This window comes from Mycobacterium parmense (assembly GCF_010730575.1).
GTDB classification, from domain to species: Bacteria; Actinomycetota; Actinomycetes; order Mycobacteriales; family Mycobacteriaceae; genus Mycobacterium; species Mycobacterium parmense.
The window spans coordinates 399403-514745 of sequence record NZ_AP022614.1; the positions used below are offsets into that span (position 1 = coordinate 399403).

Consider the following 115343-nt stretch of genomic DNA (forward strand, 5'->3'; position numbering starts at 1 on the left):
CGTACATGTGGTTGTCGGCGTCGAACACGGGGAAGGAAAGCTCGCGAGACGGCATGGCGATCTCCTTGAGGTCTTGATTCTCGCTGGGTGGTAATGACGTTACCACTTCTGCGCAACCAGGTGTACGGCGCGCGCTAAGCCTCTGGCTGGACGCCGAGCGTCGGCGTCTCTCCGTCGATGACAGCGAAGTTCACCGTGGCCGTCGCGACGAGCTCGTCGCCGGCGTCGCCGTAGATATCGACCTGCATCACCATCGCGCGCCGACCGGATCGCAGCATCCGGGGCACCGCGAACGCCGAGCCCTGCCGGATGGGCCGCAGGTACCGGATGAACAGGTCGGCGGTGGTCATGGTGGTGCCCGGCTTCAGGTGGCCGAGCCCGAACTGTCCGCCCGCCACGTCCACGAGCGTCGCGATCAGGCCGCCCTGCAGCGCGCCGGAGGTGTTGACCACCTGAGGGCTGACCGGCATCGTCATGGCGAACTCGCCCCCGCGGGCGCCGGCCCGCATCCCGATCTGGCCGAACAATTCCGCCAGCGAGGGCGGCGCGGATTCGTCGGCGGCGTCACGGACGCCCAGGGCTCGGCTGCAGAAGTCGTACAGCTGGCCGGCGTCGACCGGCGTTCCGTTCAATTCCGCACCCAGCCAATGCAATCGCGGCGCGCCCATCATCGTCTGCATGACAATGGCGGCCGCCGCTCCGACGTCCAACCCAGGATCGAAGACGCCCTCGGTGATGCCCTGGCCGACGATGTCGCGAACCAGCCGGTGCAGGGGGGAGAGGACCCGAGCGTATTCGCGCGGACGCGTCTCTGCCAGGTGCTGGTTGTACAGCGTCAGCGCCCGGTTGAGGCTGTCCTGGGTGCTCGATTCCGGCTGCTGGCTGATGCGGTCGACCAGCAGCTTCAGCGCCGCGGTGCCGTCCATGCCGGCGGTCTCGGCGCGCCAGGTCTGTACCGACTGTGCGATGGTTCGGTCGAACAGCGCCAGCAGCAACTCATCCTTGCTGCTGAAGTGTTGATAGAAGGCGCGCAGCGAGGTCTTGGAGCGCGCCACCACCTCCTGCACGGTGAAGTCTGTGCGACCGGTTTCGCCCAGGATCGCCACCGCCGTCTTGATGAATCGATCGCCGCGCGTCACCTCGACGTCGGCGTCGGTCGCGTCGCCAGACGAACCGCCACGCATACCGCCTCCTGCGCTGCCCCGGGACTTTGAGAATGACGTTACCGCATCCGGGCGGTCGCGCCCGGCGACCGGGACCCGGCGTCGCGCTCGGGTGTGCAGGATCGACGGGTGCAGCGGCCGCCCAGCCCGTATTGACGATGCCCGGGCGTTACCCGCCCCTGGCGGTGATCAGCGCCGAGCGGTTCACCTTGGTCGCCGCGGTGCGCGGGATCGCGTCGACGAACTCGACCGTCTTGGGCGCCTTGTAGTGAGCCAGCCGGGACTTCGCGTAGTCGATCACCTGCTGCTCGGCGAGCACCGCGCCGTCCGCGAGCTGAATCACCGCGTGCACCCGGCGTCCCCACTGCGCGTCGGCGAGCCCGATGACCACGACGTCGGCGATGTCGGGATGGCCCGCGAGGGCGGACTCCACCTCGGCCGGGAAGACGTTGGCGCCGCCTGTGACGATCATGTCCACGCGGCGGTCGACGATGTAGAGGTAGCCGTCCTCGTCCAGATAGCCGATGTCGCCGGCCGAGCGGAATCCATCGTCTGTCGACGGCAGCGGTGGGGATCCGCCCAGGTAGCGGTAACCGGCGCTCATGGGCGCCCGCAGATACACATCCCCGTGTTCGCCCGCGCCCAAGGGCTTTCCGGCGGCGTCCAGGATCCGGATCTCGGTGTCGCGGAAGCCACGCCCGACGCTGCCCGGGTGTTTGAGCCACTCGTCGCCGCGCAGCGCCGTGAGGCCGAGATTCTCGGTCATGCCGTACGCCGTCACGATCTTTTCGGGGCCGAGCAGCTCGAACCAGGTGTGGTAGAGCGCCGGTGGCATCACGGCGGCGCCCTGCAGGACGAAGGCGATGCTGGACAAGTCGCGCTCGCGGACATCGGGGCGTGCCGCGATGCGCGCCAGCATCGTGGGCGTCGCGGTGAAGTTGGTGATCCGGAAACGTTCGATAACATCGAGAGCCAGTGCCGCGTCGAACTTTTCGAGTATCACCAGATGGTCGCCGCCGAGCAGCATGAGGAAGGTGGCGAAGCCGTTGGTGTGATACATCGGCGCCGGCACCATGATGGTCTGGGGTTGCGCCACCGGCGCCCAGTTCGTCATGAACGGCTCACTGTGCTGAGGCGTCCACAGCGAGGGGGCAAGGTTCAGGATCACCTTGGGCACGCCGGTCGAGCCGCTGCTGCAGATTCCGTTCGCGGTGGGAGAGACGGCCGCAGGCAACGGGGCCGCCGATTCCCCGGCCGCACGTGCGTCCAGTCTCCAGCGGCTGTCTTCGTCGACGACGACGGCCGGGTCGATGACGGCGCGGACCCGCCCCCGCTCCCATTCGGGCAGGTCCCAATGCATCGGAACCGGGACCGCGCCGATCTTCCAGCAGCCAAGGGTCGCCAGGACCAAATGCACCGAATTCGGAGTCGCAAGTGCGACAAGAGATCCCGTTTCCGCGCCGTGGGCCGCCAGCGCGCGTCCCCACTGGTTGGCGCGGGCGTCGAGTTCGGCGAAGGTCAGCGACTGCGCGCCGCCATCGAGCGCCACGACGGTCACCCCCGGCTGGTCGCCGCGTTGCTCGCCAAGCTCGGCCAGCCTCACCCCGAACGCGATCCCGTCCTCGAGCGGGTTCGGGACCGCTTTGGGCGCCAGGGGCTCGGTGCTCACGCGGATACCGGCCCCGAGAACAGCGTCTCGAGGTTGCCGTCGCGGACGTCGGGCACCAGGCGCAGGGCCAGCGCGTCGCCGCCGAGCGGCAGCCGTAACAGCGGCTGGGTGTGCCGGTCGAGCACGCTGACGTCGGACTCGTCGCAGAAGCCCAGGGCGCCGAGCAACTGGTGAGCGGTGCGCAGCACCTGCCGTCCGGTGTCAACGGCCTTGAGCCGCAACACGATTGCGTCCGCCGAGCGAACCTGCATGGGCAGCGATTCCGGTCGGCAGACGGTGTACTTGGCCAGTTCGTGGAGTCCTCGCACCGCGACGGCGGCCTCCGCGACGGCGAAGCGGACGGCCTGGAAGTCCGCGAGCGGCTTGCCGAACTGGACGCGGGCGCGCACGTGGCTGGTGACGATCTTCAGTGCCTGTTGCACCGCCCCGAGAATCCGCCACGATCCCAGCACGAGATGAAGGTTAACGTCAGCGGCCGGCACGGTTCCATCGGGTGCGCCCAGGGTGGCTGGAACGAGGAACGGCCCCAGCTTGGCACCCGTGCGCTGCCCGGGCTGCGGGCGGTAGCGGGTGCCGTCGAGGTCCGCGGCGACCCATTCGCCGGGCAGGTCGCCATGGTCGATCCGCGGCGAATCGGGATTGACCAGGCTCAGGCGCGCGCCGTCGATCGCCAGCAGTTCCTCGACCAGCGGGTAGGGCAGCGCGTTCGCCCCGGCGGCCTGGCAGAGCACCGCGGCGGCCAGCAGGTCGTCGAAGCAAGAACGGACGCCGAGCTCGAAGGCGCCGACGTCGCGCAGGGCGGTGCGCGCCGTGTCCCGGACGCTCGCGTCGGTCTCGGCGCGCAGCGCCGCGGGTGGTCCGCCCAACCGGGCGAGTCGCTTGGCGGCGACGGCGGCGAAGTCGCTGATGTCTTCCGGCAGGGTGGTTTTCACCGGTGCTCTCCTAAGACGTCCCGCGCCACGAGCATCTTCTGGACCTCGATGGTTCCCGATGCCACGGTGGCTGCTTGTGCGTAGCGCCAATGGTCTTCGATCGCGCCGTGCAGCGGCGCGGTGGTGCCGGAGTCCAGCGCGGCGGGGCCGAGCACGTCGAACAGCAATTCGGCGGCCTGCTGGTCGCACGTGGTGGTGGCGATGCGCGCGGCGCTGGCCGCCGCACCCGCGGCGGGATCGTCCTGCAGCGAGACCGCGCGGTAGGCGAGGAGTCTCGCCACTCGCAAGTCGACCAGCGTCCGCGCCCAGCGGGTGCGGATAGTCTCGGGCAGCGTGTCCCAGTCGTCGCCGAGTTGGGTGCGCATTCGCTCGAGCAGCGATTCGCAGCGCGCGTAGCGGGCGATGCCGACGCGCTCGAACGCCAGCGCCTCACGCATCACCCGCCAGCCGTCGCCCGGCTCGCCGAGGACATCGCCGGCAAACGCCTGCACCCCGTCGAGGAACATCTCGTTCAGGTGGTGCGGCCCCAGCATCGACGGGATCGGCCGGACGGTGAACCCCGGGCGGTCCATGGGAATCAGAAACAGGGTGAGCCGCTTGGCCTTCGGCGCGGCCGGATCGGTGCAGGCGGCCAGCACACACCACGACGCCATCAGCGCGTAGGACGTCCACACCTTCTGCCCGGTGATGCGCCAGCCGTCCCCGTCGGGCACGGCGCGGGTGCGCAGGGACACCAGGTCGGTTCCGGCTTCCGGTTCGGAGAAGCCCTGGCACCAAATCACATCTCCGGACGCGATGGCCGCCAGATGTTTGGCCTTCTGCTCTTCGGTCCCGTAGCGCATCAGCGCCGGGCCGACCCAGTTGATCCCCATGTACTGCGGGCCGCGCGGCTCGTGTTGGGCCCACATCTCTTCGCGCAACACCGTCTGCTGCCAGACCGACCCGCCTCCGCCGCCATGCTCTTTCGGCCAGGCCAGCGCCAGCAGCCCCTCGGCGGCCAGCAGCTTGCAGAACGTCTCGGTGGTGGCGAGGTCCTGCGGGTTCTCGGTGCACGCTCCGAGGAAGTCGGCGGGGATGTGGTGAGAAACCAACTCCCGCAGATGTTGTCGCAGCTGCGCGGCGTCGTCGCCGAGGTCGTAGTCCATGGTTGCTATCCCTTCGGCAGCCCGAGCAGCCGCTCGGCGATGATGTTGCGCTGAACCTCGGAGGTTCCGCCGTAGATGGTGGCCGCCAGCGCGTCCTGGCGTTCGAACAGCAGGTCCGGGTCGCTCGCCGACCGCGGTCCGGCGGCGGCGGCCGACAGCTCCCAAACCCGTTGCAGGGTAGTCGATCCGAGGAGTTTCATGGTGTCGGCTTCCGGGCTGGGGCGTCCCGCCAGTTGGTTGCCCAGGGAGCGGTACCCGGTGGCGCGCAGGGCCTCGGCGTCGGCGAGCAGCGAACCGAGCTCGGTGTAGATGTCGGGGTCGGCGGCCCCGCGCATCGAATCGAGGCCGCGCTTGACTTCGACCCAGTTCATGATCCAGATCATCTGGCGTTCGTGCTGCAGCGACGACATCGCGACGTTCCACCCACCGTGCAGGGGGCCGAGCAGGTTCTTCACCGGCACCGCGACGTCGTCGAGGAAGACTTCGCAGAAGGTCTCGTCGGAGATCGACGCCATGCGGATGGGCTCGATGCTCACGCCGGGCGCCTGAAGGTCGAGGATCAGGCACGAGATCCCGCGGTGCTTCGGCGCCTCCGGATCGGTACGGGCGTAAAGGGTGCACCATCGCGACAGGTGCGCCTGCGTTGTCCAGATCTTGTGCCCGCTGACCCGGAAGCTGCCGCCAAAGCGTTCGGCGCGGGTGCGCAGGCCGGCGAAATCGGACCCGGCTTCCGGCTCGGACATGCCCAGCGCCCACCACTCGTCGCCGCGCAGCAGGGGCACGAGCAGGCGGTCGACCTGTTCGGGCGTGCCGAATTGGCGGATGCCGGGCGCCGCCACGTTGGGGCCGGCGATATTGGGCAGCTTCGGGGCGGACCGCATCGCGGCCTCGAGGCGCACTTCCATCGCGTCGCGCAGGCCTAGCGACCGGCCCCCGTGCTCGCGCGGCCACGTCGGCTGGATCCAGCCTGCCTCGAAGGCGGCGCGCTGATAGTCGCGCCGCAACGTCAGGTCCCAGCGGTACCGGCCGTAGTCCTCGTAGTAGTCGCTGGGCAGGAAGTCGGTCAACCAGGCGCTGAATTGTTCTACGACGCGGGTCATTTCGCGCCTTCGGCGTAACGGCGGCCGACCTCGTGGTAGAGCGCGCGGCTGTCGCCGAGCATCGTCGCGCCTTGCCAGGCGTGCCGAACATAGAGGTGCAGGTCGTGTTCCCAGGTCTGACCGAGGGCGCCGTGCACCTGGACTGCGGTGCGCGCACAGGAGGACGCCGCGTCCCCGGCGGCGGCCTTTGCCAGCGTCGCGGCGGTCCAGGCGTCGTCGGGATCGCCGTCCGGTTCGCCGAGGCGGGCTGCCGCCGCGTAGGTGAGACTGCGTGCCCGCTCCACACCGACGTAGTTGTCTGCCAGGGCGTGCTTGATGCCCTGGAACGCGCCGATCGGCTTGCCGAACTGATTGCGCGACTTCGCGTGCTCGACCGAGCGGCGCAGCGCGGCGCTCGCCACGCCGACCAGGTCGGCGGCGGCGGCCACCAGCGGCGCCGCCAACGCCGATTCCACATCGGCCGGGGCGATCGCCAGCGGCTCGGCGTCCACCTCGACGTCGGCCAGCGGTTGGGCGGCGTAAGTGGACTCACCGGTCGCCACCGGCGTCACCCCGTCGCCGCAGCGCGCGACCGCGACCACGACGTGATCGTCGTCCCCGGTGCGCGCCAGCGTGACCATCAGCTCGGCGCGCGCGAGATTGGGGACCGCGACCGCCCGTCCCCGTAGGCGGCCCCCACACAGCGTCATCGGGGCCCCCGGCAGCCGAGAACCTTCCGTGTGGACCGCCAGGGTGGCCACGGCGCCGCCGGCGATGTCGCCGAGCGCCGACGTCAGGCCGCTGCCACGCAACGCGCCCGCGGCCAGACCGACACTGCTGAGCAACGGGATTGGCGCGGTGGCGGCACCGCACTCCTCGAGGACCACGGCCAGCTCGACCGGTCCGTAGTCGCCGCCGTCCGGGGACGCGAGCTCCGTCCACCCAAGGTCGACGACCGTCTTCCACAGGGCACGCCACCGATCGGGGTCCGTCATCGCCTGGCGGGCGGCGTCGGGAGGGCATTCGGCGCGCAGGATGTCGCGCACGGCATCGCGCAGCGACAGCTGCTCCGCGTTCAGTCCGACATCCATAAGACCCCTAACATAATAAAAATAGTAAACTAGCGGGGCTGTCGCAAACGCAGTCGCGCGGGCAAGTCGCGCCGTGGCAGGCCCGTCGGGAACCCCCGGGGGTCAGCCCTGCCGCGCCGCGCGCCGCCGAGCCTCCGTGGGCACCACCGGCGGTCTGGCGAACGGCCCCCGCTGCACGGCGCTGAGCCGGATCTCCGGCAGGTCCACCGACGGGTCGACGGTGTCCAGCCAGGCGACCGCCTCCGCCACATCGGACACCTGAATGGCGTGCATCTCGAACGGAACGTCCTGCAGCATATCGGTTTCCACCGGTCCGGGCGTCACGATGTGCACGCTGATGCCGTCGCGGTCGACTTCGCGCGCCAGCGCACGAGCGAACGCGTTCATGCCCGCCTTCGACGCCGAATAGGCGGTCCGGGCCGGCATCGGCTCGTGCGCCGCCGACGAGGACACGAACACCAGCCGCGACCCGGCGCCCATCCGCGGCAGCGCCGCGGCGGTCACCACGAAACAGGAATCCAGGTTGGCCGACATGATGGCCCGCCACTGCTCGAACGTCTGCTTGCGTGCGTACGTGCCACCCAGCGTTCCGGCCGCATGCACCACGAGGTCAATTCTCTCCAAAGTGCTTATCGCGGTGGTTAATTCGCCGGGATCCGAAGCGTCGGCGACCAGGTGGCGCGCGCCGATCTCCTCGGCGGCAGCGCGCAACGGTCCCTCGCGACGCGCCACGAGTACCACGTCGTAGCCCAGCTCGCAGAGCTTGCGGCCACAGCCCTTGCCGATCCCTCCGCTGCCACCGGTGACCAATGCGGTTCTCAACGGAACGGCCTCAGGAGCGCCGGGCATCCCGCGGGCGCGACAACGCCTGCGGCGAAAGCGCATAGATCCGTTGGTCGGGCCGACCGGAGAGCACATAGGTCTGGGTGTCGGCGAGGTGCCGGCCCGCGATGCGGCGGGCCCGGTCGACGTCGCCCTCGGCGATGGTCTCGGTCAACTTCGTGTGGGTGTTCAGCACGGCGCGGCGCTGGGCCAGCGACGGGTAGGTGCCGCGGGCCGCGCTCTCGTCGGCCCACTGACGTTCGTGACTGCTCCACAGCGTCTCCAAGCTGCCGACGACCGCGATGATGGTGTGGTTGCCGCAGCCGCGGACGATGAGATCGTGGAACTGGCGCCCGATTTCGGTGAACAGCCTTCCGTCGTCTAAGTTTTCGGCCATCGAGTCGTTGACCTGCTTGAGCTCCGGCACCAGCGTGTCGGCCCGGTCCGGCCGTTGGGCCGCCAGCGCGGCGCACGCGGGCTCGAGTTCCTGCAACGCCATGCCCAGGTCGGCGACCGCGACGGATTCGCTCTGCAGCACCAGGCCGAGCATGTAGGCCGCGCTGGTCTTGGCCGGGGCGTGCACGACGGCGCCCCCGCGGTTGCCGCGCCGAACCGACACCAGCCCCTCGGTTTCCAGGATGCGCAGCGCCTCGCGCAGCGAGACCAGGCTGACGTTGAACTGCTCGACGAGCACCTCCTGGCGCGGCAGCAGGTCGCCGTCGGCCAGCTCGCCGTCGATGATCTGGCGACGCAGCTCGTCGGCTACGATCTCGGCGATGCGCGGCGCCGACAAACGCCGACGGGCGACGGGCTCAACTCCCAACGGGGTCATCCGATCCTCTGACAAAGGCGTGCGCTGGCTTAGCTATTTTAGCAGTAATGGTATAAATAGCGTCTCTGATCGCGTGCCGATCGGAAGGGCGGGTGTAAGTGAGCGAGCGGTCCGAAGACCGGCCGACGCCGCTGCACGAGCTGCGTGTCGTCGAGATCAGTGACCGCATAGCCGGCAGCTACTGCGGGAAGCTGTTGGCCGACGCCGGCGCGCAGGTGCGTAAGTTCGAACCGCCGCAAGGGGATTGGTGGCGAAGGTATTCCGCTTCCTGCTCGCCGGTCGCCGACGGTGCGGCCGCGCCGTTCTTCAGCTACCTCAACGCCGGCAAGCGCTGCGTGACCTTCGCCCCGGGCTCCGGGCGCTGCCGGGCCGACCTGGCCGGGGCCGACGTGATCGTGGTCACCGCGGGCCCGTCGCGGGCGGCGGCGCTGGGCATCGACCCCGGGCGACTGCTGGCCGACTCGCCGCGGGCGGTGGTCGTGACGATCTCCGACTTCGGCTGGGCGGGGCCCTACGCCGACCGTGCCGCCACTGAGTTCACGCTGCAGGCGTGGGCGGGATCTCCGGGCTTTCGCGGCGACCCCGCTGGACCGCCCATCGCGATCGGCGGTGACCTCGGGGAGTACATGGGCGGGGTATACGCCGCGTTCGGCGCGCTGGCGGTGCGGCGCCGCGTGGAGCGCGGCGGCCGGGGCGAGCACCTCGACCTGTCGATGCTCGAGGCGATCACCGCGATGCAGAGCAGCGAGTGGCTGCACTCGCAGCTGCTGCGCGTCCCGCCGATCAGTCGCACCCTCGAGGTGCCGTCCATCGAACCGGCGAAGGACGGTTATGTCGGCATCACCATGGTCACCGGTCAGCAGTGGCTCGACTTCGCGGCGATGGTCGACTGCCCGCAGCTCGAGGAGATCGAGCAGTTGCGCTTCCAGATCGGCCGGTGGGCCTACCGCGACCTGATCCGCGAGCAGATCCGTCCGTGGCTGGCCGAAAGGACCGTGCAGGAGATCGTCGAACTCGGGCAGCTGTTCCGGCTGCCGATCGCGGCGCTGGGCAACGGCGCCACGATCCGGGACACCGAGTATGCGCGGCAGCGGGGAGTGTTCATCGACAATCCGGCCGGTTTCCGCCAGCCCCGGCCGCCCTGGCTGATGTCGGCCTGCGCGCCCGCGCCGCCGGGCAGCACCGGGGCGCCGGGGGAGGGTGACCTCGAAAAGCCATGGGAGAGCGAAGAATCGGGAAACAATTCCGCGCGGGACGGACTGCCGCTGAGCGGCGTGCGCATCGTCGATCTGACCGCGTTCTGGGCCGGCCCGGCCGCGACGCATCTGCTCGCCGCCTTCGGCGCCGACGTCGTCAAGGTGGAGTCCATTCAGCGCCCCGACGGCATCCGGTACTCCGGTGGCATGCGCACCGATGTGGACGACTGGTGGGAGTACGGCTGGGTGTTCCACGCAATGAACACCAACAAGCGTTCGGTCACCTTGGATTTGGGGTCCGAGGATGGGCGCCGGCTTTTCCTGGGGCTGGTCGCCGGCGCCGACGTCGTTATCGAGAACTTCTCGCCGCGGGTGATGGACCAGTTCGGGCTCGGCGCCGACGCGCTGCTCGAGGTCAACCCCGCACTGGTCGTCGCCCGGATGCCGGCGTTCGGCCTGGACGGCCCGTGGCGCGAGCGAGTCGGGTTCGCGCCCACCATGGAACAGATCGCCGGCCTGGCCTGGGTGACCGGATTCCCGGAGGCTCCGCCGGTGACCCCGCGCGGGGCCTGCGATCCGCTGGCCGGCGTGCATGCGGCCTTCGCCGTGCTGGCCGCGCTGAGTTTCGCCGACCGCACCGGGCGCGGTCAGCTGGTCGAGCTCCCGATGATCGAAACGGTCCTCAACGCCACCGCCGTCCAGGCGATCGAGCAGGAGGTCTTCGGCGTCACGCTTACCCGCCGAGGCAACCGTGGTTTCGGCGAGGCGACACAGAACATCTATCGGTGCGTCGGCCCGGACGACGACTGGATCGCGGTCACCGTCTCCGACGACAGGCAGTGGGCCGCCCTGGTCGACGTGATGGGCGGGCCCGACTGGTGCGACGAGAGCCTGCGGACCGCCGCCGGACGCCGCGGGCGCGCCGACGAGGTCGACGACCGGCTGCGGGAGTGGTTCGCCGGCCAGCCGCTCGACGCGGCGGTCGAGCTGCTGGCCGGCCGGGGTGTCCCGGCGGCGCCGGTGGTGTCTCCGTCGTTGGTGACCGAGAATCCCCAACTGCGGGAACGGGGATTCTTCGAGGCGTTGCATCATCCGAGTACCGGACCGGGCCTGTATCCGAGCCCGCCCTTCGCCCTGCTCGCCGGCCAAGAGCGGTGGCTGTTGCGACCCCCGCCGAGGCTCGGCGAGCACAATGACGAGGTGCTGCGCGACCGGTGCGGCCTCACCGGGGAAGAACTGAAGAACCTCGCGGCCGGCGGGGTCATCGGGACCCGCCCCAAGGGTCTCTGAGAGAAATGGAGGGGCAGCTGATGCGCGTGACGGTGGACGAGAACCTGTGCGAGGCCAGTGGCTTCTGCGAATCGCTCGCCCCGGAGGTCTTCGAGTTGGGCGACGCGGACGTGGTGCAGATCGCCGACGGGCCGGTGCCGCCGCGGCTGGAGATCGACGTGCGCGCCGCCGTGGACCAATGCCCCAAGGCCGCGCTGCGCTTGATCGAGTGACGCCCTAGAGTGCGTCGCATGCGCGACATGACGAAGTACGCCGCGATGCGGCCCTACTTCGAGGTCGTCGCCGAGGCCCTGAAGGGTTTAGTCGACGGGATCGATTTTTTCGATATGCACGCCGAGGATGTGGTGGTCGAGTTCGTCATCACCGTCCCGGACTATCCACGCCGCATCGTCGGCCGCGAAGCGCTGGCCGAGCTGTACGCCGATTACGGGGAGTCCATCGTCCAGGCCGGCAGTAGCGACGTGTACCGCTATTACGACCCCGACAAGTCGGTGGTGATTCTCGAGTACACGATGCACGGCACGGTGGTGCGCACGGGCGCGCCGTACGTCAACCGATTCATCTCGGTGATCGCGGTCAAGAACCGCAAGATCGTGCACTGGCGCGACTACCTGGACCCGTTGGCGGTATTCGCCGCGTTCGGCGACGCGCCGGCGCCCTATTGAACTGGCGGCGCTCGTTCGGCGATATCGCCATCTCGTCGTAGATCGACATGTCGGTGAGCAGGTTCGCGTAGGCACGGTGGGTGACCCGAGAGTGATGTCGTCGCCACCCAGAAGTCGCGCTGCACCGTCTCGGCCACCCCCGCCGTCAGGTCGTGGCGAAAACCGTTGCGCCACAGAGACAGATCGGGCAGGTCCACCGCCGCAGCCGCCATCTGAGACCCCGCTTCCTGGGCGTCCCCATGCGCTCGTTGACGTTCAATGCTTAAGATAGTAAAAATAGGCCTAATCGTCGAACTTGGAGCGCTTCGTGACGGACACAATTTCAGACCCGGCCCCGGATTCGGCTGCAGATCCCTCGGAGCGGGAGTTCGGCTCGTCCGGCATCGCGCTGTCCAGCTATCGATTCCCGACGGGCTGGTTCATCGTCGCCTTCGGGTCCGATCTGGCCGCCGGTCAGGTCAGGCGCGCGCACTACTTCGGCGAGGAGCTGGTGCTGTTCCGCACCGAATCCGGTCAGGTGCACGTCATGGACGCCTACTGCCAGCACCTGGGCGCCAACCTCGGCGTCGGCGGGACCGTTGAAGGCGAGAACATCGTCTGTCCCTGGCACGGCTGGCGATGGCGCGGCGACGGCACCAACGCGCTGATCCCGTACAGCAAGATCGGCTGCAAGAACAACGTTCGCATCCGCACCTATCCCAGCATGGAGTGGTACGGCTTCGTCCTGGCGTGGCACGAGCGGCACGGCCGGGCGCCGTACTGGCGGCCACCGGTGCTGCCCGAATTGGAAACCGACGAGTACTACCCGCTGCACCCGCACACCCAGATGCTCAACCGGGTCAAGGTGCATCCGCAGATGATCATCGAGAACGCCGCAGACCCGTACCACGTCCAATACGTGCATAAGGCCGCCAATCCCGCCACCACCGCGTCGTTCGAGGTGTCGGGATACCACCTGCACGCGACGGTCAACGCGCATTTCGGGGGTGGGCGCGCATCGACCTGGCTGACCCCCAACGGGCCGGTCGACGCCAAGATCATCTACGACAACTACTCGCTGGGCCTCGGGGTGGTGCGATTCCCGAGCGAGCTGGTGGCCACGGTTCAGGTGACCGGGCAGACACCGGTCGACGAGGACTACACCGACTACTTCTACACCCAGGCTTCCGTTCGCGAACCCGGCGACGCCGGCGACGTGCCCACCGGGCGCGCCGCCAAATTCCTGGCGCTGCAGCAGGAGGTCATCAAGCAGGACTTCTTCACGTGGGAGAACATGAAATACCTGGAGAAGCCGAACCTGGCCCCCGAGGAGGCGCACGACTACGCGGCGCTGCGCCGCTGGGCGCACCGGTTCTACCCGGGAGAGCAGGCATCGCCGCACGACTTCGGCTACACCGCACAGGGCGAGCCCGACCCGGCGGCCGCCGAAGCCTGATGCCGGGGCCCGCCGATTTCGGTGTCGACCGGTTCACCGTGCCGGCCGTGCTGGATCGGCGCGCCGCGCAGTATCCCGACCGGGTGATGATGTCGATCGGCGGGATCGACGTGACGTTCGCCCAGATGCGGCGACGGTCCTGCGCGGCAGCGCGCCTGCTGGCCGAACACGGTGTAGGCCAAGGCGATTGCGTGGCGTTGTTCACCGCGACCTGTCCAGAATGGGTCTATTTCTGGCTGGGCGCCGCCCGCCTTGGCGCCGTGAGCGCCGCGGTGAACGGCGCCAACAAGGGCGATTTCCTGCTGCACGCTCTCAAGACGGCGCAGCCGAGGGTCATCGTCGTCGATCCCGAGCGGCGCGCCCGCGTCGAGCAAGTCACCGATTTCCTGGAGGCGCCGATCCACGTTGTCGTGCAGGGCAGCTCGCTGGACGCCGCTCTGGACCGGGCCGACGCCGGGTCGCTGCCCGACGAACCGACGGCGACGGGGGACGTGGCCTGTCTGTTCTTCACCTCCGGGACTACCGGTCCCTCGAAAGCTGTTGCCACGACGTGGCATTACCTGTTCTCGGTGGCCGCGACCGTCGCATCGGCATGGGAGCTCGGCCCGGGCGAGGTGCTGTGGACGGCGATGCCGCTGTTTCACCTCAGCGCCGCGCCGAGCGTGCTCGCCCCGATGCTGGTCGGCGCGACCACCGTCCTCGCAAAGGCTTTCCACCCGGGCCGTGTCTGCGACGACATCCGCGCCGTCGGTGCCGTGGGCTTCGCCGGTGCCGGCGCGATGGTGTCGATGCTGCAGCGCCAGCCCGCGGACCCGCGCGATGCCCGGCTGCCGCTGCGGTTCATCTCCGCCGCGCCCATCGACGCGGAGTCCTACCACGACATCGAGCGGCGCTACGGCTGCCGGGTGGTCACCATGTACGGGATGACCGAGGCCTTCCCGATCGCCGTCAAGGGGGTGAACGACGTGGGCGTTCCCGGCACGTCGGGGCGACCCAATCCGGATTTCGAGGTTCGCATCCTCGACGAGCGCGGCGCCGCGCTGCCCGCCGGCAGCGTCGGAGAGATCGCGTGCCGGGCCAGGCGCCCGCACGTGATGAGCGAAGGCTATGCGCGCCGGGAGGGTGGCCGCCTGCGGGTCGACACGCATCCGGAATGGTTCCGCACCGGCGACCTCGGCCGGCTCGACGCGGATCAGAACCTGACGTACGTAGACCGCATCAAGGATGCGTTGCGCCGCCGCGGCGAGAACGTCTCCTCGATGGAAGTGGAGACGGTCGTCATGCGCCATCCCGCGGTGGCCGAAGCCGCGGCGGTCGGCGTGCCCAGCGAATTGGGCGAGGACGACATCTCATTGATCGTGACGCTGCATCCGGGGGCAACGCTGGATTGCGCGGAACTGCTCGACTTCTGCGCGGCGCGGATGCCGTACTTTTGCGTGCCGCGTTTCGTCGAGACGATCGACGAACTCCCCAAGAACGCAATCGGGCGGATTCGTAAGGACTTATTGCGTGCGCGTGGCCTGGGTCCGCATGCTTGGGACCGGGAAGAACACGGGTATACCGTTTGCCGTTAAGTTACGTGAATGTTACGCAATCGATGGTAAGTTACGTTAGCGTTACGGCGAATCGGCCAGCGATGTCGAGCCCCAGAGAGGCTGGAGAGCACAGATGACCATGACCTATCAAGAACAGCAAATGCTCCAGGCCGCTGCGGGACGCGCGGCCATCCTTGATCTCAACGCGCGGCACAACCGCGCCTACTCCGACGGCGACCGCGATCGCTGGCTGGCCACATTCCGCCACGGCGGCGCCAGCTTCGCCCGCGAGGGCGAGGTCTTCAGCGACGTGCGGGCCGCCTTCGACGGCGGCGACGGGCAGCGCATGGTCACCCTCGACCACGAGATCCGCATCGACGGGACCAACGCCAGCCAGCGTTGCGTAGTCGTGCTCTTCGCCGCCATGTACGGCGACACCACACTGCGTGCCACCGGGACATTCCTCGACACGCTCGTCTACGAGCGCGGCGCATGGTACTTCAGCTCCCGCGCGCTGCAATGGGATTCCGCACCCAGCCGCCACCCGCTCGTCATGTGAGCGGCGTCTTCGGGTGAGTCCGGACCTCAGCTCCCGCCTGGCCTTCGGGACCTACGAGGAAGCGCTGCGGATGGTGGGCGCCAAGAGCGAACCCCGGACCGCCTCCACCGCGGTCAGCGCAGCGCGCATCCAGTTGTTCGCTTCGATGGTCCGCGACGCCGACCCCGCCTATTGGGACGGTGAGTTCGCGCGCCGGCGATGGGGAGGGTTGTTGGCCCCCCCGGCGCTGCTGATCGGCTGGCTGATCGCTTTGCCATGGGAACCCGGTGGCGGGGCGCCGGGAAGTTCCATCGCGCTGCGCGTTCCGTTGCCCGGCACCACATTCATCAATGCGAGTAACGACGTCGAGTTCTTGGAGCCGATCGTCGAAGGCGACCTGCTGACCGTCGTGGACGAACTGGTGTCCGTGTCGCCGGAGAAACGAACGCGGCTCGGCGCGGGGCATTTCGTCGAGACCCTGGAGACATACAGCCGCCGGGACCAGACCGTTGTCGCCGAAAGCCGGAACACGTTGTTCCGTTTCACGCCCGGAGCATCCGATTGACCGCCGACGAACCGGACTGGAACGCGATCACCGTTCCGCTCGAACTGCCCGAGGTGGTCGACCACATCACCTATCAGCGGGTAGTCATGAACCCCGGGGCCACCTGGGACTACTTTCCCGGGCACTTCGACCCCGAATACGCCAAAGGGCAAGGCCACCCGACGATTTACGTCAACACGATGCACCTGGCCGGCTTCGCCGACCGCGTCGCCACCCAGTGGGCGGGGCCGGGCAGTCGTGTGGTGCGCCGATCCATCAGGCTGGCCAACCCGGTGTACGCCGGCGACACGATCACCGGAAGGGGCCGCGCCGTGGCAAAGCGGCGGGACAACCGGATGGTCCCGCCGCGGCAGCTTGTCGACATCGAGATCGCGATCACCAATCAGCATGGCGCCCTGTGCTGTCCGGTCGAGCTCACCGTGCAGCTGCCCGAACGCCGGCATGACGGATGAGGAGTCGGCCGAACTGCAACCAAACCCGCTATAGCGGCGGGAACTGGCCCTTGCACACCACGGTCTGCAGCTCGACGTACTCGTCGAGGCCCTCCGGCCCGAACTCCCGACCGATGCCCGACTGTTTGAAGCCGCCGAACGGCGCGCCGATGTCGAGCGTGTACATGTTGATGCCGTAGGTGCCGGTGCGCACCTTGGCGGCGACCTCGAGTCCGTGTGCGACGTCGGCGGTCCAGACCGAACCGGCCAGCCCGTAGTCGCTGTCGTTGGCGATGGCCACCGCGTCGTCTTCGTCGGTGTACGTCAGCACCGTCAGCACCGGGCCGAAGATTTCCTCCCGGGCGATGCGCATCTGGTTGGTGGCGTCGGTGAACAACGTCGGCCGCACGTACCAGCCGCGCGGCGCCGGGTTGTCGTCGCCGCCGACGACGACGCGGGCGCCCTCTTGGCGGCCCGAGCGGATGTAGTCCTGCACGCGACGTTGTTGTCGTTGGGCGACAAGGGGTCCCACGTCGGTGGCCTCATCGGCGGGGTCGCCGACCCGCAGAGCCGACATCATGCCGGCCAGCGCGTCCACGACGTCATCGTGCCGTCGTTCACTGACCAGGATGCGCGTCTGCGCGACGCAGGCCTGGCCGTTGTTCATCAGCCCGGCCGTCTTCAGCCCGGCCACCGTCTTGTCGATGTCGGCGTCGTCGAGGACGATCGCCGCCGACTTGCCGCCGAGTTCCAGGCTCACCCGTTTCAGTTGTTCCCCGCACAGGGCGGCGATGCGGCGCCCGGTGGCCGACGAACCGGTGAAGGCGATTTTGTCGACACCGGGGTGGCGCACCAGCGCCTCGCCGACGTCAGTGCCGCCGGGCAACACGGATACCACACCCGCCGGGAAGCCGACCCGCTCGACCATCTCGGCCAACCACAAAGCGTCCAACGGTGTTTCGGGCGCGGGCTTGACGATCACCGTGCATCCCGCGATCAACGCCGGGATCAGCTTCGGCATGATCAAGAACTGCGGCACGTTCCACGGCACGATCGCCCCGACCACCCCGACCGGGGCTCTGCGGAGATGCACCTGGCCCAGGACCCCCTGTCGGCGCTCCGCCCAGGGGAAGTCCCTTGCGGCCGCCAGCGCCAAGTGGATCATCGACAGCGCGGCGGCCCCCTGGCCCATCCGGCTGAAGCTGCGCGGCGATCCCATCTCGGCCGTGATCAGGTCGGCCATCTCGTCCATGTGGCCGGCGTAGATCTCGGCGAGTTCCTCGATCTTGGCCATCCGCTCCGCATGGGACAGCAGCGGCCACGGGCCGCGGTCGAACGCCTGCCGGGCCGCGGCCACGGCGGCGTCGACATCCTCGGCTCCGGCCACCCGGACGTGGCCGACGGGTTGTTCTGAATGTGGCGAAATGACCGCGAGTTGCTGCGGATTGACCGGTTTGCGCCATTGGCCGCCGATGAACAGTTCGTTGAAAGAACGGTGGCCGGGGCTATCCGACATCGGGCACCTGCTTCGGGTGGGAAGGGAGCGCAAACCGCAGACTGTGCATCATGACGACCCGCTTCGCCCGGCCGCGCCGCGCTCGCGAACGTCAGTTTTGCTATTGATGCTAACATAGCGACAAAAGGGTCCTCCGGTGATGCGAGGCGCGATGTGAACAACGACTGGCGCGGCTACCCGTTTCAATTGGTCCCCGGCGACACCCAGCTGCAGTTCCCCGCTGCCGAAGGGGAACACCCCGACCAGGAGTCGGACACCTGGTTCATCGCCGGCCAGCTCGACGCGGCCTCGACGGGCCGCTCGTTCGCCTTCCTGACCATCTTCAACAAGAACCGGCCCGGTCAGACCGTGGTCGCGGACTTTTACACCCTGGCGCTGTTCGACCTCGATTCAGGCGATTACGGCACCTACACGGACTACGACATGCCGCCGGCCAACACCGAACCCGGTGCGCTGCCGAAGATGACCATGGCGTCGGGCCACCTCGACATCAGCTTCCACAGCGGCGCCGGCACCGCGTCGTGGAGCACCTGCCGCAACGAGGACGGCGGGTTGCTGCCCTTCACCTATCGCGTCAGCCTGGTGGGCGAGGACCACTCCGGCCGGCCCATGCGGCTGGACCTGGCGGTAACGCCAACGCGCGCACCGACTCCGGTGGGCGCATCGACCTACAACGGCAAGATCGTCTGCTTCGGCCAGGACGACACCTACTCCTATTTCCAGACGGGAATGGCGATGACGGGAACCTTGCGGTGGGGTGAGGTCGTCGAGCAGGTGTCCGGCAGCAGCGGGCACGTCGACCGGCAGTGGTTCCCGAAGTACGCGGGCGGCGGAGGCTCCGGCGGCGACCCGCGGGCCCGATCCCACGAATGGCGCACGATCAGCTTCGACAACGGCGTTGACGTGAGCATCTGGCGGCAGTTCGACCGCACCAACCGCAATGCGCTGCAGCCGTTCACCGGTGTCACGACCAGCCACCCGGATGCCTTTTCGGGTGTCCGGTGGGCGCAGTGCGCCGAAGACGTCGAGGTCACGGTCAGCAGCTACGTTCGCTGGCCCAACGCGGTGCGCCCACTCATGCGCCCGCCCGCCCCGGCGCTGTACATGCCCGACCGGCATCGGATCAGCTGCGCCACAATGCAACTCGATCTTGTGGGCGAGCCGCTGGTGCCCGCCCCCGCGCACGGGCTGCCGATCGAATACATGGAGGGCCCCTACCGTTACAGGGGAACGATGTGGGGCCAGCCGGTGACCGGCTTCGCCTTCTATGAACGATCGCTGGCGATGTACCGCGACTGGGAACTCGTCGAGGTGCTCGGGGCCACCGTCGCCAACCTCGCGCCACCCGCACCGGAACTACAGGCGCTCGTGAACCAGCTCGGGCCGCTGGTGGCCGCCGGCCGTCGCCGCGCCGCGGCCGAGCTGTTGGCCGGCGCGTCGCCCGTCGAAAGCGAGCTGTTGGCAACCATTGTCGAAGACTTGATGGCGGCGCTGTCCGAGGCTGACAAGAGCTGAAGCCGCTTCATATCGCGTGCCGCGAAATCACAGCCCCGCGTCCTCGATGGCCTGCGCCCAACTGATGTGACGATGCTGCAGGCCGGGTTCGTTGCGCCCGAACAGCAGATGATCCCGGGCGCCCGACTCAAGGTTGGCCTGCAGGCCCGCGACCAGCTGGTAGTCCTCGTCGCGGACGGTGGCGTGGGCGTAGTCGAAGACGGCCCGGGCGCCGGCGGCCGCGGACTCGTCGGAGAGGTCGAGCGGCGTGGAATTCTGGTGGACGGTGACCGACCTGCCGGGCGTGTCGCCCGGATAGACGCGGAAGAGCTCTCCATTGGCGATGGTCACCGACAGCACGATGTTGGGAAAGAGTGCGTAGATCACCACCATGTTGTGGAAGGGGTCCCACCGCTCTTCTGCGACGTCCTGCAGGTCGAGGATCGCGTTGAGCGGGAAGATCAATCGGTGGTGGCGCCCGTACGCGTCGAACACCGTGCAGTTGCTGCGGGCGATCGTGGCGAACGTCTGCCGGTGCACGGTGGCGAAGTGATAGTTCTCCGCGAACGTGTCGATGGCCAGCTTCCAATTGATCGGGGAGTCAAGCACTTTCTCGCCCAGCGGGGACCATCGCCCAATGCCCCAGGAATCAAGCTCGTCGGCAAGCGGACCCAGGTGCGCGGCGACGTCCAGGCCGGCGCCGCGATCGAGGGCCACCCAGAGGAATCCGGCGAACTCGGCCACCGGGAGTTCGGTCAGGCCGTCGGTCCTGACCGTCACGGCGGGAAAGCCCTCGCGTCCGGGCAGCCCGACCAGCCTGCCGGTGTTGTCATACGTCCACGCGTGGTACGGGCAGGTGAACCGCGCCGCCGTCCCGCACCCGGTCGCCACCTGGGACTGACGGTGCAGGCAGACGTTGTCGAACGCCTTCACCGAGCCGTCGGCAGTGCGGGTCAGCAGGATCGAGCGCCCCATCACCGTCTTGGTGCAGTAAGTGCCCGGAGCGGGAAGTTCCGAGACGTAACCCACCAGTTGCGGGCTGGCCAGCAGCAAGGCCCTGTCCTGGTGGTGTCGCTCGAGCGAGGTGTAGTCCATCGCGTCGACGCGGTGCTCGGCCGCGGCGAGATCGGTGGTCTTGTCACGCGCCAGCTTCAACGCGCGCCGGGTCAGGTCGATGAGCTGATCGCGGTCCATCTGCCCAGTAAAGACCTTGTGACAGTTGTAAGGTCAAGGAGTGGCTGAGCAGTTGCTGATCGGCGACGTCGCCGCGCTGACCGGCATCGCCTCCGGCCGCATCCGCCACTACGAGAAGATCGGCCTGCTACGCGCCGAGCACCTGAGCAACGGCTACCGCGTCTTCGACGTCGACCAGGTGCTGGAACTGCTGCGGATCGACCTGATGCGCAGCCTCGGGGTCGGCATCCACGACATCCAGCGGTTGCTCGACGGCGCGCAGACCACGCTGACCGGTCTGCTCGACGAGCATCGGACGCTGTTGGTGCGCCAGCGCGATCGGCTCGACCAACTGATCGCGGCCATCGACCGATCCCGCGCGGCCACCGAGCGCTCCGCGGCCGACCTCAACGAGCGCATCCTGCGCAGGCTCGCCACCACTCACCGCGACAGCATCGGCGTCATCGGACGGCTCAGCGCCCCGCTGTCGACGCCCGTCGCCACCATGTACGCCGACCTCTTCGACGAGTGGGACCTGCCCGTTGCGCCGCTGTTCGGGCAGATGGTCCTGCCTCCCGCGGCCAGTACGCTGCTGGCCCGGCTGGCCGAGACGCCGGGGCACCAGGTGCTCTTCGACCGGCTGCGCGCCCTCGCCGGCGACGTGATCGCCCTGAGCGACAACGGTTTCGGCGACTCCGGCGCGGTACGACTCGCGCGGCGCTGGATCGACCAGCAGTTGGCCGACCCGTTGCCGGACGACGTGGTGGACGTGCTGCGGGCTGTGCAGCCGCTGCTGGAACGCGACCCGGTGATCGTTCAGGGATTCCGCGCGTGGGCCGGCTCCATCAGCGCGGCCGCCGCGCACTTCCTCGACGAGGTCGCCGACCAGACCGACCGCCGCGGACTCGAGGCCGTGAGCGTCATCGTGCTGCCCGCGCCGCCGCGGCCTCAAACCAACGATGCGGCACCGTGACACACGCGTAATCGCTGTTGCTCATGTGATAGATGGTGTTTGTCGTACCCTGTGGCGTGTGTCCCCGGTTTCGCGACGTGAAGTGCTCAAATTCGCGGCCGCGGCGCCGGCGTTGCTAGGTCTCGGTGTCGCGGCGGCGTCAGTGGGCGCCGCGCCGGCGTCGGCGTCACTCGGCACCCTGCTGGACTACGCCGCGGGCGTCATACCGGCCAGCCAGATCAGGGCCGCGGGCGCCGTCGGATCGATCCGGTACGTGTCCGACCGGAGGCCCGGCGGCAACTGGATGCTGGGCAAGCCGATCCAGGTGAGCGAGGCGCGTGATCTGAACACCAACGGGCTCAAGATCGTGTCCTGCTACCAATACGGAAAGGGCAACACCGCCGACTGGCTGGGCGGTGCGGGCGCCGGCCTCACGCACGCGCAGCGCGGAATGCAGCTGCACGCCGCCGCGGGCGGACCGGCGACGGCCCCCATCTACGCCTCGATCGACGACGACCCGTCGTATGACCAGTACAAACAGCAGATCGTCCCCTATCTGCGGTCGTGGGAGTCGGTGATCGGACACCAGCGCACCGGGGTGTACGCCAACTCCAAGACCATCGACTGGGCTCTGCACGACGGCTTGGGCGCCTACTTCTGGCAGCACAACTGGGGTTCGCCCAAGGGGTTCACCCACCCGGCCGCCAACCTGCATCAGGTCGAGATCGACAAGCGCAGCGTCGGCGGGGTCGGAGTGGACATCAACGAGATCCTGAAGCCCGAATTCGGTCAGTGGGTCTAGCGCTGTGACGCCCGAATCGTCGGCGGCGAGCGGCCGAACCTAAGCCTCCAGCAAACACTTGTTCGCTGATTTGGCCGCGCGGCCGCGAGCGGACCCGGCCGCGCGAGGAGATCGTCGCGGCGGCGACGCGTCTCGGCAACCCGAAATTTTTACATAACGATTACATAACAAAACTGCTTTGATCAGCGCAGTTATAGCTACTCGACCGTAACCACCTGCATGCAGGACGTTTGTTCGGGGCGTTCGCGCCGCCGCTTGAATCCGGTGTTACCCGCGACACGGTTACCCGTGCGTAGACCCACCAGTAACCGATCAACGTGGGAAAAGGCCGCGAATCCTTATGCCACTCTTAGTACAGCCGATGCAGTCCGCCGCGCCGCTCCGCATCCGGGAGGGGACCGATCGACGTACACACCGGCCAGCCGTTTCCCGGCTGTGATTCAACGCGGAATCGACTGAACGACCGGGTCCCCGCCGGACCGGCCGGACGAACCGATACGTAAAGACGCATACAGGGAGATAAGCAGGTGACGATCCACGAGCACGACCGGGTGTCCGCTGACCGCGACGGGCATGGCCCGCTCGGCACCCATGCTCTGGTCGACCGGCTGACGGCCGGCGAGCCGTACGCAGTCGCATTCGGCGGCCAGGGCAGCGCCTGGCTGGAGACGCTCGAAGAGCTGGTGTCCTCCGCCGGCATCGAATCCGACCTGGCGACGCTGGTCGGCGAGGTGGAGCTGCTGCTCGAGCCGGTGGCCAACGAGCTGGTGGTGGCGCGGCCGATCGGTTTCGAGCCGCTGAGCTGGGTGCGCGCGCTGGCGGCCGAGGACCCCATTCCGTCCGACAAGCACCTGACGTCCGCGGCGGTGTCGATACCGGGGGTGCTGCTCACCCAGCTCGCGGCCGCCCGCGCCCTGGCCCGCCAGGGGATGGATTGGGATGCGACGCCGCCGGTGGCAGTGGTCGGGCATTCGCAGGGCGTGCTCGCCGTCGAGGCCCTCAAAGCGTGGGGGAAGGCCGGCGGTGCCCGTGACGTCGAACTGCTGGCGATGGCCCAGCTGATCGGGGCGGCCGGGACGCTGGTCGCCCGCCGGCGCGGCATCTCCGTGCTCGGCGACCGCCCGCCGATGGTGTCGGTGACCAACGCCGACCCCGAGCGCATCCGCCGACTGCTCGACGAGTTCGCGCAGGACGTCCGCACCGTGCTGCCCCCGGTGCTGTCGATCCGCAACGGCCGCCGCTCGTCCGTCATCACGGGCACCCCCGAGCAGCTCTCGCGCTTCGAGCTGTACTGCCTGCAGATCTCCGAGAAGGAGGCGGCCGACCGCAAGAACAAGATCCGCGGCGGCGACGTGTTCGCGCCGGTCTTCGATCCGGTGCACGTGGAGGTCGGCTTCCACACGCCCAGGCTCGCCGACGGCATCGACATCGTCGGCGCCTGGGCCGAGAAGGTGGGCCTCGACGTCGCGCTGGCCAGGGAACTGACCGAGTCCATCCTGGTGCGTCCGGTCGACTGGGTGGCGGAGATCACCCGCGTGCACGGCGCCGGAGCGCGCTGGATCCTCGACCTGGGTCCCGGCGACATCCTGACCCGGCTGACCGCGCCGGTGATCCGTGGGCTCGGTGTTGGCATAGTGCCCGCGGCCACGCGGGGCGGCCAGCGCAACCTGTTCACCGTCGGCGCGGTCCCCGAGGTGGCGCGCGCGTGGTCGAGTTACGCACCGACCGTCGTCAGCCTGCCCGATGGCCGGGTCAAGCTGTCCACGAAGTTCACCCGGTTGACCGGACGCTCGCCGATTCTGCTCGCGGGCATGACCCCGACCACCGTCGACGCCAACATCGTGGCCGCCGCGGCCAACGCGGGACACTGGGCCGAGCTGGCCGGCGGCGGGCAGGTCACCGAGGAGATCTTCGCCGATCGCGTCCACCAACTGTCCGGGCTGCTCGACCCGGGCCGCACCTATCAGTTCAACGCGCTGTTCCTCGACCCGTACCTGTGGAAGCTGCAGGTCGGCGGCAAGCGGCTGGTGCAGAAGGCTCGCCAGTCCGGCGCCGCGATCGACGGCCTGGTGATCAGCGCCGGCATCCCGGACCTCGAGGACGCCGTGGAGCTGATCGGGGAGTTGAACGACGTCGGCATCAGCCACGTGGTGTTCAAGCCCGGCACGGTCGAACAGATCCGCTCGGTCATCCGCATCGCCACCGAGGTGCCCACCAAGCCGGTGATCGTGCACATCGAGGGCGGGCGCGCCGGCGGCCATCACTCCTGGGAAGACCTCGACGACCTGCTGTTGGCGACCTACTCGGAGCTGCGGTCGCGCGCCAACATCACCGTCTGCGTGGGCGGCGGCATCGGCACCCCCGAGCGGGCTGCCGAGTACCTGTCCGGGCGCTGGGCGCAGGCGTACGGTTACCCCCTGATGCCCATTGACGGCATCCTCGTCGGCACCGCCGCGATGGCGACCAAGGAGGCGACCACGTCGCCGTCGGTCAAGCGCATGCTGGTCGACACCAAGGGCACCGATCACTGGATCGGCGCCGGAAAAGCCCAGGGCGGCATGGCATCCAGCCGCAGCCAGCTCGGCGCCGACATCCACGAGATCGACAACAGCGCCTCGCGCTGCGGCCGGCTGCTCGACGAGGTCGCCGGCGACGCCGAGGCGGTCGCCGAGCGCCGCGACGAGATCATCGCGGCGATGGCCAAGACCGCCAAACCCTACTTCGGCGACGTCGGCGAGATGACCTACCTGCAGTGGTTGCAGCGGTACATCGAGCTGGCCATCGGTGAGGGCAACTCGACCGCCGACACCGCCGCACCGGGCAGCCCATGGCTGGCCGACACCTGGCGCGACCGGTTCCAGCAGATGCTGCAGCGCGCCGAAGCGCGGTTGCACGCGCAGGACTGCGGACCGATCGCGACGCTGTTTGCCGACTCCGTTGTGTTGGAAAGCCCCCGCGAGGCCGTCGCCTCCCTGCTCGCGCGCTACCCGGACGCCGAGACCGTCCAGCTGCATCCCGCCGACGTGCCGTTCTTCGTGACGCTGTGCAAGCTGCCGGGCAAGCCGGTCAACTTCGTGCCCGTCATCGACAAGGATGTGCGGCGCTGGTGGCGCAGCGACTCGTTGTGGCAGGCTCACGACGCCCGCTACGACGCCGACGCGGTGTGCATCATCCCGGGCATCGAGGCCGTCGCCGGCATCACCCGGATGGACGAACCCGTCGGCGAACTGCTCGACCGGTTCGAACAGGCCGCCATCGACGAGGTGCTCTCGGCCGACGGCCGGCCCCGCGCCGTGAGGTCGCGCCGGCTGGGTCGCCCGGATGTGAACGGGCCGTTGGCAGTGGTGCTGGACGCGCCCGACGTGCAGTGGGCCGGCCGTACGACGATCAACCCGGTCCACCGGATCGCCGACCCCGCCGACTGGCTGGTGCCCGACGGCTCCCAGGGGCCCGAGACCCTACGCGCCACGCACCCCTCCACCGGCGCGCGGCTGCAGGTCGACGGCGACCGCGTGGTGCTCAGCGTGCCGCTCTCCGGTAGCTGGATCGACATCCCGTTCACCTTGCCCGCCAACACCTTCGACGGGGGCACGCCGGTGGTCTCCGCGGATGACGCGACCACCGCCATGCGTGAGGTGCTCGCCATCGCCGCCGGTGTCGACGGACCGGAATCTTTGCCTCCGGTGACCGACAGCACGGCCACCGTCACGGTGGGCTGGGACCCCGAACGGGTCGCCGACCACACCGGTGTGACGGCCACCTTCGGCGAGCCGCTGGCGCCCAGTCTCACCACCGTGCCCGACGCCTTGGTCGGGTTGTGCTGGCCCGCGGTCTTCGCCGCGATCGGCTCGGCGGTCACCGACGCCGGTGTCCCCGTGGTGGAGGGCTTGCTGAGCCTGGTCCACCTCGACCACTCCGCCCGCATCGTCGGCACACTGCTCGACGTCCCGGCCCAATTGACGATCACCGCAACGGCTTCGCCGGCCACCGATACCGACGTGGGCCGCGTGGTCGCAGTATCGGTGACGATCGCGGACGCCGACGGCGCCGTCATCGCCACCCTCGACGAGCGCTTCGCGATCCTGGGGCGCACCGGCGCCGCCGAACTCAACGATCCCGCGCGGGCCGGTGGCGCCGTCTCGGAGAACGCGACCGACACCCCGCGCCGCCGCCGCCGCGACGTGACCATGACCGCCCCCGTCGACATGCGCCCGTTCGCGGTGGTGTCCGGCGATCACAACCCCATCCACACCGACCGGGCGGCCGCGCTGCTCGCCGGTCTCGAATCGCCCATCGTGCACGGCATGTGGCTGTCGGCTGCCGCGCAGCACGCGGTGACCGCCACCGACGGCCAGGCCCGCCCCCCGGCCCGCCTGATCGGATGGACCGCACGGTTCCTGGGCATGGTGCGGCCCGGCGACGAGGTCGACTTCCGCGTTGATCGGGTCGGAATCGACCAGGGCGCAGAGGTTTTGGAGGTTGCCGCCCGCATCGGCTCGGACCTGGTGATGTCGGCGACGGCGCGCCTGGCCGCCCCCAAGACGGTCTACGCGTTCCCCGGCCAGGGCATTCAGCACAAGGGCATGGGCATGGACGTGCGTGCCCGGTCCAAGGCCGCTCGCAAGGTGTGGGACAGCGCCGACAAGTTCACCCGCGAAACGCTGGGCTTCTCGGTGCTGCACGTGGTCCGCGACAACCCGACCAGCATCGTCGCCATGGGCGTGCACTACAACCACCCCGAGGGCGTTCTCTACCTGACGCAGTTCACCCAGGTGGCGATGGCGACCGTTGCCGCCGCACAGGTCGCCGAGATGCGCGAGCAGGGCGCCTTCGTCGAGGGCGCCATCGCGTGCGGCCACTCGGTGGGCGAGTACACCGCGCTGGCCTGCGTCAGCGGCATCTTCGAGCTCGAGGCGCTGCTCGAGGCGGTTTTCCACCGTGGGTCGAAGATGCACGACATCGTGCCGCGCGACGAGCTGGGCCGCTCCAACTACCGGTTGGCGGCCATCCGGCCCTCGCAGATCGATCTGCCCGACGACGAGGTGCGGCCCTTCGTAGCCGAAATCGCCGAGCGCACCGGGGAATTCCTGGAGATCGTCAACTTCAACCTGCGTGGCTCGCAGTACGCGATCGCCGGCACGGTGCGCGGCCTCGAGGCGCTCGAGGCCGAGGTGGAGCGACGTCGCGAAATCACTGGGGGCAAGCGGTCGTTCATCTTCGTGCCCGGCATCGACGTGCCGTTCCACTCGCGGGTGCTGCGCGTCGGAGTGGCCGAGTTCCGGCGTGCGCTGGAACGTCTCATGCCGCGCGACCAGGACCCCGCGCTGATCATCGGGCGCTACATTCCGAACCTGGTGCCGCGCCCGTTCACCCTCGACCGCGACTTCGTCCAGGAGATACGGGACCTCGTGCCGGCCGAGCCGCTCGACGAGATCCTCGCCGACTACGACACCTGGCGCGCCGAGCAACCGCGCGAGCTGGCCCGCAAGATCCTCATCGAGTTGCTGGCCTGGCAGTTCGCCAGTCCGGTGCGCTGGATCGAGACGCAGGACCTGCTGTTCACCGAGGAGGCGGCGGGCGGTCTGGGCGTGGAGCGGTTCGTCGAGATCGGGGTGAAGTCGGCGCCCACCGTCGCCGGGCTGGCGAGCAACACGCTCAAGTTGTCCGAATATGCCCACAGCACAATCGAAGTCCTCAACGCCGAGCGCGACGCGGCAGTGCTGTTCGCGACCGACAACGACCCGGAGCCCGAACCGGAAGACGTGGACGTTCCGGATGATTCCGCCGCTGCCGCGGCGCCGGGTCCTGCTGCCGAGGCGGCCACGGCCCCGGCGCCCGCCGCGGCCCCGTCCGGTGGCGCGCGCCCCGACGACATCGGGTTCGACGCCGCCGACGCCACCCTGGCGCTGATCGCGCTGTCGGCCAAGATGCGCATCGACCAGATCGAGGAGCTCGACTCCATCGAGTCGATCACCGATGGTGCTTCGTCGCGGCGCAACCAGCTGCTCGTCGACCTCGGCTCGGAGCTCAACCTCGGTGCCATCGACGGCGCCGCCGAGGCCGACCTGGCGGCGCTGCGGGCCCAGCTGACCAAGCTAGCCCGCGGTTACAAACCTTACGGCCCAATACTTTCCGATGCGATCAACGATCAGCTCCGGACCGTCCTGGGTCCCTCGGGCAAGCGCCCGGCGGCTATCGCCGAGCGGGTCAAGAAGACCTGGGAGCTGGGCGAGGGCTGGGCCAAGCACGTCACGGTCGAAGTCGCGTTGGGGACCCGCGAGGGGACCAGCGTCCGTGGGGGACCGATGGGGCACCTGCACGAGGGCGCCCTGTCCGACGCCGCCTCGGTCGACAAGGTCGTCGACGCCGCGGTCGCCGCGGTGGCGGCACGCCACGGCATCGCGGTCGCGCTGCCGTCGTCGGGCGGGGGCGGTGCAGCGACCGTCGACGCGGCCGCGTTGAGCGAGTTCACCGACCAGATCACCGGGCGCGACGGGGTGCTGGCCTCCGCGGCACGGCTGGTGCTGGGTCAGCTCGGGCACGACGACCAGGTCGCGGCCTTGCCGGCGGCCACCGATTCCGAGCTGATCGACCTGGTCACCTCCGAATTGGGCGCGGACTGGCCGCGACTGGTGGCGCCGGTGTTCGACGGCAGGAAAGCCGTCCTGTTCGACGACCGCTGGGCCAGCGCGCGTGAGGACCTGGTCCGGCTCTGGCTGGCCGACGAGAGCGACGTCGACGCCGACTGGCCGCGGCTGGCCGAGGGCTTCGAAGGCGCCGGCCATGTGGTCGCCACCCAGGCCACCTGGTGGCAGGGCAAGGCGCTGGCCGCCGGCCGCCAGATTCACGCGTCGCTGTACGGGCGGATCGCCGCCGGCGCGGAGAACCCCGACCCGGGGCCGCACAGCCGCGAAATCGCCGTCGTCACCGGCGCGTCCAAGGGATCGATCGCCGCGTCGGTGGTCGCCAGGCTGCTCGGCGGCGGCGCCACCGTCATCGCGACGACGTCGAAACTCGACGGTGAGCGGCTGGACTTCTACCGCGGGCTCTATCGCGACCACGCCCGGTACGGCGCAGCGCTGTGGGTGGTCGCCGCCAACATGGCGTCCTACTCCGACATCGACGCGCTGGTCGAGTGGATCGGCAACGAGCAGACCGAAAGCCTTGGGCCGCAATCGATTCACGTCAAGGACGCCCAGACCCCGACGCTGCTGTTCCCGTTTGCCGCGCCGCGCGTGGTGGGCGACCTGTCCGAGGCCGGTTCGCGCTCGGAGATGGAGATGAAGGTGCTGCTGTGGGCCGTGCAGCGATTGATCGGCGGCCTGTCCAGGATCGGTGCCGAGCGCGACATCGCCTCGCGGCTGCACGTGGTGCTGCCCGGCTCGCCCAACCGCGGCATGTTCGGCGGCGACGGCGCCTACGGCGAGGCCAAGTCGGCCCTGGATGCCGTGGTCTCCCGATGGAGCGCTGAGCCGTCATGGGCCGAGCGGGTCAGCCTGGCGCACGCGCTGATCGGCTGGACGCGCGGGACGGGCCTGATGGGACACAACGACGCCATCGTCGGCGCGGTCGAAAAGGCCGGTGTGACCACCTATTCCACCGACGAGATGGCGGCGATGCTGCTGAATCTGTGCGACGTGGAGTCCAAGGTGGCCGCGGCCGGTGCGCCGATCGAGGCCGACCTGACCGGCGGGCTCGCCGACGCCGACCTCGACATGGCCGAACTGGCCGCCAAGGCGCGCGAGGAGACGTCGGCCGACCTGGCGGCCCCGGACGAATCCGCCGCCGGGGTCACCATTGCGGCCCTGCCGTCGCCGCCGCGCGGGTGGCGCCCGGCGCCGCCGCCGCACTGGGACGACCTCGACGTCGACCCCGCGGACCTGGTGGTCATCGTCGGGGGTGCCGAACTAGGCCCGTACGGATCGTCTCGCACGCGGTTCGAGATGGAGGTCGACAACCGCCTGTCGGCGGCCGGCGTCCTGGAGCTGGCCTGGACCACCGGGCTGATCCGCTGGGAGGAGGACCCGCAACCCGGTTGGTACGACACCGCATCCGGCGACCTCGTCGACGAGGCGGAGTTGGTCGACCGCTATCACGACCTCGTGGTGGAACGCTGCGGGATCCGCGAGTTCGTCGACGACGGGGCGATCGACCCGGACCACGCGTCGCCGCTTCTGGTCTCGGTCTTCCTCGACAAGGACTTCACGTTCGTCGTCTCCTCCGAGTCGGACGCGCGCGCGTTCGTCGAGTTCGACCCCGAGCACACCGTGATCCGGCCGGTGCCGGACTCGGGCGACTGGCAGGTGATCCGCAAGGCGGGCACCGAGATCCGGGTCCCGCGCAAGACGAAGCTGTCGCGGACGGTCGGCGCTCAGATTCCCACGGGCTTCGACCCGACGGTGTGGGGGATCAGTCCCGACATGGCCACCTCGATCGACCGGGTGGCGCTGTGGAACATCGTCGCGACCGTCGACGCATTCCTGTCCGCCGGATTCACCCCGGCGGAGGTCATGCGCTACGTGCATCCGAGCCTGGTGGCCAGCACGCAGGGCACCGGGATGGGCGGCATGACCTCGATGCAGACCATGTACCACGGAAACCTGTTGGGCCGCAGCAAGCCGAACGACATCTTGCAGGAAGTGCTGCCGAATGTGGTTGCCGCGCATGTGGTTCAGTCCTACGTGGGTAGCTACGGCTCGATGATCCACCCGGTGGCCGCGTGCGCGACGGCTGCGGTGTCGGTGGAGGAGGGCGTCGACAAGATCCGGTTGGGCAAGGCCGAAATGGTCGTGGCCGGAGGTCTGGACGACCTGACGCTGGAGGCCATCATCGGCTTCGGCGACATGGCCGCCACGGCCGACACCGGCATGATGCGCGGTCGGGGCATCGAGGACGCCAAGTTCTCCCGGCCCAACGACCGGCGCCGGCTGGGCTTCGTGGAGGCCCAGGGCGGTGGCACCATCCTGCTCGCGCGCGGCGACCTCGCGCTGCGGATGGGGCTGCCGGTGCTCGCGGTGGTCGCCTACGCGCAGTCGTTCGCCGACGGCGTGCACACCTCGATCCCGGCCCCGGGGCTGGGCGCGCTGGGCGCGGGCCGCGGCGGCAAGGACTCGGCGTTGTCACGGGCGCTGGCCAAGCTGGGCGTCGGCCCCGATGACGTCGCGGTGATCTCCAAGCACGACACGTCGACCCTGGCCAACGACCCCAACGAGACCGAGCTGCACGAGCGGCTGGCGGATGCGCTGGGACGTTCGGCGGGTGCCCCGCTGTTCGTGGTGTCGCAGAAGAGCCTGACGGGTCACGCCAAGGGCGGCGCGGCGGTCTTCCAGATGATGGGCCTGTGCCAGATGCTGCGCGACGGGGTGATTCCGCCCAACCGCAGCCTGGACTGCGTCGACGACGAACTGGCGGGTTCGGCCCACTTCGTCTGGGTGCGCGACACGCTGCGGCTTGGCGAGAAGTTCCCGCTGAAGGCGGGGATGCTGACCAGCCTCGGGTTCGGGCACGTGTCCGGCCTGGTGGCGCTGGTGCACCCGCAGGCGTTCATCGCCGCGCTGGATGCGGATCAGCGCGCCGACTACCAGCGCCGCGCGGACGCCCGCCTGCTCGCCGGTCAGCGGCGGCTGGTGTCGGCTATCGCCGGAGGCGCGCCGATGTACGAGCGGCCGCCGGACCGTCGTTTCGACCACGACGCAGCGGAGAAGCGTCAGGAGGCGGCGATGCTGCTCAACCCGGACTCTCGGCTCGGCGACGACGGAGCCTACGAGGTCGCTGCCGGATGACGCCGGCGCCGACCGCGTCGTCGCCGGGCGCGACCGTCCGTTAGCCTGGCGATCCATGGGCATCGTCGGAGTGGGGATCGACCTGGTCTTGATCCCTGATTTCGCGGAGCAGGTCGACCAGCCGGGAACGGTGTTCTCCGAGACCTTCACTCCCGGTGAGCGACGCGACGCGTCGGACAAGAGCTCGTCGGCGGCCCGGCATCTGGCGGCCCGGTGGGCGGCCAAGGAGGCGGTGATCAAGGCGTGGTCGGGTTCCCGGTTCGCGCAGCGACCGGTCCTGCCCGAGGCCATCCACCGCGACATCGAGGTGGTCACCGACATGTGGGGCCGCCCGCGGGTCCGGTTGACGGGGGCCGTCGCCGAGCATCTGGCCGACGTCACGATCCACGTGTCGCTGACGCACGAAGGGGACACGGCCGCCGCGGTGGCCATCCTGGAGATCCCTTGAGCGGCCCCGCCGTCGGCGAGCGCGCGTGTTTGTACGCGACACGCCGGTCGTGGTTGGCATTTTGCGCGCCCTCGCGGAACGGAGGCCCGCGATGAGCGACCTGACCGAGCGCGTCCGCGACGTGTTGCCTTCGGTGCGTCGCGACCTGGAAGACTTGGTGCGCATCCAGTCGGTATGGGCCGACCCCGGCCGCCGCGCCGAGGTGCAGCGTAGCGCGCAGGCCGTCGCGGACCTGTTGTCGCGGGCCGGCTTCGACGACGTGAAGATCGTCAGCGAGGGCGGCGCGCCGGCCGTCATCGCCCGGCATCCCGCGCCGCCGGGGGCGCCGACCGTCTTGCTGTACGCCCACCACGACGTCCAGCCCGAGGGTGACGACACCCAGTGGGCGTCGCCGCCGTTTGATCCCACGGAACGCGATGGCCGGCTCTACGGCCGTGGCAGCGCGGACGACAAGGCGGGCATCGCAACGCATGTCGCGGCGTTCCGCGCGCACGGTGGCCGGCCGCCGGTGGGCGTGACGGTCTTCGTCGAGGGGGAGGAGGAATCCGGTTCGCCGTCACTGGGCCGGATGCTCGCCGCGCATCGTGACGCGCTCGCCGCCGACGTGATCGTCATCGCCGACTCCGACAATTGGAGCACCGACACCCCGGCGCTGACGGTGTCGCTGCGCGGGCTGGCGGACTGCGTGGTCGAGGTTGCCACCCTCGATCACGGGCTGCACTCCGGCCTGTGGGGCGGCGTGGTTCCCGACGCGCTCAGCGTGCTGGTGCGGCTGCTGGCCAGCCTGCACGACGACGACGGCAACGTGGCGGTCGCCGGCCTACACGAGGCGGACACGGCGTCGCTGCAGTATCCCGACTACCCGCCGGAGCGGGCCCGCAGCGATTCCGGGCTGCTGGACGGGGTATCCGAGATCGGCTCCGGGTCTGTCCCGCAACGGCTTTGGGCAAAGCCCGCGATCACCGTGATCGGCATCGACACCACACCCATCGAGAAGGCGTCCAACACGCTCATCCCGCGGGCCCGGGCCAAGATCAGCATGCGGGTGGCGCCCGGCGGCGACGCCGCGGCACACCTGGACGCCCTCACCGACCACCTGCGGCGGCACGCCCCGTGGGGCGCGAAGGTCAGCGTGACGCGCGGTGAAATCGGCGAGCCCTACGCCATGGAGGCCAGCGGCGAGGTCTACGACGCGGCGCGGGCGGCCTTCCGGCAGGCGTGGGGCGCCGAGCCCATCGACATGGGCATGGGGGGCTCGATCCCCTTCATCGCCGAATTCGCCGCCGCGTTTCCTCACGCGAAGATCCTGGTGACCGGCGTCGAGGATCCGGGGACGCAGGCGCACAGCGTCAACGAGAGCCTGCATCTCGGTGTGCTCGAGCGCGCCGCGATCGCCGAAGCGCTGCTACTGGCCAACCTCGGTTGAGCTCAATGGACCGCGACGCCGCCGGGTCGAAGCAGCATCCGATTCATCCGGTCATCAGTTCCGGACAGTAGGCCTGGGCGCTGGCGCTGACGAAGTAGGCAGCTCCGTCGGGGCCCAGGCCGGGGTTGCCCTGAAAGACGCTCGAGACAACCGTCTTGTAGGGCGTGCCCTGCTTGAGCTCGCTGCACAGTTCGTGCGCCGAGTCGATGAGGGCCCGCCCGTCGGTGACTTCCAGTCCCATGCCGTTGCGGATGGTCTGGAGGAACTGCGCGTCGCCGGGATCCGCGTGGGCGGGCGCCGCGAGGGTGGTGGCGCCCGCCAGGACCGCTGCAAGGGATAGAAGCACCTTCATGAGAAGCCGAACCTCATTCCCGAGTCCAGTGAATACCGACAGCCATCTTCCCATGCGGGACGCCCCGGGCCATACCGGAGCGCAGCGCCGGCCGCCGGAACAGCGCAATCAGCACCGTGCCGCTTTCGGCACCCGTCAGCAGGTGGATCCGGCGAGGTCAGCGGGGAGGACCGAGAATGATTTGTCCGAACTTGTCCGCTCCCTCGACCAAACGCGAGGGCGAAATCTCGAAGCCCTCCGGACGCGGCATCGCCTTGTCGCGCCCGGAGTAGCGGAACATCCCTTCGATTCCTGCCGGTGTATTGATCATCAGGAGATCTGCTTTCTTCGACGTGATGCGATAGCCGTGCGGAATGTTCTTGGGTAAGAACACAATCCCGCCTTCAGCCAACTCCGTCTCCTGGTCGTCGACCCAGACCAGAGCTGTTCCCTTGATCAACATGAACACTTCGTCTTCCCGAGTGTGCTTGTGGTACGGCGGGGCTTCGCCCTCGCTCACATCGAAGCGTCCGATCATCAACTGCCCGGCGGTGGCCTTGCCGTCGAGCAAGATTGCCAGTGTGCCGCCGTCGAGCCATTCCAGTTGTTGCTGCTGCTCCGGTTGCGCCAGGTACGCCATGCTCATGAGGCATCCCGTTTCGTCGTCGATGCTGTAGGTGCACCGGCCGTAACCGTTGTCACTCCGTGGCCGTCGACGCCTGGGCGATGATCTGCGTGATCTTTGCTGCTGTGCTCGCGGCCTTCACGTTGTACTGCGCCGTCTCGATCTTGCCTTTTTCGTCGACCACGAACGTGGACCGGATGACGCCCTGCACGGTCTTGCCGTACATCTGCTTCTCGCCGTACGCACCCCACGCCGTCAGCACCTTGCGGTCCGGGTCGGAGAGCAGCGGGAACGTCAGCTTCTCCGCGTCGCGGAATTTGGCGAGCTTCTCCGGTTTGTCGGGCGAGATGCCGACGACGTCGAGGCCGGCGTCGTTGAGGTCGCGCAGATTGTCGCGGAAGGCGCACGCCTGCTTGGTGCAGCCCGGCGTCGAGGCGGCCGGGTAGAAGTAGACGATCACCCTGCGGCCCTTGAAGTCGGCGAGCGACACCTTGTTGCCGTCGGCGTCGGGCAGGCTGAAGGCGGGCGCTTTGTCCCCCGGCGCCAGCCGTGTGGTTTCGTTCAACGATCTCCCTTTCCATTCACCGGGGCGTCGGGTGCAGCGCCAGCTGATCTAGGGTAGTTCGGGCAGTGCTTCAGCCGGAAGCGGGCGACTTGGAGGACAGAGACGTGGCGGATCGGGACCCTGAGACCATCAAGCAGGAGATCGACCAAGCCCGCGACCAGCTGGCCGCCACCGTCGACTCGCTCGCCGAACGCGCCAATCCTCGCCGCCTGGCCGACGATCTCAAGGCCCGCGCCGTCGAATTCGTGAAGAAGCCGGTCGTGATCGTGTCGCTCGTAGGGATCTCGTCGGTGGTCGCCGTCGTGGTGGTCCGCAGGATCAGGGATCGCTGACGCCCGCACTGTCTGCGAGGTCGCAGGAGGAACCGCTCGCGTGCGCCCAAGGGCGTGATCGCGAGATGAAAGCGGGCTTTTCTACCTGAAAAGCAGAAAATAAATGCGATAAGGCCGCGGTGGCGATAATGTTCCTTTCGGGGTGTGAAAGGACGTCGAATATGTCTTTCGTGATCGCACTGCCGGAGATGGTGACGTCGGCCGCGTCGGATCTGGCCGGTATCGGATCGAGAATCGCCCAGGCGAATGCGGCCGCGGCCCCCCCGACCACAGGGGTGCTGCCCGCCGCCCGGGATGAGGTGTCGGCGGCGGTCGCGTCGCTGTTCTCCGGTCAGGCGCAGGAATTCCAGGCGTTGAGCACCCAGGCGGCGACCTTTCATCAACAGTTCGTTCAGCGGATGAATGGTGCCGCGGCGCAATACGCCGACGCCGAGGCCGCCGGCGTGGCGGCAATGACGGTACCCAACATCGGCTATGGGAACACCGGAACCAGCAATGTCGGCTTTTTCAATACCGGCAGCAACAACTTCGGCATCGGCAATACCGGCGACTTCAACGCCGGCTTGTTCAACACCGGGAGCTGGAACTTCGGCATCGCTAATTTCAGTCCCAACAATCTGAACCCGAACTTCAGCATCTTCAACAACCCGCCGATCACCGCCCTCGGCGGCGTCGGCATCGGCAACACCGGCATCAACAATGTCGGCTTCGGCAACTTCGGGAACAACAATCAGGGATTGCCCTTGCCGCTGCTCGCGGGCTTCTTTGGCGTGGGCAACACCGGCAGCTTCAACAGCGGCTTGTTCAACGTCGGCTTCAACAACACCGGGATCGGCAACGTCGGTAGCGTCCTCTACGGCATCGGACTCAGCGGTCATAACCAATTCGGCATCGGCCCGCTGAGCGTCCCCTATCCGTTCCCTCCGCTTCCGTTCGGCATCCCCTACACTCTCGGCCTTTCGTAGCTGCGGCGACGACGGTAATGCCCGGCAGGTGACCCATCCTGCCCGGACACGTCGCGGTGGCCCGTCACCTCTTGAAAACAGCCGTTTTCGGGTATAGTCCCGAATTTCGGGGGCTCAACCGATGGTCATCGGGATGACCAGATGGGAGGCCGAGTATGTCGAGTGTCATGGCGGCGCCGGAGGTGATCGCCGCGGCGGCAACGGATGTGGCGGCTGTTGCGTCGACGGTCAACGCGGCCCACCTGGCGGCAGTAGCTCCAACGGTCGCGTTGACACCGGCCGCCGGGGACGAAGTGTCGGGCAGTGTGGCCCAACTGTTCTCCCAGTTCGGCCGAAGTTATCAGGCGTTGGCCGGTGAGATCGCCGCCTTTCAAGAGCAGTTCGTGCACACGTTGACGACTAGCGCCGGTTCATACGCGTCCGCCGAGGGCACCAACGTCGGATCCCTGGTCGCGGGGCTTCACCTGCCCGCAAGCCTGCCCGCAAGCCCGCCTGCGGCGGCCTTTCCGACGTTCAATTGGGTCGCGGCGCTGGACGCAGCGGTCGGCAATTGGGATGCCATCTACCCTTACCTGGTATTTTTCGGCGGCGCTCTCGCCTTCTCGATCCAGGCCTTCATCTACTCCGTGAACGCTCTTTTGCATCTGGCGGTACTTTTCGACTGACCGAACGCGTCGCCGCCGAGGTGTTCGCGCATGGCGGCGTGCGTGCCACGTCGGCCGGGCGCCCGAACCGTTACGTCCACCCGGCGGGGGCGCGAATTATCGCGCCGCTTTGGCGGCTTCGCGCCGAGCCTTCTCTTTCACGTGTCTCGAGCAACAATGCCCCATTTCGCAATGGTATCGGTCACTGCAGTCATGTGAACAATAAACTGACGCGTCCGGAAGCCAGTCGGGATCGGACAGGTCGCGCCGTCGGTCGTTCGGGTCAAACGTGTGGCCGCAATGCACGCAGGTCCTGACCTTGGTCTTGGTCGCCATAGCGGTAAGGGTACGCGCCACGGCTCTAAATCGGTGCCCCTCTTGAGGTCAATTCCGAACAATCGACGCCACGCCAAATCTGTGGCGTGTAATTCGCATTAACAGTGCGGGCCAGCGAATTGATTACCTGCCCAAACTAACTCCGGCCCCGTCCGCAATTCTCGCTGTCCCTGCGATTCGCCACCGGGGCACGGCATCGCACTGACGTGAACGGGCGATAAGCCAGGGGGAAAGAAATCGACCCATCGTGGTGGGATCACCGGTGGCGCAGGAAGTTTGCGTGTCTGTGGACTCAACAGCCCTCTCCGACTGACGATCCCGGGCAACACAGTCGTTCGCGTGCCCCCTCGAACGCCACTCGAGCAGGTGTGCGCGCGAGGAGTGCGCCCCGGCTTTCCGTAGTTGCCAGCAAACCGATCACCTGTGCGACGACGGGCGGCGGGGCTCCGGCGCGCCGCTGGCGCGGAGGCTCGGCGCGGGAATGAACGCGGAACTGATGGCGTTGGGCTTGCGGTGTCGTATGCGACGAAATGCCTTAGCATCAGGCCGTTGAGCATTCCTGATCGGGGGAAATGGTGCTGACGCTTCTCAAGCGGGCATGGGTTCCGCTTGTCGTGGTGATCGCAATGATCATCGGCGGCGTGGCAGTGGACCGGCTCAGCGGCGTCTTCCCGGGGCCCGGCCTACCCAAGCCCGATCCCCGCGACGCGACCCCGCCGTACGCGGCCAAGACCGCCATCTACGAAATCCTGGGCCCGCCCGGGACGACCGGCGTCGTGAACTGGATGGACGCCGAGGCGCAACCGCAGAAGGCCAACTTCACCACGTTGCCGTGGTCGCAGACGATTGTCGCCGAGATGCCCGGCATCTTCGCCTACGTGGTCGCCCAAGGTGACAGCCCCTCCATCGGCTGCCGGATAACCGTCGACGGCAAATTGGTCGACCAACAACAGGTGGACGGCCGCGACGCCCAGGTCTCCTGCTTGGACAAGTCCGCATGACGGACAACACGAGCGACACGGACGAGATCCCCGTCGCGCAGAGCGCCGAAGTAGAGAAGAGGCCGCGACTGGCCCGCACCATCCGGATCCTGGCGCTGCCGATCGTCGTGTTCTGGGTGCTGTTCGCGGTCGGCGTCAACGTTTTCGTCCCACAGCTGGAGAAGGTTGCCGACGAGGTCTCGGTGCCGCTGTCGCCGTCCGACGCGCCTTCGGTCACCGGGATGAAGCACATCGGGGAGAAATTCAAGGAGTACGACTCAGACAACCTCGTCCTGGTGACCCTGGTCGGCGACAAGCCCCTCGGTCCGGACGCGCACAAGTACTACGACGAGCTGGTCGCCAAGCTGCAGCAGGACCACAAACACGTTGAGCACGCGCTGAATTTCTGGGGGCAGCGGTTCACGGCCTCGGGTGTCGAGAGCTACGACCACAAGGCCGCCTACGTCCAGGTCAACCTGCGCGGCGACCAGGGTGGTGCCGTGGGTGACGAGTCGGTTACGGCGGTGCGAAAAATCGTCGCGGACACGAAGCCGCCGGCGGGGGTGAAGGCCTACGTCGCGGGTCAGGGAGCCCTGACCGCCGACGTGATCGTGGTCGGTGACAAGAGCCTGGCCAAGATCACGATCATCACGGTCATCGTCATCGCGGTCATGCTGATGTTCGTTTACCGGTCCATCGGCACTGTGCTGCTGACCATGGTGATCCTCTTCGTGGGACTCGCGGCTGGCCGCGGCGTGGTTTCGCTGCTGGGCGAAATCGGCATCATGGGGTTGTCGACCTTCGCCGTGAACCTGCTGACCTCACTCGCGATCGCGGCGGGCACCGATTACGCGATCTTCATGGTCGGCCGATACCAGGAGGGCCGTGAACGGGGCCTGGACCGTGAAGCGGCCTACTACGACACCTTCGCCGGGGTCAGCAAGGTGGTGCTGGGCTCGGGCTTGACGATCGTCGGTGCGCTGGCCTGTCTGAAGTTCACTCGGCTGCCCTACTTCAGCTCGCTGGCGTTTCCGTGCGCTGTGGGTCTGCTGGTGGTGGTGGCCGCTGGTGTGACCCTGACGCCGGCGCTGATCGCATTCGCAAGCGGCTTCGGCCTTTTCGACCCGAAGCGGAAATTCAACTACACGCGGTGGCGCCGCCTGGCGACGGCCATCGTGCGGTGGCCGGCCCCCATCGGGGCCACCGCCATCATCCTCGCGATCGTCGGTGCTCTGGGGTTGATGGGCTTCACCCCGCGCTACAACGACCTGTACTACCTGCCGAAGAGCGCGTCCTCCGTCCAGGCGTACGACGCGGCGGACCAGCACTTCACGCAGGCGCGGTTGAACCCCGACCTGCTGATGGTCGAATCGGACCACGATCTGCGCAATCCGACCGACATGCTGGTCCTGGACAAGATTGCCGGGGCCATCTTCCGGGTGCCCGGAATCGAACGGGTGCAGAGCATCACGAGACCCCTCGGGCCGCCGATTCAAGATGGCTCAGTTCCGTTCCAGCTCAGTGTGCAAACCGCGCCGATCCGCGACAACCTGAACTACCTGAAGGACCGCATAGCCGACATCAAGAAGATCAGCGGTTACCTCGACACCCAGATCGCTCTCCTGGAGCGCCAGTACAAGGTGACCCAGGATCTAGCGAACGCCGCGGAAGACAGCTCGAAAACCACGGGGGAGACGGCGGCCATCACGGACGAAATCCGGGACCACATCGCGGATTTCGACGACTTCTGGAGACCGATTCGCAGTTACTTCTACTGGGAGAAGCATTGCTACGACATCCCGATCTGCTGGTCGCTACGCTCGCTCTTCGATGCGCTGGACGGGTTCGACAAACTGGCCGAGAAGTTCCACAGCCTGACTAATGACCTCGGCAACACGGCCAAGGCGACGCGCGAACTGCTGGCGATCATTCCCGAGAACATCGCTGTCTCGAAGTCGATCCGGGATACGACGCTGACCATCTACAGCACGTTCGAGAGCGTGATCGACCAGTTCGATCGGTTGACCGATACGAACGCCGTGATGGGTAAGTCCTTCAACGACTCTCAGATCGAGAGCCTGTTCTACCTGCCGCCCGAGATCTTCCAGAACCCGGACTTCCAACTGGGGTTGAGCTTGATGGTGTCGCCGGACGGCAGGGCCGCTCGCTTCATCATCACCCACAATGTGGATCCGGCGACGACCAAGGGAATCGCGTCGGTCGACCAAGAGCGCCAAGCGGCCAAGGAGGCGCTGAAACTCACCTCGCTGCAGAACGCCGACATCTATCTCGGCGGTACGGCCGCAACGTTTTACGACATCGCCAACGGCGCCCGGTACGACCTGATGATCGCCGGGGTGGCCTCGATCGTGCTCATCTTCATCATCATGGTGATCGTCACGCGGGCCCTGGTGGCCGCGGGCGTGATCGTCGGCACGATCGTGATGTCGCTGGGGGCCGCGTTCGGGTTCTCGACACTGATCTGGCAGCACCTCCTTCACTTCCAATTGCACTGGGTGGCAACTGAATTCGCGCTGATCGTGCTCTTGGCGGTGGGGTCGGATTACAACCTGATGCTGGTGTCGCGGATCGAGGAAGAGATCGGGGCCGGCCTGAAAACGGGGCTCATCCGCGGGATGGGTGTCACGGGCCCGGTGGTGACCGCGGCCGGTCTCGTGTTCGCCGTCACCATGGCCACGATGATCACCAGCGATCTGCGGGCAATCGGCCAGTTCGGCACAACGATCGGGCTCGGCCTGCTGTTCGACACCTTCGTCGTGCGATCGCTCATCACGCCGTCGATCATGACGGTGATGGGACGCTGGTTCTGGTGGCCGAAGCGGGTGCGGATCCGCCCGGCCAGCCAGATGCTCCGCTCCGTCGGGCCGCGCCCCCTGGTGCGTGCGCTGCTCTACCAGCCGCGGCACGCGACCCCGGCCGAACCGCGGACGTAGCCCTGCGCTTGTTCGAGTGCGCCGTCAGGGTTTCGAACCCCGGACCCGCTGATTAAGAGCGGGCGGTTTTGGTTGCTTCCCGCCGGGTCCGGTCGTATGTCGTACCGGTCGGGGCCGCGTCCCGCGAGAGTTGGCAAAACATGCGGCGTCGTTGTTGGTGCGCGCCGAGGCTTTTTAGTCGGGATACCGGATCGCCACCAGCTCGACCTGCTGTGGTCCCTGCGGCGTCTCGAATGTCACAACGTCCCCTGGCCGGTGGCCTGCCAGGGCGAGCCCCATCGGGCTGTCCGGCGCCAACGTGTGCTCGTCCACGACCGGCACGTCTCCGACGATCGCGACCACCCGCAGGTGAACGAGCTCCTGATCCGGGAAGCGCAGCGTCACCTCGGTGCCGTCCGGAAGCGCGCCCGGCACCTCGGACTCGGGTCGCCCACCGTGCAGATGCCAGTTGATTTCGGCGATCCGGTCGTCGATCGCGGTCAGTTCGTCGGCGAGGCCGATCTGGTCCGCCGCATCGGCGTCGACCAGGTCGCCGGCCGTATCCCGGATGCTGTCGAGGTCGGCCGCCACGCGTTCGCGCCGCCGCTTCAGTTTGTCCAGCTCGGCCTCGAGAAGGGCGAGCTCATCCGGCGTCAGCATTGCCGCCCGGCTGTGCTTGCTCACGACTGCGCGCCCGCGATCGACCCCGGGCGGCGGATGGTGTCGCGCCGCAGCTGACGGTTGCTCTTGGGTTCGCGCTCCGTCTTGTGCCGATCGATCTGAGTGATCAGATCCCTCTTGGCTTCGGCGAGAGCCCGCATGAGATCCCGGTCGTATCCAACCGCCACGAGCGGCGGGCAGCCCGGCAGAAACGCGCGGAGCGTTACGCGCTGCTCTTTACCGCCGCGCTCGCGCACGGACACGTCGACTTCGACCTCGCTCGGGTCCCAACTGGCCAGGTGCGGAACCAGCGCGGACAGCTCTTCGAGGACCTGCTCGCGTTCCTGTTCCTTGAACCCGGCGCCCAGACGAAACGAGCGCTGATCGAGACGGTCCCGCCGCGCGTTGTCGGTGCTACTCATGCCTATGAGCATTAGGCACAAACGACGTGGACCGCTTCCCCTACTCAGGCCCGATTCCAGGGTGGATCGTGGGCCTGCGAGGACATGGCATCGAACCGGTTTGCTGTGGCGGCGTGGCGCCCGCGGCGTGGAGGCCTGGTGGACGATTTTCGGCTCCACGGCGGAGAAATCCGGCTGTTTTCGGCCCGAGCCGTCTGGCAGGAATATCGCTTGAGCTGCGGCAATGTTTTTGTGCGCCGTCAGGGTTTCGAACCCCGGACCCGCTGATTAAGAGTCAGCTGCTCTACCAACTGAGCTAACGGCGCTAGGACGGCCAAGACCGCGGTAGCGACAATAACAGGCGTCCCGCCGCTGAGCGAAATCCCAGACTCTTCGAGGATAGCCGTCGGTCGGCTCGGGCGAGCCGGACTGGCCCCGCCGGGATGGCCGCGCTGGCGCTGGCCGCCGTGGTGATGGCGGTGGCGACCCTCAAGCTGGCGCGGCTCGACGCCGTTTCGACTCGCGAGATGGTCGACGCCGAAGTCGCCAGACCCGCTCGACCGGACGACGCAGCCGTCCTCGAGTCGCCGCAGGAGGGCAGCTGACGGTTTGCCACGGTCGGTCACCTGGCATTCATTCCGGTGCGACCTGCGCGTTGTAGGGTGCCCGGGCATGAGCACTCCTTCGCCTGGGCCTGGTTGGTGGCTCGCGTCCGACGGCAAGTGGTACCCGCAGCGCTGGGACAGCTTCTTCATCCATTACACGCATGAATCCTTGGACACCGTGATGGAAGAGGCGACCCGGCTGACGAAGGCCTACGGACAGCAAGGCTGGGAGATCGTCGGCTCGTCGGTGCAGCGCGCCCAGGTCGCGCGCCACTTCAAGGACTACGACAAAGGCGGGGACCACTATTTCGAGTGGAGCATCGTCTGCACGATGAAAAGGCCGTTGCCGCCCGGGTGAGTGCCCTCGGGTTCGATTTGCCGGGCCCTCGCCATATCAATGACCGGAAGCGGCGTAGCTTCGGACTCAATTCCGCCCCTGGACTGCCCGAACGGACACCGCCCCATCCGCGAGAGTGCGGCTGGAGCGGTGGTTCCGCTTGGGGTGAGTGACGGGACTCGAACCCGCGACATTCAGGATCACAACCAATAGCTAGAAACGCTATGTTTTAGCAGCTCATAAGCACTGTTCAGTTTCACCTTTTTGCAGATAAGCGCGGACAAAAGGCCTGATAACTAGGCACTATCGGAGAGCTAACGTCACGAGTGGCTGCTAACGTTTCGGTATGGCCAGGACTAGGAAGAAAGCCCGTCGCACATGGCCTGCGCACCCCGCTGAGCCGGCCGGTCCTTCGTACGTGCAACGAATGGTATCCATCGGCCCTACCGAGCGAATCTTAGAGAAAGGGAAATCTCACTGCCAATGGTCGCGATTCCGATATGACCCTCGGCATTAAGAGACAATCCGACCTCCACCTCTTTCAGCCGGAATGGGCTTTCCTGCAGGTCCGGAAGGTCCTTGAGTAAAGTCTCGAGTTCACCCTGGATTGCGTAAAGCCGACCTTTGACTTTGTCAAGCTCCACGTCTTTCGTCTTACCTTCCCGCTTTGGGGCAGCCCTTCTGAAAGGGAGAAAGCCGACCACCGACGCGGATTCGACGCCTTGCAGTAGCGGCGTGTACACCCGATGTTCATCGATCATGTCGTCATCGCCAAGCGTGTCGTCTTCAGCGGCGACCATGAGCGTGAGAGTTCCGGGCGTCGAGTCTTTCTTGGACATGTAGCCGTGCCTCCGAACGTGTGAGAGGAGAGCGGTTAACGCCCGAAGGGACGTCCGGGCGTATCGACGATAGCCCTGGAGCACGGTAAATCGGTAGGTATATCCGCGGACCTAGGTGAACGGCGCGAGAGTGAAAGACGCTGGACACGCACCGTCACGGCGCCCCGTTGTTCGAGGATGAGATGATGGCGCTCAGGGTTGAAGGACCGGTCGGGTTTTGGAGCTAAGTCCACGCCGACAACGATGCTGTCGATGGCGCGATCCAGGAACTGCGGCGTCACATAATAAACGCTTATTCGATCCTAACGGGCAGCATCGCCGGCGGGGAAATACATTTCCGGCGCTCCGAGCATTAATACCTTTGCCAGCATGTCTGACAGTTGTTTACCCGCCTCATAAGTGAGGGGAATGAGGATTTCCCGGGTCGCGATCGCTGCCAAGAGGCCGAGGTGTCGCGGCGGCAATCGTCGATGTCGCCGTTGAGGTGCGTGGAGACATGTAGCCACAAGCCGACGAGTTCGGCCGTGGCCATCGGACCTCGATGTTGCCGCCCGTAACGGCACGCTAACGTCACGGGAGGCCGGCAAAGAAAAAGGTCAGAGGGGCTAAATACCCCCTCTGACCTGTGGGGTGAGTGACGGGACTCGAACCCGCGACATTCAGGATCACAACCTGACGCTCTACCAACTGAACTACACCCACCATCGGCGCCGGCCGGCCCGCACAGGCGGACCAACGAGCGGCGACGTCGATATTAGCCCGTCGGTGGCTCGGTGTCCGAATCGATTCCGCCCGGTGCGTCACGGCCCCCCTCCAGGTCGGCGACCACAGCCTCGATTTCGCTGGTGGCGGGGCCGGGCGGCGCCACGAAGGCGGTGCGCCGGTAGTACCGCAATTCGCGGATGGACTCGTGGATGTCGGCCAGGGCGCGGTGCGAAAGGCCCTTGGCCGGCTGGCCGAAGTAGATCCGCGGGTACCAGCGTCGGCACAGCTCCTTGATCGAGCTGACGTCGATCATGCGGTAGTGCAGGAACGCGTCGAGGGCGGGCATGTCGCGGGCGATGAACGACCGGTCGGTGGCGATCGAGTTGCCCGCCAGGGGTGCCGTCTTGGGCTGCTTGACGTGCTTGCCGATGTAGTCGAGGACCATCGCCTCGGCGGTGGCCAGATCTACGGTGGACGCCTTGACCTCCTCGATCAGCCCCGAGCGGGTGTGCATTTCGGTGACCACGGGGACCATCGAAGCCAGCGCGTCGTCTCCGGTGTGGATCACCACGTCGACGCCGTCCCCGAGCACGTTCAAGTCGGCGTCGGTGACCAGGGCTGCGATCTCGATCAACTTGTCCGTGCCCAGATCGAGCCCGGTCATCTCGCAGTCGATCCACACCAATTCGGCACGCACAGCGCCCAGACTAGGCCCACGAGCGTCCTGCCCCCGTCGCCGCCCGGCAAGTAGTGTGAGGCTTTGCCCGACGACGCGGGACCATCGCAGGAGAGGGACGCCGGCACGATGAGCACCGAATCAGCGAGTCACTCCGACGGGCCCGCCCAGCGGATCGCGAGCGGCTATGCCTTCGACGGCCAAGCGCTGGAACTTGGCACCGTTGTCGTCGACGGCGCGGCCGACCCCACCGCGCCGATTCGCATCCCGCTGGCCACCATCAACCGGCACGGTCTGGTCGCGGGGGCGACCGGAACCGGAAAGACCAAGACGCTGCAGTTGATCGCCGAACAGCTCAGCGCCGCGGGTGTGCCCGTGCTGATGGCCGACGTGAAGGGTGACCTGTCCGGCCTGGCGCGGCCAGGCGAGGCCAACGACAAGACCGCGGCGCGGGCACGCGACACCGGGGACGATTGGCGGCCGACGGGATTCCCGGTGGAGTTCTTGTCGCTGGGCACCGGGGGAGTTGGTGTGCCGGTGCGCGCGACCGTTGCCAGCTTCGGCCCCGTTTTGTTGTCAAAGGTGCTGGGCCTGAACGCAACTCAGGAGTCGACCCTGGGCCTGATCTTCCATTGGGCCAGCGAGCGGGGTCTCGAGCTGGTCACGCTGGCCGACCTGCGAGGTGTCATCACCCACCTGGCTGGCGACGAGGGCAAGGCCGACCTGAAAGACCTGGGTGGGGTGTCGTCGACGACCGCGGGGGTCATCCTGCGGGCGCTGGTGAACCTCGCCGGCGAGGGCGGCGACACCTTCTTCGGCGAGCCCAAGCTGGACCCCAACGACCTGCTGCGCGTCGACGACCAGCAGCACGGCACCATCTCGCTGCTCGAATTCGGCGGGCAGACACTGCGTCCGGTCATCTTCTCCACCTTCCTGATGTGGTTGCTCGCCGATCTGTTCACCGTCCTGCCCGAGGTTGGCGACGTGAACAAGCCCAAGCTGGTCTTCTTCTTCGACGAGGCGCACCTGTTGTTCACCGACGCCTCCAAGGCCTTCCTCGAGCAGGTGGAACAGACCGTGAAGCTGATCCGCTCCAAGGGCGTCGGGGTGTTCTTCTGCACCCAGCTGCCCACCGACCTGCCCAACGACGTACTGTCCCAACTGGGCGCGCGAATCCAGCACGCGCTACGGGCGTTCACCCCCGACGACCAGAAGGCGCTCAGCAAGACCGTTCGTACATATCCGAAAACCGATGTCTACGAACTGGAGTCGGCGTTGACGTCGCTGGGAATCGGCGAGGCCGTGGTGACGGTGCTCTCGGAGAAGGGAGCGCCCACACCGGTGGCGTGGACGCGCATGCGGGTGCCCCGATCGCTGATGGGCGCCATAAGCGCCGACGAGCTCGCCGCCGCGGTCAAAAGCAGCCCCCTGCAAGCTAAGTACGGCCAGACGGTGGAACGCGAGCCGCAGCTGCCCGCGACCCCGTCGGGGCCGAAGCCGCCATCCGCCCGGTCCGACTACCCGCCGGTCCCGGCGAACGGCCCGGTTCCGCCCATGCCGGCACCGGCCGAGCCCAAAGGACCCGGCCTATGGGAGGAAGTGCTGAACAATCCGACCGTGAAAAGCGGTATCAACACCGCGGTTCGCGAAGCGGTGCGAAACCTGTTCGGCGCCGGCCGCCGCCGGAGGTAAGCCCGGCGCTTTGCGGATGGCGATGCCTAGCCGCCGCCGAGCTTCTTGTAGAAGCTGCCCACGATCGGCGCCACGATGGCGCGTGGGGCGTAGCCGCTGGCCACCGACATCGCCTTCGACGTCAAACCCGGGACGACGCGCATCTTGTTGCGCTCCAACGCGTCCAGGGAGATCTGGGCGGTGTGCTCGGTCGAGATCCACAGGAAGTCCGGCACCAGCTTCTCGACCAGCGATCGTTCGGCGTCGTCGGGCAGATCGGTGCGCACCGGGCCCGGCGCCAGCAGCGTGACGTGCACGCCCGAGCCGCGCAGTTCGCCGCGCAACGATTCGCTGAACGTGTTGGCGAACGCCTTGGTGGCCGCGTAGGTGGCGTTGTAGGGGATCGGCGAATTGCCCGCCGCCGAACCGGAAATCAGGATGCCGCCGGCCTTGCGCTCCATCATGCCCGGCAGTACCGCCAGCGTAAGGTCGTGCACCGCAACGGCATTCAGCTGCACCTGGGCCTTCTCGCCCGCCGGGTCGAGGCCGGCGACCGGACCGAACGTCGCGGTGCCCGCGTTGGCGCACAAGATCGAGACGGTCCGGGCGGCCAATTCGTCGCACAGTTTGGTCCGTTGGTCCGGATCGGCGAGGTCGGCGGGCCGCACGTCGACGGCCACCCCGTACTTGTCGGTCAGCCGCGTGGCCAGATCGTTGAGCACGTCTTCGCGCCGTGCGGTGACGATCAGGCTGTGCCCGCGCGCGGCCAGTTCGGTGGCCAGCGCCTCGCCGATGTTCTGCGAAGCCCCGGTGACCACGGCGCGCGCGTCGGGACGGGGAGCTGGTACCGGCATGAGCCCAATCGTAGACAGGCGGCGCGGCCGGTCGAAGCCGGGCGCGGCGGGTCACCCGCCCAACAAATAGGCTGCCGGGCATGAGTCAACGGGGATGGTCACCGGGCACACCCAAGCTGTCCCGCGCCCTGGCGTGGGCGCTGTGGGATTGCGGCTCACTCGGTATGAACGCGATCGTGGCGACGTTCGTCTTCTCCGTGTACCTGACCGGCAGCGTGGGAGCGGGCATGTCCGGTGGCACGTCACCGGCGAGCTGGCTGGGTCGCGCGCTGGCCGTCTCGGGGCTGACCATCGCCGTGCTGGCGCCGCTCGTCGGGGTGTGGGTCCAGGCCCCGCACCGGCGGCGGGTGACGCTGACGATCCTGAGCGGCTTGGCGGTCGCGTCGACCAGCGCGATGTTCCTGATCCGCGACAACCCCGGTTACCTGTGGGCGGGCCTCGTGCTGCTGTCGGCGACGGCGGCGTGCGGTGACCTGGCCAGCGTTCCGTACAACGCCATGCTGCGTCAGATCTCCACGCCGCAGACGGCCGGGCGCATCTCCGGTCTGGGCGCGGCCGCGGGCTTCACCGGCAGTGTGGTCCTGCTGCTGCTGGTCTACGTGGGCTTCATCTCGGGCAGCGGCTCGGTGCGCGGGCTGCTGCGGGTGCCCGTCCATGACGGGCTAAACGTCCGCGCGGCGATGCTGCTGACCGCGGCGTGGTTCGCGGTGCTGGCACTGCCGTTGCTGTTCGTCGCCCAGCGGTTGCCCGACTCCGGCGAGACCCCGCAGGCGACCAGCATGCTGGGCGGTTACCGCAAGTTGTGGACCGAGGTCAGGGCCGAATGGCGCACCAACCGCAACCTCGTCTATTTCCTGGCGGCCAGCGCGCTGTTCCGGGACGGGCTGGCGGCGATATTCGGCTTCGGCGCGGTGCTCGGGGTCAACGTGTACGGCCTGTCGCAGGGGGACGTGGTGGTGTTCGGGGTGGCGGCGAGCGTGGTGGCCGCGATCGGCGCGGTGGCCGGAGGGTTCGTCGACCACCGCATCGGGTCCAAGCCGGTCATCGTCGGGTCGTTGGCGGCGATCGTCGTCGTCGAGCTCCTGATGATGGCGTTGTCCGGGGCGCATGCCTTCTGGCTGTGCGGACTGCTGCTTGCCGTGTTCGTCGGGCCGTCGCTGGCGTCGTCGCGTGCGTTGCTGCTGCAGCTGGCAAAGGACGGGGGCGAAGGGGTGGCGTTCGGGCTCTACACGATGACGGGCCGAGCGGTGTCGTTCGTGGCGCCCTGGCTGTTCTCGGTCTTCGTCGACGTGTTCGTCGCCGTCCGGGCCGGCCTCGGCGGAATCTCGCTGGTGCTGATCGCCGGTCTGCTCGGAATGCTGGTGGTTCGCGTCCCGGCGCGCGCCGCCGTCCCGGCGGAAACGTCGTAGCGGGCTCAGCCCCTGGCGTCACAGATGGTCAGGCCCACCCCGACGCGGTGGCTGACCTGGACGCCGCCGACGCTGAGCGAACATGTGACGTTGTTGCCGAAGTTGACCACCGTGACGTTAGCCGGATGCAGGGCCGACTGCGCCAGACTCACCTCTTTGGTCCACGGCAGCGCGACGTTGAACTCGGTCTGGATGACGTCGCCCGTGGCGATGTAGACGATGCTGAGCGCGCGGCCTTCGCCGGTGACGTTGTAGACGATGTCCTGCATCGGGCCGGGCCTGGTCGTCCGCGTGGGCGGTTGCAGGCCGCCGGTCGGTGGGACCGGAGCCGGGATGGGCGCGGGCGTCAGGCGTGCCGACGGTGGCGGGACGGCGGGGCTGGACTCGGGCATGGGGGGCAGCGGCGGCACCGCCGTCTGCGTGCGGATGGCGTCGTTCGCGAGAATCAGCGCGATGACCAGGGAGACGACCAGCAGCAAGGCCGTGCCGGCCCCGATCCACAGCCAGCGCGGAACCTTGGGACCCGGGGGGCGGGGTGGCCCCGGCGGGGGCCCGCCCGACGGTGGGGGGTCCTGCCGCCAGTGGGCCGGCAGCTGCGTGGTGGGGTTGGTCGCGTTGGTCGACGGCGCCCACGGGGGCGCCTGTCCGCCGTAGCTGGGTGCGTAGGGCCCCGGTTGGGCATACGCCGGGTCGGCGTCCTGCGGGTACCACGGTTCCTGCGACCAGGACCCCAACGCGGGATAACTGAACCGCTCGGTTGGACGTGAATCGTTCATGTCCACCTCATGGCTTGCAGGGTACCCGGACCGGGCGTCGGCGCGGTGACTTACGGATCGGCCGGATCCTCAGCGGCTTTGCTTGCCGGCTTCGAGCGCGGCGACGGTCATCGCCCGCATGACGGCGCGGGATCGCCCCGAACGGCCGGGCTTGCCGCGCGAGTTGTCGGGCGATTTCATGCTGTGCGGCGTGGAGTTCAGCAGGCCGAACACCGCGTGCGCCGTCAGCCGCGCGTCGGCCTCCGCCATGTCGGGGTTGACCTCCCGCAGCACGCTCACCCAGACCTCGACGTATTGCCGCTGTGCCTTGCGTACCTGCCGCTCGGCGGCCTGAGGCAGATGGGCCAGGTCCCTGTCCTGGATGCGGATCAGGTCGGGTTCGCCCAGGGCGAAGTCGAGGTGAAAGTCGATGAGGCCGTCGAGCGCGGCCGCCGCATCCGAGTTGCGGGCCCGCACGTCCCTCGCTCCGGCGAGCAATCGGGCGCTGATGCCGACCAGCAACTCGACCAGCAGCGACTCCTTGTTGGGGAAATGCCGGTAGATGGCCGGACCGCTGACGCCGGCCGCGGCGCCGATGTCCTCCAGCCGGACCGCGAGGAAACCTCGCTGGGCGAACAGCCGCTCGGCGGCCGCCAGCAGCTGCAGGCGCCGGTCGGACTTCAACTGGCTGCGGCGATTTGGGGCGTCGGCTTGGCCCTCGGAGGGGGAACCCGTCACGGCGACCTCCGTCACTTGAGTTAATCGCCACTAACGTAGCACGGAGTCGCGCGGTATGGCCTTGTCTTCGGGGCCGTCCTAGACGCGGCGGTGTCCGCGGTGGTATTCTCCTCCGGTTAATTCTCATTAACTGACTTTCGAGGCTCGACCCCGAGGAGGCCGCGGTGAGCTCGCCTGTGTCGACCGCGCCGACGTTCGCCGACGAGCACCGGCGGTTGGTCGGGGAATTGAACGACAAGCTTGCGGCCGCGGCGTTGGGCGGCAACCCGCGCGCGCGGGAACGCCACGTCAGCCGTGGCAAGTTGCTGCCCCGCGAACGCGTAGACCGCCTGCTCGACCCCGGCAGCCCGTTCCTGGAACTGTCGCCGCTGGCCGCCGACGGCATGTACGGCGACGAGTCGCCGGGGGCCGGGATCATCACCGGGATCGGTCGGGTGTCGCAGCGCGAGTGCGTCATCGTCGCCAACGACGCGACGGTCAAGGGCGGGACGTATTACCCGATGACGGTCAAGAAGCACCTGCGCGCGCAGGAGGTCGCGCTGCACAACCGGCTGCCCTGCATCTACCTGGTGGACTCCGGGGGCGCCTTCCTGCCGCGCCAGGACGAGGTGTTTCCCGACCGCGAGCATTTCGGCCGCATCTTCTTCAACCAGGCGACCATGAGCGCCAAGGCGATTCCTCAGATAGCGGCCGTACTCGGCTCGTGCACGGCGGGCGGAGCCTACGTGCCCGCCATGAGCGACGAGGCCGTCATCGTCCGCGAGCAGGGCACGATTTTTCTCGGCGGCCCGCCGTTGGTCAAGGCGGCCACCGGCGAGGTCGTCTCGGCCGAGGACCTCGGCGGCGGCGACCTGCACTCGCGCGTCTCGGGCGTGACCGACCATCTGGCCGACGACGACGAGCATGCGCTGCGGATCGTCCGCGCCATTGCGGCGACCTTCGGCCCGCGCGAGCCCAGCCCGTGGGAGGTACGGCCCACGGTCGAGCCGAAATGTCCGCAGACCGAGCTCTACGACGTCGTGCCGCCGGACCCGCGGGTGCCCTACGACGTGCACGAGGTCATCGTGCGAATGGTCGACGGCGGCGAATTCAGCGAATTCAAAGCCAATTACGGCAAGACGTTGGTGACCGGCTTCGCGCGCATCCACGGCCACCCGATCGGGATCATCGCGAACAACGGTGTGCTCTTCAGCGAATCGGCATTGAAGGGAGCACATTTCATCGAGTTGTGCGACAGGCGCAACATTGCGCTGCTGTTCCTGCAGAACATCGCCGGCTTCATGGTGGGTCGTGACTACGAGGCCGGCGGCATCGCCAAGCACGGCGCCAAGATGGTGACCGCGGTGGCCTGCGCACGGGTGCCCAAGCTGACCGTCGTGATCGGCGGATCCTATGGGGCGGGCAACTATTCGATGTGCGGCCGGGCGTACTCGCCGCGCTTTTTGTGGATGTGGCCCAACGCGCGGATCTCGGTGATGGGCGGCGAGCAGGCGGCGTCGGTGCTGGCCACCGTGCGCGGTGAGCAGCTCGCGGCCTCGGGAACCCCGTGGTCGGCCGACGAAGAGGAGGCGTTCAAGGCACCCATCCGGGCGCAGTACGAGGACCAGGGCAACCCGTATTACTCGACAGCGCGTCTATGGGACGACGGCATCATCGATCCCGCCGACACCAGAACCGTTGTCGGGCTTGCCCTCTCGGTGTGCGCGCAGGCGCCCCTGCAGCCCGTCTCCTACGGCGTCTTCCGGATGTGATGGCCATGTTCGACACCGTCTTGGTGGCCAATCGCGGCGAGATCGCGGTTCGTGTCATGCGGACATTGCGCCGGCTCGGCATCCGGTCGGTCGCCGTCTACAGCGACCCCGACGCCGGCGCACGGCACGTGCTCGAGGCCGACATGGCCATCCGGCTGGGGCCCGCCGCCGCCCGCGAGAGCTACCTCGACATCGCCAAGGTGCTCGACGCGGCGGCGCGGACGGGGGCCCAGGCGATCCACCCGGGCTACGGGTTCCTCTCCGAGAACGCCGAATTCGCCGCCGCCTGCGAGCGTGCCGGGGTGGTGTTCGTGGGACCGCCGGCCCGGGCGATCCAGGTGATGGGCGACAAGATCACCGCCAAGAACGCGGTCGGCGCGTTCGACGTGCCGGTGGTCCCCGGCATCGCCGAGTCGGGGCTGACCGACGACGACCTCGTCACCGCGGCCGACGACGTGGGGTACCCGGTGCTGATCAAACCGTCGGCGGGCGGCGGCGGAAAGGGCATGCGGCTGGTCGACGACCCGGCGCGGCTGCGCGACGCGCTGCAGGGCGCCCGCCGCGAGGCCGCATCCTCGTTCGGCGACGACACACTTTTTCTCGAGCGGTTTGTGTTGCGGCCCAGGCACATCGAGGTTCAGGTTCTCGCCGACACGCACGGCGGCGTGCTGCACCTCGGCGAGCGGGAATGCAGCCTGCAGCGCCGCCACCAGAAGGTGATCGAGGAGGCCCCCTCGCCGCTGCTCGATTCCGCGACCCGCGCCCGAATCGGTGCGGCGGCGTGCAACACCGCCAGAAGCGTCGACTACGTCGGCGCGGGCACGGTGGAGTTCATCGTGTCCGCCGACCACCCGGACGAGTTCTTCTTCATGGAGATGAACACCCGGCTTCAGGTGGAACATCCGGTCACCGAGGCGGTCACGGGCCTCGACCTGGTGGAGTGGCAGCTGCGGGTGGCGGCGGGCGAGAAGCTGCCCTTCGCCCAGGACGGCATCGAGTTGCGCGGCCACGCGATCGAGGCGCGGGTCTACGCCGAGGATCCCGCGCGCGGATTCCTGCCCACCGGCGGGCGGGTGCTGCGCGTGTTCGAGCCGTCGGGTGACGGGGTGCGCGTGGACTCTTCGCTGCTGGCCGGCACCGTGGTCGGCAGCGATTACGACCCGATGCTGAGCAAGGTCATCGCCTACGGCGCGGACCGCGGCGAGGCGCTGGTGCGGCTCGACCGGGCACTCGCGGAGACCGTGGTGCTGGGCGTCCAGACCAACATCGAGTTCCTGCGGTTCCTGCTGGCCGACGACCGGGTGCGTGCCGGTGACCTGGACACCGCACTGCTGGACGCCCGGGCGGCGGAGTTCACGCCGGCGCCGGTGCCCGACGACGTGCTCGCCGCGGGCGGGCTCTACCGCCAGTGCGCCATAGCGTCTCGCGCGCAGGGCAACCCGTGGGCGGCACCCACCGGCTGGCGGGTCGGCGCCGTGGCGGCGCCGGTGCGCACCGCGATGCAGACCTCGCAGCGCAGCGAGACCGTCTCGGTGTGGGGCGCGCCCGAGGCCGCCCGGGTGCAGGTCGGCGACGGTGAAGCCTGTTCGGCGACAGCGCGAGTCGACGATGCCCGGCTGAGTGTGACGCTGGACGGCCTGCGCCGCGACTATCGCTGGGCCGAGGACGACGGGCATCTGTGGATCGCCGACGAGCGCGGCGCCTGGCACCTGCGCGAGGCCGAGGAGCACAAGATCCACCGCGCCGTCGGAGCACGCCGGGCCGAGATCGTCAGCCCGATGCCCGGCAATGTGATCGCCGTCCAGGTCGACTCCGGCGCCGAGGTGAACGAGGGAGACGTCGTGGTGATCGTGGAGGCCATGAAGATGGAACACTCGCTGGCCGCGCCCGCTGCGGGACAAGTAGAGGTGCTGGTATCCGTCGGCGATCAGGTGAAAGTCGATCAGGTGCTGGCACAGATCAAGGATCAAACATGACAACGCTGTCCAAAGAGTACGAAGATCTTCGCGCCACGGTCGCCGAGTTCGCGCGCACCGTGGTCGCGCCGGTGTCGGCCAAACACGATGAGGAGCACAGCTTCCCGTACGAGGTCGTCGCGCAGATGGGTGAGATGGGGCTGTTCGGCCTGCCGTTCCCCGAGGAGTACGGCGGCATGGGCGGCGACTACTTCGCGCTGTCGCTGGCACTCGAGGAGCTCGGCAAGGTCGACCAGTCCGTCGCGATCACGCTCGAGGCCGGAGCGAGCCTCGGCGCGATGCCCATCTACCGGTTCGGCACCGAAGAGCAGAAGCAGAAATGGCTGCCGGACCTGACGGCCGGCCGGGCGCTCGCGGGATTCGGGCTCACCGAGCCGGGCGCCGGCTCGGACGCCGGCAGCACCCGAACCACGGCCAAGCTCGACAACGGCGACTGGGTGATCAACGGCAACAAGCAGTTCATCACCAACTCGGGCACCGACATCACCTCGCTGGTCACCGTCACCGCCGTCACCGGCGCCGGCGCCGACGGCAAGAAGGAGATCTCCACGATCGTGGTGCCCAGCGGCACACCGGGATTCACGGTCGAACCGGTCTACAACAAGGTCGGCTGGAACGCCTCGGACACCCACCCGCTGAGCTTCGACGACGCCCGGGTTCCGGAGGAGAACCTGTTGGGTGCCCGCGGGACCGGGTATGCGAACTTCCTGTCCATCCTGGACGAGGGGCGCATCGCGATCGCCGCGCTGTCGACCGGGGCCGCACAGGGCTGCGTCGACGAAAGCGTCAAGTACGCCACGCAGCGTCAGTCGTTCGGTCAGCCGATCGGCTCCTACCAGGCGATCAGCTTCAAGATCGCACGCATGGAGGCGCGCGCGCACGTCGCGCGCACCGCCTATTACGACGCCGCCGCAAAGATGCTGGCGGGCAAGCCTTTCAAGAAGGAGGCGGCGATCGCCAAGATGATCGCATCCGAGGCGGCGATGGACAACGCCCGCGACGCCACCCAGATCCACGGCGGCTACGGCTTCATGAACGAGTATCCGGTCGCGCGGCATTACCGCGACAGCAAGATCCTCGAGATCGGGGAGGGCACCACCGAGGTGCAGCTCATGCTCATCGCGCGATCGCTGGGACTTCGATGACGGGCGAGTCGATTGTGCAGCGGGGCCTGTGGTTCGAGGAATTCGAGATCGGCACCACGTATCTGCACCGTCCCGGCCGCACCGTGACCGAAGCCGACAACGTCTTGTTCACCACGCTGACGATGAACACCCAGTCGCTGCACCTCGACGCCGCCTGGGCGGCCGAGCAGCCCGGATTCCGGGGCGAGCGGCTGGTGAACTCCATGTTCACCCTCTCGACCCTGGTCGGGTTGTCGGTGTCGCAGCTGACGCTGGGCACCATCGTGGCCAACCTGGGCTTCTCTGAAGTGTCGTTCCCCAAACCCGTTTTCCACGGCGACACCCTGTACGCGGAGACGGTATGCACCGCCAAGCGCGAGTCGAAGAGCAGGCCGGGCGAAGGCATCGTCACCCTCGAGCACACCGGGCGCAATCAGCACGGCGACGTCGTCGCCCGTGCGGTGCGGACCACGCTGGTGCAGAAGCGTCCCGGACACGAGGGGCCCCGATGAACCTGCGTGCCGTCGGCCCGGGGTGGCTGTTCTGCCCGGCCGACCGTCCCGAGCGGTTCGCCAAGGCCGCCGCCGCGGCCGACGTGGTGATCCTCGACCTTGAGGACGGCGTGGCCCAGGCGGACAAACCCGCCGCCCGTAAGGCGTTGCGGGACAACCCGCTCGACCCCGCGCGCACCGTGGTTCGCCTCAACGCGACGGACACCGGCGAACTGCCGCTCGACATCGAGGCCCTCGCGGACACCGCGTACACGACGGTGATGCTGTCCAAGACGGAGTCGGCGGCGCACGTGACGGCGCTGTCGCCCCGCGACGTCATCGCGCTGATCGAGACCCCGCGCGGCGCGGTCTTCCTCAACGAGATCGCCGCCGCTCAGAACACCGTCGCCCTGATGTGGGGCGCCGAGGACCTGGTGGCCGCGCTCGGCGGGAGCTCCAGCCGGCGGCCCGACGGCACCTATCGGGACTTCGCCCGCCACGTACGGTCGGCGACCCTGCTGGCGGCGTCGGCGTTCGACCGGATCGCGCTGGACGCGGTGCACTTGAACATCCGCGACCTCGAGGGGTTGCGGGCCGAGGCCGACGACGCCGTGGCGGTCGGTTTCGACGGCACGGTCTGCATCCACCCGACCCAGGTCGCCGTCGTGCGCGAGGCGTATCGCCCCGGCGCGGACGAGCTGGATTGGGCACGGCGGGTACTCGCGGCCGCCAAGACCGAGCGGGGGGTGTTCGCGTTCGAAGGGCAGATGGTCGACTCGCCGGTGCTCAAGCACGCCGCGATCATGTTGCGGCGTGCGGGTGAGGCGCCGCCCGCCTGAGCCCCACGCGCCGAACGTGGTCGCCGCGTACCTTGGCCGTCGGAATTCGTGCACCGCGCCCACACTCGGCCGGCAACCGCCGGCTACCGGCGTGCTGTAAGGTAAGGCGAGCTAACTATTTGGTGCATCGTCGCGCCGCCGCCTCCGACGACCCCGTGGAGTTCGATGAACAACAGTTATTTCCCCGTGGTCGTCGCGGTGGTCATGCTCGCCCTCGGGCTGACGCTGACCGTCGACGACTTCCGCCGGGCGGCCACGCTGCGGCGGCCCCTGGCCGTCGCGCTGCTCTGCCAGGCCGTGCTGTTGCCCATCTGCTGTCTGCTGATCGCCGAGGCCTTCCACTTGCCGCCGCCGCTGGCGGTCGGGCTGATGCTCATGGCCGCCACCCCGGGCGGGACGATGGCGAACATACTCAGTCACCTCGTCAATGGGGACCTCGCGATAAACCTCACGCTGACCGCCATCAATGCGGTGTTGTCGATCGTCTCCATACCGGCGATCCTGGCGATCTCGATGACCTGGTTCCTCGGGGAAGGGCGCTTCATTCCGCTGCAGGTCGACAAGTTCGCCGGCGTGTTCGGTCTGGTGCTGATCCCCACGGCGATCGGCATCGCCGTGCGCCATCGCTTCCCGGAGTCGGCCGCGCGGCTGCAAAGGCCGGTCCGCGTCATCGCTCTGGCCCTGCTGGTGCTCGCGATCGTTGCCGCCATCGCCGGCGGAAAGTCCACCCTGTACGCCAACTTCGGTGTGCTGGCCGGCGCCGTCGTGAGCTTCTGTGCCGTCGCCCTGACGGTCGGCTACCTGGCGGCCAGGACGATGCGGCTCGGTCCGCCGCAGGCCATCGCCGTCAGCCTGGAGATCGGAATGCACAACGCCGTGGTCGCCATGGGAATCGCGCTGAGCCCGCAACTGCTCAACAGCGCCGAAATGGCCACCCCCGCAGCGGTCTACGGGGGGCTCGCACCGCTGGTCGCCCTGGCGTTCGTCTTCGGCGTGCGTCGCATCGACCCCGCGCACCGGCGGATGCCACGCCGGGAAGCCGCCGTGGACGAAGCCCCCGCCTAGCGGCGCTGCGCCGCAGCCAATCTGCTTGCGAACTCCGGTGATTGGATCGAGTGGGCCTGTGGCCCCAGCTCGGTGCGCATGGCGAAGTCGTGTTGCTCGTCGTCCCGAGATCCCGGGCTGACGGTGGCGCGCATCGTGGCCTTGGTCGCCAGCACCACCTCGCGAGGAGCCGCCGCCGGCCCTGCGGCCAGTTGCAACGCCGCGGCGACCGGATCGTCGGCGACCTCGAGCGCCAAGCCGTGGCGCACGGCAGCTTCGGCGTCGAAGCGCATGCCGAACAGCAGTGCCGCGCGGGCCGCCTGCGGACCAACCGCCCGCTGCAGCATCCAGGTGGCGCCCCCGCCGGGGTGCAGTCCCAGCTTCTGGAAGCGTGCATCGAACAGCGCGGCCGGCCCCGCGATGCGCACGTCGGCGGCCAGCGCCAGATTCAGGCCCGCCCCGACGGCGGCGCCGTTGACCGCGGCGATGGTCGGCAGGCGGCAGCTCCCGAGCGCCATGAAGCCGTCGTACAGTCGCTGCAGCCCCGTCGCCGCCGCCCCGCTGCCCGCGTCGCCCAACGCGCCGAGGTCAGCGCCCGCGCAGAACGCCTTCCCCGCGCCGGTGACCACCACCGCGTGCACATCAGAGTTCGCCTCGGCCTCTTCGACGGCGGCGCGCAGCAGCGCCGACATCTCGGCGGTAACCGCGTTGCGCCGCTCGGGGTCGTTGACAGTGATGAGCGCGACGTGGTTGTCGACTGTCTGCAGGACGAGTTCGGAGCGGGACATCGGGAACCTCCGCGTTTCCAGAGTCACTGGCGGTTACGGCGGCAACGGTACGCGGCGCCCGCGGGCCCGATGTCGGGGCACGGGTCGCCGCGTCAAGCCGATTGCCGTGGAGCCGCGGCGGCGGGTTGGCCCGCGCGCCGGGCGGCCGCCTCGTCACTGCGGACAATGAATCGGCGAAGCAAGGCGACTGCTGCCGCGATGGACACGACGAGAAGCGTCGGGCCGACCGCGACGATGAGGATCTGCGAGATGTCCACCGGCAGCGTGAAGATCCAGAACAGCGCGACGAAAGGGAAAAGACCGCAGAGGATTCCGAGCCGCACGCACAGCCTGGTGTGCAGGCCGTGCCATTCTCGAATGTCCTGCTGCGTCCAGCCTCGGCCGGGCAAAGCCCCATCGGCGAGGCTGGGGATCATCGCGCCGGTGAGCTTCTTGGACGTCGGCCGGCGCACCAGCCCGCTGATCGCGGTGGAGTAGACGAACAGCGACGCGGGGATGAGCTCGAGGGCCTGAACCAGGCGGGGGTTCTTCGTGACGAGCGCGATGGCCAGCGAACACGCCGCGCCGACGATCATCAATCCGTTGACGGGCTCGAACTTGCGCTTGCGCAGCATATTGAAGACGCCTTGCGCCGTACCGGTGGCGATCGCGCCGACCAGTGCCAAATACGGCGGCACGCCGAACAAGCGGAGCCCGTAATAGCCGACAATCGGCGGTACGGAGTTGATCAGCGTGTAGTTGACATATTCGCGCATGCTCCGGGGAGCGTCGATGCTGGTTTCCCCGGTTGCCGCGGGCTCGTCGTCGGGGGCTGCGCTGTGCTGGGGCATGAACTGAGCTTAGCCTAGGCTAATTTTGAAATGAGCGCCGGCCGTTGCGAAGCGCACGTTGCCGAGGCCGCGAGCTGAGCGGCTACACGACGGGGTTGCGGGCCGCCGAAAAGCGTTCGAGCTGCATGGGCGGTCCGCCCGCGGGCGGCGGTGGGACGACGCTGGCTACCCCGTCCATCACCGTGACAACTGTCGAGGTGTGCCGTTCGAAATTCAGGGTGCCGTGCTGGAAGTTCTGCACGACCCATTCCGGCTCGTCGATCTCGGCGCTGGTCGGCAGGCCCAGCGGGCCGCGCTCGTAGCGCAGCGTGGCCCAGGCTTCGTAGATCCGCCCGGTGAGCGGTTGGGCGCCGGTGGCCGGTGACCAGTAGATCGCGCCGTTGGCGAACACGACGTAGCGGATGGAGTCACCGCTGGGCGCCTCGGGCGACGTGGGTGCGCCGAGCGGGCCCGACGCGCCCCCCATCGCCTGCCAGCGGTCGTAGATCGCTCCGCCCTGCAGTGACGGCGCGAAATCCCTTGTGCTGGGCGGTTGCTTGAACTGGGCGGCGATGTCGCGGATCTGGTCCATGAATGCATACCCGGCGTTGCCGGGGCAGGCCGTATCGCCGACGTCACGATGGGCGAAGATGCTCGGCAAGGTCGGGGTGGCTCCTTGCGGAAAACGGGTGTTGGGGCCGCCGGCGGAAGTCAGAGCGACGGTGCCCCTGGGGTTCACCATGTCCATCGCGAGCCGCCATCCCAGCAACTCGCCGACCGCCCGCAACTGGTCCGGGGTGGGGGGCGCCTGGCTGTAGTCACCGATCATGCACACCGCCCAGGTGTTGGCGTTGAAGCCGCCGGTGTGGACGCCCTCGACGGGGTTGGTGATGCCACCGAACCTGCCCTCGAAGACCTGGCCGTACTTGTCCACCAACGCGTTGTAACCGATGTCGCCCCAACCCTCGGTCACGGCGTGGTACTCGTAGATCGAGCGCACGATGGCCGCCGAGTCTGACGGCGCGTAGTTGTTGCCGGTCGCGGAGTGGTGCACGATTCCGGCCCTGACTCCGCTGTCGCAGCGCGGCAAGGCGCGCCGCAGCGACTCATTGGCGCCCCACCTGGCGCGGCTGATGATCTCGACCGGCTGGCTCGCCGCCATCGCCGCCGCCGATACGTTGGGATCCGCGGGTGCCGGTGCCGGCCCTAAGAGCACATCGGCGGCCATCCCCAAGCCGAGGGCAACCGGTGCGGCCGCAACATATTTCAGCACAGCACGCCGGGAGGCCCGAGGTGGCGCTCCGCAGCCGCAGCGATGTTGCACCGCGACACGGTAACCCGTGTCCGGCCGAATGAAGAGTCGCCGCGCCGTTACCGAAAAGAATGGAGCTCGTGGCCATTTCGATTCCGGAACCTCCGGTACGTCCTGTGTGGACCGCCACCGCGGCCAAACCGGCTTGCAGCGCCCTCGCTGAAGCCGGGGATCGGTCCGCGGATCGACTTCGCAGAGGCGGCGCCCGCGGTCCACGCACCGCATCGTTTTCAACCGTTTTCCCGGTCGGGGACACGGACGGCCGCACTGCGCCGGCGGCGACTCGCGGCCCGCGACGGCCCGCCCTGACCGGGACACATCCAAAGCATCTGTCAGACAGCGCAATTCGGCCTTACGACTAGAGAACACGTGATCGGCGGTGGCCTGACCTGCTAAAGCCAGACCACCCGGGGCTATTTCTGCCGTGCCCACCCAGAACATCAGACCGTTGCGTTATCCCAGAAGTGGGTAAACAACGCGGTAACGCGGGCCGCACGGGTCTGGCGTGAGGTCACTGATCGAAAGGCGGCATCAGATGGTTCGTCATGAAGGGGGCCGGTGGGACGTCGGTATCGAGAGCGACGCGGTCCACGTGGAGCGCATCTCCGAGAGCGACGAGCGCTTGTTCGACGATTCGCTGGCACCGCAGGAGGCTCGCCAACTCGCCGGGCTCCTGACGAAATTCGCGGACAAGCTCGACGAGTCCCTCGACGCCAAGGGATCCGAGGACAACTCCGACGGGTCTGAGGATGCCGAAAAGTCCGACGACGCCGAGGACTCCAAGGATTCCGAAAAGTCCGAGGATGCCAAGGACTCCAAAGACGGCGAGGACTCCGACAAGTCCCCCGACAGCTAGGCGCGTCAGCGAGAGACCCGGCGGTCGGCGCCGTCCCCGTGTCCCGGGCTGCCGATCGTCGGCGAGTCGCTGATCGTCTGTCAAGTCATACCGAACGAATGGAACACGCCGGTGCCGGCGCCGCGACGCGTATCGGGTCCGTCGTCTATGTTGGAAGAAGAAGCCGTCGCCTCTCTCGCTGAGGCATTGGGCGACCACGTCAACGAAACGCGCGAATGCGCAGACCTATCGATGGAGCCCACGGATCTGTGAATCCCGTAAGTCAATGGGCCCGAAGGAACCGCTGACCGGCTGACCCGCGTTGAGCCGTCGAGGGAAGCGCTGACCCGCCGATGAGTCACCTGCCCGATGGCGCATGAACGCGCGGTCCCGACAGAGCTGTACGAAGGGGAGAAAACCCATGGCCATCACCGACGTTCCGGCCTTCGCCCACTTAACCGAAGCCGACATCGAGAGCCTGGCTTTCGAGCTGGACGCGATTCGCCAGCACGTCGAGGAATCACTCGGCGAGCGTGACGCCCGCTACATCCGCCGTACCATCGCCGCACAACGTGCCCTCGACATCGCCGGCCGGCTCCTGCTGGCCGGAAGCTCGAAACGGTCGACGTGGTGGGCCGGAACCGTGACCCTTGGCGTGGCAAAGATCATCGAAAATATGGAGATCGGCCACAACGTCATGCACGGCCAGTGGAACTGGATGAACGACCCCGAGATCCACTCCTCGACGTGGGAGTGGGACATGAGTGCGGCGTCCAAACACTGGATTGCCGCCCACAACTTCCAGCATCACAAGTACACCAACATCCTCGATATGGACGACGACGTCGGCTACTTCATCCTGCGAGTCACCCGTGATCAGCCGTGGGCGGGCTACAACGCCGCCAACCTGCTGTTCAACGCGATCCTCGCGCTCGGGTTCGAGTGGGGCATCGGCTTGCAGACCGTCGACCTCGAGAAGGCGGTCAAGGCCGGCCCTGAGCGCGACATCAACCGGCAGCGCACCCGTGAATTCTCCGTGAAGGCCGGCCGGCAGCTGTTCAAGGACTACGTCGCGTTCCCGGCGCTGACCGCGCTGTCGCCCGGCGCGACGTACACGTCGACGCTGAAGGCCAACGTCGTCGCCAACGCGATCCGCAACGTGTGGGCCAACGCGGTGATCTTCTGCGGGCATTTCCCCGACGGCGCAGAGAAATTCACGAAGACCGACATGGTCGGCGAGACCAAGGGCCAGTGGTACCTGCGTCAGATGCTGGGCAGCGCCAACTTCGAGGCCGGCCCCGCGCTGCGGTTCATGAGCGGCAACCTCTGCCACCAGATCGAACACCACCTGTTTCCCGATCTGCCGAGCAACCGGCTGCACGAGGTTTCGGGGCGGGTGCGAGCGCTGTGCGACAAGTACGACTTGCCCTACACCACAGGCTCTTTCCTGATGCAGTACGGCAAGACGTGGCGCACCATCGCCAAGTTGTCGTTGCCGAACAAATACCTGCGCGACACCCCTGACAACGCGCCGGAAACCCGCAGCGAGCTCATGTTCACCGAACTGGGGTCGGGATTTGCTGAGACCGACCCGACGACCGGGCGGCGCCGCGGGCTCAAAACGGCGATCGGCACCGTCCGGCAGTGGCGCCGCGCCGGAGGCCAGAGCCGGCCGAGGCCGCGAATCAAGACGGGGCGTCGGGGATAGTTCGCCGACCGGCCGCCCCGCTGAGCGACCGCCAAACAAAGCCTTCCTTCCGAATGCTCGCGGGATGTACGTTCCTCCTGTGGGGCGTCTCGACGAGGGGAAGCGATGAACTTTTCGGTATGGCCGCCTGAAGTCAATTCGGTTCTGCTGCTCGACGGTCCGGGTTCGGAGCCGATGCTGGCCGCGGCGGCGGCATGGGAGCGGATAAGCACTGAACTGAGCTCGACGGCGAGCGCCTTCAGTTCGGTCACCGCAGACCTGGCGGGCCAGGCCTGGCAAGGGCCGGCGTCGGCGTCCATGACGTCCGCGGCCGCAGGGTACGCCGACTGGCTGGGGGAGGCCGCCGCGCAAGCCGGGCAGTCGGCGGTCCAGGCCCGCGCGGCGGCCACCGCGTTCGAGTCGGCGCTGGCGACGATCGTCGACCCGAACCTGGTGACGGCCAATCGCGACCGGCTGGTGGCGCTTGTGCGATCCGACCTCTTCGGTCAGAACGCCCAGGCGATCGCCGCCGCCGAAGCCGAATACGAGCAGATGTGGGCGCAGGACGTCGTCGCGATGAGCGGGTATCACGCCAGCGCGTCGGCCACCGTCGCACAACTGGGCCAGTGGGAGCAGGCGCTGCAGAGCAGCGTCGGAACCGTCGAACTCGGCATTCAGCAGGCCGCCGGGATAATCACCGGCGGATACACCCGGGTGACCGACACCATCCTCAACGGCATCTTCGGACTTCGAGCCGATGCGCCGTTCGCCGCCACCCAGGCGGGCACCTTCACCGGCACCCCGTCGGTGTTCACCAGGGTCGAAGAGGCCGTGCTGTTCCCGGTCAAGCCGTTCCTGAGCTTCTCCGGAATCGACAGCCTGGCAGGCAGCCCGAGTTCCCCGATCTTCTCGCTCTTCAACGGCAACAACCGGCTACTCGGGATTTTCATCGGCAACACGCCACCCCAGTTGTTGCCGGCACTGCTCGGAGAAACGATCCAGCACACCACCTACAACGGGATGCCCGTCGTCCAGATCACTCCCGCCCACCCGACCGGCAACTACGTCGTCGCCATTCACGGAGGCGCGTTCATCTTCGCGCCCTCGATCTTCCACTGGCTCGACTACACGGTGATGGCCTACCAGACCGGCGCGACCATCGAAGTGCCGATCTACCCGCTGCTGCAGCAGGGAGGCACCGCGGGCACCGTGGTGCCCCAGATGGCCGGGTTCATCTCCTCGGAGATCGCCGCTCAAGGGGCCGCCCACGTCAGCGTGATCGGTGACTCCGCGGGCGGCAACCTCGCGCTGGCGGCCACCGAATACATGGTCGCCAACGGTGAACCCGTGCCTTCGTCCATGGTTCTGCTTTCCCCGTGGCTGAACCTGGCGATGACCAACCCGAACATCGCCTACGTCCAAGACCCCCTGCTGCCTGTGGGTCCAGGGCAAGTGATCGGCAGGCTGTGGGCCGGCGGGCTTCCCGTGAGCAACTACATGGTGAGCCCGCTCAACGGGTCGCTCAGCGGACTCCCGCAGACCACCGTCTACTCCGGCAACCTGGATTCGCTATCGCCCGACGTGCTTGTGCTACAGCAGGAAGCCGCGACCGCCGGGGCCAACTTCAACTTCGTCCTGGGCAACGGCGAGATTCACGACTGGATCATCCTCACCCCCGATGGCCCCCAATACTGGCCGCAGATCGACCAGGAGCTCGGAATCTGACCGGGTGGCCGCGACGATTGCCATCACCGGGTTTCTCGACGACGCAAATCATCGGTGGCCGCGCGGTGCAGAAAGCCGGCGAATGCCGACGCGGTGTCGATGTCCGCCATGCCGTCCATGAACAAGAACTGTCCCTGGGGATTGACCTCGAGGAAGACGGGCTCGTCACCGGCGAGCTTGAGGTCGAAGACGCCCATTCGAAGATTCAAGATCGCGAGCACCGTCTGCATCCGCTTGACCGTCGCGGCATCGATTTCGAGGGGTTGCGCTTCGAGGTCCAGATTAGGCCGCCAGTCCAGCTGATCGGACCTGACGGCGATCGCGTGGACGTCGTCGCCGGCGCACAGGACACGAAGATGGCGGTCGCCCGGAATGAGTTCTTGAAACATAGTGGGACACAGGCGGATCGCTGCGTCCTCTTCCACATGGTGGTCTTCGACTCGAATCGTGAGCAGTGGCTGGCGTGGGTCGAAAGTCAGGGCCTTCATGACGACCGCCCCGTTGCCCAGCTCGCGACAGAAGCGTCGAATCGCCTCTGGGTCCTGCGAAACAAGAGTGCGTGGCACCCTCATCCCTGCTCTGATCGCCGCGCGAAGCTGCACCAACTTGTTCTCGGCGCGCTTGCTCGATGACGGCTCGCTGATCCATGTTCCGCCGAAGGACGTTTCGAGTATGCCCAACAGCGCCGCCGCGCTGCTTCTGTCGATGAAGTTCCGCTGGTGGCGATCGCCGACGTTGAGACCCCACTGAGGCATGTTCGTGCGCCGAAACCACAGTGCATTGGGTCAAGTCCAGGGACGTGGTGTACGACGTCGTTGTGTGATTCTTCGTCGTGATGTGTCAGGCGGTCAGCGCCGCCGGGGTGTCCTCCTGTTCTGTTGGGGTGTCGTTGACCGCGCGTGATTTGCTCAGCACGTCGAGGCCGAGGTAGCGCCGGGACTCGGCCCATTCGTCGTGTTGTTCGGCCAGCACGGCGCCGACGAGACGAATGAGGGCGTTGCGGTCGGGGAAGATCCCGACGACGTCGGTGCGTCGGCGGATCTCCTTGTTGAGCCGCTCCTGGGGGTTGTTGGACCAGATCTGCCGCCAGATCTGTTTGGGGAACGCCGTGAACGCAAGCAGGTCCGCTCGCGCGGCCTCAAGGTGTTCAGCTGTCTTAGGCAGCTTTCCATCTAACGCGTCAATCACCCGATCATATTGGGCGGCAACGGAGTCCGCGTCGGGCTGATCGAACACCGAGTGCAGCAGGGTCTTGACCCACGGCCAGGACGCCTTGGGTGTGACGGCCATGAGATTGGTCGTGTAGTGGGTGCGGCAGCGCTGCCACGATGCGCCCGGCAGGGTCGCGCCGATCGCGGCGACCAGTCCGGCATGCGCGTCGGAAGTCACCAGCTTCACGCCTGAGAGGCCGCGGGCTGTCAGCGAGCGCAGGAACGTCAGCCAGCCAGCACCGTCCTCGGCTGTGGTGACATCGACCCCGAGGATCTCGCGGTAACCGTCGGCGTTCACCCCGACGGCGATCAAGGCGTGCACGTTGACCACCCGCCCACCTTCGCGAACCTTGAGCACCAGGGCATCGGCGGCCATGAAGGTGTACGGACCGGCATCCAACGGGCGGGTCCGGAAGGCTTCGACGGCCGCGTCGAGCTCCGTGGCCATCACCGACACCTGCGACTTCGACAACGACGTGATTCCCAGAGTCTCGACGAGCTTGTCCATCCGCCGCGTCGACACCCCCAGCAGGTAGCAGGTGGCCACCACGGTGGTCAGGGCCCGTTCGGCGCGTTTACGGCGTTCCAGCAGCCAATCCGGGAAGTACGAGCCATGGCGCAGCTTGGGGATCGCCAGGTCCAAACTGCCTGCACGCGTGTCGAACTGGCGGTGACGATAGCCGTTGCGCTGATTGGTGCGCTCGGAACTGCGCTGCCCGTAGCCGGCGCCGCACAGCGCGTCTGCTTCGGCGCCCATCAGGGTGTGGATGAACGTGGCCAGCAGCTCACGCAACACATCCGGGCTGGTGGTGGTGAGTCGATCAGCCAGCACGGCGGGCCAGTCGATATCGTGGGCAGTGGTCATCGCGTCGATTCCTTTGCTCGAGTGACTTTGGTCGGTCTCTCGAAGAATCACGCGATGACCTTCATTCATTCGGCTACGACACGCCGGACATCCTGATCAGGCCCGACTCGTACACCACTCTGCTGGACGCAACTGTGCATTGACGTCGGCAAGCTTGACGGTGCCGTCATCGGCTGTGGGGAGCTCAGTCGCCGGCTCGGCATCTGACCGCCATGTCACACCCGGCCCGGAGACGGTCATCGTGTTTGTTTCGACGATGACGCACGTCCCGTTGGTCAGGTCGTGGTAGCGCCGTTGGATCACCAAAGCGTGAAGATCGTTCGCGGATGTGACGATGAGGACAACTGGTCGTTGTGATTGATCGATCACCTGGATGATTGCGCAGCCCGTGGGGACGGTGCTTAAACGTCCACGTCCACGATGTCCCAATCGCAGTCGTCATCCCCGGCGCCCGGCGAGATCGACGTCGTTTCGACGCCAGTAGGGACGTCGGGCGACTTCTTCCGGATTTCTGCGAACTTGCCGATTCCTACAAGATTTTTCATGTTCTCTTCCCACTCGACCAGCTTCTGGCCCTTCGCGACGACGAATTTCGTGGGTTGAAACATGAAAATCAGCGGAACGCCGGTGATCTCTTCTTCGGTCTCGGTATCGTCGGCCACCGCGCACTCCCTTTGACGAAGCCTGCTTCCGTGTGCGCTCATCATTGCGCAGATAAAACGACTTCCGCAACGCCAACACGGGCCACGTGATCCGTTGCTTCCCGGACGCCGCCCAGACCGGTGCGGCTTCTTTGTCGCCGGGTTTGCCCTGATAAGACTGGACAAATGGCCCGCGACGGTTCGCATAGACCGCCGAGGAGGTGACGGCGTTGTCCTCGGTTACGCGCATCGTCAGCAACGCGATGAGAGCGCGGGATCACCCCACCTAAACCAGCCAGGCGCACCCCAACCTCGCCTCGCGGCCGTGGGCGCCATCTGGATGGCAACGAACAGCGTTACCGCGCGGTGCTTCGTGAATGCGCTATCGCGTGTGCTAGCGCCTTTAGCAAAGACGTTCGGGTCGCGCCGTAGTTCGGAAAGGTCTCAGGTGGCGCGGAGCTCCGCGGCCGGGAGGGCGAACCGACCGCCACAACTTTCGAACGTCAGCCCACCTGACACGGACAGAGTGCCCCCGGCACGACTCGAACGTGCGACCTAGGGGTTCTTGATAGTGCGCCATCAGCGTCTCGAACCCTCGGGACCCGCTGATTAAGAGTCAGCGGCTTCGAGCGGCGACTGATTGCTGCACGTGGATACGTGCAGCGCCAGAGCGCAGCGAATGGGGTCGTTCGTTCATATTGTTTTGTGGATTGGCTACCCTGCGCTTGACCAGCTCGAACACCAGCCGCCGCGGCCCCCAATACGGACGCGAGCGGCGCAACTCCACCACCGCCGCTTCCACCTCAGCCCGCATCTGATGCGGACACCGGGCCGGCCGATGCGACCGATCCACCAGCCCGTCTAAACCCTCGGCCCCATAGCGGGGCCAACCACCGGTGCAGCGTCTGACGCGCCACCCCCGGTCTTTGCGGCCGCCTGCGACACCGACAACCCATCACCAATCACCGCCAACAAGGCCTGATACCGCTGCTCAGCCACGCTCAACTCCCTCATCTAGGGAGTGTCAAGGATCAACCGAAACCGCTGTAAAGGATCAGCCGAAACACTGTCAGGCATCACCCGGAACTGAAATGTCAAGCATCAGCCGACGTCATACACACGGACAGAGTGCCCCCGGCACGACTCGAACGTGCGACCTAGGGATTAGAAGGCCCTTGCTCTATCCACCTGAGCTACGGAGGCAATGCGCTGGTCAGTCTATCGAACCGCTCCGGGGCGGCGGATTCGTGCGACGCGACGCGCACGAAAAGTGTTTGCACAGCTTAAAAATCGGCTATGGTAAGCAACCTCGACACACGTACAACAGAATCGGCTGTACATTGGCCGTTAACCGCAACGATGCGTGTGCATAACGTCGAGGGGTGACGTTGCTATGAGCGTGGCCATGAACGTGACTGCGCGGTGCTCGCGGGCGGGTGCTCAGGCGCTGAGGCTGACGGTCGATGCCCGCAACACCTGCAGAGCGGGCGCCCTGCTGCTGCGCGGCTCGCCGTTCGCGGCGGGTTGGTTCGCCGGCTGGCTGATGACCGAATTCCCGCCGCACGTGGTGACCGGCCACGCGCTGTCACGGTTATCGCACCCGTCGATCGGCCGGGTCGCCAGTACGTGGGCGGGCCAGAAGGCGGACGAGGCCCTCAGCGCCGCGCTGGAGGAGTCCCTCGGCCCGGACTTCCGCGACCACGTGTGCCATCCCGAACGCGTCCACGCGGCGTCCGCAGCCCGGGCCAACCGCCGGCAGCGGTCCGGGCCGCACCGTCGGTACGCGGGGGAGACGTCGGACATCTCCTACGGCCCCGGCGGCCGCGACAACCTGCTCGACATCTGGCGGCGCCACGACCTGGCCCCGGGCTGCCGCGCGCCGGTGCTGATTCAGGTCCCGGGCGGGGCGTGGGCGGTCGGGGACAAGCGAGTGCAGGCCTACACGCTGATGAGCCGGATGGCCGAGCTGGGCTGGATCTGCGTCTCGATCAACTACTGCAAGAGCCCGCGCCGAACCTTTCCGGCGCACCTCGTCGACGTGAAGAGGGCGATCGCGTGGGTCCGGGAGAACATCGCCGACTACGGCGGCGACCCCGACTTCATCGCGATCACCGGTGGGTCGGCCGGCGCGCATCTGGCGTCGTTGGCCGCACTCACGCCGAACGACCCCAAGTTTCAGCCCGGGTTCGAACACGCCGACACGACGGTTCAGGCGGCGGCGCTGTATTACGGCGTCTACGACTTCACCGACTTCGACAACATGAACGACCTGATGCTGCCCTTCCTGGAACAGTTCGTCATCAAGGCCCGCTACGCCGATGATCCCGAGCGATTCCGGGCGGCGTCGCCGATCTCCTATGTGCACAGCGAAGCCCCGCCTTTCCTCGTGCTGCACGGCGAGAAGGACGAACTGGTGCCCAGCGGGCAGTCGCGGGAGTTCTGCGCGGCGCTGCGCGCGGCGGGTGCGCCGACGGTGGGATACGCCGAGCTTGCCAACGCGCATCACGCTTTCGACATCACCCCCACGGTGCGGTCGCGTCTGGCCGCGGATGCGGTCGCCGATTTCATGGGCGTCGCCTACGGGCGCCGCGTCAGCTCGCTGCTCGATTCGTTGCCGCTGTCGGCAACTTCCGCCGGCTGAGTCACTCCTTTCACCCGCGCGGCTACGCGACTAGCGTTGTGTGTGGTCCGCGGGTCCAAGGCAGGGAGGCTTGATCGACGGTGACAAGGTTGGCGCGTCGAGTAAACGACCATGACTGAATCCGTTGAGGTCGTCCGATTGTCCGACCAGCTCGGGCCGGTCGACTACCTGATGCATCGCGGTGAGGCGAACCCCCGGACCCGTTCGGGCATCATGGCGCTGGAAGTGCTTGATACCACACCGGACTGGGAGCGGTTCCGGGCGCGGTTCGAGAACGCCTCCCGACGGGTGCTGCGGTTGCGGCAGAAGGTCGTCGTGCCGACATTGCCGACGGCGTCGCCGCGCTGGGTGGTGGATCCCGACTTCAATCTGGACTTCCACGTGCGACGCGTGCGGGTGTCGGATCCGGGCACGCTGCGTGAGGTCTTCGACCTGGCGGAGCTGATCCTGCAATCGCCGATGGACATCTCCCGCCCGCTGTGGACGGCCACCCTGGTGGAGGGCCTGACCGGCGGCAAGGCCGCCACCCTGTTGCACGTCAGCCACGCGGTCACCGACGGTGTCGGCGGCGTCGAGATGTTCGCCGAGATCTATGACCTCGAACGGGACCCGCCGGCCAAACCCGTACCGCCACTGCCCATTCCGCAGGACCTCACCTCCAATGACCTGATGCGCGAGGGCATCAACCACCTGCCCGCCGCCATTGTGGGCGGCGTCCTGGGCGCCCTGGCCGGGGCGGTGTCGGTCGCCGGACGGGCGGTGCTGGAGCCCGCTTCCACGGTGTCGGGCATCGTGGGCTACGCGCTGTCGGGCATGCGGGTGATGAACCGGGCTGCCGAACCGTCGCCGCTGCTGCGCCGGCGCAGCCTGGCCACCCGCAGCGAAGCGATCGACATACCGCTGTCCGACCTGCACAAGGCGGCCAAAGCCGGTGGCGGATCGATCAACGACGCCTACCTCGCCGGACTATGTGGCGCCCTGCGCCGCTATCACGAGGCGCTTGGCGTGCCAATCAGCACGCTGCCGATGGCGGTGCCGGTGAACCTGCGCGCCGACGCGGACACCGCCGGCGGCAACCGGTTCACCGGCGTGAACCTGGCGGCGCCGATCGGCACCGTCGACCCGGTGTCGCGGATGAAGAAGATCCGCGCGCAGATGACCCAGCGCCGCGACGAGCCCGCGATGAACATCGTCGGCTCGATCGCGCCGGTGCTCAGCGTCTTGCCGACCGCCGTCCTCGAGGGCATCACCGGCTCGGTGATCGGCTCCGACGTTCAGGCCAGCAACGTCCCCGTGTACCCCGGAGACACCTACATCGCCGGGGCAAAAGTGCTGCGGCAGTATGGGATCGGACCGCTTCCGGGTGTGGCGATGATGGTGGTGTTGATCTCGCGGGGCGGGTGGTGCACCATCACCGTGCGCTACGACCGGGCGTCGGTGCGCAACGAGCCGTTGTTCGCGCAGTGCCTGCTCGACGGTTTCGACGAGATCCTCGCGCTGGCCGGCGACCCACCGCCCCGCGCCGTGCCCGCCTCCTTCGCCGAACCGGTCGCCGCGCCCCGATCGGTGTCCGGATCATGAGCGCCCCCGACAACGGCGCGGACCTCCGGTTGCCCGGCTCGGTCGCCGAGATCATGGCCAGCCCCCCGGGTCCGCAGATCGGGGCGTTCTTCGACCTGGACGGCACCCTGGTCGCCGGCTTCACCGCGGTCATCCTGACCCAGGAGCGTCTGCTGCGCCGCGACATGGGCGTCGGCGAGCTGCTCAGCATGGTCCAGGCCGGCCTGAGCCACACATTGGGGCGCATCGAATTCGAGGACCTCATCGGCAAGGCCGCCGCGGCGCTGGCCGGCCGGCTGCTCGACGACCTGGAGGAGATCGGCGAGCGGTTGTTCATCCAGCGCATCGAGTCCCGCATCTACCCGGAGATGCGCGAACTGGTGCGGGCCCACATGGCCCGCGGACACACGGTCGTGCTCAGCTCGTCCGCGCTGACCATTCAGGTCAACCCGGTCGCGCGCTTCCTGGGCATCCCCAACATGCTCACCAACAAATTCGAGACCAACGAAGACGGGATACTCACCGGCGGCGTGCAGAAGCCGATCCTGTGGGGGCCGGGCAAAGCGGCTGCGGTGCAACGGTTTGCGGCTGAGAACGGCATCGACCTCAAGGACAGCTACTTCTATGCCGACGGCGACGAGGACGTCGCCCTGATGTACCTGGTGGGCAATCCGCGGCCGACCAACCCCGAGGGAAAGATGGCCGCCGTCGCCAAGCGCCGCGGCTGGCCGGTCCTGAAGTTCGAGAGCCGGGGTCGCGTGGGTCTACGGCGCCAGTTGCGAACGATCGCCGGTCTCGGCTCGGTGTTTCCCGTCGCGGCCGGTGCGGTGGGAATCGGTGTGCTGACCCGGAACCGGCGACGGGGCGTCAACTTCTTCACCTCGACCTTCTCCCAGCTGTCACTGGCGATCAGCGGGGTGCAGCTGAACGTCATCGGCAAGGAGAACCTGACCGCCGAGCGGCCGGCCGTGTTCATCTTCAACCACCGCAATCAGGTGGACCCGATCATCACCGGCGCGCTGGTGCGCGACAACTGGACCGGCGTGGGCAAGAAGGAACTGGCCAAGGACCCGATCATGGGCACCATCGGCAAGGCCATGGATGCCGCCTTCATCGATCGTGACGACCCGGTCGCCGCCGTGGAGTCACTGCACCAGGTCGAAGAGCTGGCCAGAAAAGGGCTGTCGATCGTGATCGCGCCCGAGGGCACCCGGGTGGACACCACCGAGGTGGGGCCGTTCAAGAAGGGCGCTTTCCGCATCGCGATGGCGGTTGGCATCCCGATCGTGCCGATCGTGATACGCAACGCGGAGCTCGTCGCCGCCCGCAACTCCACCACCATCAACCCGGGCACCGTCGATGTCGCCGTCTTCCCACCGATCTCGGTACAGGACTGGACACTCGAGACGTTGCCGCAGCGCATCGCCGAGGTGCGCCAGTTGTACTTGGACACGCTCGCGAACTGGCCCGCCAAAGGACTGGACGAACTGCCGGAGGTCGACCTGTACGCCGGGAAGAAGGCGGTGAGCAAGACCGGCAAAGCCGCAAAGGCGCCCGCGAAGAAAGCCCCGGCCAAAAAGGCCCCGGCCAAGAAGGCCGCGGTCAAGAAAGCCCCGGCCAAGAAGGTCGCGGCCAAAAAGGCCCTCCCGGGCACGCCGCCCAACGGCGAGGCCGGCCTCACGCGGCAGAACCTTTCCGGCGACTCGGCGGAGCCCGCGCCCAGAGGCCGGCCGTGACCCGATCGGCCATCGACGTCGGCCCGGCGCTCACCGGGCAGCACTCGCTGGTGCTGGCGTCCATGGCCTCGACCGTCGAGGCGGAGCTGGTTACGGCGTGGGTGGACCGGCAGCGCGCCGCCAACCCCGGCGCGACCATCGACGTCCTCGAGATGCCGCCGCCCGACGCACCGCCGGAGGCGTTGACGGCGCTGATGAAGCAACTCGAGGGTGGCGCCGCGTCCGACCGGGAAGGCGGTGACGACCGGTCCGTCGTTCCGGTGCGGGTGTTCTGGCTGCCGGCCCCCAACCGCGGCCGGATCGCCCAAGTCGCCGGGCTGCTGCCCGGCCGGGATCCCTACCACCCCAACGAGCGTCAGCAGCGCCACATCCTGCGCACCGCCTCCCACCGCGCACGCGTCGTCGCGGGAGAGCCGGCCAAGGTTTCCGAACTCCGCCAGCAATGGCGCGACACCACCGTCGCCGACAACGAGCGCGACTTCGCTCAGTTCGTGATCCGGCGCGCCATCCTGGCGATGGAACGCGTCGAATACCGGATACTCGGGCCGCAGTACAAGTCCCCGCGGCTGGTGAAACCGGAGATCCTTGCGTCCGCGCGGTTTCGCGCCGGGCTGAGGAAGATCCCCGGCGCAACCGTCGAAGAGGCCGGCAAGATGCTCGACGAACTCGCCACAGGGTGGAGCCGCGTCTCGGTCGACCTGGTGGGCGTCCTCGGCCGGGCGCTGAGCCGCGGGTTCGACCCGGAGATCGACTACGACGGATACCAGGTCGCTGCCATGCGCGCCGCCCTCGAAGCGCACCCCGCGGTGCTGCTGTTCTCACACCGGTCCTACATCGACGGCGCAGTGGTGCCGGTGGCCATGCAGGAGAACCGGCTGCCGCCCGTGCATGTGTTTGCCGGCATCAACCTGTCATTCGGGGTGATGGGGCCGTTGCTGCGCCGCGCCGGCGTCATCTTCATCCGCCGCAACATCGGCAACGACCAGCTCTACAAGTTCGTGCTCCGCGAATACGTCGGCTACATCGTCGAGAAGCGGTTCAACCTGAGCTGGTCCATCGAGGGAACCCGCTCGCGGACCGGCAAGATGCTGCCCCCCAAGCTCGGTCTGTTGGCCTACGTGGCCGACGCGTATTTGGACGGCCGCAGCGAGGACATCCTGCTGCAGCCGGTGTCGATCAGCTTCGACCAGCTGCACGAGACCGCCGAGTACGCGGCGTACGCGCGCGGCGGTGAGAAGACACCCGAGGGCGTCGGCTGGCTGTACAACTTCATCAGGGCACAGGGTGAACGCAACTACGGCAAGATCTACGTCCGTTTCCCCGAAGCGGTGTCGATGCGGCAGTACCTGGGCCCGGCGCACGGCGAGCTTGCCCACGACCCGGACGCCAAACGGCTGGCGCTGCAGAAGATGTCGTTCGAGGTCGCGTGGCGCATCCTGCGGGCGACGCCGGTGACGGCGACGGGACTGGTGTGTGCGCTGCTGCTGACCACCCGCGGGGCGGCGCTGACGCTGCAGCAGCTGCACCACACCCTGCAGGACTCGCTGGACTATCTCGAGCGCAAGCACACCCCGATGTCGACCAGCGCCCTGAGGCTGCGCTCGCGCGACGGCGTGCGCGCCGCGGTGGACACGCTGTCCGGAGGGCACCCGATCACCCGGGTGGACGGGGGCCGCGAACCGGTCTGGCTGATCGCGCCGGACCAGCAGCACGCGGCGGCTTTCTACCGTAACTCCGTGATCCACGCCTTCTTGGAGACCTCGATCGTCGAGCTCGCGCTGGCGCACGCCCGGCGCACCGACGGCGACCGGCTGTCGGCGTTCTGGGAGCAGGCGCTGCGGCTGCGCGACCTGCTCAAGTTCGACTTCTACTTCGCCGACTCGGCCACGTTCCGGGAAAACATCGCCGAAGAGATGGCATGGCACGACGACTGGGAAGCCCACGTCGCCGCCGGGGGCGCGGAGATCGACGCGATGTTGTTCGCCAAGCGTCCCCTGATGGCCGACGCCATGTTGCGGGTGTTCTTCGAGGCCTACGAGATTGTCGCCGACGTCTTGCGCGACGCGCCCGCCGACATCGGCCAGAAGGAGCTGACGGAGTTGGCGCTGGGGGTCGGCCGGCAATACGTGGCCCAGACCCGGGTCCGCAGCAGCGAATCGGTATCGACGCTGTTGTTCGCCACCGCTCGCCAGGTGGTCGCCGATCAGGACCTCATCGCGCCCGCCCCGGACCTCGCCGACAGGCGTGTCGCGTTCTGGCGCGAGCTGCGGGGCATCCTGGCCGATCTCAAGCACGTGGAGGGCATCGCGCGGGAGCAGTTCGTCGCCCGCGAGGTCCAGGCACGGCAGGGCAGTCCGGACAGCCGGAACTCGTAGCCGTCCCGCGCGCCAATACGCTGGGAACATGACAATCGCCCGGCCCGCCGGTGAGGCCCCCGCCAAGTCCCCGGCGCGGCGCGCCCCGGTGTGGCCGCTACTCGTCGGCGTCGCGGTGCTGGCCGGGTGCACCGCGGCGGGGATCGGGGCGCTGTCGCTCGCCGGCGCCCTGACCGCCGCCGGCCTGCCCGACCCCGGCCCGGCGACCACGCTCGGACTGCCGTTCCTCCGGGCGGCGGGGGAGATCGCCGCGGTCCTGGCCGTCGGCTCGTTCCTCTTCGCGGCCTTCATGGTGCCGCCCCAGAGCAACGGCGTCCTCGACGCCGACGGATACCGCGCGCTGCGGGTGGGAACGGTGTCGTCGGGAGTCTGGGCGGTATGCGCCGCCTTGCTGGTGCCGCTGACCATCTCCGACGTGTCCGGTCAGCCGCTGCTGGATCACCTCAACCCGGTGCAGCTGTGGTCACTGGCCGACCTGGTCACCACCGCCTCCGCGTGGCGCTGGACCGCGATACTGGCCGCGATCGTGTCGGTCGCCAGCGTGTCGGTGCTGCGCTGGTCGTGGACGCCCGCGCTGGTGGTCGGGTCGGTGCTGACGCTCATCCCCCTGGGCCTGACGGGTCACTCGTCGGCAGGCGGTTCGCACGACCTGGCCACCAACAGCCTGTTGATTCACCTCGTCGCCGCCAGCCTGTGGGCCGGGGGTCTGTTGGCGCTGCTGGCGCACGCGCTGCGCGGTGGCGGCCACGCCGGCTTGGCGGCGCGGCGTTTCTCCGCGGTCGCCCTGTGGTGCTGGGTCGCGATGGCGCTCAGCGGCGTGATGAACGCCGTGGTGCGCGTCCTGCCGTCCGACCTGCTGACCACGGGCTACGGGCGCTTGGTGATCGCCAAGTTCGTCGCGCTGTGCACGCTGGGTGTTCTCGGCTGGCGCCAGCGGCGGTCCGGGGTTGCCGCGCTGCAAGCAGTACCGGGGCGGCCCGGAGCGCGCCGGGCCTTGATCCGGCTGGCGCTGATCGAGGCCGCGGTCTTTGGCCTGACGTTCGGCATCGCCGTTGGTCTGGGCCGCACCGCGCCGCCACCGCCGCCGGTCCGGGTGCCGTCCATACCCGAGGCCGAGATCGGCTACAACTTCGATGGTCCGCCCACGCCGGCGCGCATCCTCTTCGACTGGCGCTTCGACCTCATCTTCGGCACCGCCGCACTCGTCTTCGCCGGGCTCTACATCGCGGGGGTACTGCGGCTGCGCCGCCGCGGCGACCGCTGGCCGCCGGGCCGGACCCTCGCCTGGATGCTGGGCTGTCTCACGCTGTTGTTCGTGACCTCGTCGGGCGTCGGCCGCTACATGCCGGCGATGTTCAGCGTGCACATGATCGCCCACATGGGGCTCTCGATGCTGGTGCCCATTCTGCTGGTGCTGGGCGCCCCGGTCAGCCTGGCGCTGCGTGCGTTGCCGGCCGCGGGACGGGGCGAGCCGCCCGGCATGCGGGAATGGCTGTTGGCCGCCTTGCACAGCCGCCTGTCGCGGTTCCTCACCAACCCGGTCGTCGCCACCGCGCTGTTCGTGGCGGGGTTCTACGGCTTGTACTTCTCGAGCCTCTTCGACACCGCGGTCAGCAGCCATGCCGGCCACCTGGCCATGAACGTGCACTTCCTGCTCAGCGGCTACCTGTTCTACTGGATCGTCATCGGGGTGGACCCCACACCGCGGCCCATACCGCCGATCGCCAAGGTCGGCGTTGTGTTCGCGTCGCTGCCGCTGCACGCATTCTTCGGCGTGGTCCTCATGGGCACCCCGAAGGTGCTCGGCGCTTCCTACTACCGCTCGCTGGGTCTGAGCTGGCACGCCGACCTGCTGGGTGATCAGCGGCTGGGCGGCGGCATCGCCTGGGCGGCGGGGGAGATCCCGCTGGTGATCGTGATGGTGGCGCTGCTGGTGCAATGGGCGCGCAGCGACGACCGCACCGCCCGGCGGCTCGATCGCGCCGCCGATCGCGACGACGACGCGGAGTTGCACGCCTACAACGCCATGCTGGCACGGCTCGCGCAAGGCGAGGCGACGGGAGGCGCGCAGCCTCGATGAGGTGGTGGCGCAAGCGAAGTTCGCGCAGCGCCGACGGGTTTCAGCTTCGACGCCGGCTAATTGTGGGTGGGCGGTTGGGGTTGGAAGGGTTGGTACCACCACCATTGGGCGCGTTCGCCGGTGGGTCCGGGGTATGGGGGGACGGCGGGTGGTGGTGTCGTGGGTGGGCGTGCCAGTGGTCCGGGCTGCAGGGGTCGGCCGGTGTTGTCGGTCACGCACAAAGCGTCGGCGGGTCCGGTGAGGGTGATGTCGCCGCGGTGGTGGGCGCGGTGGTGATAGGGGCAGATCAGGACGAGGTTGGTCAGGTCGGTGGGGCCGCCGTTTTCCCAGTGTTGGAGGTGGTGGGCGTGTAGGCCGCGGGTGGCGCCACAGCCGGGGACTGCGCAGTGGGGGTGGCGGTGTTGCAGGGCGCGGCGTAGTCGCCGGTTGATGGTGCGGGTGCTGCGTGCGGCGCCGATGGGCTGGCCGTCGCGGTGAAACCAGACTTCGTAGGTGGCATCGCAGGTCAGGTACTGGCGTTCGGCGTCGGTGAGTGCCGGCCCCAGGTGCAGGGCGGCGGCGGGCTGCTCGACGTCGAGGTGCACCACCACGGTGGTGTGCTGGCCGTGCGGGCGGCGGGTGGCTTCGGTGTCCCAGCCGGTCTCGATCAGGCGCATCAACGCCTCGACGCTGCCCGGGAACGGCGGCGCGCTCTCCGAAACACGGGTGGCGTCGCCGCGGTCGTGTTTCCACTCGGCGATCAGCGCCTCGCGATGCGCGGCCAGCGCGGCGTCGAGTTTCGCGGAGTCGGGGTGCGCGAGTGTGATCCGCCAGCAGCTGTACTCCTGGCCGGCGGTGGTGGTGATCGAGGGTCCGGGTTCGGGGCGCGCCGGGGGGTCGGGGCGTGGTTCGAGGTTGACCGCGGTGCGCAGCTGGGTGACTGTGGCCACCGACGCCAGCTGGGCGTAGTGCTCATCAGAGCCGTGGGCGGCGCGCGCGGCGATGACCCCGACCTGATCGAGTGACAGCCGGCCCTCCCGCAGGCTCTGGGCGCAGCGCGGGAACTGCTCGAGCCGGCGCGCGACGGTGGTGATCGTGTGGGCGTGGGCCGAGGACGCGCCCAGCTTCCAGGCCACCAGGGCGGCCACCGAGCGCGCGCCGGTGGCCCCGCACAGCTCGTCGCGATCCAGCTCGGCCACAATTTCCACGATGCGCCCATCGATGGCGTTGCGCTGACCGGCCAACTCCGCCAACTCCGCAAACAACCCATCAACCCGCTCAGCAGGACTCACCGCCACAGCAGACGAAGTGGTCAACGACATACCCCCATCATCGCAACCAGGTCCGACAACTTTCGGCTGCCTGATTTGCCGCCAAAAGGCGGACAGCAGGCCTCAGATTGCGATGCGGCACCTGGCCGAACGCGCAACGCTCCCGAGTGACCGGACTGATCCACAGTCACCGGTTTCTCCACAGGGCCGGTGTGCGGGCCGTGTCTTCGGCGGCAGCCCGTCGGTGAGGCCGGGCTGAATGGCGATCGGATAGGGCGGTGACATGTTCACCAAAGCCATGAAAGAGAAATGAGAAGGAGATCAGCCCCATGTTCGAAACGCCGCTTACGGTCGTCGGCCACATCGTCAACAACCCCGAGCGCCGACAGGTCGGCACCCAGGAGGTCATCAAATTTCGCGTTGCCAGCAATTCCCGGCGGCGCACCGCCGACGGCGGCTGGGAGCCGGGCAACTCGCTGTTCATCAACGTCAACTGCTGGGGCAGGCTGGTCACCGGCGTGGGTGCCGCGTTGGGCAAAGGCGCGCCGGTGATCGTGGTGGGCCATGTGTACACCAGTGAGTACGAAGACCGCGACGGCAACCGCCGGTCGTCGCTGGAGATGCGCGCGACCTCCGTCGGGCCCGACGTGTCCCGCGCGATCGTGCGCATCGAGAGGCCCGGGTACACCGGTCCGACGACAGGCGATGCCGCCGCGCCGCCGGCGGACGCGGCCGACGCCGACGCCGAGGACGCCGACGCCGGGGACAGCATCGACTCCGCCGGGGCCGGGCCGCTGCCGCTGTCGGCTTAGCTGCGGGATCGGCGCCGCGCCGCGATGCATAGGATGGTCCGCGAGATCACGTGGACGACCAGAAAGGCGATACCGCGGCATGGCTGAGTTCATCTACACGATGAAAAAGGTCCGCAAGGCGCACGGCGACAAGGTGATCCTGGACGACGTCACTTTGAGCTTCTACCCAGGCGCCAAGATCGGCGTCGTTGGCCCCAACGGCGCAGGCAAGTCGAGCGTCTTGCGGATCATGGCCGGCTTGGACAAGCCGAACAACGGTGAAGCCTTCCTGGCCACCGACGCCACCGTGGGCATCCTGCAGCAGGAGCCACCCCTGAACGAGGAGAAGACCGTCCGGGGAAACGTGGAAGAGGGCCTGGGGGAAATCAAGGTCAAGCTCGACCGCTTCAATGAGGTGGCCGAACTGATGGCCACCGATTACTCCGACGAGCTGATGGAGGAGATGGGGCGGCTGCAGGAGGAGCTCGACCACGCCGACGCCTGGGACCTCGACTCGCAGCTGGAACAGGCCATGGACGCGCTGCGCTGCCCACCGCCCGACGAGCCGGTGACCAACCTGTCCGGCGGTGAGCGGCGCCGCGTGGCGCTGTGCAAGCTGCTGCTGTCCAAGCCCGACCTGTTGCTGCTCGACGAACCGACCAACCATCTGGACGCCGAAAGTGTGCAGTGGCTCGAGCAGCACCTCGCGGCGTATGCGGGCGCGGTCCTGGCGGTCACCCACGACCGGTACTTCCTGGACAACGTCGCCGAGTGGATCCTCGAGCTCGACCGCGGCCGCGCCTACCCGTACGAGGGCAACTATTCGACGTACCTGGAGAAGAAGGCCGAGCGTCTTTCGGTGCAGGGCCGCAAGGACGCCAAACTGCAGAAGCGGCTGGCCGACGAGCTGGCCTGGGTGCGGTCGGGCGCGAAGGCGCGCCAGGCCAAGAGCAAGGCGCGGCTGCAGCGCTACGAGGAGATGGCCGCCGAGGCGGAGAAGACGCGCAAACTCGACTTCGAGGAGATCCAGATCCCGGTGGGGCCACGGTTGGGCAGCGTGGTCGTCGAGGTCGAGCATCTGGACAAGGGCTTCGGCGGTCGCACCTTGATCAAGGACCTGTCCTTCACGCTGCCACGCAACGGCATCGTCGGCGTCATCGGCCCCAACGGGGTCGGGAAGACGACGCTGTTCAAAACAATCGTCGGGCTCGAGCAGCCCGACAGCGGGACCGTCAAGGTCGGGGAGACCGTCAAGCTCAGCTATGTCGACCAGAGCCGCGCCGGTATCGACCCGAAGAAGACGGTGTGGCAGGTCGTGTCCGACGGGCTGGATTACATCGAGGTTGGCCAGAATGAAATCCCTTCGCGCGCATACGTTTCGGCGTTCGGGTTCAAGGGGCCCGACCAGCAGAAGCCTGCGGGGGTGCTGTCGGGCGGCGAGCGCAACCGGCTGAACCTCGCGCTCACGCTCAAAGAAGGCGGCAACCTCATCCTGCTCGACGAGCCGACCAACGACCTGGACGTGGAGACCCTGAGCTCACTGGAGAACGCCTTGGAGAAGTTCCCGGGGTGCGCGGTGGTCATCTCGCACGACCGCTGGTTCCTCGACCGGACGTGCACGCACATCCTGGCCTGGGAGGGCGACGACGACAACGAGGCCAAGTGGTTCTGGTTCGAGGGCAACTTCGGTGCCTACGAGGAGAACAAAGTACAACGGCTCGGTGCCGATGCCGCCCGGCCGCACAGGGTGACCCACCGCAAGCTGACGCGCGACTAGTGTCGGCCGTGCCGCCTCCCGTCCCGGAGGCGCTGTCCACGCGCGGGCAGGGGCAGCAGCACTGAGCCGAATTCGCGACGACTCGGCCGCAACACGCGTACGACAAACGTCGCCCGCTTACGTGTTGGCGGGAGGCAAATGGGCATACTGGCAACCGTCGTGAGTTGGGAGCTATCGGCATGACCATCGATCGCGAGGCCAAGCAGGATCTCGAGCCGTGGACCACCTTCGCCGAACCCCGAGACATTCCTGAGTGGATCACGAAGGCCTACGTCGAGACCTACCGCGGTCCACACAACGACGAGCCGATGGCCCCCGGGCCCGCCGCGCCCGGTCCCGTCGACCTCGCCGTCCCCGCCGCGATCGTGACGCCGGCGATGCTCCGCGCCCACTACCGGCTCGGCCGGCACCGCCCGGCCGGCGAGAGCCGGGTCGCCGTCTACGGCTCCGGGGACGCGAGCGGAATCGGGCCCGCGCTGCAGGTCGTCACCGACCACGGCAACATGCTGATGGACTCCGTCACGGTGCTGCTGCACCGGCTCGGCGTGGCCTATTCGGCCATCATGACGCCGGTCTTCCAGGTGCGGCGCGACCAGAACGGCGACCTGCTCAGCGTCGAACCCAAACCGCCCGGTGCCTCGCCGTACGTCGGGGAGGCCTGGATACACGTACAGCTGTCGGCCTCCGTCGACAACCAGGGCCTCACCGAAGTCGAGAAGCTGCTGCCCAAGGTGCTGGCCGACGTCCAGCAGGTCGCCAGCGACGCCACCGAGCTGATGGGCGCGCTCGCCGGCCTGGCCGCGGAAGTCGAGACCAATGCGCGCGACCGCTTCTCGGCGCCGGACCGCGAGGACGTCGCGGCGCTGCTGCGCTGGCTGGGCAACGGCAACTTCCTGTTGCTGGGCTACCAGCGGTGCCGCGTGCACGACGGACAGGTCTCCGGTGACGGGTCACCCGCGCTCGGAGTGCTGCGCACCCGCACGGGTTCCCGGCCGCGGCTGACCGACGACGACAAACTGTTGGTCCTCGCCCAATCGGTGGTCGGCAGTTATCTGCGTTACGGCGCCTACCCCTACGCCATCGCGGTGCGCGAATACGCCGACGGTGGCGTGCTCGAGCACCGCTTCGTCGGCCTGTTCACCGTCGCCGCCATGAACGCCGACGTCCTTGACATTCCGACCATTTCGCGCCGGGTCCACGAGGCGCTCGCGATGGCCGACAGCGATCCCATCCACCCTGGCCAGCTGCTGCTCGATGTCATCCAGACCGTTCCGCGCTCGGAGCTGTTCACCCTCAGCGCCGAGCGGCTCCTGACGATGGCCAAGGCCGTGGTGGACCTCGGATCGCAGCGGCGGGCGCTGCTGTTCCTGCGCGCCGACCGGCTCCAGTATTTCGTGTCCTGCCTGGTCTACCTGCCGCGCGACCGCTACACCACCGACGTCCGGCTGCAGATCGAAGACATCCTGGTCCGCGAGTTCGCCGGCACGCGGCTGGAGTTCACCGCCCGGGTCAGCGAATCACCTTGGGCCCTGATGCACTTCATGGTTCGTCTGCCCGAAGGGGCCGCGCCCGTGGACACGTCCGAGGACAATCGGGTCCGCATCCAGGCACTGCTCAGCGAAGCCGCGCGGACCTGGACCGACCGGCTGATCGGCGCCGCCGTGGACGGCGCGGTCGACCAGGCCGACGCCGAGCACTACGCGGCGGTGTTCTCCGAGACCTACAAGCAGGCCGTCACCCCCGAAGATGCGATCGAGCACATCGCGCTCATCAAGGAGTTGGCCGACGGTTCGGTCAAGCTGGTGTTCTCCGAACGCGCTGATGCCTCCCCTCCCGGCGCCGCGCAGCTCACTTGGTTCATGGGCGGCCGGACGGCGTCGTTGAGCCAGCTGCTGCCGATGCTGCAGAGCATGGGCGTCGAGGTGCTCGAGGAGCGCCCGTTCGAGATCACCCGCCCCGACGGGCTCCCGGTGTGGATCTACCAGTTCAAGATCGCGACCCCGACCATCCCACCGGCGTCGAGCGCCGACGAACGCGACGCGACCGCGCAACGCTTCGCCGACGCGGTCACCGCCATCTGGGAGGGTCGCGTCGAGATCGACCGGTTCAACGAGCTGGTGATGCGGGCGCGGCTGAACTGGCAGCAGGTGGCGCTCCTGCGCGCCTACGCCAAATACCTTCGGCAAGCGGGCTTTCCCTACAGCCTGTCCTACATCGAGTCGGTGCTCAACGAGCATCCCTCCACCGCGCGATCGCTCGTCACGCTCTTCGAGGCGCTGTTCGAGCCCCGCCCGTCGGGCGCCTCGGCCGGCCGCGACGCGCAGGCGGCGGCCGCCGCGGTGGCCGCCGACATCGACGCGCTGATGAGCCTGGACACCGACCGCATCCTGCGGGCGTTCGCCTCGCTGGTGCAGGCCACCTTGCGCACCAATTACTTTGTGACACGCGAAGGTTCGGCGCGTTCCCGCAACGTGTTGTCGATCAAGCTGAACGCGCAGCTGGTCGACGAACTCCCGCTGCCGCGCCCCCAGTACGAGATCTTCGTGTATTCGCCGCGCGTCGAGGGCGTGCACCTGCGGTTCGGGCCGGTCGCGCGCGGTGGGCTGCGCTGGTCGGACCGCCGCGACGACTTCCGCACCGAGATACTCGGTTTGGTCAAGGCGCAGGCGGTCAAGAACGCCGTCATCGTGCCGGTGGGCGCCAAGGGCGGTTTCGTGGTCAAGCGCCCGCCGCCGGCCACCGGAGATGCGGCCGCCGACCGCGAGGCCACCCGCGACGAGGGCGTCGCCTGCTATCAGCTGTTCATCTCCGGGCTGCTCGAAGTCACCGACAACGTCGACCACTCCACCGGTAAGGTCAACCCGCCGCCGGAGGTGGTGCGGCGGGACGGCGACGACGCCTACCTCGTTGTGGCCGCCGACAAGGGCACCGCCACCTTCTCCGACATCGCCAACGACGTCGCCAAGTCCTACGGCTTCTGGCTCGGCGACGCTTTCGCCTCCGGCGGCTCGGTCGGCTACGACCACAAGGCCATGGGCATCACCGCCAAAGGCGCCTGGGAGGCCGTCAAGCGGCACTTCCGGGAGATGGGAGTCGACACCCAGGCCGAGGACTTCACCGTCGTGGGCATCGGTGACATGAGCGGCGACGTGTTCGGCAACGGCATGCTGCTGTCCAAGCACATCAGGCTGATCGCGGCGTTCGACCATCGGCACGTCTTCCTCGACCCCGACCCCGACGCGGCGTCGTCCTGGCAGGAGCGGCGGCGGTTGTTCGACGAGCCGCGGTCGAGCTGGGACGACTACGACAAGTCGCTGATCAGCGAGGGCGGCGGCGTGTACAGCCGCGAGCACAAAGCCATCCCGATCAGCCCGCAGGTCCGCGACGCCCTCGGCATCGACGGCGACGTCAGCGAGATGACCCCGCCCAACCTGATCAAGGCGATCCTGCAAGCGCCCGTGGACCTGCTGTTCAACGGCGGCATCGGCACCTACGTCAAGGCCGAGTCCGAGTCGGACTCCGACGTCGGCGACCGCGCCAACGACCCGGTGCGGGTCAACGCAAGCCAGTTGCGCGCCAAGGTCGTCGGCGAAGGCGGCAACCTCGGGGTGACGGCGCTGGGCCGCGTCGAGTTCGACCTGTCGGGCGGGCGAATCAACACCGACGCGATGGACAACTCCGCGGGGGTGGACTGCTCGGACCACGAGGTCAACATCAAGATCCTGATCGACTCGCTGGTCACCGCCGGCAAGGTCAAGGTCGAAGAACGCAAAGAGCTGCTGGAGTCGATGACCGACGAGGTCGCCCGGTTGGTGCTCGCCGACAACGAGGATCAGAACGACCTGATCGGCACCAGCCGCGCCAACGCGGCCAGCCTGTTTCCGGTGCACGCGAGGCTGATCGGCCACCTGGTCGACGAGCGGGGGCTCAACCGGGAGCTCGAGGCGCTGCCGTCGGAGAAGGAGATCCAGCGCCGCTCCGACGCCGGCATCGGGCTCACCTCACCGGAGCTGTGCACCCTGATGGCGCACGTCAAGCTGGGCCTCAAGGACGAAATGCTGGGCACCGAGTTGCCCGAGCAGGACGTGTTCGCCTCCCGGCTGCCGTTGTACTTCCCGGCGCCACTGCGCGAACGGTTCACCCCCGAGATCCGGTCCCACCAGCTGCGCCGCGAGATCGTCACCACCATGCTGGTCAACGATCTCGTCGACACGGCGGGCATCAGCTACGCCTACCGCATCACCGAAGACGTCGGCGTCGGTCCGGTCGATGCGGTGCGCACCTACGTCGCTGTCGACACGATCTTCGGCGTCGGCGAGATCTGCCGGCGCATCCGCGCCGCCAACCTGCCCGTGGCGCTGTCGGACCGGCTGACGCTGGACACCCGGCGGTTGATCGACCGCGCCTCGCGCTGGCTGCTCAACTACCGCCCGCAGCCGGTGGCCGTGGGGGCCGAGATCAACCGATTCGCCGCCAAACTCAAGGCCCTCACGCCGCGAATGTCGGAGTGGCTGCGCGGCGACGACAAGGCGATCGTGGAGAAGGAAGCTCAGGAGTTCGCGTCGCAGGGGGCGCCGGAGGATCTGGCTTACCTGGTCGCGGCCGGTCTGTACCGCTTCAGCCTGCTCGACATCATCGACATCGGCGACATCAACGACATCGATGCCGCGGAGGTCGCCGACACCTATTTCGCCCTGATGGACCGTCTGGGCACAGACGGCCTGCTGACCGCGGTGTCCGACCTGCCGCGCAACGACCGCTGGCATTCGTTGGCGCGGTTGGCGATTCGTGACGACATCTATTCCTCGCTGCGGTCGCTGTGCTTCGACGTGTTGGCCGTCGGCGAACCCGACGAGAGCGGCGAAGAGAAGATCGCCGAGTGGGAGCACCTGTCCGCGTCCCGGGTGGAGCGGGCGCGGCGGACGCTGCTGGAAATCCAACAGAGCGGTGAGATGGATCTCGCGACGCTGTCGGTGGCCGCCCGCCAGATCCGTCGCATGACCCGCACCAGCGGACGGGGATCGTCGAGTTGAGCGTCGGCTTCGTGGCCCCCGTGCCGGTCCGCTGGTCCGACATCGACATGTACCAGCACGTCAATCACGCCACCATGGTGACCATCCTCGAAGAAGCGCGCGTCCCGTTCCTCTCCGAACCGTTCGGCGCCGACATCACCACCATCGGGTTGCTCATCGCCGACGTCCGGGTGATCTACAAAGCGCAACTGCGGCTTGTCGATTCGCCGCTGCAGGTGACCATCTGGACCAAGCGGCTGCGTGCCGTCGACTTCACGCTGGGCTACGAGGTGCGGTCGGTCAACGCCGATCCCGGGTCCAGGCCGGCGGTGATCGCTGAGTCGCAGCTGGCCGCCGTCCACATCGAGGAGCAGCGGCTGGTGCGGCTCACGCCGCCACACCGGGAGTACCTGCAGCGGTGGATACGGTAACCGAGCGCGGTCTGTGGCTGGGCCCGCAATCCCGGGACGCCCACCGCCGCGACCTGTCCACGTTCGTCGATCACGCGCTGCGGCTAGACGACGCGGCGGTGATCCGGCTGCGCGCCCGATCCGACGGGCTGCTCACCGCCTGGGTGGCAACGGGTTTCGACGTCCTCGCCAGCCGAACGGTGGTGGGCACGGTGCGCCCCGACGACCTGTCGGTGGGCGCGGACGCGCTCGCGCGCGGCCTCTCGGCGATGGACGCGGCGGGCTACGTCCACCCGGGCTTCGCGATGGACTCCGCGTGGCGGGGCGCCCTGCCACCGGACTCCGGCTTCACCCACCTGGACGACGTACCCGCCCGGGTGATCCTCGACCTCGCGCAGAGCGGTGCGCGGCTTGCCAAGGAGCACAGCAGCTCCCATGGGCCGCCCGTCTCCCTGTTGGATCAGGAGGTCATCCAGGTGAGCCGGGGCGACCTGCGCGTGGGCCTGCCGATGCGGTGCGTGTTCGCCCTGACCGCAATGGGCTTCCTGCCGCAGTCACCGGATGCGATCGCCGCCGACGAGATGATCCGGGTTCGCGTACTGCCGACGTGGTTGCGTGTCGACGCCCGCTTCGGGTCGGTGTACCGGCGTCGCGGCGACCCGCCGCTACTGTTGCGCTGACCGCGTGCCGGCGCTCACGTGCCGTAGACCAGCCACAGCGGGAGAACGGCGTCGAGGTACTCCACGAACTTCTTGAGACCGACGCGGAATTGCCCGTAGCCGTACGGATCCACCGCGTACTCCGGAAAGGCGATGCCGAGCCCGAACAGTCCGGGGGCCAGGATTCCGTTCCTCGGGTTGTAGTCGAGTTGGCCCCACTGCGGGGTTTCGGGCAGCCTCCTGCGCTCGAAGCCGACGGTATAGACGACGCGGTCGCACTCGGCGAGCTTCGAATCGAATTCCGGGCCGGACACCCGGCAGCGCTCCAGCCTGTCCGGGTAGGTGCCGTCGATGTTCTCGCGTGCCCACACGGCCGCGCGGCCTTTGAGGCCGGTGTCGTCGAACAGTATCCAATCGTCAAGATAGACAGCGTATTTCAGCGGACTGCGGTGGAAGTTGATCACCTTCGCGACGGGTTGGCGCAGCAGGTGGGGCAGGACGATCATCGACGAGTGCGAAGAACCGAACACGCCGACCGTCGCACCCTGCAGCGGAACCCGCGCGAGCCGCTCGATGTCGAGCGCCACCTCCACCGCAATCTCCTCCACGTGGGGGTAGGAGAGTTTCCTCGGCACCGCGCCGATGGCCAGCACGACGTTCGCCGAGGCCAGCGGCTGTTGCCCGGTCTCGATCGTCCACCGCCGGTCCTGCAAAGTCAGTGCGGTGGCGGTCGTTTCGAACGTCTGCACCTGCTCGCGCAGCTGCCGGGTGACCCAGATCAACGGATCGGCGACCAGCGCCAGGGCACACGTCTCGTCGGGGTCGACTTCCCGCAGGGGCATCCGCGGCGCATCGGCGAAGCGAAACGCGTTGGCGGCGTTCAGGTAGTAGAGGAATTGGCCGGCCTGGGTGTTGCTCGACACCGACCGCCACCGCCGGCCGATATCGCCCGCCGCGAAGAAGGGATCGATCCACGCGATCCGCTCACCGGCCACCCCGCGATCAAGGAGCTTTCCCACCGCCGCGATCCCCGCGGGTCCGGCTCCGATCACCGTCCAGGCGTACGACGTCATGCAGCAGGCGGGGCGTCTAGGCCAGCCACGCCGCCGCGTCCGGCGGCAGCTTCCCGTCGGCCAGCGGCGCGCTCGCCAGGATGACCTCTCCGGCGGGCAGGGCGATCGGTTGCCGGCCCGCGTTCAGCGCGCACACCAGGCCTCCGCCTCGGCGTCGGAACACCACCGCGTCTGCGGGCGCGTCAACCCATTCGAGCTCCGTACCCTCGAATTCGGCACGCTCCTTTCGCAATCCGATGATGCGCCGGAAGAAGCGCAGGGTCGAATCCGGGTCCGCGAGCTGCTTCTCGACGGTGAGCGCCGCCCAGTCCTTCGGCATCGGCAGCCAGGTGTCGGGGGACGAGGAGAAGCCGAACGGGGGAGCGTCGCCCGACCACGGCAGCGGGACCCGGCACTTGTCGCGCCCGCGTTCGGTGCGGCCGGAACGTTCCCACGTCGGGTCTTGCAGCACCTCGTCGGGCAGGTCGACGACGTCGGGCAGGCCCAGTTCCTCGCCGTTGTAGATGAACACCGTGCCCGGCAGGGCGAGCATCAGCATCGCCATGGCACGCGCCCTGACCAGCCCGATCGCACCGCCGCCGTAGCGGGTGACCTCGCGGCCGACGTCGTGGTTGGACAGCGTCCAGGTGGGAACGGCGTTCTCGATGGCGGTCGCCGCCAGCGAATTCTCTATCGCGTCGCGGATCTGGGTCGCGTCGAAGTCGATTTTCGTCAGCCGGAAGTTGAAGCCGAGATGCAGCTCGTCGGGCCGCAGATACTCGGCCCACAGCAGGTTGTCCATCACCCACACCTCGCCGATGGTCACCGCCCCGGAATAGTCGTCGACGATCTTGCGGATGCCGCGGTGGATCTCATGGACACTGGGGTGGTTGAAGCGCGGGTCGTCGTCGCTGTGACTGAGCACCTTGACGTCGTCGGTGGCGTCGGGCAGGTCGGAGGGCTTGGCCATCCCGTGCGCGACGTCGATGCGGAAGCCGTCCACGCCGCGTTCCAGCCAGAACCGCAGCGTTTTCTCGAAGTCGTCGAAGACCTCGGGGTTCTCCCAGTTCAGGTCCGGCTGCTCGGTGTCGAAGAGGTGCAGGTACCACTGGCCGGGGCTGCCGTCCGGTTCGACGACCCGCGTCCAGGCGGACCCGCCGAAAACCGACGTCCAGTTGTTGGGTGGCAGCGCCCCGCCGGGTCCGCGACCGTCCCGGAAGTAGTAGCGCTCCCGCGCGGCGGTGCCCGGCCCGGCGGCCACCGCCGCCTGAAACCACGGGTGCGCCGAACTGGTGTGGTTGGGCACCACGTCCATGGTGAGTTTGATGCCGCGTTCGTGGGCCGCCGCGATCAGCCGTTCGATCGAGGCCATGCCGCCGAACAGCGGATCGATGTCGCGCGGGTCGGCGACGTCGTAGCCGTGGTCGGCCATCGGCGAGACCGTGACCGGGTTCAGCCAGATCGCGTCGATGCCCAGCTCGACGAGATGGTCCAGGTGAGCCATCACCCCGTCGAGGTCGCCGACGCCGTCGCCGTTGCTGTCCGCGAACGAGCGGGGATAGACCTGGTAGAAAACCGCGTTCGACCACCATGCTGCGGGGCTCATCCTGCTCCGTTCGGGTTGCTCGGTATCAAAACGTTGAGTTGACGAGGGAGTGCGCGGCCATCTCGAGGTAGTCGAGCAGCTCACGGCGATGCTCGTCGTCGAGGGTCCGCGAATCGATGGAGGCGACCGCGGTGTGCATGCAGCGCAGCCAGGCGTCGCGCTCGATGGGGGTGATCCGGAACGGCGCGTGCCGCATCCGCAGGCGGGGGTGGCCGCGGCGGTCGGAGTAGGTGCGGGGACCGCCCCAGTACTGCTCGAGGAACATGCGTAACCGCTCTTCGGCGCCGGGCAGGTCGTCGGCGGGGTACAGCTCTCGCAGTATCTCGTCCTGGGGAACCTGCGCGTAGAAGCGCGACACGATCGCATCGAAGGTCTCGGCGCCGCCGACGGCTTCGTAGAAGGACTGAGGCTCGGGATCCATCGTCTCCATTGTGGTGCATCGCGGTCGCGGCAAACCGCGCCGGGCCGAACGCGCTCCCTGTGTTCACCCTTTCGTCACGGCGCGCACCTGGAATGAGGGTGCGTTTGGCGGCGAATCATGGTGGACTATCCGCGGAGGATCTATGGCGCAGGGCAAGAAACGCCGCAGCCACCGCAGTTCCGGGGCCGCGGCAGGGTCAACCGGGCTCGCACCCGCGTCATGCCTGCATAGCGTCGAAAGCCACCTTCCCGTCCGCCACGAGAGCGCGTCGATCTGGAGTCGTCGGCGGGTGCTGCTGCTCAACTCCACCTACGAGCCGTTGACGGCGCTGCCGATGCGGCGCGCGATCGTCATGGTGATCTGCGGCAAAGCCGACGTGGTGCACGACGACCCGAGCGCGCCGGTCATCCACTCGGCGACCCGGTCGATCATCGTGCCCTCGGTGATCCAGCTGCGGTCCTACGTGCGCGTCCCGTACCGGGCGCGCGTCCCGATGACCCGCGCCGCGCTCATGCACCGCGACCGCTTCTCGTGTGCCTACTGCGGGGCCAAGGCCGACACCGTGGACCACGTGGTGCCGCGCAGCCGCGGCGGCGAACACTCGTGGGAGAACTGTGTGGCATGCTGCTCGACCTGCAACCACCGCAAGGGCGACAAGCTGCTCACCGAGCTGGGCTGGGCGCTGCGCCGCACGCCGCTGCCCCCGACGGGCCAGCACTGGCGGCTGCTGTCGACGGTCAAGGAACTCGACCCCGCCTGGGCCCGCTACCTCGGCGAAGGCGCGGCGTAGCCGAATCGGCCGGGCTTCTCGCAGCCGACCGCGCGGTGGGATACGGTTTGCGTCGTGAGCCTCATGGAGATCCACCTGTACTTTGTCGGAATACCGCTTCTGCTGGTGGCCGTGCTGGCCGTGTTGATCTGGTCCCACAAGGGGCCGCATCCGGCCACCTACAAGCTGTCGGAGAAGTGGACACACCCGCCGATCCTGTGGGCCGCCACCGACGAGGACGTCGGCGCCGGCCATGGGCATGGCGGGCACGGCACGTCGGAGTTCTCAGTCGGAGGTGGCGCAAGTGGCACGTGGTGACGTAGCGACCATCGACCCCGCCGACCTGCCCAGGGGCTGGGTGATCACCACCAGCGGACGGCTGTCGGGGGTCACCGAGCCCGGGGAACTGTCCGTGCATTACCCGTTCCCCATCAAGGATCTCGTCGCCATCGACGACGCGCTGAAGTACGGTTCGCGCGCGTCCAAGGCGCGCTTCGCCATCTACCTCGGCGACCTGGGTAGCGACACCGCGGCACGGGCGCGCGAGATCCTGGCCAAGGTCCCCACGCCCGACGACGCGGTGCTGCTCGCCGTCTCGCCCGACCAGAAGGCCATCGAGGTGGTCTACGGCAGCGGGGTCCGCGGCCGCGGCGCCGAGTCGGTCGCACCGCTGGGTGTGGCCGCCGCCGCGTCGGCTTTTCAGGCCGGCAACCTGGTTGACGGGCTGGTCAGCGCGATCCGGGTGCTGAGCTCGGGCATCACTCCCGCGTAGCCCGCCGGGCCCGCCCGAGTCGCCGGCCGCCGACTCGATCAGGCGCCGTCGAACGCGCGGGCCCGCAGCGACCGCTTCACCCCGGCCTGGCCCTCCAGCACCAGGCGCCGCAGGGCGGGCGGCACCTGCGGCTCTGCCAGAAACTCGTCGGCGGCCGCGACGGCGGCGTCGCTGATGTCCCAGTGTGGGTAGAGGCCGACGACCACCGTCTGGGCGACCTCGCTGGATCGGCGCGCCCACACGCCGGGGATGGCCTCGAAGTAGCGGGCGGTGAACGGCTTGAGCAGCTCGTGCTGCCCCGGCTGCGCGATGCCCCCGATGATGGAGCGGGCCGTGATGTTGGCCAGGGTGTCGTCCTCGATGACCGTCGTCCAGGCCTGCTCCTTGACCTGCACTTGCGGCCGTGCCGCGGCGGCCTGCGCGCCGTGCCGCTTGCCGGCAGCCGTCGGGTCGCGCTTGACCTCGGCGTCGATGAACGGCGTCGCGGGCCCGTCGGCGTCGATCTGGCCGGCGGTGGCCAGCGCGGTGACGATGCGCCATCGCAGGTCGGTGTCGACCTCGAGGCCGGCCAGCCCCAACTCGGCCGGATCGTGGTCGAGCAGGTCCGCCAGCGTCACCACGTGCCGGGTCGACAGCACCGAGGTGCACAGCGTGTTGACGAAGGCGAGTTGGTGATCCGATCCGGGTTCGGCGGCCCGCGCCAGCTCCAGCAGCCGGTCGGCGAACTGCGGCCAGCCGTGCTCGAAGGCCCAGCCCGGCTCGGCGTAGGAGCCCAGCGCGGTCTGGGCCTGCAACAGCAGCCGCTGGGCCACCCCGACCTCGGTCTCGGCGTGCACCCCGCCCGACACCAGCGCCACGAAGTCGCGGGCACGCAGCTCGGCCTCGCGCGTCATCTCCCACGCCGCCGACCACACCAGCGAGCGCGGCAGCGGCTCGGCGATGTCGGCGATCCGCCCCAGCGCGGTCTGCAGCGAGTCGGCGTCGAGCCGCAGCGAGCAGTAGGTGAGGTCGTCGTCGTTGACCAGGATCAACTTCCCGCGTGAAACACCAACCAGCGCAGGCACTTCCGTGACCGTGCCCTCGACGTCGAGTTCCTCGCGGCGCACCCGCACGAGCTTGCCGCTGGAATCGGCGTCGTCGTAGATCCCGACCGCGAGCCGGTGCACCCGGGTTTCGCCGGCCCCGGGAGCCGCGCCGCTCTGCGTCAACGCGAACCGGGTGAACTTGCCGTCGGCGTCGACGTCGAAGTCGGCTCGCAGCGTGTTCAGCCCGGTCGTCTTGAGCCACTGCCGGCCCCAGTCGGACAGGTCGCGTCCCGACGCCTTCTCGAGCGCGGCGACCAGGTCGCTGAACGTCGCGTTGCCGAAAGCGTGGGCGCTGAAGTAATCCCGCAGCCCGGACAGGAAGTGCTCCAGCCCGACGTAGGCGACAAGCTGTTTGAGGACGGACGCGCCTTTGGCGTAGGTGATGCCGTCGAAGTTCACCTCCACCGCGGCCAGGTCCGGGATGTCGGCGGCGATCGGGTGCGTCGACGGCAGTTGGTCCTGCCGGTAGGCCCACGACTTCTCGACCGTCGCGAACGTCGTCCACGCTTCGGTGAATTCCGTTGCCTCGCTCTGGCACAGCACGGAGGCGAAGGTCGCGAAGGACTCGTTGAGCCACAGGTCGTCCCACCACGTCATGGTGACCAGGTCGCCGAACCACATGTGCGCCATCTCGTGCAGGACCGTCTCGGCGCGCCGCTCGTAGGACGCGCGGGTGACCTTGCTGCGGAAGACATAGTCCTCGAGGAACGTCACCGCGCCGGCGTTTTCCATTGCACCGGCGTTGAATTCGGGAACGAACAGCTGGTCGTACTTGCCGAAGGCGTAGGGCATCCCGAAATTGTTGTGGTAGAAGCCGAAGCCCTGTTTGGTCTGGGTGAACAACCGCTCGGCGTCCATGTGCTGCGCCAGCGTCGCGCGGCAGTAGATGCCCAGCGGGATCTCGCCGTGCTCGTCGGTGTAGCAGTCCTTCCATTCCGCGTACGGTCCGGCGATCAGTGCCACCAGGTAGGTGCTCATCCGCGGGGTGGTGGCGAAGGTGTGCACCGCGGCCCCCCGTGTGGTCGCGACGGCCACGGTGGCGCCGTTGGAGATCACCTTCCAGTGCGCGGGCGCGGTCACCGTCAGGTCGAACGTCGCCTTGAGGTCGGGCTGGTCGAAGCAGGCGAACATGCGTTTGGCGTCGGCGGTTTCGAACTGCGAATAGAGGTAGGTCTCGTTGTCGACGGGGTCGACGAACCGGTGCAGCCCTTCGCCGGTGTTGGAGAAACGGCAGTCGGCCTGCACGACCAGCGTGTTGTGTTCCTCGAGCCCGGCCAGTGCGATGCCGGTCGACTCGTCGTAGCCGGACACGTCGAGTTCGTGCCCGTTGAGGGTGGCGCCGTGCACCGTCGCGGCGGCGATGTCGATGAAGGTGTCGGCGCCGGGGAGCGCGTCGAACACCACTGTCGTGGTGGAGCGGAAGGTGCGATCCCCGGGGCCACCGTTGCCGTCGGTGACGTCGAGGTCGATCTGATAGTTGCCGACGGTGATCAGGGCGGCGCGTTCGACCGCCTGATCCCGGGTGAGGTTTGGAAGCGCCACGGTTCCAACTTACGGGTCGCGCAAGCGGGGAACAGAAGCACGGCGCATACGGTTGTGCTGGAAAAGCGTCATGACCCACGAGAGGACCTCGCTATGCCCGAGAAGGCCGCCGAGAAAGACCGCGCCGACTTCTGGTTCGATCCGCTGTGTCCCTGGTGCTGGATCACCTCGCGCTGGATCCTCGAGGTGGAGAAGGTCCGCGACATCCAGGTCAACTTTCACGTCATGAGCCTCGCCGTTCTCAACGAGAACCGTGAAGGCCTGCCCGAGAAGTACCGCGAGAACATGAAGCGCGCGTGGGGTCCGGTGCGGGTGGCGATCGCCGCCGAGCAGGCCCACGGCGCCAAGGTCCTCGACCCGCTGTACACCGCGATGGGCACGCGCATCCACAACGAGGGCAACAAAGACCTCGACGAGGTCATCAAGCTCTCGCTCGCGGACGCCGGCCTGCCCGCCGAACTCGCCAAGGCCGCCGAGAGCGAGGAGTACGACGAGGCGCTGCGCAAAAGCCACCACGCCGGGATGGACCCCGTCGGCGACGACGTCGGCACGCCGACCATCCACGTCAACGGGGTGGCGTTCTTCGGGCCGGTGCTCTCGAAGATTCCGCGCGGCGAGGAAGCGGGCAAGCTGTGGGACGCCTCGGTGACGTTCGCGTCCTACCCGCACTTTTTCGAGCTGAAGCGGACTCGCACCGAGAAGCCCGAGTTCGACTGACGCGACCCCGGCGCGGCCGTCGGGCACAATGACGGGCATGCGCGTCTACCTCGGCTCTGACCACGCCGGATTCGAGCTCAAGCAGCAGATCATCGACCATCTGAAGAATTCCGGGCACGAGCCGATCGACTGCGGGGCGTTCACCTATGACGCCGAGGACGACTATCCGGCGTTCTGCATCGCTGCCGCGAGTCGCACGGTGGCGGACCCCGAGAGCCTGGGCATCGTGATCGGCGGATCGGGCAACGGCGAGCAGATTGCCGCCAACAAGGTGCCGGGGGTCCGGTGCGCGCTGGCGTGGAGCGTCGAAACCGCCTCGTTGGCCCGGCAGCACAACAATGCGCAGCTGATCGGGATCGGCGGGCGTATGCACACCGTCGAGGAGGCGCTGTCGTTCGTGGACGCGTTCCTGACCACGCCGTGGTCGAAAGCCGAACGCCACCAACGGCGTATCGACATACTCGCCGAGTACGAACGCACTCACCAGGCCCCGCCGGTGCCCGGCGCTCCGGCTTAGGGCACCGTGCCCGAAGGGCATACCCTGCACCGGCTGGCCCGGCTGCACCAACGTCGGTACGCGGGCGCACCCGTGGCGGTGTCCAGCCCGCAGGGCAGGTTCGCCGACTCCGCCGTGGTCGACGGCCGGGTGCTGCGCCGCGCCTCCGCCTGGGGCAAGCATCTGTTCCACCACTACGCCGACGGCCCGATCGTGCACGTGCACCTCGGCTTGTACGGCACCTTCACCGAATGGGCGGTTCCCCCAGGCGCTGCCCGTGTGGCGCTGCCCGAAGCGGTGGGCCAGGTGCGGATGCGCATGGTCGGCGCGGACCACGGCACGGATCTGCGGGGTCCCACGGTGTGCGAGGTCATCGACGAGGGTCAGGTCAGCGACGTCATCGCGAAGCTCGGTCCCGACCCGCTGCGCGCCGACGCCGACCCGTCCTGGGCGTGGCGGCGAATCACCAAGTCCCGCAGGCCGATCGGCGCGTTATTGATGGACCAGACCGTGGTCGCCGGCGTGGGCAATGTCTACCGCAGCGAGTTGTTGTTCCGCCATCGGATCGACCCGTTCCGGCCCGGCCGCGACGTCGACGCGGCCGAGTTCGACGCGGCGTGGGGCGATCTGGTGGCGTTGATGAAGGTCGGTCTGCGCGGCGGCAAGATCATCGTCGTGCGGCCCGAACACGACCACGGCCCGCCGTCCTACCGGAAGGGGCGACCGCGGACGTACGTCTACCGCCGCGCCGGCGAGCCGTGCCGGGTGTGCGCAACCGAGATCCGGACGACGACGCTGGAGGGGCGCAACGTGTTCTGGTGCCCGACATGCCAGACGTGAAAGATTCACCCGGCGTTTCCGCAGCTGACCAGCGTTGGCCCTGCGCACAGTAAAAGCACAGCAAGAAACGCCGATGTGCATTGTTTGCGAACGGCCCGCAGCGGGGTATCGGAACCACTGTGAAAATTACTCCGCGTTCGGCCACAGCGATCTTCGCTATGTCTTTTGGTCTGGGCCTGGCGGGGCTGGGTGTTGCGACGGATGCCCAGGCCCACCCCGGACCGTTCCCGCAATGGTGCCCCGGTGACAACTGGGACCCGGGCTGGGGCAACAACTGGGACTGGAATCACTGCCACGACTGGCGGGGCGGCCCCGGCGGTTGGGACCGGGGGCCCGGTGGGCCGCCGCCTCCCGGTGGTTGGGGCCCGGGTGGACCCGGTGGGCCGCCGCCGCCCCCCGGCTGGCATCCCTGATCCCACAAGGCCACGCGATCAGACGCGCCCTGCCGATATCCGGCGGGGCGCGTTCGCGTCAGGTCCTGTCCCGAGGGCCTTCGATGATCCCGAGCGCCGCGTAGACCTCGTCGCTGAGGGCGATGCTGCGCGGGTCGGCGTTGGCCTTGGTGGCGTCGAAGCGGTTCATCACATACGAGTAGCCGATGCGATGCTCGAGATCGACGAACCCGAACGAGCCGCCAAGGCCGCCGTGGCCGAAGATCCCGCGGTTGGGGCCGTTGACGCCCCGCTGGTTGAGCATGTAACCCAGGCCCCAGCCGTGGTCGGCGACCCGGGGGCCCAGCACCAGGTCGGTTTCGTACCCGCCCTGCGAGACCCGGACCAGCTCCATGTGTTCGCGGCTGAGCAACTTCTCCTGGGCGAGCGCGTTGTAGAAGGTCGCCAACCCCAGCGCCGAGACCTGCCCGTTGGTGCCCGGGAACTCCAACTGCCGCCAGAGGCCAAGGTCGTGCGAGCTCAGTTCGTCGTCCGGGGCGAAGCCCATGGAGATCGACAGCGCTGCCTTCGGGTGCTCGTCGAGGCTCCTCGGATAGCCGGGGGCCTGCACCTCGGCCAGCAGGTCCCGCGCGTGCGGCTTGTTCACCCGGTCGGCGCAGCGGCGTTGCTCGGCCGGGCGCAGCCCGATGTGGACGTCCGCGCCCAGCGGCTCGGCGATCTCGGCCCGAAGGTACTGGCCGACGGTGCGGCCGGTGACCCGGCGGAATACTTCGCCGAGGATGAAGCCGAAGGTGGTCATGTGGTAGCCCTGGGCGGTGCCGGGCTCCCACCAGGGTTCGGCCGCGGCCACCCGCTCGCAGGCGAAGTCCCAGTCGGCCACTTCCTCCCAGCTCATCCGGGTTTTCGGGCCGATCACCCCGGATCGGTGGCTCATGACCATGGCCAGCGTTATGGCTTCCTTGCCCGCCTGCGCGAACTCGGGCCAGTAGCGGGCCACGGGGGCCTGCAGGTCCAGCTCGCCGCGGTCGGCCAGCTGGTGCACGCAGGTGGCGGTCAGGGCCTTCGTGCCGGAAAGGACGGTGGTCAGCGTGTCCCGCTGCCAGGGCCGGGTGCGGGCGGCGTCGGCCCAGCCGCCCCACAGGTCGACGGCCAGAACCCCGTCGACCCAGACCGCGACGGCCGCGCCGACCTCGCCGCGTGACCTGAAATTGCGCTCGAAGGCCTCGCGCACCCGGACGAATCTCGGGGCGCACGAACCATGGATGACCGCGTCTGATTCTAGGTCGCTCATGGCGCCTTTCTATCGAGCAGACACTTAGCCCGAGCGGGCGACGGGAATCGAACCCGCGTAGCTAGTTTGGAAGACTAGGGCTCTACCATTGAGCTACGCCCGCATGTGTTCAGTCGAGCGTGACTGTAGCTGCCGGCGAAGATCAAATCTAATCGACGCGGCGCCGTGACCGCCCCGTTAGGACCGCGAGGTCTTGCCAAGGTGCCCGCGACGCCCCCGCCGCCGGGCCGTAGGATCGCGTGGTCAGCGCGGGGTGTAGCGCAGCTTGGTAGCGCATCCGCTTTGGGAGCGGAAGGCCGCAGGTTCAAATCCTGTCACCCCGACCGGCGCTACCGGGTCCGGCCCACACCGGGGCTTGCGCTCAGGACCCACCGAACACCTGAATCGACCATCGAGGAGCAGACCCGTGAAGAGCAGCGTCGAGCAGTTGAGCCCCACCCGGGTGCGGATCAACGTGGAGGTGCCTTTCACCGAGCTCGAGCCCGATTTCCAGCGGGCCTACAAGGAGCTGGCCAAGCAGGTGCGGCTGCCCGGCTTCCGGCCCGGCAAGGCGCCCGCCAAATTGTTGGAGGCCCGGATCGGTCGTGAGGCCATGCTCGATCAGGTCGTGCAGGAGGCGCTGCCGGCGCGTTACGGCCAGGCCGTCGCGGAGTCCGAGGTGCAACCCCTCGGTCAGCCCGACATCGAGGTCACGAAGAAGGAGTACGGCCAGGAGCTGGCGTTCACCGCCGAGGTCGACGTTCGCCCCAGCATCACCCTGCCGGACCTCAAGGAGCTGAAGATCTCGGTCGATCCCGTCGAGGTCGGCGACGACGACGTCACGGCCGAGCTCGACTCGTTGCGGGCCCGGTTCGGCACGCTGACCGGGGTGGAGCGGCCCGTGGCCGACGGCGACTTCGTGTCGATCGACTTGTCGGCCACCGTCGACGGCGAGGAAGTGCCCAACGCGACCGCCCAGGGCCTGTCCCACGAGGTCGGCTCCGGCCGGCTGATCGCCGGCCTCGACGACGCGCTGGTCGGCATGTCCGTCGACGAGTCCCGCGAGTTCACTGCGAAGCTGGCGACGGGCGAGCACGCCGGCAAGGACGCGCAGGTCACGGTCACCGTCAAGTCGATCAAGGAACGCCAGCTGCCCGAGCCCGACGACGAGTTCGCCCAGCTGGCCAGCGAATTCGACACGATCGACGAGCTGCGCGCCAACCTTCGCGAACAGGTGCTCCAGGTCAAGCGGGCCCAGCAGGCCGAACAGATCCGCGACGCCGCCGTCGAACGTCTCCTGGAGCAGGTCGACGTTCCGTTGCCGCAGGCCTTCGTCAAGGCGCAGTACGAGAGCGCCGTGCACGGGGCGCTCGACAGCTTCGGTCACGACGAGGCCAAGCTGGACGAGGCGCTGCGCGGGCAGGGCAAGTCGCGCCAGCAGTTCGAGGTCGACGCGCATAACGCCGCCGAGACGGACGTCAAGCGGCAGCTGCTGCTGGACACGCTGGCCGACGAGCTGGAGATCCAGGTCGGCCAGCAAGACCTGACCGAACGGCTCGTCGCGACGTCGCGCCAGTACGGCATCGAACCCCAGCAACTGGTGGCCTACCTGCAGGAGAACAACCAGCTGCCCGCCATGTTCGCCGACGTGCGGCGCAGCCTGGCCGTCGCCGCGGTGGTCGAGGCGGCCACGGTCACCGACACCGACGGCAACGTGATCGACACCAGTGAGTTCTTCGGCAAGCGCACCGCGGTCGACGAGGCCGACGAGGAGGCCGACGACGAGGCCGCCCAGGCCGGCTCGGAGACCGACGACGAGACCGCGCAGGGCGGCGACGCCGACGGGGCCGAATGACCGCGTCGTGACGCTGTGAGCGAAAGCGTCCATTTCAGGGGGAGCGTGGCCGCCAAACAGCACGCTCGGTTGGTTAGTGTCGGTGCAAGAAGATTTCGAGAAAGCAGGTAACCCCGTCGTGACTGACATGCGTTCGAACTCGCAGGGTCTCAACCTCACGGACTCCGTCTATGAGCGCTTGCTCTCCGAGCGCATCATCTTCCTGGGGTCGGAGGTGAGCGACGAAATCGCCAACCGGCTGTGCGCGCAGATCCTCCTGCTCGCCGCCGAGGACGCCACCAAGGACATTTCGCTGTACATCAATTCGCCCGGCGGCTCGATCAGCGCAGGCATGGCGATCTACGACACGATGGTCCTGGCACCGTGTGACATCGCCACGTACGCCATGGGCATGGCCGCCTCCATGGGGGAGTTCTTGCTGGCGGCGGGGACCAAGGGCAAGCGCTACGCGCTCCCGCACGCCCGCATCCTGATGCACCAGCCGCTGGGTGGGGTCACCGGCAGCGCGGCCGACATCGCGATCCAGGCCGAGCAGTTCGCCGTCATCAAGAAGGAGATGTTCCGGCTGAACGCCGAATTCACCGGGCAGCCGATCGAGCGCATCGAGGCCGACTCCGATCGCGACCGCTGGTTCACCGCTCCGGAAGCCCTCGAATACGGATTCGTCGACCACATCATCACCCGCGCCGCCCACATCACCAACGGAGAAGCCCAGTGAACCCTGAAACTCAACCCCAGGCGCGCTACATCCTGCCGTCGTTCATCGAGCACTCCAGCTTCGGTGTCAAGGAATCCAACCCGTACAACAAGCTGTTCGAGGAACGCATCATCTTCCTCGGCGTCCAGGTCGACGACGCGTCGGCGAACGACATCATGGCGCAGCTGCTGGTGCTCGAGTCGCTGGACCCCGACCGCGACATCACCATGTACATCAACTCGCCCGGCGGCGGGTTCACCTCGCTGATGGCGATCTACGACACCATGCAGTACGTGCGCGCCGACATCCAGACGGTGTGCCTCGGTCAGGCCGCGTCGGCGGCCGCGGTGCTGCTGGCGGCGGGCACGCCGGGCAAGCGGATGGCCCTGCCGAACGCGCGCGTGCTGATCCACCAGCCGTCGCTGTCGGGGGTCATCCAGGGCCAGTTCTCCGACCTGGAGATCCAGGCCGCGGAGATCGAGCGGATGCGCACGCTGATGGAGACCACCCTGGCGCGCCACACCAACAAGGACGCGGCGGTGATCCGCAAGGACACGGACCGGGACAAGATCCTGACCGCCGAAGAGGCCAAGGACTACGGGATCATCGACACCGTTCTCGAGTACCGGAAGCTCTCCGCGCAGAACGCCTGAGGACTCAGCCGCCGCGGGTCTGCACCTCGGTCCGGTAACGACCGCGACACGCCAAAGACACGCATTGCGCGCCTTTCGCGAGTCACGGGCGCCGTCTGGCTATATGTTTCAACGAGAAGGACGCTCGGACAGGCAGTGACTTCCACGAATACCAAGGACGCGATTCGGCGTTAATGGTCGCGGCGGGCCCGATCAAGCGGGTAGCGTCGTGGAATACATGCGGGACAGCAAGACAAACGGCGAACAGGAAGTAGGCCCTCAAGCACCATGGCGCGCATCGGAGACGGCGGTGACCTGCTGAAGTGCTCGTTCTGCGGGAAGAGTCAAAAGCAAGTCAAAAAGCTCATTGCCGGTCCCGGTGTGTACATCTGCGATGAGTGCATCGACCTCTGCAACGAGATCATCGAAGAGGAACTGGCCGACGCCGACGACGTCAAACTCGACGAACTCCCCAAGCCCGTCGAGATCCGGGAGTTCTTGGAGGGCTACGTCATCGGACAGGACACCGCCAAGCGGACGCTGGCCGTGGCGGTCTACAACCACTACAAGCGTATCCAGGCCGGCGAGAAGGGCCGCGACTCCCGGCACGAGCCGGTCGAGCTGACCAAGTCCAACATCCTGATGCTGGGACCGACCGGTTGCGGGAAGACGTATCTGGCCCAGACGCTGGCCAAGATGCTCAACGTGCCGTTCGCGATTGCCGACGCCACCGCACTGACGGAAGCCGGCTACGTCGGCGAGGACGTCGAGAACATTCTCCTCAAGCTGATTCAGGCCGCGGACTACGACGTCAAGCGCGCGGAGACCGGCATCATCTACATCGACGAGGTCGACAAGATCGCCCGCAAGAGCGAGAACCCCTCGATCACCCGCGACGTCTCCGGTGAGGGCGTCCAGCAGGCGCTGCTGAAGATCCTCGAGGGCACCCAGGCATCGGTGCCCCCGCAGGGCGGCCGCAAGCACCCGCACCAGGAGTTCATCCAGATCGACACCACCAACGTGCTGTTCATCGTCGCGGGTGCGTTCGCCGGCCTGGAGAAGATCATCTACGAGCGGGTCGGCAAACGCGGCCTGGGCTTCGGAGCCGAGGTTCGCTCCAAGGCCGAGATCGACACGACCGACCACTTCGCCGAGGTCATGCCCGAGGACCTGATCAAATACGGGCTGATTCCGGAATTCATCGGCCGGTTGCCCGTGGTCGCCTCCGTCACCAACCTGGACCGGGAGTCGTTGGTCAAGATCCTTTCCGAGCCGAAGAACGCTCTGGTCAAGCAGTACACCCGGCTGTTCGAGATGGACAGTGTGGAACTCGAGTTCAGCGACGACGCGCTGGAAGCCATCGCCGACCAGGCGATCCACCGCGGCACCGGGGCCCGTGGACTGCGGGCCATCATGGAAGAGGTCCTGCTGCCGGTGATGTACGACATCCCCAGCCGTGACGATGTCGCCAAAGTCGTGGTGACCAAGGAGACCGTGCAGGACAACGTGTTGCCGACCATCGTCCCGCGCAAGCCCTCGCGCACCGAGCGCCGCGACAAGAGCGCCTAGCCCCGACCAGCGCCCGCCCCTGACGGCCACCGACGCCATCCCGCGTCGGCTGGGCCGTCCGCTGGATCTGCTGAACTTCCTGCCGGCCGCCGTCCGCGACGGTGGCGATGCCGCAAACGGCACCCAAGCGTTTGGCATCGACGTGACAAACAACACATTTAGCCCGGCCGCCCCTCGGGATCGGCGCGCTGACTTCGGCTTTTGCGGGCAAAACCGGTGAGGGCCAGGGGGCGTGGACGGCCATGAAGACCGGCAAGAAGTGCCATAATCGAGACCACTAGTGTCATAAATCCGTGACGGCCGATGGGGCACTTCGACGACGCGTAGCCTGAAGCTACGCCGAGTGCCGGTCCGGCTGACAAATGGAGGGCGGAGACGTGGATCCGAACGGCAGTGGAGCCGGCTCAGATTCTCAGGGCGAGGCTTCTCGCAACGGTTCCCACCGTCAGCGCCTGGAACAGGTCGTCATCCGATTCGCCGGTGACTCCGGCGACGGCATGCAGCTGACGGGCGACCGGTTCACTTCCGAGGCAGCGCTTTTCGGCAACGACCTGGCCACCCAGCCGAACTATCCCGCCGAGATCCGGGCCCCCGCGGGAACCCTGCCGGGGGTGTCGTCCTTCCAGATCCAGATCGCCGACTACGACATCCTGACCGCCGGGGACCGGCCGGACGTTCTCGTCGCGATGAATCCGGCGGCGCTGAAGGCGAATATCGGCGACCTGCCGCGCGGCGGAATGGTGATCGCCAATTCCGACGAATTCACCAAGCGCAATTTGACGAAGGTCGGCTACGTCACCAACCCGCTCGAATCCGACGAGCTGACCGATTACGTAGTGCACTCCGTCGCGATGACCACGCTGACGCTCGGCGCGGTCGAGACGATCGGGGCGTCGAAGAAGGACGGCCAGCGCGCCAAGAACATGTTCGCCCTCGGCCTGCTGTCGTGGATGTACGGGCGGCCGATCGAGACCAGCGAGCGGTTCATCCGGGAGAAGTTCGCCCGCAAGCCCGACGTCGCCGAGGCGAACGTGCTGGCCCTCAAGGCGGGCTGGAACTATGGCGAGACCACCGAGGCCTTCGGCACCACGTACGAGGTGTCCCGGGCGAGCCTGCCGTCGGGCGAATACCGCCAGATCTCGGGCAACACCGCGCTCGCGTACGGAATCGTCGCGGCGGGCCAGCTCGCCGGCATTCAGGTCGTGCTCGGCAGCTACCCGATCACGCCGGCGTCGGACATCCTGCACGAGCTGTCCAAGCACAAGAACTTCAACGTCATCACGTTCCAGGCCGAAGACGAGATCGGCGGCATCTGCGCGGCCATCGGCGCCTCGTACGGCGGGGCGTTGGGCGTCACGAGCACGTCCGGGCCGGGGATCTCGCTGAAGTCGGAGGCGTTGGGGCTCGCGGTGATGACCGAACTGCCGTTGCTCGTCGTCGACGTGCAGCGCGGCGGCCCCTCGACCGGCCTGCCGACCAAGACCGAGCAGGCCGATCTGCTGCAGGCGCTGTACGGCCGCAACGGGGAGTCACCGGTCGCGGTCCTGGCGCCCCGGTCGCCGTCCGACTGTTTCGAGACCGCGATCGAGGCGGTGCGCATCGCGGTGTCTTATCACACCCCGGTGATCCTGTTGTCGGACGGCGCGATCGCCAACGGCTCTGAGCCGTGGCGCATCCCGGACATCAACACGCTCGAGCCCATCAAGCACACCTTCGCCAAACCCGGCGAGCCCTTCCAGCCGTACAACCGCGACCCGGAGACGCTCGCGCGGCAGTTCGCCGTCCCGGGCACGCCCGGCCTGGAGCACCGTATTGGTGGCCTGGAAGCGGCCAACGGCTCGGGCAACATCTCCTACGAGCCGGTCAACCACGACCTGATGGTCCGGCTGCGCCAGGCCAAGATCGACGGCATCGCCGTGCCGGACCTGGAGGTCGATGACCCGACCGGGGACGCCGAGCTGTTGCTGATCGGATGGGGCAGCTCGTTCGGGCCCATCGGCGAGGCGTGCCGGCGCGCACGGCGCAAGGGCGTCAAGGTCGCGCACGCGCACCTGCGCCACCTCAGCCCGTTACCGCCGAACCTGGGTGACGTCCTGCGGCGCTACCCGAAGGTGGTGGCACCGGAAATGAACCTGGGCCAACTGGCGCTGATCCTTCGTGGCAAGTATCTGGTCGACGTGCAGTCGGTGACCAAGGTCCAGGGTGTCGCGTTCCTCGCCGACGAGGTGGGCCGGGTCATCCGCGCCGCGTTGGCCGGGACGCTGGCCGAAATCGAGCAAGACAAGACGATGGTTGCCAGACTGGCGGCAGCGACTGTTGGAGCGGGAGCTAGCGAATGACGAGCACAGTGGGCAATCTGGCGGGGACCGACCTCGGGCTGAGCCCGAAGTCCACCAAGAACGCCTTGGTGCCAACGGTTTCGCCAGAGGACCCGCCCCAGAAGGCCAAGGACTTCACCAGCGACCAGGAGGTGCGGTGGTGCCCGGGCTGTGGTGACTACGTCATCCTCAACACCATTCGCAACTTCATGCCCGACCTGGGGCTGCGCCGCGAGAACATCGTCTTCATCAGTGGCATCGGCTGCTCGAGCCGCTTCCCCTATTACCTGGAGACCTACGGGTTTCATTCGATCCACGGCCGCGCACCGGCGATCGCGACCGGTCTGGCGCTGGCGCGCGAGGACCTGTCGGTCTGGGTGGTCACCGGTGACGGCGACGCGCTGTCGATCGGAGGCAACCACCTCATCCATGCGCTGCGCCGCAACGTCAACATCACGATCCTGCTGTTCAACAACCGGATCTACGGCTTGACGAAGGGCCAATACTCGCCGACGTCGGAGGTCGGGAAGGTCACCAAGTCGACCCCGATGGGCTCGCTGGACCAGCCGTTCAACCCGGTGTCGCTGGCGCTGGGTGCCGAGGCGACGTTCGTCGGCCGGGCGCTGGACTCCGACCGCAACGGACTCACCGAGGTGTTGCGGGCGGCCGCCGACCATCGGGGCGCGGCCGTCGTCGAGATCCTGCAGGACTGCCCGATCTTCAACGACGGCTCCTTCGACGCCTTGCGCAAGGAAGGCGCCGAAGAGCGGGTGATCAACGTCCGCCACGGCGAGCCGATCGTCTTCGGCGTCAACGGTGAATACTGCGTGGTGAAGTCCGGCTTCGGTCTGGACGTGGCCAAGACCGCCGACGTGTCCGTCGACGAGATCGTCGTCCATGACGCGCACGCCGACGACTCCGCGTACGCCTTCGCGCTGTCCCGGCTGTCGGACCAGAACCTCGATCACACCGTGCTGGGCATCTTCCGCAACGTCGGCCGGCCCACCTACGACGACGCGGCGCGCGCTCAGGTCCGCGCCGCGCAGGACGCTAAACCGTTCGACACCGCCGCCCTGCAATCGCTGTTGCGTGGCCGCGACACCTGGACCGTCGACTAGAGGTGGTTGTGGTCATGCCCGACGGATCTCTGGCCGGGGTGGTACTCGCCGGCGGCGCGTCACGACGCATGGGTCGCGACAAGGCGACCCTCCCGCTTCCCGGCTCCTCCGGGGGCCCGGATGCCAGGACGATGGTGGAGCATGTCGCCGGCATTCTGGCGCAGCGCTGCGAACCGGTCTTCGTGATGGCCGCCCAGGGGCAGCCGCTGCCGGAGTTGCAGGCGCGCGTGATCCGCGACGAATTGGGCGGGCTGGGGCCGCTTCCGGCGACGGCGCGGGCGCTGCGTGCGGCCGCCGAAGCGGGAGCGCGGTTCGCGTTCATCTGCGCGGTCGACATGCCGTTCCTGGACCCCGACCTCATCGACGATCTGACCCGTCGGGCAATCGAGACCGGCGCCGAGGTGGTGCTTCCGTGGGACGGCCAGGACCACTATCTCGCCGCCGTGTACCGGACCGATCTGGCCGACCGCGCTGCTGCGTTGGTGAGCGCAGGCGAGCGCAGGATGCGCGCACTGGTGGACCGCTCGGACACCCAGCGCATCGTGACGTCGGATTCGCGCTCCCTGACGAACGTGAACACCGACGCCGAACTGCGCGCGCTCGCGCAGCCCAGCAGCTGACGCGGCGCCGCGCCGACTCGCTGAGTCGAATGGTCAAAACAGCCTGAATTGTCGACCTGTTTGAACGGCCATTTCTTTCCCCTTTTGATAAATGGCCGATTCGGCGAAGCCTCGCCGAGTGGCTGACGTTCGCCGAATCGGACCGTGCTGCGTGATCTGTTGGGAACAAGCAGATTCGGGCTCGGCGCGGCGCCGATCATGCCATCGGCGCGCCTCCGAGGGCCTGAGCTTTGCGGTGAATTGGTCGGCCGAGCACCGAATTCGTCGTGCGCCCCGACTCGGGTGCTAGCGAAATTCTTCCGGCGATGGTGCGCCGGGCGTCAGCCCCCGACACCTCCGGCGAGCGGCGATCAATTCCTTTGCCGCAGTGCGTGATTTTTTGAAAGTCATTCTGCGCGAGCTTAATACGCTCATCGCGACACCGGATGCGGCATCGGGCGTGCGCGACCAGAATCTCCCTATGGCGCAGCCGGATTGGCGAATAGCTGACGACGCTGACGATGCGGCGTGTCCAGGGAGCGCCACGGTGCGCTTCATGTATTGTGCGCGCGCTTGTCGGCCGTGACGAACCCGCCGGACCGTGTCCGGCGGGTTCGGCACGCGCGTGCACGGGTGGGCCAGTTCACAATTTGCGCGTGATTCGAATCACGGTGGTGTGCCGAGCGCAATCATCGGGTACGTATTCGAAATTTGTGTTTGACCTGCAGAAATAATTCCGGGATTGCCCCGTGATCGGCCCGTTATCGGATCGACACCCGGAGTTTCCAAAGATGACGAACTCCGCGAGGTCTCGTACGGTCCCTGGTAGCCCGCAACGGGTTACGGAAGATTAACGGAAAATTGAATACACGGACCCGCGTGCGAGCGGGGCTGCGGACGGCGAAAGCCCGCCGCGGCCGGCGGGCAGCTGCCCGCCCGGCAATCACGCCCCCCGCTGTCGTGCCTGAACGAGACGGCACGTTCCGAAGCACCCATCCCCGCTAGATCCAGCACCTACAGCCCACACCGTGGGCTGACTTCGGCGCGCGCGCACCGCGAAAGGAACAGTATTGAAGAACGTCCGTAAGACGCTCGTCCTGGCCGCCGTCACCGGCACCCTGGTGACCATCCCCACCGCGACCGCCAGTGCGGACCCGATGGGGTTCGACCCGAACATGGCGCCGGCGGCGCCGGCCGCGCCCGACGCGCCACCGCCACCGCCGGCTCCGGACGCTCCGCCGCCCGACGCTCCGCCGGCCGCGGCGCCGATGGGCTTCGACCCGGCCCCGCCTCCGCCGCCTCCGGGCCCGGACGTCCCGCCGCCCCCGCCGGCGCCGGCGGGCTTCGACCCGGCCCCGCCTCCGCCGCCTCCGGGCCCGGACGTCCCGCCGCCCCCGGCGCCCGCAGGCTTCGACCCGGCCCCGCCTCCGCCCCCTCCGTTGCCTGACGTCCCGCCGCCCCCGGCGCCCGTCCACCGGGCGTACAGCGTGAACTGGGATGCCATCGCGCAGTGCGAGTCGGGTGGCAACTGGGGGATCAACACCGGTAACGGCTATCAGGGCGGGCTGCAGTTCACGTCCAGCACCTGGCACGCCAACGGTGGCTCGGGCTCGGCGAACAACGCCAGCCGCGAGGAGCAGATCCGCGTCGCCGAGAACGTGCTGCATTCGCAGGGCATCGGCGCCTGGCCGGTCTGCGGCCGACGCGGCTGACACACGCAACACGGAAGTAAGTAGGAATGCCGGGCCCCGAGGGCCCGGCATTCCTACTTACTGGGGACGCTGCGGCCCGCTGGCCGAGCCGGCCCCACTCCCGTCTCGGGTAGCGTCGGGCCCGTGAACGCAACGCCGCGCGAGTTCGACATCGTCTTGTACGGGGCCACCGGTTTCGTCGGGAAGCTGACCGCCGAATACCTGATGCGGTCGGGCCAGGATGCGCGGATTGCGCTGGCCGGCAGATCCCCCGACCGGCTGCGCGCCGTCCGCGACGGGTTGGGTGAGCCGGCGCAGTCCTGGCCCCTGCTGGAGGCCGACGCCTCGACGCCCTCGACCCTGGACGCGATGGCCGCCCGCACGCAGGTGGTGGTCACGACGGTCGGCCCGTACACCCGCTACGGGCTACCGCTGGTGGCCGCCTGCGCCGCGGCGGGCACCGATTACGCAGACCTCACCGGTGAGGCGATGTTCGTCCGCGACAGCATCGACCTGTACCACAAGCAGGCAGCCGACACCGGGGCGCGCATCGTGCACGCGTGCGGTTTCGACTCCGTGCCGTCCGATCTCACCGTCTACGCGCTACACCGCGCCGCCCTGGACGCGAACGCCGGTCAACTCGGCGCCACCGACCTCGTCGTCCGGTCCTTCTCCGGCGGGGTCTCCGGCGGCACCATCGCATCGATGGTGGAGGTGCTCAGCGCGGCCTCCAGCAACCCCGAGACGCGCCGGCAACTCGCCGATCCGTACACGCTCAGCACCGATCGTGGGGCCGAGCCGGAACTCGGGCCGCAGCCCGACCTGCCGTGGCGGCGCGGTCAGCGGATCGCGCCCGAGCTGACCGGACTGTGGACCACGGGGTTCGTGATGGCGCCCTACAACACCCGGATCGTGCGCCGCAGCAACGCGCTGCTGGACTGGTCATACGGCCGGGAGTTCCGCTACAGCGAGAGCATGAGCGTGGGGTCGTCGTCCGTTGCGCCGCTGGCGTCCGCCCTCGTCGGCGGGGTGAGCAACGCGACCTTCGGACTGGGCAGCCGCTACTTCCGGCTGCTGCCTCGCCGGCTGCTGGAGCGCATCATCCCGAAGCCGGGCACCGGCCCCAGCGCGGCGGCCCGCGAGCGCGGCTTCTACCGAATCGAGACCTACACCACCACCACCACCAGCGGCGCGCGGTTCGTCGCCCGCATGGAGCAGCGCGGCGACCCCGGCTACAAGGCGACCTCGGTGCTGCTGGGCGAGTGCGGCCTGGCCCTCGCGCAGGACCGGGACAAGCTTTCGAACCTGCATGGCGTCCTGACCCCCGCTGCCGCGATGGGCGACGCGTTGCTGGCGCGCTTCCCGGCCGCCGGCGTCTCTTTGCACACGGAGCGGCTGGACTGACGCGGCGGGCGCCGGGCCCCGAAATCCGCCTTGCTCGAAGGCTGTTGACCGCGCCCGCACGGGTCTAGTGTCGAGAGCGGATTTGCTCTGCATTCCGTCAACGAAGGTGGACACCCGATGGCCGGTCTCGAAGACCTGTACGCCGACATTCCCACCGCTGAAATCGCCGGCAAGCTCGGCGCCGACCCGGGCGACGTCGACAACGCCCTGCACACGCTGGTGCCGTTGCTGGTCGGCGGGTTGCAACAGAGTTCCGACGACCCGGAACACGCCAGCACGATCGAATCGTTGGCGAGCGACCACGCCGCGCGTGGCCTGCTCGACGCGGGAGGCGACGGCGACGGGCACCAGGCGGTCGCGACGCTCTTCGGCGGCAACGACGCCGACCAGGTCGCCTCCGCGCTGGCCGACCGCGGCGTCGGCAACCGGGAGCTGATCCGGCAGCTGCTTCCGGTGGTGCTCCCGATCGTGCTCGCGCACATCGGAAAGCAACTCGGCTCCGGCGGCGGCAGCAGCGCACCGCAGAAGCCGGGGGCAAACTCCGGCGGCGGGCTGGGCGAGGTGCTGGGCAGCATCCTCGGCGGTGGCTCCGGTGACAAAGGGCTGGGCGGCGTCCTCGGCAGCGTGTTGAGCGGCAAGGGCGGGCGGCTCGGCGATATCCTCGGCGGCCTGCTCGGCGGAAAGAAGTAGCGCGGGCCTCGACCGCAGTGTTCATCGGCAGTTCGAATTCGCGGCTGCTCAGGAAAATTGAAGATCGGTAGGGTCCTGCTCACCGGGCCCGACGACCACGTCCGGCCCGCCGGCCGGACGGCGACCAGAGAGGCAAATGTCATGGCGGACACGCTCACCGAAGGACAGAAGCTGGTGCGGGGCGAGTCGCTCACCTCCAACAACGGTGCGTACACCCTCACCTTGCAGGACGACGGCAACCTGGTGCTGGCGTCGCGCGGCCAAGCCATCTGGGCCACCGGCACCGACGGTCAGGGCGTGGTGCGTGCCGAGGTGCAGTCCGACGGCAACTTCGTGGTCTACGCGACCGACAAACCGGTGTGGCACAGCAACACCCAGGGCAGCAAGAACGTCCGGCTGGTTCTGCAGGACGACCGCAACCTGGTGCTGTACTCCGGTGACGGTGCGGCCTGGTCCACCAAGACCGAAACGGATGCCCCACCGCCGCCTGCGCCCGCCGCGGAGGCCGAAACGCAGGCCGAAGCGCAGGCCGCCCCCGAGCCGGCCGCCGAGCCCGCCGCGGACGTCGCACCCGAAGCGGCCGCCGAGCCCGAGCCGGAGCCCGCCGCCCGGACCTACACCGTGGAATCCGGCGACAGCCTGTGGGCGATCGCGGAGCGCTTCTACGGCGACGGCGGCAAGTACCAGGTGATCGCCGATGCCAGCGGGATCGCGGACCCGGATCTGATCCAGCCGGGCCAGGTGCTGACCATTCCCTGAGCGCCGGCCGCCGCCCGGATCGCGGTGACCTGCGGATTCGGGCGCTTACACGCGGGCGAACGGCTCTCCCTAGAATTGACCGGTGACCGCCAGCCGCACGACCGCCGCCGACCTGCCCAAGACGTGGGATCCAGGCGCGGCCGAGAGCGCGATCTATCAGAGGTGGGTGGACGCCGGCTACTTCGAGGCGGATGCGACGAGCTCCAAACCCGCGTATTCGATTGTGCTCCCGCCACCGAACGTGACCGGCAGCCTGCACATGGGTCACGCGCTCGAACACACCATGATGGACGCCCTGACCCGCCGCAAGCGCATGCAGGGTTTCGAGGTGCTCTGGCAGCCGGGCATGGACCACGCCGGCATCGCGACCCAGAGCGTGGTGGAAAAGCAGCTGGCGGTCGACGGCAAGACCAAAGAGGACCTGGGCCGCGAACTGTTCCTCGAGAAGGTCTGGGACTGGAAGCGTGAGTCCGGCGGCGCCATCGGCGGCCAGATGCGCCGGCTCGGTGACGGGGTGGACTGGAGTCGTGACCGGTTCACGATGGACGACGGCCTGTCGCGGGCGGTCCGGGCGATCTTCAAGCGGCTCTACGACGCCGGCCTGATCTACCGGGCCGAGCGGCTGGTCAACTGGTCGCCGGTGCTGCAGACGGCGATCTCGGACATCGAGGTCGACTATCAGGAGGTGGAGGGCGAGCTGGTCTCGTTCCGCTACGGATCCATGGACGACGCGCAGCCCCACATCGTGGTCGCCACGACCCGGGTCGAGACGATGTTGGGTGACACCGCCATCGCGGTCCACCCCGACGACGAGCGTTACCGCCACCTGGTCGGCACCAGCCTGCCGCACCCGTTGCTTGAACGGCAGCTCGTGGTGGTCGCCGACGAGCACGTGGATCCTGAATTCGGCACCGGCGCCGTCAAAGTCACCCCCGCACACGACCCGAACGACTTCGAGATCGGGCTGCGCCACCAGCTGCCGATGATCTCGATCATGGACACCAGGGGCCGGATCGCGGACACCGGAACACAATTCGACGGCATGGACCGCTTCGAGGCGCGCGTCGCGGTGCGCGAAGCCCTGGCGGCGCAGGGCCGGGTGGTGGCGGAGAAGCGCCCCTACCTGCACAGCGTCGGCCATTCCGAACGCAGCGGGGAGCCGATCGAGCCGCGGCTGTCCCTGCAATGGTGGGTCCGGGTGGAGTCGCTGGCCAAGGCCGCCGGCGACGCGGTTCGCAACGGCGACACGGTGATTCATCCGACCAGCCTGGAGCCGCGGTGGTTCGCCTGGGTCGACGACATGCACGACTGGTGCATCTCGCGGCAGCTGTGGTGGGGCCATCGCATCCCGATCTGGTACTCCCCGGACGGCGAACAGCGCTGCGTCGGTCCGGACGAAACCCCGCCGGAGGGCTGGGAGCAGGACCCCGACGTGCTGGACACCTGGTTCTCGTCGGCGTTGTGGCCGTTCTCGACGCTGGGCTGGCCGGAGCAGACCCCGGAACTCGAGAAGTTCTATCCGACGAGCGTTCTGGTCACCGGCTACGACATCCTGTTCTTCTGGGTCGCGCGGATGATGATGTTCGGCACCTTCGTCGGCGATGACCGCGCGATCACGCTCGACGGCCGCCGCGGTCCGCAGGTGCCGTTCACCGATGTCTTCCTGCACGGGCTGATCCGTGACGAATCCGGCCGCAAGATGAGCAAATCGAAGGGCAACGTGATCGACCCGCTGGACTGGGTCGAGGCCTTCGGGGCCGACGCGCTGCGGTTCACACTGGCGCGCGGTGCCAGTCCGGGCGGTGATCTGTCCATCGGCGAAGACGCGGTGCGGGGGTCCCGAAGTTTCGTCACCAAATTGTTCAACGCCACCCGGTTCGCGTTGCTCAACGGTGCGAGCCCCGCGGCGCTGCCCGATCTCGCCGACCTGTCCGACGCCGACCGCTGGATCCTCGGACGGTTGGAAGAGGTTCGCGCCGAAGTCGATTCGGCCTTCGATGCATACGAATTCAGCCGCGCATGCGAGGCGCTGTACCACTTCACGTGGGATGAGTTCTGCGACTGGTACGTCGAGCTGGCCAAGACCCAGCTCAACGAAGGCCGCACGCACACCGCCGCCGTGCTGGCCACGGCGCTCGACACGCTCTTGCGGTTGCTGCACCCCGTCATCCCGTTCGTCACCGAAGCGCTGTGGCAAGCACTGACCGGCGGGGAGTCGCTGGTGATCGCCGACTGGCCCACGCCGTCCGGAATTGTGTTGGATCCTGTTGCGGCACAACGGATCAGCGAGACACAGAAGCTGGTCACCGAGATCCGCC

The 115343-nt window shown here is 68.0% G+C and carries 94 protein-coding genes, 5 tRNA genes and 2 pseudogenes (2 of these 101 only partly in view); 62 read left to right on the forward strand and 39 right to left on the reverse strand.

Annotation, left to right across the window (positions count from 1 at the left end):
- The 9 genes from G6N48_RS01820 to G6N48_RS01860 all read right to left on the reverse strand — a co-directional run.
- Window positions 1-55 carry the beginning of an amidohydrolase family protein gene (locus G6N48_RS01820; RefSeq protein WP_085268885.1) on the reverse strand. It extends 1151 nt beyond the left edge of the window, so 55 of the gene's 1206 nt are visible here — the first part of the coding sequence; its start codon is at window positions 53-55; its stop codon lies beyond the left edge, outside the window.
- A 79-nt stretch (window positions 56-134) separates the two neighbouring features.
- A complete protein-coding gene (locus G6N48_RS01825) occupies window positions 135-1184 on the reverse strand; it encodes a hotdog fold thioesterase (protein ID WP_085268884.1) in 1050 nt (349 codons plus the stop codon).
- 148 nt (window positions 1185-1332) lie between these two features.
- Complete coding sequence (locus G6N48_RS01830; RefSeq protein ID WP_085268883.1) at window positions 1333-2832, reverse strand: class I adenylate-forming enzyme family protein; 1500 nt, start codon at window positions 2830-2832, stop codon at window positions 1333-1335.
- A complete protein-coding gene (locus tag G6N48_RS01835; RefSeq protein WP_085268882.1) occupies window positions 2829-3764 on the reverse strand; it encodes an acyl-CoA dehydrogenase family protein in 936 nt (311 codons plus the stop codon). Before G6N48_RS01835 ends, G6N48_RS01830 begins: the two co-directional genes overlap by 4 nt.
- Complete coding sequence (locus tag G6N48_RS01840; RefSeq protein WP_085268881.1) at window positions 3761-4909, reverse strand: acyl-CoA dehydrogenase family protein; 1149 nt, start codon at window positions 4907-4909, stop codon at window positions 3761-3763. The genes G6N48_RS01835 and G6N48_RS01840 overlap by 4 nt, the downstream gene beginning before the upstream one ends.
- A gap of 5 nt (window positions 4910-4914) precedes the next feature.
- Complete coding sequence (locus G6N48_RS01845) at window positions 4915-6009, reverse strand: acyl-CoA dehydrogenase family protein (RefSeq protein WP_085268880.1); 1095 nt, start codon at window positions 6007-6009, stop codon at window positions 4915-4917.
- The gene (locus tag G6N48_RS01850; RefSeq protein WP_085268879.1) at window positions 6006-7079 is read right to left on the reverse strand and encodes an acyl-CoA dehydrogenase family protein; all 1074 of its coding nucleotides are present in this window, start codon (window positions 7077-7079) and stop codon (window positions 6006-6008) included. The genes G6N48_RS01845 and G6N48_RS01850 overlap by 4 nt, the downstream gene beginning before the upstream one ends.
- Window positions 7080-7181: 102 nt before the next feature.
- A complete protein-coding gene (locus G6N48_RS01855) occupies window positions 7182-7901 on the reverse strand; it encodes an SDR family oxidoreductase (RefSeq protein ID WP_085269029.1) in 720 nt (239 codons plus the stop codon).
- A gap of 10 nt (window positions 7902-7911) precedes the next feature.
- Entirely contained in the window at window positions 7912-8733 is an 822-nt protein-coding gene (locus G6N48_RS01860) for a FadR/GntR family transcriptional regulator (protein ID WP_085268878.1), read from the reverse strand.
- 98 nt (window positions 8734-8831) lie between these two features.
- Here G6N48_RS01860 and G6N48_RS01865 point away from each other — a divergent pair, with 98 nt between their 5' ends.
- The 8 genes from G6N48_RS01865 to G6N48_RS01900 all read left to right on the forward strand — a co-directional run bounded on the left by G6N48_RS01865 (window position 8832) and on the right by G6N48_RS01900 (window position 16409).
- Window positions 8832-11219, forward strand: coding sequence for a CaiB/BaiF CoA-transferase family protein (locus G6N48_RS01865; RefSeq protein WP_085268877.1), 2388 nt, complete (start codon window positions 8832-8834; stop codon window positions 11217-11219).
- Between the two features lie 5 nt (window positions 11220-11224).
- A complete protein-coding gene (locus G6N48_RS01870; protein WP_264048908.1) occupies window positions 11225-11431 on the forward strand; it encodes a ferredoxin in 207 nt (68 codons plus the stop codon).
- Between the two features lie 18 nt (window positions 11432-11449).
- Window positions 11450-11884, forward strand: coding sequence for a nuclear transport factor 2 family protein (locus G6N48_RS01875; RefSeq protein ID WP_085268876.1), 435 nt, complete (start codon window positions 11450-11452; stop codon window positions 11882-11884).
- Window positions 11885-12191: 307 nt separating this feature from the next.
- Entirely contained in the window at window positions 12192-13319 is a 1128-nt protein-coding gene (locus G6N48_RS01880) for an aromatic ring-hydroxylating oxygenase subunit alpha (protein WP_085269027.1), read from the forward strand.
- Complete coding sequence (locus G6N48_RS01885) at window positions 13319-14893, forward strand: AMP-binding protein (RefSeq protein WP_085268874.1); 1575 nt, start codon at window positions 13319-13321, stop codon at window positions 14891-14893. The genes G6N48_RS01880 and G6N48_RS01885 overlap by 1 nt, the downstream gene beginning before the upstream one ends.
- A 94-nt stretch (window positions 14894-14987) precedes the next feature.
- Window positions 14988-15413, forward strand: a complete 426-nt coding sequence (locus G6N48_RS01890) for a nuclear transport factor 2 family protein (RefSeq protein ID WP_085268873.1) — start codon at window positions 14988-14990, stop codon at window positions 15411-15413.
- 70 nt (window positions 15414-15483) lie between these two features.
- Complete coding sequence (locus G6N48_RS01895; RefSeq protein ID WP_085269026.1) at window positions 15484-15957, forward strand: FAS1-like dehydratase domain-containing protein; 474 nt, start codon at window positions 15484-15486, stop codon at window positions 15955-15957.
- A complete protein-coding gene (locus G6N48_RS01900; RefSeq protein ID WP_085268872.1) occupies window positions 15954-16409 on the forward strand; it encodes a MaoC family dehydratase in 456 nt (151 codons plus the stop codon). The genes G6N48_RS01895 and G6N48_RS01900 overlap by 4 nt, the downstream gene beginning before the upstream one ends.
- Window positions 16410-16437: 28 nt before the next feature.
- Here the strand turns inward: G6N48_RS01900 and G6N48_RS01905 are convergent, their stop codons facing one another.
- Complete coding sequence (locus tag G6N48_RS01905) at window positions 16438-17904, reverse strand: aldehyde dehydrogenase (protein WP_085268871.1); 1467 nt, start codon at window positions 17902-17904, stop codon at window positions 16438-16440.
- Window positions 17905-18057: 153 nt separating this feature from the next.
- Between G6N48_RS01905 and G6N48_RS01910 the strand changes: the two genes are divergently transcribed.
- A complete protein-coding gene (locus G6N48_RS01910) occupies window positions 18058-19419 on the forward strand; it encodes a lipocalin-like domain-containing protein (RefSeq protein ID WP_085268870.1) in 1362 nt (453 codons plus the stop codon).
- A gap of 27 nt (window positions 19420-19446) precedes the next feature.
- Here the strand turns inward: G6N48_RS01910 and G6N48_RS01915 are convergent, their stop codons facing one another.
- A complete protein-coding gene (locus G6N48_RS01915) occupies window positions 19447-20592 on the reverse strand; it encodes an aromatic ring-hydroxylating oxygenase subunit alpha (protein ID WP_085268869.1) in 1146 nt (381 codons plus the stop codon).
- A gap of 40 nt (window positions 20593-20632) precedes the next feature.
- Here G6N48_RS01915 and G6N48_RS01920 point away from each other — a divergent pair, with 40 nt between their 5' ends.
- The 5 genes from G6N48_RS01920 (at window position 20633) to G6N48_RS01940 (ending at window position 33981) form a co-directional block, all read left to right on the forward strand.
- Window positions 20633-21544: a MerR family transcriptional regulator gene (locus G6N48_RS01920; RefSeq protein ID WP_085268868.1), complete on the forward strand. Its 912-nt coding sequence runs from the start codon at window positions 20633-20635 to the stop codon at window positions 21542-21544.
- Window positions 21545-21602: 58 nt separating this feature from the next.
- On the forward strand, window positions 21603-22325 hold the full coding sequence (locus G6N48_RS01925; RefSeq protein WP_085268867.1) for a DUF1906 domain-containing protein: 723 nt from the start codon (window positions 21603-21605) through the stop codon (window positions 22323-22325).
- A gap of 527 nt (window positions 22326-22852) precedes the next feature.
- Entirely contained in the window at window positions 22853-32107 is a 9255-nt protein-coding gene (locus G6N48_RS01930; protein WP_085268866.1) for a type I polyketide synthase, read from the forward strand.
- Between the two features lie 55 nt (window positions 32108-32162).
- Window positions 32163-32555, forward strand: coding sequence for a holo-ACP synthase AcpS (acpS, locus tag G6N48_RS01935; protein ID WP_085268865.1), 393 nt, complete (start codon window positions 32163-32165; stop codon window positions 32553-32555).
- A gap of 91 nt (window positions 32556-32646) precedes the next feature.
- On the forward strand, window positions 32647-33981 hold the full coding sequence (locus tag G6N48_RS01940) for a dipeptidase (RefSeq protein WP_085268864.1): 1335 nt from the start codon (window positions 32647-32649) through the stop codon (window positions 33979-33981).
- Window positions 33982-34024: 43 nt separating this feature from the next.
- Here the strand turns inward: G6N48_RS01940 and G6N48_RS01945 are convergent, their stop codons facing one another.
- The 3 genes from G6N48_RS01945 to bcp form a co-directional block, all read right to left on the reverse strand.
- Window positions 34025-34333 carry a DUF732 domain-containing protein gene (locus G6N48_RS01945; RefSeq protein ID WP_161494204.1) on the reverse strand — a complete coding sequence of 103 codons (309 nt, stop codon included), beginning with the start codon at window positions 34331-34333 and terminating at the stop codon, window positions 34025-34027.
- Window positions 34334-34490: 157 nt separating this feature from the next.
- Window positions 34491-34958 (reverse strand): cupin domain-containing protein, encoded by a 468-nt coding sequence (locus G6N48_RS01950; protein WP_085268862.1) that lies wholly within the window; start codon window positions 34956-34958, stop codon window positions 34491-34493.
- Between the two features lie 52 nt (window positions 34959-35010).
- A complete protein-coding gene (gene bcp, locus G6N48_RS01955) occupies window positions 35011-35502 on the reverse strand; it encodes a thioredoxin-dependent thiol peroxidase (protein ID WP_085268861.1) in 492 nt (163 codons plus the stop codon).
- Between the two features lie 104 nt (window positions 35503-35606).
- Here bcp and G6N48_RS01960 point away from each other — a divergent pair, with 104 nt between their 5' ends.
- From G6N48_RS01960 to G6N48_RS01985, 5 genes are all read left to right on the forward strand, one after another.
- Window positions 35607-35834, forward strand: a complete 228-nt coding sequence (locus G6N48_RS01960) for a DUF3618 domain-containing protein (RefSeq protein WP_085269025.1) — start codon at window positions 35607-35609, stop codon at window positions 35832-35834.
- A gap of 161 nt (window positions 35835-35995) precedes the next feature.
- On the forward strand, window positions 35996-36799 hold the full coding sequence (locus G6N48_RS28580) for a PE family protein (protein ID WP_085268860.1): 804 nt from the start codon (window positions 35996-35998) through the stop codon (window positions 36797-36799).
- Between the two features lie 167 nt (window positions 36800-36966).
- Window positions 36967-37464, forward strand: a complete 498-nt coding sequence (locus G6N48_RS01970) for a PE family protein (protein ID WP_232066512.1) — start codon at window positions 36967-36969, stop codon at window positions 37462-37464.
- A gap of 893 nt (window positions 37465-38357) precedes the next feature.
- Window positions 38358-38780, forward strand: coding sequence for an MmpS family transport accessory protein (locus tag G6N48_RS01980; protein ID WP_179969921.1), 423 nt, complete (start codon window positions 38358-38360; stop codon window positions 38778-38780).
- Window positions 38777-41713, forward strand: a complete 2937-nt coding sequence (locus G6N48_RS01985; protein ID WP_085268857.1) for an MMPL/RND family transporter — start codon at window positions 38777-38779, stop codon at window positions 41711-41713. The genes G6N48_RS01980 and G6N48_RS01985 overlap by 4 nt, the downstream gene beginning before the upstream one ends.
- Before the next feature lie 174 nt (window positions 41714-41887).
- Here the strand turns inward: G6N48_RS01985 and G6N48_RS01990 are convergent, their stop codons facing one another.
- The 3 genes from G6N48_RS01990 to G6N48_RS02000 all read right to left on the reverse strand — a co-directional run bounded on the left by G6N48_RS01990 (window position 41888) and on the right by G6N48_RS02000 (window position 43079).
- Window positions 41888-42376, reverse strand: coding sequence for a GreA/GreB family elongation factor (locus tag G6N48_RS01990; RefSeq protein WP_232066513.1), 489 nt, complete (start codon window positions 42374-42376; stop codon window positions 41888-41890).
- Entirely contained in the window at window positions 42373-42774 is a 402-nt protein-coding gene (locus tag G6N48_RS01995) for a hypothetical protein (protein ID WP_232066514.1), read from the reverse strand. The genes G6N48_RS01990 and G6N48_RS01995 overlap by 4 nt, the downstream gene beginning before the upstream one ends.
- A gap of 232 nt (window positions 42775-43006) precedes the next feature.
- A tRNA-Lys gene (locus tag G6N48_RS02000) sits at window positions 43007-43079 on the reverse strand.
- A gap of 117 nt (window positions 43080-43196) precedes the next feature.
- Between G6N48_RS02000 and G6N48_RS02005 the strand changes: the two genes are divergently transcribed.
- Complete coding sequence (locus G6N48_RS02005; RefSeq protein ID WP_161494203.1) at window positions 43197-43358, forward strand: hypothetical protein; 162 nt, start codon at window positions 43197-43199, stop codon at window positions 43356-43358.
- Between the two features lie 67 nt (window positions 43359-43425).
- On the forward strand, window positions 43426-43716 hold the full coding sequence (locus G6N48_RS02010; RefSeq protein WP_085268856.1) for a hypothetical protein: 291 nt from the start codon (window positions 43426-43428) through the stop codon (window positions 43714-43716).
- Window positions 43717-44138: 422 nt separating this feature from the next.
- Here the strand turns inward: G6N48_RS02010 and G6N48_RS02015 are convergent, their stop codons facing one another.
- The 3 genes from G6N48_RS02015 to orn form a co-directional block, all read right to left on the reverse strand.
- The gene (locus G6N48_RS02015) at window positions 44139-44534 is read right to left on the reverse strand and encodes a Pepco domain-containing protein (protein ID WP_085268855.1); all 396 of its coding nucleotides are present in this window, start codon (window positions 44532-44534) and stop codon (window positions 44139-44141) included.
- Window positions 44535-45160: 626 nt separating this feature from the next.
- Window positions 45161-45236 (reverse strand) — tRNA-His (locus G6N48_RS02020).
- A 52-nt stretch (window positions 45237-45288) separates the two neighbouring features.
- Window positions 45289-45936, reverse strand: coding sequence for an oligoribonuclease (orn, locus tag G6N48_RS02025; protein ID WP_085268854.1), 648 nt, complete (start codon window positions 45934-45936; stop codon window positions 45289-45291).
- Window positions 45937-46044: 108 nt separating this feature from the next.
- On the opposite strand from orn, the gene G6N48_RS02030 reads away from it, so the two are divergent.
- On the forward strand, window positions 46045-47607 hold the full coding sequence (locus G6N48_RS02030; RefSeq protein WP_085268853.1) for a helicase HerA-like domain-containing protein: 1563 nt from the start codon (window positions 46045-46047) through the stop codon (window positions 47605-47607).
- Between the two features lie 26 nt (window positions 47608-47633).
- On the opposite strand, the gene cmrA is transcribed toward G6N48_RS02030, so the two are convergent.
- Window positions 47634-48440, reverse strand: a complete 807-nt coding sequence (cmrA, locus tag G6N48_RS02035) for a mycolate reductase (protein WP_085268852.1) — start codon at window positions 48438-48440, stop codon at window positions 47634-47636.
- An 80-nt stretch (window positions 48441-48520) separates the two neighbouring features.
- Here cmrA and G6N48_RS02040 point away from each other — a divergent pair, with 80 nt between their 5' ends.
- Window positions 48521-49849 (forward strand): MFS transporter, encoded by a 1329-nt coding sequence (locus G6N48_RS02040; RefSeq protein WP_085268851.1) that lies wholly within the window; start codon window positions 48521-48523, stop codon window positions 49847-49849.
- Window positions 49850-49854: 5 nt separating this feature from the next.
- Here G6N48_RS02040 and G6N48_RS02045 read toward each other — a convergent pair whose 3' ends face one another.
- Window positions 49855-50631, reverse strand: a complete 777-nt coding sequence (locus G6N48_RS02045; protein WP_085268850.1) for a hypothetical protein — start codon at window positions 50629-50631, stop codon at window positions 49855-49857.
- A gap of 63 nt (window positions 50632-50694) precedes the next feature.
- Complete coding sequence (locus G6N48_RS02050; RefSeq protein ID WP_085269021.1) at window positions 50695-51342, reverse strand: SACE_7040 family transcriptional regulator; 648 nt, start codon at window positions 51340-51342, stop codon at window positions 50695-50697.
- A 164-nt stretch (window positions 51343-51506) separates the two neighbouring features.
- Here G6N48_RS02050 and G6N48_RS02055 point away from each other — a divergent pair, with 164 nt between their 5' ends.
- The 6 genes from G6N48_RS02055 (at window position 51507) to G6N48_RS02080 (ending at window position 58588) form a co-directional block, all read left to right on the forward strand.
- On the forward strand, window positions 51507-53093 hold the full coding sequence (locus tag G6N48_RS02055) for a carboxyl transferase domain-containing protein (protein ID WP_085268849.1): 1587 nt from the start codon (window positions 51507-51509) through the stop codon (window positions 53091-53093).
- Between the two features lie 5 nt (window positions 53094-53098).
- Entirely contained in the window at window positions 53099-55069 is a 1971-nt protein-coding gene (locus G6N48_RS02060) for an acetyl/propionyl/methylcrotonyl-CoA carboxylase subunit alpha (RefSeq protein WP_085269020.1), read from the forward strand.
- On the forward strand, window positions 55066-56214 hold the full coding sequence (locus G6N48_RS02065) for an acyl-CoA dehydrogenase family protein (RefSeq protein ID WP_085268848.1): 1149 nt from the start codon (window positions 55066-55068) through the stop codon (window positions 56212-56214). Before G6N48_RS02060 ends, G6N48_RS02065 begins: the two co-directional genes overlap by 4 nt.
- Entirely contained in the window at window positions 56211-56705 is a 495-nt protein-coding gene (locus G6N48_RS02070) for a MaoC family dehydratase (RefSeq protein WP_085268847.1), read from the forward strand. Before G6N48_RS02065 ends, G6N48_RS02070 begins: the two co-directional genes overlap by 4 nt.
- Complete coding sequence (locus tag G6N48_RS02075) at window positions 56702-57523, forward strand: HpcH/HpaI aldolase/citrate lyase family protein (RefSeq protein ID WP_085268846.1); 822 nt, start codon at window positions 56702-56704, stop codon at window positions 57521-57523. The genes G6N48_RS02070 and G6N48_RS02075 overlap by 4 nt, the downstream gene beginning before the upstream one ends.
- A gap of 165 nt (window positions 57524-57688) precedes the next feature.
- Complete coding sequence (locus G6N48_RS02080) at window positions 57689-58588, forward strand: bile acid:sodium symporter family protein (protein ID WP_085268845.1); 900 nt, start codon at window positions 57689-57691, stop codon at window positions 58586-58588.
- Here G6N48_RS02080 and G6N48_RS02085 read toward each other — a convergent pair.
- From G6N48_RS02085 to G6N48_RS02095, 3 genes and pseudogenes are all read right to left on the reverse strand, one after another.
- Complete coding sequence (locus G6N48_RS02085; protein WP_085268844.1) at window positions 58585-59355, reverse strand: enoyl-CoA hydratase; 771 nt, start codon at window positions 59353-59355, stop codon at window positions 58585-58587. The two genes, G6N48_RS02080 and G6N48_RS02085, sit on opposite strands and share 4 nt — an antisense overlap.
- A gap of 92 nt (window positions 59356-59447) precedes the next feature.
- Window positions 59448-60185 carry a VC0807 family protein gene (locus tag G6N48_RS02090; protein ID WP_085268843.1) on the reverse strand — a complete coding sequence of 246 codons (738 nt, stop codon included), beginning with the start codon at window positions 60183-60185 and terminating at the stop codon, window positions 59448-59450.
- Window positions 60186-60267: 82 nt separating this feature from the next.
- Window positions 60268-61380: pseudogene (locus tag G6N48_RS02095) on the reverse strand (N-acetylmuramoyl-L-alanine amidase); the annotation flags it as partial.
- 631 nt (window positions 61381-62011) lie between these two features.
- On the opposite strand from G6N48_RS02095, the gene G6N48_RS02100 reads away from it, so the two are divergent.
- The 3 genes from G6N48_RS02100 to lipY all read left to right on the forward strand — a co-directional run bounded on the left by G6N48_RS02100 (window position 62012) and on the right by lipY (window position 65723).
- The gene (locus G6N48_RS02100) at window positions 62012-62332 is read left to right on the forward strand and encodes a hypothetical protein (RefSeq protein WP_085268841.1); all 321 of its coding nucleotides are present in this window, start codon (window positions 62012-62014) and stop codon (window positions 62330-62332) included.
- Window positions 62333-62732: 400 nt separating this feature from the next.
- A complete protein-coding gene (locus G6N48_RS02105; RefSeq protein WP_085268840.1) occupies window positions 62733-64019 on the forward strand; it encodes a fatty acid desaturase family protein in 1287 nt (428 codons plus the stop codon).
- Between the two features lie 105 nt (window positions 64020-64124).
- Entirely contained in the window at window positions 64125-65723 is a 1599-nt protein-coding gene (lipY, locus tag G6N48_RS02110; protein ID WP_085268839.1) for a triacylglycerol lipase LipY, read from the forward strand.
- A 23-nt stretch (window positions 65724-65746) separates the two neighbouring features.
- On the opposite strand, the gene G6N48_RS28030 is transcribed toward lipY, so the two are convergent.
- The 6 genes and pseudogenes from G6N48_RS28030 to G6N48_RS02140 form a co-directional block, all read right to left on the reverse strand.
- Window positions 65747-66211 (reverse strand): ATP-grasp domain-containing protein, encoded by a 465-nt coding sequence (locus G6N48_RS28030; protein WP_232066515.1) that lies wholly within the window; start codon window positions 66209-66211, stop codon window positions 65747-65749.
- A gap of 352 nt (window positions 66212-66563) precedes the next feature.
- The gene (locus G6N48_RS02120; protein ID WP_085272091.1) at window positions 66564-67799 is read right to left on the reverse strand and encodes an IS256 family transposase; all 1236 of its coding nucleotides are present in this window, start codon (window positions 67797-67799) and stop codon (window positions 66564-66566) included.
- 96 nt (window positions 67800-67895) lie between these two features.
- A complete protein-coding gene (locus tag G6N48_RS02125; protein ID WP_139825973.1) occupies window positions 67896-68168 on the reverse strand; it encodes a hypothetical protein in 273 nt (90 codons plus the stop codon).
- A 32-nt stretch (window positions 68169-68200) separates the two neighbouring features.
- Window positions 68201-68461 carry a hypothetical protein gene (locus tag G6N48_RS02130; protein ID WP_085271277.1) on the reverse strand — a complete coding sequence of 87 codons (261 nt, stop codon included), beginning with the start codon at window positions 68459-68461 and terminating at the stop codon, window positions 68201-68203.
- Between the two features lie 694 nt (window positions 68462-69155).
- A pseudogene (locus G6N48_RS02135) lies at window positions 69156-69454 on the reverse strand (helix-turn-helix domain-containing protein); the annotation flags it as partial.
- 115 nt (window positions 69455-69569) lie between these two features.
- Window positions 69570-69643 (reverse strand) — tRNA-Arg (locus tag G6N48_RS02140).
- A gap of 190 nt (window positions 69644-69833) precedes the next feature.
- On the opposite strand from G6N48_RS02140, the gene lipQ reads away from it, so the two are divergent.
- From lipQ to G6N48_RS02165, 5 genes are all read left to right on the forward strand, one after another.
- Window positions 69834-71081: an esterase LipQ gene (gene lipQ / locus G6N48_RS02145; protein WP_085271276.1), complete on the forward strand. Its 1248-nt coding sequence runs from the start codon at window positions 69834-69836 to the stop codon at window positions 71079-71081.
- Window positions 71082-71192: 111 nt separating this feature from the next.
- Window positions 71193-72662: a WS/DGAT/MGAT family O-acyltransferase gene (locus G6N48_RS02150; RefSeq protein WP_085271275.1), complete on the forward strand. Its 1470-nt coding sequence runs from the start codon at window positions 71193-71195 to the stop codon at window positions 72660-72662.
- Entirely contained in the window at window positions 72659-74377 is a 1719-nt protein-coding gene (locus tag G6N48_RS02155) for an HAD-IB family hydrolase/lysophospholipid acyltransferase family protein (protein ID WP_085271274.1), read from the forward strand. Before G6N48_RS02150 ends, G6N48_RS02155 begins: the two co-directional genes overlap by 4 nt.
- A complete protein-coding gene (locus tag G6N48_RS02160; protein ID WP_085271273.1) occupies window positions 74374-76752 on the forward strand; it encodes a glycerol-3-phosphate 1-O-acyltransferase in 2379 nt (792 codons plus the stop codon). The genes G6N48_RS02155 and G6N48_RS02160 overlap by 4 nt, the downstream gene beginning before the upstream one ends.
- Window positions 76753-76780: 28 nt before the next feature.
- The gene (locus G6N48_RS02165) at window positions 76781-78832 is read left to right on the forward strand and encodes a cytochrome c oxidase assembly protein (RefSeq protein WP_085271272.1); all 2052 of its coding nucleotides are present in this window, start codon (window positions 76781-76783) and stop codon (window positions 78830-78832) included.
- 56 nt (window positions 78833-78888) lie between these two features.
- Here G6N48_RS02165 and G6N48_RS02170 read toward each other — a convergent pair whose 3' ends face one another.
- Complete coding sequence (locus tag G6N48_RS02170; protein ID WP_163670767.1) at window positions 78889-80133, reverse strand: HNH endonuclease signature motif containing protein; 1245 nt, start codon at window positions 80131-80133, stop codon at window positions 78889-78891.
- Between the two features lie 278 nt (window positions 80134-80411).
- Here G6N48_RS02170 and G6N48_RS02175 point away from each other — a divergent pair, with 278 nt between their 5' ends.
- From G6N48_RS02175 to G6N48_RS02195, 5 genes are all read left to right on the forward strand, one after another.
- Window positions 80412-80894 carry a single-stranded DNA-binding protein gene (locus G6N48_RS02175; protein ID WP_085267437.1) on the forward strand — a complete coding sequence of 161 codons (483 nt, stop codon included), beginning with the start codon at window positions 80412-80414 and terminating at the stop codon, window positions 80892-80894.
- 79 nt (window positions 80895-80973) lie between these two features.
- Window positions 80974-82650 (forward strand): energy-dependent translational throttle protein EttA, encoded by a 1677-nt coding sequence (gene ettA, locus G6N48_RS02180; protein WP_085267438.1) that lies wholly within the window; start codon window positions 80974-80976, stop codon window positions 82648-82650.
- A 179-nt stretch (window positions 82651-82829) separates the two neighbouring features.
- On the forward strand, window positions 82830-87683 hold the full coding sequence (locus tag G6N48_RS02185; protein ID WP_085267439.1) for an NAD-glutamate dehydrogenase: 4854 nt from the start codon (window positions 82830-82832) through the stop codon (window positions 87681-87683).
- A complete protein-coding gene (locus G6N48_RS02190) occupies window positions 87680-88093 on the forward strand; it encodes an acyl-CoA thioesterase (protein WP_085267440.1) in 414 nt (137 codons plus the stop codon). The genes G6N48_RS02185 and G6N48_RS02190 overlap by 4 nt, the downstream gene beginning before the upstream one ends.
- Entirely contained in the window at window positions 88081-88752 is a 672-nt protein-coding gene (locus G6N48_RS02195) for a hypothetical protein (protein ID WP_085267441.1), read from the forward strand. Before G6N48_RS02190 ends, G6N48_RS02195 begins: the two co-directional genes overlap by 13 nt.
- A 14-nt stretch (window positions 88753-88766) precedes the next feature.
- On the opposite strand, the gene G6N48_RS02200 is transcribed toward G6N48_RS02195, so the two are convergent.
- From G6N48_RS02200 to G6N48_RS02210, 3 genes are read right to left on the reverse strand one after another with little or no spacing between them, the layout of a single operon-like run.
- Window positions 88767-89783 (reverse strand): FAD/NAD(P)-binding protein, encoded by a 1017-nt coding sequence (locus G6N48_RS02200; RefSeq protein WP_085267457.1) that lies wholly within the window; start codon window positions 89781-89783, stop codon window positions 88767-88769.
- A gap of 37 nt (window positions 89784-89820) precedes the next feature.
- Entirely contained in the window at window positions 89821-91389 is a 1569-nt protein-coding gene (locus tag G6N48_RS02205; protein ID WP_085267442.1) for a glycoside hydrolase family 13 protein, read from the reverse strand.
- Window positions 91390-91414: 25 nt separating this feature from the next.
- Window positions 91415-91810, reverse strand: coding sequence for a globin (locus G6N48_RS02210; protein WP_085267456.1), 396 nt, complete (start codon window positions 91808-91810; stop codon window positions 91415-91417).
- A 142-nt stretch (window positions 91811-91952) separates the two neighbouring features.
- Here G6N48_RS02210 and G6N48_RS02215 point away from each other — a divergent pair, with 142 nt between their 5' ends.
- The 3 genes from G6N48_RS02215 (at window position 91953) to G6N48_RS02225 (ending at window position 93351) form a co-directional block, all read left to right on the forward strand.
- Window positions 91953-92600 (forward strand): HNH endonuclease, encoded by a 648-nt coding sequence (locus G6N48_RS02215; RefSeq protein WP_085267443.1) that lies wholly within the window; start codon window positions 91953-91955, stop codon window positions 92598-92600.
- A 63-nt stretch (window positions 92601-92663) separates the two neighbouring features.
- On the forward strand, window positions 92664-92897 hold the full coding sequence (gene ctaJ, locus G6N48_RS02220) for an aa3-type cytochrome oxidase subunit CtaJ (protein WP_085267444.1): 234 nt from the start codon (window positions 92664-92666) through the stop codon (window positions 92895-92897).
- On the forward strand, window positions 92884-93351 hold the full coding sequence (locus G6N48_RS02225) for a DUF5130 domain-containing protein (protein WP_085267445.1): 468 nt from the start codon (window positions 92884-92886) through the stop codon (window positions 93349-93351). The genes ctaJ and G6N48_RS02225 overlap by 14 nt, the downstream gene beginning before the upstream one ends.
- Before the next feature lie 38 nt (window positions 93352-93389).
- Here the strand turns inward: G6N48_RS02225 and pepN are convergent, their stop codons facing one another.
- A complete protein-coding gene (pepN, locus tag G6N48_RS02230; RefSeq protein WP_085267446.1) occupies window positions 93390-95978 on the reverse strand; it encodes an aminopeptidase N in 2589 nt (862 codons plus the stop codon).
- Window positions 95979-96071: 93 nt separating this feature from the next.
- On the opposite strand from pepN, the gene G6N48_RS02235 reads away from it, so the two are divergent.
- The 4 genes from G6N48_RS02235 (at window position 96072) to G6N48_RS02250 (ending at window position 98444) form a co-directional block, all read left to right on the forward strand.
- Window positions 96072-96695, forward strand: a complete 624-nt coding sequence (locus tag G6N48_RS02235; protein ID WP_085267447.1) for an Rv2466c family mycothiol-dependent reductase — start codon at window positions 96072-96074, stop codon at window positions 96693-96695.
- A gap of 37 nt (window positions 96696-96732) precedes the next feature.
- Window positions 96733-97212: a ribose-5-phosphate isomerase gene (locus G6N48_RS02240; protein WP_085267458.1), complete on the forward strand. Its 480-nt coding sequence runs from the start codon at window positions 96733-96735 to the stop codon at window positions 97210-97212.
- 6 nt (window positions 97213-97218) lie between these two features.
- Window positions 97219-98031: an Fpg/Nei family DNA glycosylase gene (locus G6N48_RS02245; RefSeq protein ID WP_085267448.1), complete on the forward strand. Its 813-nt coding sequence runs from the start codon at window positions 97219-97221 to the stop codon at window positions 98029-98031.
- A 158-nt stretch (window positions 98032-98189) separates the two neighbouring features.
- Window positions 98190-98444 (forward strand): hypothetical protein, encoded by a 255-nt coding sequence (locus G6N48_RS02250; protein WP_085267449.1) that lies wholly within the window; start codon window positions 98190-98192, stop codon window positions 98442-98444.
- A gap of 58 nt (window positions 98445-98502) precedes the next feature.
- On the opposite strand, the gene G6N48_RS02255 is transcribed toward G6N48_RS02250, so the two are convergent.
- Together G6N48_RS02255 and G6N48_RS02260 are read right to left on the reverse strand one after the other, a co-directional pair.
- Complete coding sequence (locus tag G6N48_RS02255) at window positions 98503-99714, reverse strand: serine hydrolase domain-containing protein (protein ID WP_085267450.1); 1212 nt, start codon at window positions 99712-99714, stop codon at window positions 98503-98505.
- A gap of 32 nt (window positions 99715-99746) precedes the next feature.
- Window positions 99747-99817 (reverse strand) — tRNA-Gly (locus tag G6N48_RS02260).
- Window positions 99818-99963: 146 nt separating this feature from the next.
- Here G6N48_RS02260 and G6N48_RS02265 point away from each other — a divergent pair.
- From G6N48_RS02265 to G6N48_RS02325, 13 genes are all read left to right on the forward strand, one after another.
- Window positions 99964-100037 (forward strand) — tRNA-Pro (locus tag G6N48_RS02265).
- 83 nt (window positions 100038-100120) lie between these two features.
- The gene (gene tig / locus G6N48_RS02270) at window positions 100121-101548 is read left to right on the forward strand and encodes a trigger factor (protein WP_085267451.1); all 1428 of its coding nucleotides are present in this window, start codon (window positions 100121-100123) and stop codon (window positions 101546-101548) included.
- Between the two features lie 127 nt (window positions 101549-101675).
- Window positions 101676-102266 carry an ATP-dependent CLP protease proteolytic subunit ClpP1 gene (gene clpP1 / locus G6N48_RS02275; protein ID WP_066961410.1) on the forward strand — a complete coding sequence of 197 codons (591 nt, stop codon included), beginning with the start codon at window positions 101676-101678 and terminating at the stop codon, window positions 102264-102266.
- Window positions 102263-102898: an ATP-dependent CLP protease proteolytic subunit ClpP2 gene (gene clpP2, locus G6N48_RS02280; RefSeq protein WP_085267452.1), complete on the forward strand. Its 636-nt coding sequence runs from the start codon at window positions 102263-102265 to the stop codon at window positions 102896-102898. Before clpP1 ends, clpP2 begins: the two co-directional genes overlap by 4 nt.
- Before the next feature lie 267 nt (window positions 102899-103165).
- Window positions 103166-104446, forward strand: coding sequence for an ATP-dependent Clp protease ATP-binding subunit ClpX (clpX, locus tag G6N48_RS02285; protein WP_085267453.1), 1281 nt, complete (start codon window positions 103166-103168; stop codon window positions 104444-104446).
- 377 nt (window positions 104447-104823) lie between these two features.
- Window positions 104824-106785 (forward strand): 2-oxoacid:acceptor oxidoreductase subunit alpha, encoded by a 1962-nt coding sequence (locus G6N48_RS02290; RefSeq protein WP_139825601.1) that lies wholly within the window; start codon window positions 104824-104826, stop codon window positions 106783-106785.
- Window positions 106782-107882, forward strand: coding sequence for a 2-oxoacid:ferredoxin oxidoreductase subunit beta (locus tag G6N48_RS02295; protein WP_085267455.1), 1101 nt, complete (start codon window positions 106782-106784; stop codon window positions 107880-107882). The genes G6N48_RS02290 and G6N48_RS02295 overlap by 4 nt, the downstream gene beginning before the upstream one ends.
- A 14-nt stretch (window positions 107883-107896) precedes the next feature.
- Window positions 107897-108502, forward strand: a complete 606-nt coding sequence (mobA, locus tag G6N48_RS02300; protein WP_085267459.1) for a molybdenum cofactor guanylyltransferase — start codon at window positions 107897-107899, stop codon at window positions 108500-108502.
- Window positions 108503-109551: 1049 nt separating this feature from the next.
- Window positions 109552-110193 carry a transglycosylase family protein gene (locus G6N48_RS28035; protein ID WP_163670769.1) on the forward strand — a complete coding sequence of 214 codons (642 nt, stop codon included), beginning with the start codon at window positions 109552-109554 and terminating at the stop codon, window positions 110191-110193.
- A gap of 123 nt (window positions 110194-110316) precedes the next feature.
- Window positions 110317-111576: a saccharopine dehydrogenase family protein gene (locus tag G6N48_RS02310; protein WP_085267299.1), complete on the forward strand. Its 1260-nt coding sequence runs from the start codon at window positions 110317-110319 to the stop codon at window positions 111574-111576.
- 117 nt (window positions 111577-111693) lie between these two features.
- A complete protein-coding gene (locus tag G6N48_RS02315; protein WP_085267300.1) occupies window positions 111694-112266 on the forward strand; it encodes a DUF937 domain-containing protein in 573 nt (190 codons plus the stop codon).
- A gap of 141 nt (window positions 112267-112407) precedes the next feature.
- On the forward strand, window positions 112408-113025 hold the full coding sequence (locus G6N48_RS02320; RefSeq protein WP_085267337.1) for a LysM peptidoglycan-binding domain-containing protein: 618 nt from the start codon (window positions 112408-112410) through the stop codon (window positions 113023-113025).
- Window positions 113026-113107: 82 nt separating this feature from the next.
- A protein-coding gene (locus tag G6N48_RS02325) for a valine--tRNA ligase (RefSeq protein WP_085267301.1) crosses the window boundary here: on the forward strand, window positions 113108-115343 show its 5' portion. Its footprint extends 398 nt past the window's final position; the window shows 2236 of its 2634 coding nt (coding positions 1-2236); it begins with the start codon at window positions 113108-113110; its stop codon lies off the right edge, out of view.

Coding starts and splice junctions, on each gene's coding strand:
- G6N48_RS01825 (WP_085268884.1), bottom strand. CDS start 1,184: ATGCGTGGCGGTTCGTCTGGCGACGCGACCGACGCCGACGTCGAGGTG.
- G6N48_RS01840 (WP_085268881.1), bottom strand. CDS start 4,909: ATGGACTACGACCTCGGCGACGACGCCGCGCAGCTGCGACAACATCTG.
- G6N48_RS01845 (WP_085268880.1), bottom strand. CDS start 6,009: ATGACCCGCGTCGTAGAACAATTCAGCGCCTGGTTGACCGACTTCCTG.
- G6N48_RS01850 (WP_085268879.1), bottom strand. CDS start 7,079: ATGGATGTCGGACTGAACGCGGAGCAGCTGTCGCTGCGCGATGCCGTG.
- G6N48_RS01860 (WP_085268878.1), bottom strand. CDS start 8,733: ATGACCCCGTTGGGAGTTGAGCCCGTCGCCCGTCGGCGTTTGTCGGCG.
- G6N48_RS01870 (WP_264048908.1), top strand. CDS start 11,225: ATGGAGGGGCAGCTGATGCGCGTGACGGTGGACGAGAACCTGTGCGAG.
- G6N48_RS01875 (WP_085268876.1), top strand. CDS start 11,450: ATGCGCGACATGACGAAGTACGCCGCGATGCGGCCCTACTTCGAGGTC.
- G6N48_RS01885 (WP_085268874.1), top strand. CDS start 13,319: ATGCCGGGGCCCGCCGATTTCGGTGTCGACCGGTTCACCGTGCCGGCC.
- G6N48_RS01890 (WP_085268873.1), top strand. CDS start 14,988: ATGACCATGACCTATCAAGAACAGCAAATGCTCCAGGCCGCTGCGGGA.
- G6N48_RS01895 (WP_085269026.1), top strand. CDS start 15,484: ATGGTGGGCGCCAAGAGCGAACCCCGGACCGCCTCCACCGCGGTCAGC.
- G6N48_RS01905 (WP_085268871.1), bottom strand. CDS start 17,904: ATGTCGGATAGCCCCGGCCACCGTTCTTTCAACGAACTGTTCATCGGC.
- G6N48_RS01915 (WP_085268869.1), bottom strand. CDS start 20,592: ATGGACCGCGATCAGCTCATCGACCTGACCCGGCGCGCGTTGAAGCTG.
- acpS (WP_085268865.1), top strand. CDS start 32,163: ATGGGCATCGTCGGAGTGGGGATCGACCTGGTCTTGATCCCTGATTTC.
- G6N48_RS01940 (WP_085268864.1), top strand. CDS start 32,647: ATGAGCGACCTGACCGAGCGCGTCCGCGACGTGTTGCCTTCGGTGCGT.
- G6N48_RS01945 (WP_161494204.1), bottom strand. CDS start 34,333: ATGAAGGTGCTTCTATCCCTTGCAGCGGTCCTGGCGGGCGCCACCACC.
- G6N48_RS01950 (WP_085268862.1), bottom strand. CDS start 34,958: ATGAGCATGGCGTACCTGGCGCAACCGGAGCAGCAGCAACAACTGGAA.
- G6N48_RS28580 (WP_085268860.1), top strand. CDS start 35,996: ATGTCTTTCGTGATCGCACTGCCGGAGATGGTGACGTCGGCCGCGTCG.
- G6N48_RS01970 (WP_232066512.1), top strand. CDS start 36,967: ATGGCGGCGCCGGAGGTGATCGCCGCGGCGGCAACGGATGTGGCGGCT.
- G6N48_RS01985 (WP_085268857.1), top strand. CDS start 38,777: ATGACGGACAACACGAGCGACACGGACGAGATCCCCGTCGCGCAGAGC.
- G6N48_RS01995 (WP_232066514.1), bottom strand. CDS start 42,774: ATGAGTAGCACCGACAACGCGCGGCGGGACCGTCTCGATCAGCGCTCG.
- G6N48_RS02005 (WP_161494203.1), top strand. CDS start 43,197: ATGGCCGCGCTGGCGCTGGCCGCCGTGGTGATGGCGGTGGCGACCCTC.
- G6N48_RS02010 (WP_085268856.1), top strand. CDS start 43,426: ATGAGCACTCCTTCGCCTGGGCCTGGTTGGTGGCTCGCGTCCGACGGC.
- G6N48_RS02015 (WP_085268855.1), bottom strand. CDS start 44,534: ATGTCCAAGAAAGACTCGACGCCCGGAACTCTCACGCTCATGGTCGCC.
- G6N48_RS02030 (WP_085268853.1), top strand. CDS start 46,045: ATGAGCACCGAATCAGCGAGTCACTCCGACGGGCCCGCCCAGCGGATC.
- cmrA (WP_085268852.1), bottom strand. CDS start 48,440: ATGCCGGTACCAGCTCCCCGTCCCGACGCGCGCGCCGTGGTCACCGGG.
- G6N48_RS02040 (WP_085268851.1), top strand. CDS start 48,521: ATGAGTCAACGGGGATGGTCACCGGGCACACCCAAGCTGTCCCGCGCC.
- G6N48_RS02060 (WP_085269020.1), top strand. CDS start 53,099: ATGTTCGACACCGTCTTGGTGGCCAATCGCGGCGAGATCGCGGTTCGT.
- G6N48_RS02065 (WP_085268848.1), top strand. CDS start 55,066: ATGACAACGCTGTCCAAAGAGTACGAAGATCTTCGCGCCACGGTCGCC.
- G6N48_RS02070 (WP_085268847.1), top strand. CDS start 56,211: ATGACGGGCGAGTCGATTGTGCAGCGGGGCCTGTGGTTCGAGGAATTC.
- G6N48_RS02075 (WP_085268846.1), top strand. CDS start 56,702: ATGAACCTGCGTGCCGTCGGCCCGGGGTGGCTGTTCTGCCCGGCCGAC.
- G6N48_RS02080 (WP_085268845.1), top strand. CDS start 57,689: ATGAACAACAGTTATTTCCCCGTGGTCGTCGCGGTGGTCATGCTCGCC.
- G6N48_RS02085 (WP_085268844.1), bottom strand. CDS start 59,355: ATGTCCCGCTCCGAACTCGTCCTGCAGACAGTCGACAACCACGTCGCG.
- G6N48_RS02090 (WP_085268843.1), bottom strand. CDS start 60,185: ATGCCCCAGCACAGCGCAGCCCCCGACGACGAGCCCGCGGCAACCGGG.
- G6N48_RS02100 (WP_085268841.1), top strand. CDS start 62,012: ATGGTTCGTCATGAAGGGGGCCGGTGGGACGTCGGTATCGAGAGCGAC.
- G6N48_RS02105 (WP_085268840.1), top strand. CDS start 62,733: ATGGCCATCACCGACGTTCCGGCCTTCGCCCACTTAACCGAAGCCGAC.
- lipY (WP_085268839.1), top strand. CDS start 64,125: ATGAACTTTTCGGTATGGCCGCCTGAAGTCAATTCGGTTCTGCTGCTC.
- G6N48_RS28030 (WP_232066515.1), bottom strand. CDS start 66,211: ATGAAGGCCCTGACTTTCGACCCACGCCAGCCACTGCTCACGATTCGA.
- G6N48_RS02120 (WP_085272091.1), bottom strand. CDS start 67,799: ATGACCACTGCCCACGATATCGACTGGCCCGCCGTGCTGGCTGATCGA.
- lipQ (WP_085271276.1), top strand. CDS start 69,834: ATGAGCGTGGCCATGAACGTGACTGCGCGGTGCTCGCGGGCGGGTGCT.
- G6N48_RS02150 (WP_085271275.1), top strand. CDS start 71,193: ATGACTGAATCCGTTGAGGTCGTCCGATTGTCCGACCAGCTCGGGCCG.
- G6N48_RS02155 (WP_085271274.1), top strand. CDS start 72,659: ATGAGCGCCCCCGACAACGGCGCGGACCTCCGGTTGCCCGGCTCGGTC.
- G6N48_RS02165 (WP_085271272.1), top strand. CDS start 76,781: ATGACAATCGCCCGGCCCGCCGGTGAGGCCCCCGCCAAGTCCCCGGCG.
- G6N48_RS02170 (WP_163670767.1), bottom strand. CDS start 80,133: ATGTCGTTGACCACTTCGTCTGCTGTGGCGGTGAGTCCTGCTGAGCGG.
- G6N48_RS02175 (WP_085267437.1), top strand. CDS start 80,412: ATGTTCGAAACGCCGCTTACGGTCGTCGGCCACATCGTCAACAACCCC.
- ettA (WP_085267438.1), top strand. CDS start 80,974: ATGGCTGAGTTCATCTACACGATGAAAAAGGTCCGCAAGGCGCACGGC.
- G6N48_RS02185 (WP_085267439.1), top strand. CDS start 82,830: ATGACCATCGATCGCGAGGCCAAGCAGGATCTCGAGCCGTGGACCACC.
- G6N48_RS02205 (WP_085267442.1), bottom strand. CDS start 91,389: ATGAGCCCCGCAGCATGGTGGTCGAACGCGGTTTTCTACCAGGTCTAT.
- G6N48_RS02210 (WP_085267456.1), bottom strand. CDS start 91,810: ATGGATCCCGAGCCTCAGTCCTTCTACGAAGCCGTCGGCGGCGCCGAG.
- G6N48_RS02215 (WP_085267443.1), top strand. CDS start 91,953: ATGGCGCAGGGCAAGAAACGCCGCAGCCACCGCAGTTCCGGGGCCGCG.
- ctaJ (WP_085267444.1), top strand. CDS start 92,664: ATGGAGATCCACCTGTACTTTGTCGGAATACCGCTTCTGCTGGTGGCC.
- G6N48_RS02235 (WP_085267447.1), top strand. CDS start 96,072: ATGCCCGAGAAGGCCGCCGAGAAAGACCGCGCCGACTTCTGGTTCGAT.
- G6N48_RS02240 (WP_085267458.1), top strand. CDS start 96,733: ATGCGCGTCTACCTCGGCTCTGACCACGCCGGATTCGAGCTCAAGCAG.
- G6N48_RS02250 (WP_085267449.1), top strand. CDS start 98,190: ATGTCTTTTGGTCTGGGCCTGGCGGGGCTGGGTGTTGCGACGGATGCC.
- G6N48_RS02255 (WP_085267450.1), bottom strand. CDS start 99,714: ATGAGCGACCTAGAATCAGACGCGGTCATCCATGGTTCGTGCGCCCCG.
- clpP1 (WP_066961410.1), top strand. CDS start 101,676: ATGCGTTCGAACTCGCAGGGTCTCAACCTCACGGACTCCGTCTATGAG.
- clpX (WP_085267453.1), top strand. CDS start 103,166: ATGGCGCGCATCGGAGACGGCGGTGACCTGCTGAAGTGCTCGTTCTGC.
- G6N48_RS02295 (WP_085267455.1), top strand. CDS start 106,782: ATGACGAGCACAGTGGGCAATCTGGCGGGGACCGACCTCGGGCTGAGC.
- mobA (WP_085267459.1), top strand. CDS start 107,897: ATGCCCGACGGATCTCTGGCCGGGGTGGTACTCGCCGGCGGCGCGTCA.
- G6N48_RS02315 (WP_085267300.1), top strand. CDS start 111,694: ATGGCCGGTCTCGAAGACCTGTACGCCGACATTCCCACCGCTGAAATC.
- G6N48_RS02320 (WP_085267337.1), top strand. CDS start 112,408: ATGGCGGACACGCTCACCGAAGGACAGAAGCTGGTGCGGGGCGAGTCG.